The organism is Flavobacterium fragile, assembly GCF_023634865.1.
Lineage (GTDB): Bacteria > Bacteroidota > Bacteroidia > Flavobacteriales > Flavobacteriaceae > Flavobacterium > Flavobacterium fragile.
In genome coordinates this window covers 346,029-450,770 of record NZ_JAMLJN010000002.1, presented here as the reverse complement: position 1 = coordinate 450,770, position 104,742 = coordinate 346,029, and the positions used below count along the sequence as shown (strand labels likewise).

96 protein-coding genes and 3 tRNA genes (1 of these 99 cut by a window edge) are annotated in these 104,742 nt (G+C 33.1%); 53 read left to right on the top strand and 46 right to left on the bottom strand.

Features of this window, described 5'->3' with window-relative positions; genetic code table 11:
- Positions 1-135 precede the first annotated feature (135 nt).
- Positions 136-2,970, bottom strand: coding sequence for a leucine--tRNA ligase (gene leuS, locus NAT47_RS04585; protein WP_250580725.1), 2,835 nt, complete (start codon positions 2,968-2,970; stop codon positions 136-138).
- A gap of 193 nt (positions 2,971-3,163) precedes the next feature.
- Between leuS and NAT47_RS04580 the strand changes: the two genes are divergently transcribed.
- The 7 genes from NAT47_RS04580 to NAT47_RS04550 all read left to right on the top strand — a co-directional run bounded on the left by NAT47_RS04580 (position 3,164) and on the right by NAT47_RS04550 (position 7,002).
- Entirely contained in the window at positions 3,164-4,039 is an 876-nt protein-coding gene (locus NAT47_RS04580) for a cell division protein FtsX (RefSeq protein WP_250580723.1), read from the top strand.
- A gap of 31 nt (positions 4,040-4,070) precedes the next feature.
- Positions 4,071-4,313, top strand: coding sequence for a DUF3098 domain-containing protein (locus tag NAT47_RS04575; RefSeq protein ID WP_250580721.1), 243 nt, complete (start codon positions 4,071-4,073; stop codon positions 4,311-4,313).
- A 6-nt stretch (positions 4,314-4,319) separates the two neighbouring features.
- Positions 4,320-5,129 (top strand): undecaprenyl-diphosphate phosphatase, encoded by an 810-nt coding sequence (locus NAT47_RS04570; RefSeq protein WP_250580719.1) that lies wholly within the window; start codon positions 4,320-4,322, stop codon positions 5,127-5,129.
- Complete coding sequence (gene truB / locus NAT47_RS04565; RefSeq protein WP_250580718.1) at positions 5,129-5,818, top strand: tRNA pseudouridine(55) synthase TruB; 690 nt, start codon at positions 5,129-5,131, stop codon at positions 5,816-5,818. The genes NAT47_RS04570 and truB overlap by 1 nt, the downstream gene beginning before the upstream one ends.
- A 68-nt stretch (positions 5,819-5,886) precedes the next feature.
- Positions 5,887-6,051, top strand: coding sequence for a hypothetical protein (locus NAT47_RS04560; RefSeq protein WP_250580717.1), 165 nt, complete (start codon positions 5,887-5,889; stop codon positions 6,049-6,051).
- A complete protein-coding gene (locus NAT47_RS04555; protein WP_250580714.1) occupies positions 6,027-6,362 on the top strand; it encodes a type II toxin-antitoxin system RelE/ParE family toxin in 336 nt (111 codons plus the stop codon). Before NAT47_RS04560 ends, NAT47_RS04555 begins: the two co-directional genes overlap by 25 nt.
- A gap of 4 nt (positions 6,363-6,366) precedes the next feature.
- The gene (locus NAT47_RS04550; protein ID WP_250580712.1) at positions 6,367-7,002 is read left to right on the top strand and encodes a YiiX/YebB-like N1pC/P60 family cysteine hydrolase; all 636 of its coding nucleotides are present in this window, start codon (positions 6,367-6,369) and stop codon (positions 7,000-7,002) included.
- On the opposite strand, the gene NAT47_RS04545 is transcribed toward NAT47_RS04550, so the two are convergent.
- The gene (locus tag NAT47_RS04545; RefSeq protein WP_250580710.1) at positions 6,994-7,599 is read right to left on the bottom strand and encodes a thioredoxin family protein; all 606 of its coding nucleotides are present in this window, start codon (positions 7,597-7,599) and stop codon (positions 6,994-6,996) included. The genes NAT47_RS04550 and NAT47_RS04545 overlap by 9 nt on opposite strands.
- A gap of 64 nt (positions 7,600-7,663) precedes the next feature.
- On the opposite strand from NAT47_RS04545, the gene NAT47_RS04540 reads away from it, so the two are divergent.
- The 8 genes from NAT47_RS04540 to NAT47_RS04505 all read left to right on the top strand — a co-directional run bounded on the left by NAT47_RS04540 (position 7,664) and on the right by NAT47_RS04505 (position 18,580).
- Entirely contained in the window at positions 7,664-8,443 is a 780-nt protein-coding gene (locus NAT47_RS04540) for a patatin-like phospholipase family protein (RefSeq protein WP_250580708.1), read from the top strand.
- Positions 8,444-8,556: 113 nt separating this feature from the next.
- Entirely contained in the window at positions 8,557-9,264 is a 708-nt protein-coding gene (gene pyrH / locus NAT47_RS04535; RefSeq protein ID WP_250580705.1) for a UMP kinase, read from the top strand.
- A 43-nt stretch (positions 9,265-9,307) separates the two neighbouring features.
- Entirely contained in the window at positions 9,308-9,871 is a 564-nt protein-coding gene (frr, locus tag NAT47_RS04530) for a ribosome recycling factor (RefSeq protein WP_250580698.1), read from the top strand.
- 67 nt (positions 9,872-9,938) lie between these two features.
- Positions 9,939-12,425, top strand: a complete 2,487-nt coding sequence (locus NAT47_RS04525; RefSeq protein WP_250580695.1) for a DUF5686 family protein — start codon at positions 9,939-9,941, stop codon at positions 12,423-12,425.
- Positions 12,426-12,500: 75 nt separating this feature from the next.
- Positions 12,501-14,921 carry an efflux RND transporter permease subunit gene (locus NAT47_RS04520; RefSeq protein WP_250580693.1) on the top strand — a complete coding sequence of 807 codons (2,421 nt, stop codon included), beginning with the start codon at positions 12,501-12,503 and terminating at the stop codon, positions 14,919-14,921.
- A gap of 49 nt (positions 14,922-14,970) precedes the next feature.
- Entirely contained in the window at positions 14,971-16,419 is a 1,449-nt protein-coding gene (gene asnS, locus NAT47_RS04515; RefSeq protein WP_250580691.1) for an asparagine--tRNA ligase, read from the top strand.
- Positions 16,420-16,500: 81 nt separating this feature from the next.
- A complete protein-coding gene (rpoN, locus tag NAT47_RS04510; protein ID WP_250580689.1) occupies positions 16,501-17,964 on the top strand; it encodes an RNA polymerase factor sigma-54 in 1,464 nt (487 codons plus the stop codon).
- A gap of 4 nt (positions 17,965-17,968) precedes the next feature.
- On the top strand, positions 17,969-18,580 hold the full coding sequence (locus tag NAT47_RS04505; protein ID WP_250580687.1) for a hypothetical protein: 612 nt from the start codon (positions 17,969-17,971) through the stop codon (positions 18,578-18,580).
- Here NAT47_RS04505 and NAT47_RS04500 read toward each other — a convergent pair.
- From NAT47_RS04500 to NAT47_RS04480, 5 genes are all read right to left on the bottom strand, one after another.
- Positions 18,575-19,231: a porin family protein gene (locus NAT47_RS04500; protein WP_250580679.1), complete on the bottom strand. Its 657-nt coding sequence runs from the start codon at positions 19,229-19,231 to the stop codon at positions 18,575-18,577. The genes NAT47_RS04505 and NAT47_RS04500 overlap by 6 nt on opposite strands.
- 71 nt (positions 19,232-19,302) lie before the next feature.
- A tRNA-Ser gene (locus NAT47_RS04495) sits at positions 19,303-19,390 on the bottom strand.
- Between the two features lie 68 nt (positions 19,391-19,458).
- Positions 19,459-20,490 (bottom strand): asparaginase, encoded by a 1,032-nt coding sequence (locus tag NAT47_RS04490; RefSeq protein WP_250580677.1) that lies wholly within the window; start codon positions 20,488-20,490, stop codon positions 19,459-19,461.
- Positions 20,477-21,616 carry a 1-acyl-sn-glycerol-3-phosphate acyltransferase gene (locus NAT47_RS04485; protein WP_250580675.1) on the bottom strand — a complete coding sequence of 380 codons (1,140 nt, stop codon included), beginning with the start codon at positions 21,614-21,616 and terminating at the stop codon, positions 20,477-20,479. The genes NAT47_RS04490 and NAT47_RS04485 overlap by 14 nt, the downstream gene beginning before the upstream one ends.
- Before the next feature lie 63 nt (positions 21,617-21,679).
- A complete protein-coding gene (locus tag NAT47_RS04480; protein WP_250580673.1) occupies positions 21,680-22,447 on the bottom strand; it encodes a TatD family hydrolase in 768 nt (255 codons plus the stop codon).
- A gap of 68 nt (positions 22,448-22,515) precedes the next feature.
- Between NAT47_RS04480 and NAT47_RS04475 the strand changes: the two genes are divergently transcribed.
- A complete protein-coding gene (locus tag NAT47_RS04475) occupies positions 22,516-22,953 on the top strand; it encodes a retropepsin-like aspartic protease (RefSeq protein WP_250580671.1) in 438 nt (145 codons plus the stop codon).
- Here the strand turns inward: NAT47_RS04475 and NAT47_RS04470 are convergent, their stop codons facing one another.
- From NAT47_RS04470 to NAT47_RS04460, 3 genes are all read right to left on the bottom strand, one after another.
- A complete protein-coding gene (locus tag NAT47_RS04470; protein WP_250580669.1) occupies positions 22,954-24,174 on the bottom strand; it encodes a TCR/Tet family MFS transporter in 1,221 nt (406 codons plus the stop codon).
- Between the two features lie 78 nt (positions 24,175-24,252).
- Positions 24,253-25,470, bottom strand: a complete 1,218-nt coding sequence (gene odhB, locus NAT47_RS04465; RefSeq protein ID WP_250580667.1) for a 2-oxoglutarate dehydrogenase complex dihydrolipoyllysine-residue succinyltransferase — start codon at positions 25,468-25,470, stop codon at positions 24,253-24,255.
- Between the two features lie 80 nt (positions 25,471-25,550).
- Positions 25,551-28,322: a 2-oxoglutarate dehydrogenase E1 component gene (locus NAT47_RS04460; protein WP_250580666.1), complete on the bottom strand. Its 2,772-nt coding sequence runs from the start codon at positions 28,320-28,322 to the stop codon at positions 25,551-25,553.
- A gap of 115 nt (positions 28,323-28,437) precedes the next feature.
- On the opposite strand from NAT47_RS04460, the gene NAT47_RS04455 reads away from it, so the two are divergent.
- Both NAT47_RS04455 and NAT47_RS04450 read left to right on the top strand, forming a co-directional pair.
- Positions 28,438-28,983 (top strand): hypothetical protein, encoded by a 546-nt coding sequence (locus tag NAT47_RS04455; protein ID WP_250580665.1) that lies wholly within the window; start codon positions 28,438-28,440, stop codon positions 28,981-28,983.
- A 76-nt stretch (positions 28,984-29,059) separates the two neighbouring features.
- Complete coding sequence (locus tag NAT47_RS04450) at positions 29,060-29,587, top strand: hypothetical protein (RefSeq protein ID WP_250580664.1); 528 nt, start codon at positions 29,060-29,062, stop codon at positions 29,585-29,587.
- A gap of 31 nt (positions 29,588-29,618) precedes the next feature.
- Here NAT47_RS04450 and NAT47_RS04445 read toward each other — a convergent pair whose 3' ends face one another.
- On the bottom strand, positions 29,619-29,969 hold the full coding sequence (locus tag NAT47_RS04445) for a hypothetical protein (RefSeq protein WP_250580663.1): 351 nt from the start codon (positions 29,967-29,969) through the stop codon (positions 29,619-29,621).
- Positions 29,962-30,936: a polyprenyl synthetase family protein gene (locus NAT47_RS04440; RefSeq protein WP_250580662.1), complete on the bottom strand. Its 975-nt coding sequence runs from the start codon at positions 30,934-30,936 to the stop codon at positions 29,962-29,964. The genes NAT47_RS04445 and NAT47_RS04440 overlap by 8 nt, the downstream gene beginning before the upstream one ends.
- A gap of 138 nt (positions 30,937-31,074) precedes the next feature.
- On the opposite strand from NAT47_RS04440, the gene NAT47_RS04435 reads away from it, so the two are divergent.
- From NAT47_RS04435 to NAT47_RS04420, 4 genes are read left to right on the top strand one after another with little or no spacing between them, the layout of a single operon-like run.
- Positions 31,075-31,671: a TetR/AcrR family transcriptional regulator gene (locus NAT47_RS04435; RefSeq protein ID WP_250580660.1), complete on the top strand. Its 597-nt coding sequence runs from the start codon at positions 31,075-31,077 to the stop codon at positions 31,669-31,671.
- A 2-nt stretch (positions 31,672-31,673) separates the two neighbouring features.
- On the top strand, positions 31,674-33,020 hold the full coding sequence (locus NAT47_RS04430; protein ID WP_250580658.1) for a TolC family protein: 1,347 nt from the start codon (positions 31,674-31,676) through the stop codon (positions 33,018-33,020).
- 7 nt (positions 33,021-33,027) lie between these two features.
- Positions 33,028-34,095 (top strand): efflux RND transporter periplasmic adaptor subunit, encoded by a 1,068-nt coding sequence (locus tag NAT47_RS04425; RefSeq protein ID WP_250580656.1) that lies wholly within the window; start codon positions 33,028-33,030, stop codon positions 34,093-34,095.
- A 28-nt stretch (positions 34,096-34,123) separates the two neighbouring features.
- Positions 34,124-37,297, top strand: coding sequence for an efflux RND transporter permease subunit (locus NAT47_RS04420; RefSeq protein ID WP_250580655.1), 3,174 nt, complete (start codon positions 34,124-34,126; stop codon positions 37,295-37,297).
- Positions 37,298-37,357: 60 nt separating this feature from the next.
- Here NAT47_RS04420 and NAT47_RS04415 read toward each other — a convergent pair whose 3' ends face one another.
- Both NAT47_RS04415 and NAT47_RS04410 read right to left on the bottom strand, forming a co-directional pair.
- Positions 37,358-37,702: a toxin-antitoxin system YwqK family antitoxin gene (locus NAT47_RS04415; RefSeq protein WP_250580650.1), complete on the bottom strand. Its 345-nt coding sequence runs from the start codon at positions 37,700-37,702 to the stop codon at positions 37,358-37,360.
- 163 nt (positions 37,703-37,865) lie between these two features.
- A complete protein-coding gene (locus NAT47_RS04410) occupies positions 37,866-38,873 on the bottom strand; it encodes a TlpA family protein disulfide reductase (protein ID WP_250580648.1) in 1,008 nt (335 codons plus the stop codon).
- A 91-nt stretch (positions 38,874-38,964) separates the two neighbouring features.
- Here NAT47_RS04410 and aspS point away from each other — a divergent pair, with 91 nt between their 5' ends.
- Positions 38,965-40,710 carry an aspartate--tRNA ligase gene (gene aspS, locus NAT47_RS04405; protein ID WP_250580647.1) on the top strand — a complete coding sequence of 582 codons (1,746 nt, stop codon included), beginning with the start codon at positions 38,965-38,967 and terminating at the stop codon, positions 40,708-40,710.
- A gap of 210 nt (positions 40,711-40,920) precedes the next feature.
- Complete coding sequence (locus tag NAT47_RS04400) at positions 40,921-41,118, top strand: cold-shock protein (protein WP_250580646.1); 198 nt, start codon at positions 40,921-40,923, stop codon at positions 41,116-41,118.
- A gap of 75 nt (positions 41,119-41,193) precedes the next feature.
- Here NAT47_RS04400 and NAT47_RS04395 read toward each other — a convergent pair whose 3' ends face one another.
- Positions 41,194-42,996: a TonB-dependent receptor plug domain-containing protein gene (locus NAT47_RS04395; protein ID WP_250580645.1), complete on the bottom strand. Its 1,803-nt coding sequence runs from the start codon at positions 42,994-42,996 to the stop codon at positions 41,194-41,196.
- Between the two features lie 73 nt (positions 42,997-43,069).
- Here NAT47_RS04395 and NAT47_RS04390 point away from each other — a divergent pair, with 73 nt between their 5' ends.
- Complete coding sequence (locus NAT47_RS04390; RefSeq protein WP_250580644.1) at positions 43,070-44,563, top strand: aminotransferase-like domain-containing protein; 1,494 nt, start codon at positions 43,070-43,072, stop codon at positions 44,561-44,563.
- A 48-nt stretch (positions 44,564-44,611) separates the two neighbouring features.
- Here NAT47_RS04390 and NAT47_RS04385 read toward each other — a convergent pair whose 3' ends face one another.
- From NAT47_RS04385 to NAT47_RS04365, 5 genes are all read right to left on the bottom strand, one after another.
- Positions 44,612-44,893, bottom strand: coding sequence for a F0F1 ATP synthase subunit epsilon (locus tag NAT47_RS04385; RefSeq protein ID WP_250580641.1), 282 nt, complete (start codon positions 44,891-44,893; stop codon positions 44,612-44,614).
- Positions 44,894-44,965: 72 nt separating this feature from the next.
- Positions 44,966-46,477, bottom strand: coding sequence for a F0F1 ATP synthase subunit beta (gene atpD / locus NAT47_RS04380; protein ID WP_250580640.1), 1,512 nt, complete (start codon positions 46,475-46,477; stop codon positions 44,966-44,968).
- 151 nt (positions 46,478-46,628) lie between these two features.
- Positions 46,629-48,476 (bottom strand): glutamine--fructose-6-phosphate transaminase (isomerizing), encoded by a 1,848-nt coding sequence (gene glmS, locus NAT47_RS04375; RefSeq protein WP_250580639.1) that lies wholly within the window; start codon positions 48,474-48,476, stop codon positions 46,629-46,631.
- A 4-nt stretch (positions 48,477-48,480) separates the two neighbouring features.
- A complete protein-coding gene (locus NAT47_RS04370) occupies positions 48,481-50,181 on the bottom strand; it encodes a DUF4270 domain-containing protein (RefSeq protein ID WP_250580638.1) in 1,701 nt (566 codons plus the stop codon).
- 16 nt (positions 50,182-50,197) lie between these two features.
- On the bottom strand, positions 50,198-51,004 hold the full coding sequence (locus tag NAT47_RS04365; RefSeq protein WP_250580637.1) for a glycogen/starch synthase: 807 nt from the start codon (positions 51,002-51,004) through the stop codon (positions 50,198-50,200).
- A 107-nt stretch (positions 51,005-51,111) separates the two neighbouring features.
- Here NAT47_RS04365 and panC point away from each other — a divergent pair, with 107 nt between their 5' ends.
- The 5 genes from panC to radA are packed head-to-tail and all read left to right on the top strand — an operon-like array spanning position 51,112 to position 55,885.
- Complete coding sequence (gene panC / locus NAT47_RS04360) at positions 51,112-51,960, top strand: pantoate--beta-alanine ligase (protein ID WP_250580636.1); 849 nt, start codon at positions 51,112-51,114, stop codon at positions 51,958-51,960.
- Positions 51,961-51,973: 13 nt separating this feature from the next.
- A complete protein-coding gene (gene panD, locus NAT47_RS04355) occupies positions 51,974-52,324 on the top strand; it encodes an aspartate 1-decarboxylase (RefSeq protein WP_026725939.1) in 351 nt (116 codons plus the stop codon).
- A gap of 1 nt (position 52,325) precedes the next feature.
- Positions 52,326-53,288, top strand: coding sequence for a lysylphosphatidylglycerol synthase transmembrane domain-containing protein (locus NAT47_RS04350; RefSeq protein ID WP_250580634.1), 963 nt, complete (start codon positions 52,326-52,328; stop codon positions 53,286-53,288).
- Positions 53,289-53,326: 38 nt separating this feature from the next.
- A complete protein-coding gene (locus NAT47_RS04345; protein ID WP_250580632.1) occupies positions 53,327-54,517 on the top strand; it encodes an alpha/beta hydrolase in 1,191 nt (396 codons plus the stop codon).
- Positions 54,518-54,523: 6 nt separating this feature from the next.
- Positions 54,524-55,885 (top strand): DNA repair protein RadA, encoded by a 1,362-nt coding sequence (gene radA / locus NAT47_RS04340; RefSeq protein ID WP_250580630.1) that lies wholly within the window; start codon positions 54,524-54,526, stop codon positions 55,883-55,885.
- 2 nt (positions 55,886-55,887) lie between these two features.
- Here the strand turns inward: radA and NAT47_RS04335 are convergent, their stop codons facing one another.
- From NAT47_RS04335 to NAT47_RS04320, 4 genes are all read right to left on the bottom strand, one after another.
- Positions 55,888-56,094: a helix-turn-helix domain-containing protein gene (locus tag NAT47_RS04335; RefSeq protein WP_250580626.1), complete on the bottom strand. Its 207-nt coding sequence runs from the start codon at positions 56,092-56,094 to the stop codon at positions 55,888-55,890.
- A 2-nt stretch (positions 56,095-56,096) separates the two neighbouring features.
- Positions 56,097-56,600, bottom strand: coding sequence for a DUF2975 domain-containing protein (locus NAT47_RS04330; protein WP_250580625.1), 504 nt, complete (start codon positions 56,598-56,600; stop codon positions 56,097-56,099).
- Between the two features lie 82 nt (positions 56,601-56,682).
- Positions 56,683-59,946: a transcription-repair coupling factor gene (mfd, locus tag NAT47_RS04325; protein ID WP_408610588.1), complete on the bottom strand. Its 3,264-nt coding sequence runs from the start codon at positions 59,944-59,946 to the stop codon at positions 56,683-56,685.
- A gap of 98 nt (positions 59,947-60,044) precedes the next feature.
- A complete protein-coding gene (locus tag NAT47_RS04320) occupies positions 60,045-60,647 on the bottom strand; it encodes a hypothetical protein (protein ID WP_250580623.1) in 603 nt (200 codons plus the stop codon).
- Positions 60,648-60,868: 221 nt separating this feature from the next.
- Here NAT47_RS04320 and NAT47_RS04315 point away from each other — a divergent pair, with 221 nt between their 5' ends.
- Positions 60,869-61,825: an NAD-dependent epimerase/dehydratase family protein gene (locus tag NAT47_RS04315; RefSeq protein ID WP_250580622.1), complete on the top strand. Its 957-nt coding sequence runs from the start codon at positions 60,869-60,871 to the stop codon at positions 61,823-61,825.
- A gap of 51 nt (positions 61,826-61,876) precedes the next feature.
- Here NAT47_RS04315 and NAT47_RS04310 read toward each other — a convergent pair whose 3' ends face one another.
- The 5 genes from NAT47_RS04310 to NAT47_RS04290 form a co-directional block, all read right to left on the bottom strand.
- Complete coding sequence (locus NAT47_RS04310; protein ID WP_250580621.1) at positions 61,877-62,452, bottom strand: globin family protein; 576 nt, start codon at positions 62,450-62,452, stop codon at positions 61,877-61,879.
- Between the two features lie 18 nt (positions 62,453-62,470).
- Positions 62,471-62,908 (bottom strand): hypothetical protein, encoded by a 438-nt coding sequence (locus tag NAT47_RS04305; RefSeq protein WP_250580620.1) that lies wholly within the window; start codon positions 62,906-62,908, stop codon positions 62,471-62,473.
- Positions 62,909-63,054: 146 nt separating this feature from the next.
- Positions 63,055-63,555: a nuclear transport factor 2 family protein gene (locus tag NAT47_RS04300; protein WP_250580618.1), complete on the bottom strand. Its 501-nt coding sequence runs from the start codon at positions 63,553-63,555 to the stop codon at positions 63,055-63,057.
- Positions 63,556-63,609: 54 nt separating this feature from the next.
- Positions 63,610-64,032 carry an endonuclease domain-containing protein gene (locus NAT47_RS04295; protein ID WP_250580616.1) on the bottom strand — a complete coding sequence of 141 codons (423 nt, stop codon included), beginning with the start codon at positions 64,030-64,032 and terminating at the stop codon, positions 63,610-63,612.
- Between the two features lie 75 nt (positions 64,033-64,107).
- Positions 64,108-65,397, bottom strand: coding sequence for an NAD-dependent succinate-semialdehyde dehydrogenase (locus tag NAT47_RS04290; protein WP_250580615.1), 1,290 nt, complete (start codon positions 65,395-65,397; stop codon positions 64,108-64,110).
- Between the two features lie 203 nt (positions 65,398-65,600).
- Here NAT47_RS04290 and NAT47_RS04285 point away from each other — a divergent pair, with 203 nt between their 5' ends.
- The 15 genes from NAT47_RS04285 (at position 65,601) to NAT47_RS04215 (ending at position 79,172) form a co-directional block, all read left to right on the top strand.
- On the top strand, positions 65,601-66,191 hold the full coding sequence (locus NAT47_RS04285; RefSeq protein WP_250580614.1) for a 2OG-Fe(II) oxygenase: 591 nt from the start codon (positions 65,601-65,603) through the stop codon (positions 66,189-66,191).
- A 139-nt stretch (positions 66,192-66,330) separates the two neighbouring features.
- Positions 66,331-66,696 carry an NADH-quinone oxidoreductase subunit A gene (locus tag NAT47_RS04280; RefSeq protein ID WP_250580613.1) on the top strand — a complete coding sequence of 122 codons (366 nt, stop codon included), beginning with the start codon at positions 66,331-66,333 and terminating at the stop codon, positions 66,694-66,696.
- Between the two features lie 13 nt (positions 66,697-66,709).
- On the top strand, positions 66,710-67,252 hold the full coding sequence (locus NAT47_RS04275; protein ID WP_250580608.1) for an NADH-quinone oxidoreductase subunit B: 543 nt from the start codon (positions 66,710-66,712) through the stop codon (positions 67,250-67,252).
- Between the two features lie 3 nt (positions 67,253-67,255).
- On the top strand, positions 67,256-67,774 hold the full coding sequence (locus NAT47_RS04270; protein ID WP_250580606.1) for an NADH-quinone oxidoreductase subunit C: 519 nt from the start codon (positions 67,256-67,258) through the stop codon (positions 67,772-67,774).
- A gap of 31 nt (positions 67,775-67,805) precedes the next feature.
- Positions 67,806-69,041: an NADH-quinone oxidoreductase subunit D gene (locus NAT47_RS04265; RefSeq protein ID WP_250580605.1), complete on the top strand. Its 1,236-nt coding sequence runs from the start codon at positions 67,806-67,808 to the stop codon at positions 69,039-69,041.
- A 4-nt stretch (positions 69,042-69,045) separates the two neighbouring features.
- Positions 69,046-69,576 carry an NADH-quinone oxidoreductase subunit NuoE family protein gene (locus NAT47_RS04260; protein ID WP_250580604.1) on the top strand — a complete coding sequence of 177 codons (531 nt, stop codon included), beginning with the start codon at positions 69,046-69,048 and terminating at the stop codon, positions 69,574-69,576.
- Between the two features lie 4 nt (positions 69,577-69,580).
- The gene (gene nuoF / locus NAT47_RS04255; RefSeq protein WP_250580603.1) at positions 69,581-70,939 is read left to right on the top strand and encodes an NADH-quinone oxidoreductase subunit NuoF; all 1,359 of its coding nucleotides are present in this window, start codon (positions 69,581-69,583) and stop codon (positions 70,937-70,939) included.
- Between the two features lie 51 nt (positions 70,940-70,990).
- Positions 70,991-72,040: a 2Fe-2S iron-sulfur cluster-binding protein gene (locus NAT47_RS04250; RefSeq protein WP_250580602.1), complete on the top strand. Its 1,050-nt coding sequence runs from the start codon at positions 70,991-70,993 to the stop codon at positions 72,038-72,040.
- On the top strand, positions 72,033-73,064 hold the full coding sequence (gene nuoH, locus NAT47_RS04245) for an NADH-quinone oxidoreductase subunit NuoH (RefSeq protein WP_250580740.1): 1,032 nt from the start codon (positions 72,033-72,035) through the stop codon (positions 73,062-73,064). Before NAT47_RS04250 ends, nuoH begins: the two co-directional genes overlap by 8 nt.
- Positions 73,065-73,072: 8 nt before the next feature.
- Positions 73,073-73,624, top strand: a complete 552-nt coding sequence (locus NAT47_RS04240) for a NuoI/complex I 23 kDa subunit family protein (protein WP_250580601.1) — start codon at positions 73,073-73,075, stop codon at positions 73,622-73,624.
- Positions 73,625-74,137, top strand: a complete 513-nt coding sequence (locus NAT47_RS04235) for an NADH-quinone oxidoreductase subunit J family protein (protein WP_250580599.1) — start codon at positions 73,625-73,627, stop codon at positions 74,135-74,137.
- Complete coding sequence (nuoK, locus tag NAT47_RS04230) at positions 74,130-74,450, top strand: NADH-quinone oxidoreductase subunit NuoK (protein ID WP_250580597.1); 321 nt, start codon at positions 74,130-74,132, stop codon at positions 74,448-74,450. Before NAT47_RS04235 ends, nuoK begins: the two co-directional genes overlap by 8 nt.
- A gap of 8 nt (positions 74,451-74,458) precedes the next feature.
- Entirely contained in the window at positions 74,459-76,336 is a 1,878-nt protein-coding gene (gene nuoL, locus NAT47_RS04225; protein WP_250580595.1) for an NADH-quinone oxidoreductase subunit L, read from the top strand.
- 10 nt (positions 76,337-76,346) lie between these two features.
- Entirely contained in the window at positions 76,347-77,789 is a 1,443-nt protein-coding gene (locus tag NAT47_RS04220) for a complex I subunit 4 family protein (RefSeq protein WP_250580594.1), read from the top strand.
- Between the two features lie 9 nt (positions 77,790-77,798).
- On the top strand, positions 77,799-79,172 hold the full coding sequence (locus NAT47_RS04215) for an NADH-quinone oxidoreductase subunit N (RefSeq protein WP_250580592.1): 1,374 nt from the start codon (positions 77,799-77,801) through the stop codon (positions 79,170-79,172).
- A 219-nt stretch (positions 79,173-79,391) separates the two neighbouring features.
- Here the strand turns inward: NAT47_RS04215 and NAT47_RS04210 are convergent.
- From NAT47_RS04210 to NAT47_RS04195, 4 genes are all read right to left on the bottom strand, one after another.
- A tRNA-Asn gene (locus NAT47_RS04210) sits at positions 79,392-79,465 on the bottom strand.
- Between the two features lie 35 nt (positions 79,466-79,500).
- Positions 79,501-79,574 (bottom strand) — tRNA-Asn (locus tag NAT47_RS04205).
- 72 nt (positions 79,575-79,646) lie between these two features.
- A complete protein-coding gene (gene rseP / locus NAT47_RS04200) occupies positions 79,647-80,972 on the bottom strand; it encodes an RIP metalloprotease RseP (protein WP_250580590.1) in 1,326 nt (441 codons plus the stop codon).
- A gap of 70 nt (positions 80,973-81,042) precedes the next feature.
- The gene (locus NAT47_RS04195; protein ID WP_250580587.1) at positions 81,043-82,974 is read right to left on the bottom strand and encodes a M1 family aminopeptidase; all 1,932 of its coding nucleotides are present in this window, start codon (positions 82,972-82,974) and stop codon (positions 81,043-81,045) included.
- Positions 82,975-83,203: 229 nt separating this feature from the next.
- Between NAT47_RS04195 and serS the strand changes: the two genes are divergently transcribed.
- From serS to mgtE, 5 genes are all read left to right on the top strand, one after another.
- A complete protein-coding gene (gene serS, locus NAT47_RS04190) occupies positions 83,204-84,475 on the top strand; it encodes a serine--tRNA ligase (protein WP_250580585.1) in 1,272 nt (423 codons plus the stop codon).
- Positions 84,476-84,549: 74 nt separating this feature from the next.
- Complete coding sequence (locus NAT47_RS04185; protein WP_250580582.1) at positions 84,550-86,331, top strand: tetratricopeptide repeat protein; 1,782 nt, start codon at positions 84,550-84,552, stop codon at positions 86,329-86,331.
- A gap of 126 nt (positions 86,332-86,457) precedes the next feature.
- On the top strand, positions 86,458-86,784 hold the full coding sequence (locus NAT47_RS04180; RefSeq protein WP_250580580.1) for a DUF4286 family protein: 327 nt from the start codon (positions 86,458-86,460) through the stop codon (positions 86,782-86,784).
- A gap of 1 nt (position 86,785) precedes the next feature.
- Complete coding sequence (gene rsmA, locus NAT47_RS04175) at positions 86,786-87,565, top strand: 16S rRNA (adenine(1518)-N(6)/adenine(1519)-N(6))-dimethyltransferase RsmA (RefSeq protein WP_250580578.1); 780 nt, start codon at positions 86,786-86,788, stop codon at positions 87,563-87,565.
- Entirely contained in the window at positions 87,555-88,907 is a 1,353-nt protein-coding gene (gene mgtE / locus NAT47_RS04170; RefSeq protein ID WP_250580576.1) for a magnesium transporter, read from the top strand. Before rsmA ends, mgtE begins: the two co-directional genes overlap by 11 nt.
- Here the strand turns inward: mgtE and NAT47_RS04165 are convergent.
- Complete coding sequence (locus NAT47_RS04165) at positions 88,885-89,577, bottom strand: hypothetical protein (protein ID WP_250580572.1); 693 nt, start codon at positions 89,575-89,577, stop codon at positions 88,885-88,887. The genes mgtE and NAT47_RS04165 overlap by 23 nt on opposite strands.
- A 98-nt stretch (positions 89,578-89,675) precedes the next feature.
- Between NAT47_RS04165 and NAT47_RS04160 the strand changes: the two genes are divergently transcribed.
- On the top strand, positions 89,676-91,280 hold the full coding sequence (locus NAT47_RS04160; protein ID WP_250580570.1) for a DUF4139 domain-containing protein: 1,605 nt from the start codon (positions 89,676-89,678) through the stop codon (positions 91,278-91,280).
- 68 nt (positions 91,281-91,348) lie between these two features.
- On the opposite strand, the gene NAT47_RS04155 is transcribed toward NAT47_RS04160, so the two are convergent.
- From NAT47_RS04155 to NAT47_RS04145, 3 genes are all read right to left on the bottom strand, one after another.
- Entirely contained in the window at positions 91,349-92,389 is a 1,041-nt protein-coding gene (locus NAT47_RS04155) for an aldo/keto reductase (RefSeq protein ID WP_250580569.1), read from the bottom strand.
- A 101-nt stretch (positions 92,390-92,490) separates the two neighbouring features.
- Positions 92,491-93,456 (bottom strand): OmpA/MotB family protein, encoded by a 966-nt coding sequence (locus NAT47_RS04150; RefSeq protein ID WP_250580568.1) that lies wholly within the window; start codon positions 93,454-93,456, stop codon positions 92,491-92,493.
- Between the two features lie 28 nt (positions 93,457-93,484).
- Entirely contained in the window at positions 93,485-94,246 is a 762-nt protein-coding gene (locus NAT47_RS04145) for an exodeoxyribonuclease III (RefSeq protein WP_250580567.1), read from the bottom strand.
- Between the two features lie 195 nt (positions 94,247-94,441).
- On the opposite strand from NAT47_RS04145, the gene NAT47_RS04140 reads away from it, so the two are divergent.
- On the top strand, positions 94,442-96,232 hold the full coding sequence (locus NAT47_RS04140; RefSeq protein WP_250580561.1) for a GNAT family N-acyltransferase: 1,791 nt from the start codon (positions 94,442-94,444) through the stop codon (positions 96,230-96,232).
- Positions 96,233-96,240: 8 nt separating this feature from the next.
- Here the strand turns inward: NAT47_RS04140 and NAT47_RS04135 are convergent, their stop codons facing one another.
- The 9 genes from NAT47_RS04135 to NAT47_RS04095 form a co-directional block, all read right to left on the bottom strand.
- Complete coding sequence (locus NAT47_RS04135; protein WP_250580559.1) at positions 96,241-97,203, bottom strand: 2-hydroxyacid dehydrogenase; 963 nt, start codon at positions 97,201-97,203, stop codon at positions 96,241-96,243.
- Positions 97,204-97,254: 51 nt separating this feature from the next.
- The gene (locus NAT47_RS04130; RefSeq protein WP_250580557.1) at positions 97,255-98,487 is read right to left on the bottom strand and encodes a murein hydrolase activator EnvC family protein; all 1,233 of its coding nucleotides are present in this window, start codon (positions 98,485-98,487) and stop codon (positions 97,255-97,257) included.
- Positions 98,488-98,532: 45 nt separating this feature from the next.
- The gene (locus NAT47_RS04125; protein ID WP_250580555.1) at positions 98,533-99,297 is read right to left on the bottom strand and encodes a DUF4292 domain-containing protein; all 765 of its coding nucleotides are present in this window, start codon (positions 99,295-99,297) and stop codon (positions 98,533-98,535) included.
- Positions 99,298-100,638 carry a tetratricopeptide repeat protein gene (locus NAT47_RS04120; protein WP_250580553.1) on the bottom strand — a complete coding sequence of 447 codons (1,341 nt, stop codon included), beginning with the start codon at positions 100,636-100,638 and terminating at the stop codon, positions 99,298-99,300.
- Between the two features lie 49 nt (positions 100,639-100,687).
- A complete protein-coding gene (locus tag NAT47_RS04115) occupies positions 100,688-101,341 on the bottom strand; it encodes a hypothetical protein (RefSeq protein WP_250580551.1) in 654 nt (217 codons plus the stop codon).
- A gap of 45 nt (positions 101,342-101,386) precedes the next feature.
- A complete protein-coding gene (locus NAT47_RS04110; protein ID WP_250580548.1) occupies positions 101,387-102,397 on the bottom strand; it encodes a sugar phosphate nucleotidyltransferase in 1,011 nt (336 codons plus the stop codon).
- Between the two features lie 130 nt (positions 102,398-102,527).
- Positions 102,528-102,962, bottom strand: a complete 435-nt coding sequence (gene dut, locus NAT47_RS04105; protein WP_250580547.1) for a dUTP diphosphatase — start codon at positions 102,960-102,962, stop codon at positions 102,528-102,530.
- Between the two features lie 74 nt (positions 102,963-103,036).
- Positions 103,037-104,494, bottom strand: coding sequence for a lipopolysaccharide biosynthesis protein (locus NAT47_RS04100; RefSeq protein ID WP_250580545.1), 1,458 nt, complete (start codon positions 104,492-104,494; stop codon positions 103,037-103,039).
- Positions 104,495-104,567: 73 nt separating this feature from the next.
- Positions 104,568-104,742, bottom strand: the end of a protein-coding gene (locus NAT47_RS04095) for a GNAT family N-acetyltransferase (RefSeq protein WP_250580543.1). The gene runs 251 nt beyond the window's last position; 175 of the gene's 426 nt are visible here — the last part of the coding sequence; its start codon lies beyond the right edge, outside the window; the stop codon is at positions 104,568-104,570.

The following is a 104,742-nucleotide window of genomic DNA, read 5'->3' as shown; positions in this document are numbered from 1 at the left end:
GGAACTAGCATTCCGAACAGTCTTAATTGACCAATGACAAGATTTAGCTTTTATCTTTCTCTTTCTTCTGTTGAAATAAATTTATAAAATTTTCAAAGAACTTCCTTTTGCAAACATAGGATGACAAAAAGGATTTTATCCCACCAAATTAATAATCTTACCTGGAACGATAATCACTTTGTTTGGTGTTCTTCCTTGCAATTGATTTTGCGTTCTTTCATCTGCCATTACGATTTCTTCAATTTGAGCTGCCGTTAAATCTAAAGGCAATTTAATCGTGAAACGCATTTTCCCGTTAAACGAAACTGGGTATTCTTTCTCCGATTCTACTAAATATTTTTCTTCAAATTTTGGAAAAGCAACTGTTGCTACAGAACCATCGTGACCTAAAGCACTCCATAATTCCTCAGCGATATGTGGCGCATAAGGCGAAACTAAAACGGCTAATGGTTCTAAAATCGCATGGTGATGGCATTTTTGTTGGGCCAACTCATTCACGCAAATCATAAACTGTGAAACCGATGTATTAAAAGAAAAATTCTCGATGTCTTCTGTAACTTTTTTGATGGTTTTGTGAAGCGTTTTATACATATCGGCAGTTGGTTCGTCATTGGTGATGTTTAAACCATTATCATCAAAATACAAACGCCATAATTTTTTCAAGAAACCATAAACTCCAGTAATTCCTGCCGTGTTCCATGGTTTTGCTTGCTCTAATGGTCCCAAGAACATTTCATACAAACGCAACGTATCCGCCCCATATTCATTACAAATATCATCTGGATTAACTACGTTGTATTTCGATTTTGACATTTTTTCTACTTCGCGACCCACTATGTATTTTCCATCTTCCAAAATGAATTCCGCATCTTTATAATCCGAATATAATGGATGTGCTTTGAATTTTTCAATATCTAATTCGTTAGTGATATCATTGATACATGATAAATCTACGTGAATAGGTTGAACATTTTTATCTTTAATCAATCCTTTTGAAAATAGCGTTTTAGAATCTTCACTTCTATACACAAAAGCACTCATTCCCAAAATCATTCCTTGATTGATTAATTTTTTGAATGGTTCTTCTGTTGGAGCGAAACCTCTATCTTTTAAGAATTTGTTCCAAAAACGCGAGTATAATAAATGTCCGGTTGCATGCTCGCTTCCTCCAATGTATAAATCTACGTTTTCCCAATATTTTAATGCCTCTTCGTTAGCAAAATCGTTTTCATTTTTCGCATCCATGTAACGCATCCAATACCAAGACGAACCTGCCCAACCTGGCATCGTATTTAATTCTAAGGGGAAAACTTTTACGTTATCTATTAACTGATTACTAACCACTGAACACTGAACACTATCCCAAGCCCAAACCGTTGCGTTACCTAATGGTGGCTGACCGTCTTCGGTTGGTAAATACTTTTCAACTTCTGGTAAAACGATTGGCAAGTGTTTTTTATCAATCATTTGTGGTAAACCGTTCACATAATATACTGGAAATGGTTCGCCCCAATAACGCTGACGAGAGAAAACCGCATCACGTAAACGGTAATTTACTTTTGCTTTTCCGGCTCCAATTTTTTCTAATTCTTCAATTACTTTTTTAGTTCCCGATTTATAATCTAATCCATTTAAGAAATCGGAATCTACTAACTCAAAACCACCTTTTTCACCGTAAGCAGCTTCTGAAATATCTTGGTTGAAAATATTTTTAATTTCAGGCATTCCTTGTGTGCCTTTGAAAAAATTCGCGAAAGCATAATCACGCTCATCGCCACATGGAACCGCCATAACCGCACCCGTTCCGTAACCAGCTAATACATAATCGCCAATCCAAACTGGAATAGGTGCTTTTGTGAAAGGATGTTCCGCATAAGCACCCGTGAAAACTCCTGAAATAGTCTTAACATCAGCCATTCTTTCTCTTTCTGAACGTTTTGCTGTTGCTTCTACATACGCTTCAACTGCTGTTTTTTGTTCTGGAGTAGTGATTTTTGAAACCAATTCGTGTTCTGGTGCTAATGTCATAAACGTAACTCCAAAAATAGTATCAGGACGCGTTGTAAATACTTCTATAGCCTCATTATGATTTTTCACATTGAAAGTCACAGAAGCCCCTACCGATTTTCCAATCCAGTTTCTTTGTGATTCTTTAATAGATTCACTCCAATCGATAGTTTCTAAACCTTGTAACAAACGCTCCGCATAAGCAGAAATTCGCATTGACCATTGCGTCATTTTTTTACGAATTACTGGATGTCCGCCACGTTCTGAAACACCATTTACGATTTCGTCATTCGCTAAAACGGTTCCTAGAGCTGGACACCAGTTCACTTCCGTTTCGGCTAAGTAGGTTAATCTATATTGTAGTAAGATTTTTTGTTGTTCTTCTGATGAAAACGATTTCCAATCTTCAGCTGAAAACAGTGCGATATTATCATCACAAACGGCATTAACATTTGTATTTCCGTTTTTCTCGAATTCTTGAATTAAGGTGCAAATGCTTTCTGCTTTATCAGTAGTTTTATTGTACCAAGATTCGAATAATTGAATGAAAATCCATTGTGTATGTTTGTAATAATCAGGATTTGAAGTACGCACTTCTCTACTCCAATCAAACGAAAAACCGATTTTATCCAATTGTTCACGGTAACGTGCAATGTTCTCACGAGTTGTTTTTTCAGGATGTTGACCTGTTTGAATCGCATATTGTTCGGCTGGTAAACCAAACGAATCGTATCCTTGTGGATGCAAAACATTAAAACCTTGATGTCTTTTATAACGCGCCACAATATCAGAAGCAATGTAACCCAGCGGATGCCCAACGTGTAAGCCCGCTCCAGAAGGATAAGGAAACATGTCTAAAACATAATATTTTGGTTTGTCTGAATTATTTGATGCAGCAAAAGTTTGATTCTCTGCCCAATATTGTTGCCATTTGGCTTCGATTTCGTTATGGAAGTACTTCATTATTTTAGTTTTCAGTCTCAGTTTTCAGTCTCAGTTTTTAGCCTCAATTTGAACAACTGATGACTGCGACTGCGACTGAAAACTATTTTTTTCGGTGCAAAAATACATTTTATAATACTAAAGTTAAAACTTTGTTGTTATATTCTATGTAAACAAAATTTCTTTACTATTTTTACGGCTTAAATAGAATTATATGGCATCATCTTTTGAAAATTACAACAAACGACGTTTGATTTCATCCTACTTTTCGGTAGTATTGAGTATCTTTTTAGTATTGTTCCTTTTAGGAGCTTTAGGACTTTTTGTAATTAATTCGAAAAAGATAACCAACGATTTTAAAGAAAACATCCCAATGACCGTTTTCTTTGATAACGATGCAAATGATTCTATCATCAGTGCTTTTGATACTGAAATGAAAAATGCAAAATTCATCAAAGAATATGCGTTTGTTCACAAGGATAGCGCGGCTAAAAATAATGTAGATATCGTAGGAAAAGATTTTATGGAGTTTTTAGGCTTCAATCCACTTCAAAATTCATTTGATATTCACTTAAAAGGAGATTACGTTAACGCCGATAGTATCAAGAAAATTGAGCGTAACATTCGAAAAAACGAAATGGTTTCGGAAATTATCTACGATAAAGAATTGGTAGATATGGTAAACGAAAACGTAACAAAAATCACGTTTTGGATTTTAATCATCAGCGGAATTTTAACAGTTGTAGCGATGTTGTTAATCAATAGCTCTATGCGATTATCGATTTATTCTCATCGTTTTACTATTAAAACTATGCAGATGGTGGGAGCGACAAAATCGTTCATTAGAAAACCATTTATTTGGAGAAGTATTAAATTAGGATTAATTGGTTCTGGATTAGCAATTATCGGAATTATTGCTTTGGCTATTTATATAGATGGATTATTCCCAAGTTTAGGCATTGCTAAAGATTACGTTTCACTTGGAATAGTAATTACAGGTGTTTTAGGAATTGGAATTCTAATCACTTGGATTAGTACGTTTTTTGCAACGCAACGATTCTTGAATTTAAAAACAGATGATCTTTATTAATGTAAAGATTTTTGAATTAAATAAAAAAAATATGAATAACGAAAATAACAAACCTGAATTTCTTTTCGATAAGGTAAACTATAAAATTCTTTTAATTGGATTAGCAGTAATTGCGCTAGGATTTATTTTAATGAGCGGTGGAGGAAGCGATGATCCAAATGTTTTTAAAGCAGATGAATTATTCAGTTTTAGAAGAATTCGATTAGCTCCAACGGTAGTTTTAATTGGATTTGGAATTACAATTTATTCGATTTTAAAAAATCCAAAGAAGTAACACTTTATGGATATTTTTCAAGCTATTATCATTGCCATTATTGAAGGTCTAACGGAATATTTACCCGTTTCTTCAACGGGACACATGATTTTTACGAGTTCTTATTTTGGAATTGAAAAAGAGGAATTCACCAAACTGTTTCAAGTTTCTATTCAATTTGGAGCTATTTTAGCAGTTGTAGTTTTGTATTGGAAGAAGTTTTTCGATTTCTCTAAATTTCAATTCTTTATTAAACTAGCCTTTGCTGTTATCCCAGCCTTAATCTTAGGAAAATTATTTGATGATAAAATTGAAGCGGTTTTAGAACATCCAACACCAATTGCTGTTGTACTTATCATTGGTGGAATCATTTTGTTATTTGTTGATAGATTTTTTAAGAACCCTACTATCTTTAAAGAAGAAGATATTACCATAAAAAAGGCGGTAACTATTGGTTTTTGGCAATGTTTAGCTATGATGCCAGGTACCAGCCGAAGTGCTGCAAGTATCATTGGCGGTATGCAACAAGGCTTAAACCGACAAGCAGCAGCCGAATTTTCGTTCTTTTTAGCAGTACCAACCATGTTAGCGGTTACCTGTTATTCTATCTTTTTAAAATCATATGAAGCGAGTGGCTTAAAAGGATACGAATTGATTTTAAAAACACCCGAAAACACAAAAATGTTCATCATAGGAAATGTTGTGGCTTTTATTGTAGCGGTTTTAGCAATCAAGTTTTTTATCGAAATTATAAAAAAATACGGTTTCAAACCTTGGGGATGGTATCGTATTGTAGCTGGAATTCTTTTATTAGCGTACTTTAATTTATATAAATAATGAGTGCCGAAGAATTTTTAGCAGGAAAAGTACTTTTAATCGACAAACCCTTGACTTGGTCCTCTTTTCAAGCGGTTAATAAATTGAAATACATTTTAAAGCGCAAATACGATTTACCGAAAAAATTCAAAATCGGTCACGCTGGCACTTTAGATCCATTAGCTTCAGGATTATTGATTATATGCACTGGGAAATTCACAAAAAGCATTAACGAAATTCAAGCACAAGCCAAAGAATATACAGGAACGATTATGATTGGAGCCACTACTCCATCTTACGATTTAGAAACAGAAATTGACGCTACTTTCCCAACAGCACATATTACCGAAGAACTAATTTTGGAAACTACAAAACAGTTTTTAGGTGAAATCGACCAAAAACCTCCTGTTTTTTCTGCTATTAAAAAAGATGGAAAACGTTTGTACGAACACGCGCGCGCTGGTGAAGAAGTCGAAATTCAATCAAGAAAAACTACGATTTACGAATTTGAAATCACTCGAATTCAGCTACCTGAAATCGATTTTAGAGTTAAGTGTAGTAAAGGAACTTACATTCGTTCGTTAGCTTATGATTTTAGTTTAGCCTTACAATCAGGCGGACATTTAATCGTGCTTCGAAGAACAAAAATTGGTGATTATGATGTTAAAAATGCTATTTCACCTGAAGATTTTGAACAATCTTTAGGGTAAATTATTCTAAATCTGAAGTTTAGAACCAAATTATTTCTTATTTTTACGTGGCATAAATTTCTTTTCTAATGAAAACTGCAGATAAAAAAAATAAAAACTTAGCCATTCCGGGCAAACCGATGTCTCAAAAAGCATTCGCTGAGTTAATTAAAGAAGCGGAAAATGGTCCGTTTTTAACTGTTGAAGAATCTAAAGAGAAATTTGAAAAATGGAAATCAGAAAGAAAGAAGTAGTTACTTCCTATCCGTTTGATAATTTTGATTTGATTGATATTTATGAATATGGTTTAGCTGAATTTGGTGAAAGGTTAGCTTCTGAATTCATTTCTGAAATATATAAATACATCGAAAGACTCGAAACTGAATACCTACTTCATCCCGAATGTCGCCATTTGCTAACCAAAACTAAAATCTATCGTAACATTATTTTAGGCTCTTACTTAATTATTTACAGAATTCGCACCAATAGAATAGAAGTTTTAAGAGCTTTTCACGGAAGTCATTCGCCAAAAATTTTAAAAACTGTCAAAAAAATAAAAATTTAATCTTTTGAAAACTTTTTTACCAAAATTTTACTTTGCAAGCTTACTTCTTGTTCTATTCCAATTTAGTTTCTCCCAAAACGTAAAACTAAAAACAGGCGATTTATTATTTCAATCGATGAATTGCGGTCCACTTTGCGAAGCTATTAACGAAGTAACCGAAGGTTATCAAGGGAAAGATTTCAGTCATTTAGGAATGGTGTACATTAAGAACGATTCGATTTTCGTAATTGAAGCCGCTGGAAAAGCAGTAAAAATAACTCCTTACGAAACCTTCAAAACCTACACAAAAGAAGAAATGTTCGTTGGAAGATTAAAAAGAAAATACCGTAAATACATTCCAGAAGCCATTTCGTTTTCATTACAACAAGTTGGAGTTCCTTATGATGACGAATATTTATACGATAATGGAAAATATTATTGTTCGGAAATAATTTATGATGCGTTTTTGCATTCGTACAAAAAACCATTGTTTGATTTAGTTCCGATGACATTCAAATCACCAAAATCAAATGAATATTTTGAAGTTTGGACAGACTATTATGAAAAACTAAAAATGGAAATCCCAGAAGGTCAACTAGGTTGCAACCCTGGCGGAATTTCCACTTCTGATAAATTAAGAATTATTGGAACTTTACGCTAAGATATTTTCATGTAGTTCCACGATTTCATTCTGAATCGAAATGCCTTTATCGTGTAAATACCATTTTTGCAATTCAATTTTAGCGGTTTCATCAACAATTCCGTGAGCCGCTTTGTAATCTAAAATCAATTGTTTTGCTCCTGCTGGTCTTGGTCCCCAATCCGCTAAAACCTCCAAAGTTTCGGCATCTAAAAGGATTAATTTTGGAATTGCTTTTCCTCCATTGGTTAAAAAATATTGCATTAAAGCATCGTTATCATCACGTAAAGCAATTTTTAATTCTACTTTATCTGTTACTTCCGCCATTTTGTGAATTACAGGGACAATTTGGGCGGCATCGCCACACCAACCTTCACTTAAAACTAACCAAATGTACTTTTTGTCTAGGTTTTGTAATTTATTTTTCATTTCATCGATAACCTCGATAGTTTTATCCAAACGATGCATTCGGGTTTCGTTTAATTCCGAATAATGAAGTAAATCGGCTGATTGTTCATGGCCTGTAGATTTTCCCTCTGCTATTAAATTTGCTACTTTTTTTCGGTAATCAGCATAAGAAAAACTGTTTTCTAATACTTGTTTTATAGTATTTATCATCATATTAACTTTATTTGACAAATTTAGTTCTATTTTTGATATTAATATGTAAGAAATGTTACAGATGGAAAAGGCATCAAAATCAATCGGAGTTGTACTATCTGGTGGCGGATCTAAAGGAATTGCTCATGCAGGAGCTTTGCAATTTTTAACTGAAAAAGGGATGCAACCTTCTTGTATTGCAGGAACAAGTGCGGGTGCCATCGTTGGTGGATTATTTGCATTTGGAAAAACACCCGAAGAAATTCTGGAATTTTTCAAGTCAATTTATTTTTTTCATTGGAAGCATTTTACTTTCAAAAAAGCAGGTTTGATTGATTCGGAATCATTTAAAAGTTATTTTGTAGAAGTTTTAGGTGATATAAAATTGGGCGAATTAACAATTCCAGCTTACATCACAGCGACCGATTTAGTTACTGGAAAACTGAAAATCTTTAATTCCGAGACAAAACTTACCGATGCTATATTAGCTTCTTCATCATTTCCAGGAATGTTATCACCTTATGAAATCAATAAAAATTTATACAGCGATGGCGGAATTTTGAATCACTTTCCTGCTGATATTTTACAAGGACGATGCGATTATTTGATTGGAGTTTATGTGAGTCCAATTCAAAATATAGAATCCAAAGATTTAAAATCCATAAAATCCGTTACTAGTAGAGCCTTTGATTTGTTGTATGCGAATTATAATTATCAGAAATTCAATTTGTGTGATTGGGTTATCGAACCCAAAGAATTGGCAAATTATAGTACATTTGAAACCAGTAAAACTAAGATGGATACCATTTTTGAAATTGGATATAACGAAGCAAAAAAATCATTTGAAGAATTAAATTTATAATTGTTCCAACATTTTTTTTAGAAAAAACCGATTTAACTATATTTGCACCAAAATAATACAACACAATGACTTGAGCTTGCGAAAGCATGACTCCTTTAAAAACAAAAATAAGAATGAAGTATAAAAGAATTCTTCTGAAATTAAGTGGTGAAGCTTTAATGGGCGACAGACAATACGGAATTGATCCAAAACGCCTTGCTGAATATGCGCAAGAAATCAAACAAATTCACGATAAAGGAGTTGAAATTGCTATTGTAATTGGTGGTGGAAACATTTTTAGAGGAGTTGCAGGTGCCAGCAACGGTATGGACAGAGTGCAAGGAGATTACATGGGAATGCTAGCAACAGTTATTAACGGCATGGCGTTACAAGGTGCTTTAGAAGAAGCTGGAATGCAAACTCGCTTACAAACCGCTTTAAAAATTGAAGCTATCGCTGAGCCTTATATTAAAAGGAGAGCAACTCGCCATTTAGAAAAAGGAAGAATTGTAATTTTTGGTGCTGGAACAGGAAATCCATATTTTACAACGGATACAGCTGCTGTTTTAAGAGGAATTGAGGTAGGTGCTGATGTAATTTTAAAAGGAACCCGTGTAGATGGTGTTTATAATGCCGACCCTGAGAAAAATCCTGAGGCTGTAAAATTTGATTACATATCATTTGAAGAGGTATTAGCAAAAGGATTAAATGTAATGGACACAACAGCTTTCACGCTAAGTCAAGAAAATAAACTACCTATTATCGTATTTGATATGAACAAAGATGGTAATTTATTAAAAGTTTGTGAAGGTGAAACAATTGGAACAACAGTAACAATATAGTATAAAGTACAAAATTAGAAGTACGAAGTAAAAATTTAGAGATATGACAGAAGAGATTAACTTTATTTTAGACAGTGCAAAAGAAGCTATGAATGGTTCGATTGCTCATTTAGAAAAAGAATTCTTAAATATTAGAGCTGGAAAAGCTTCTCCTCAAATGCTAGGTGGAGTTTTTGTGGATTATTATGGTTCGCAAACACCAATTTCACAAGTAGCAAATATTAATGCTCCAGATGCAAGAACGTTAACAGTAACTCCTTGGGAAAAAAACATGTTAGGTCCAATTGAAAAAGCAATTATGATTGCTAATTTAGGATTAAACCCAATGAACAATGGTGAAAATATCATCATAAACATCCCGGCTTTAACAGAAGAAAGAAGACGCGACTTAGTTAAACAAGCGAAACACGAGGCAGAAGAAGCAAAAATTGGTATCCGAAATCACAGAAAAGATGCTAATACCGATATCAAAAAAGAAGAAAAAAACGGTACTGCTGAAGATATTTGCAAGAAAGCAGAGGAAGATGTTCAAAAATTAACAGATGCGTTCATCAAGAAAATTGAAGAACTTTTAGCCGTTAAAGAAGCTGAAATCATGAAAGTATAAATTTTAAATCCCGATTCATAGTCGGGATTTTTTATTTTGAATATATTTGTAAGAAATAAAACCCTTCATGAAATACTTTTGGCTTTTTTTGTGCTTTTTCATCACTACTAGTTCTATAGCACAAACCAAAATTAAAGGACAAGTTATCGACTTTGATTCAAAAGTACCTATTGCTTTTGCTTCCGTTTCTTATGATAATAAAAAATTCAATGCCGATTGGGAAGGGAAATTTACAATTGATGTAAAAGACATCAAAATTCCAGTAAGAGTAAACTTTAAAGGTTATTATGAAAAAACCGTTTATCCTGAAAATGGAATTAAAAACATAACAATCAAACTTGTTACGGATTTAAACGAAAAAAAAGCAGAAATTCATACTGATACTGAAGTAAACAACATCATCAAAAAAGTAATCGAGAACCGAAAATTAAACGATCCTGAAAAACGTTTGGAAAGTTTTCAGTATAAAAATTATGAATACGCGCAAGTTACGGCTAATCCAGATAGCATTTCTTCAAAAATTGACACCATTTACAAAAAAAGTTTCTTTGGAAAACCAACTATGAAATTGGATTCTACGAATTACAAATTCAAGAAATTTTCTGAAAAACAACATTTGTATCAAACAGAGAAAGTAAATTTAATCCAACACCATCAAAAAAAAAGTAAAGAAACCATTTTAGCTACAAGAATGGCAGGTTTTGAACAACCTATTTATGAATATTTAGGATTAAAACTTATTTCCTACTCCGCTTATGAGAATCCGTTTGAGATTTTAGAAATTCCAGTTCAAAATCCGATTTCAAATTTTGGTCGAAGACTTTACAACTACAAGTTAGTGGATACCGTAAAAATTGATGGCAGAAGTGCCTATCGAATATATTTCGAGCCAAAAAAACTAAACACAAACAGACTAAGAGGGCTACTTTACATTGACACTCAAAATTATGCTATATCACAAGCTTATTTTAGAATTTATGGTGTTGTAAATATCAATGCAACGTATACTTTTGATTATAAAAAAGAACATGCTATTTGGTTTCCAAAAAACAGAAAATTTAAAGTTTCTAAAGGCAACAATCATGAAGACATTAAAATATTAGGAGGAACCATAAAATTTAGTTCAAGTTTAGAAGAAATAAAAAGCAACAATGCTACTGATCATGCTTTTGTTGTTATTGAATCAACTCCTTTTGATATTGAAATTAATAAAAAAGTGGACATTTCAAAACCTAGAGTAAAAATTGACATTCCAGAAAGTAGCCTAAAAAGAGATAATGAATATTGGAACGCTTTTAAAAAAGACACCTTAGACAAAAGAAAACTTCGCACTTACACTTCAATTGACAGCTTGTCGCTTTCAGAAAAAATTGAGCATAAAGTTTTTTTGGGTAGAAAAATAATTAACGGTTATTTCCCTATTTCTATCTTTGATATTGATTTAAGGAGTATTGTAAAATACAACAATTTTGAAGGATTCCGTCTGGGATTAGGGGCTATTACTAATTCTAAATTATCTGAAAAATACAAAGTAGCTTTTTATGGCGCTTTTGGTTTAAAAGATGAAGAGTTCAAATTTGGGATTACCCCTTCCTATTTAGCAGATAAAAAAACCGAAACTTGGGTAAGTGCTTCCTATTCTGACGATATTAGCGAAATTGCCCAAACTAATTTCGTTACAGATTCTAGGAGATTTAAAATATATGATCCTCGACCAATTAACATTTCAACTTTTTACAACAACAAGTTAAGTTCTATATTTGTTGAAAGTAAAATACTACCTAAAACTTCGAGCTATTTTGGAATTTCAAATAATCAAATTCAGCCTTTATTTGATTATACCTTCGTTAATGACAATAAAATTTATACAGAATACAGTATAACCGCTGCTCAATTAGCTTTTCAGTGGAATCCATTTAGCAATTATATGCAAACTCCAATGGGTAAAATTGAATATGAAAAACGCCATCCAAAATTTTCATTACAACTGACCCAAACATTACCCAATATCTTAGATAACGATTTTACCTTTACTAAAATTGATTTTAAAACCTATTACGAATTACCTTATCTATCGGGTCAAAAAAGTTCTATTTTATTGCAAACTGGAATTGCTTTTGGAGATGTTCCAATTACGCATTTATACAGTATTGTTCCCAATAATTTGAATAGAGATGCAATTCTACAACGAATCACTTTTGCTGGAAAAAACAGTTTTGAAACGATGTACTTTAACGAATTTTTTTCTAATCGATATGCTTCATTACAATTAAAACACACCTTTAACAAAGTACGCTTAGGATACAAAATTAATCCTGAATTTACAGTGGTTACCAGAATGGCTGTTGGCTCAAACAACGAAAGCAACCAGCAACATCTAGGCATCAATTACAAAACACTTGAAGATGGATTTTTTGAAAGTGGTGTGGAGTGTAACAAAATTTTCAAAGGTTTTGGTTTGGTTGCTTTTTACAGATATGGACCAAATCAATTACCTAATTTTGACGACAACATTGCCATTAAAGTTTCTTATTATTTAGATTTAGGATTCTAAATTTAACTTAAAAATTACGCTCAACACCAATATTTTAAGCAATAATCGTTACCTTTGCACCCTAATTTTTGAGAGATGTTAAAGAGATTAAACCCTAGTTTTTGGGGTTATATTGCCAGTAAAATATTAAGAAACAGAATTGGATTATTAGTCTTTATTGCGATTTTTACCGTTTTTATGGCTTCGCAATGGAAGTACATAAAATTCACAAATACCGAAGCTAACTTATTACCCGCTAACGAGAAAGCCAACATAGAATACAATGCTTTCTTAGACAAATTTGGAGAAGAAGGAAACCTTATTGTAATTGGTATTCAAGATAGTCTTATTTTTTCTCCAAAAATTTATGCTTCTTGGGAAAAATTAATGACCCAATTGAAACAAAACAAAGAGGTTGATTTAGTAATTTCTTTGGATAACTTAAAGAAATTACAAAAGAATGATAGTTTATCTACTTTTGAACTTACTTCTTTGATTAATCCTGCAAAAGTTTCTGATGCCAATTATCTTAAAGAAAAAAAGGAAGAATTAATCCATCAAATGCCTTTTTATGAAGGGTTACTTTACAACAAATCAGGTATAATTCGTTCTGCAATTTATTTAGATAAGAAAATTGTAAATACTCCCGAACGTAAAAATCTGGTTCTTAAGAAAATTATTCCTGCTATTGAATCTTTTGAAAAAGAAACAAAAGTTGACCTTCACGTATCGGGGATGCCTTACATTAGATCGTTAAATTCGGAATACATTATTAGCGAAATTAGCCTTTTCATTGGGGCGGCATTAGGAATAACTTCACTAATTTTCTTTTTCTTCTTTCGATCGTTCAGAACTACATTAATATCGATTTGTATTGTTATTGTTGGAGTAATGTGGTCCTTTGGATTTTTGGGTCTATTGCGTTATGAAATTACGGTTTTAACAGCCTTAGTACCCACTTTAATGATTGTAATTGGAATTCCAAACTGTATTTTCCTTACGAATAAATACCATCAAGAATGTAGAATTCATGGAAATCAGGCTAAAGCTTTGGTTCGAGTAATTACTAAAGTGGGCACCCCTACTTTAATCACCAATCTTACCACTTCATTTGGTTTTGCTACTTTTATAGTAACAAATAATGTACTACTAGAAGAATTTGGAATAGTAACCTCTATAAACATTATTGCACTTTTCCTACTGTGTCTTTTTGTAATTCCAGTAGCTTACAGTTATATGTCGATTCCTAAAGAACGTCATTTAGATCACTTGGAAAAAAGTTATTCGGTAAGTTTCTTAAATTGGATTCAAAAAACCATCAAAAACAAACGAACTATTGTTTATACAGTAGCATTTTCTTTGCTTGCATTAGGTTTTTATGGTACTTTTAAAATGAGAGTTTCAGGAAGTTTGATTGAAGACATGCCTAAAAAAGCAGCATTTTTCGATGATATCGTATTCTTTGAAAAAGAATTTGATGGCGTAATGCCAATCGAAATTATGATTGACACCAAACGTAAAAAAGGTGTTATGAAGTTAACTACCTTGAAACGAATGGACGAACTTCAGGAGACTATTGATTCTATTCCAGAATTATCACAACCTATTTCTATTGTGAATTTAGTGAAGTATTCGAAGCAGGCATACTACAACAACAATCCGGAATACTATAGTTTGCCAACAACTCAGGAGCAAGCTTTCATTTTATCGTATGCTAAAAATTCGGTAAAAGACAGCAAAGAAAATGTAATGAAAAGCTACGTAGATTCAACCGGTCAATATGCCCGAATTACTACTTTCATTAAAGATGAAGGAATTAATAATATCGATGCTATTCAAAGCAAATTACAACAAAAAATCAACGAAGTTTTCCCTAAAGAAAAATACGAAGTATCCATCACTGGGAAAGCATTGGTCTTCCAAAAAGGAACCAAATATCTATTAGACAATTTAGTAGAATCGTTAATCTTATCGATTTTCATTACAGCACTTTTAATTGCCTTTATGTTTAGATCGATTAAGATGATAGTCGTGGCTTTAATTCCGAATTTACTTCCTTTACTAATGACTGCGGGCATTATGGGATATTTTGACATCCCTTTAAAACCGTCCACTATTTTAGTATTCGGAATCGCCTTTGGACTTTCAGTTGATGACACCATTCGATTCTTAGCAGAATACCGACAAGAATTGGGTAGAACCAATTGGAAAATCAAGAAATCGGTTTTTGCAACCTTACAAGAATCAGGATTAAGTATGTTCTATACATCGGTAGTATTATTCTCTGGATTTTCTGTGTTCATGCTTTCTAGTTTTGGAGGTACAATTGCTCTTGGAGGTTTAGTTTCTATAACATTACTTTTCGGGATGTTATCTAATTTAGTTTTACTCCCTTCATTGGTACTAACATTGAACAAAAAACTAGCCAATCAGCAAGAGTTTTTAGAACCTACCTTCAATATTTTAAGCGATGAAAAAATAGGGAATGAAGAAAATTTGAACGATAAAGAAGAATAAAAAACACAATCAAATAATAGCTATATTTGCATTATAAATAATATTGAAAATGAAACACTCAAAAGTAATAGACCTTTTAAACAGCACGAAAACATTACATGAAGTAACAGCAAAAGGTTGGGTTAGAACATTTAGAAACAATCAATTTATTGCGTTGAACGATGGTTCAACTATTCATAATATTCAGTGTGTTGTTGATTTTGAAAATACACCTGATGAAACCTTAAAAAGAATTACCACTGGAGCTGCTATTTGCGTAACCGGAACCTTGGCAGAAAGCCGTGGTGCGGGACAAAAAGTAGAAATTCAAGTAACGAAGTTAGAAATTTTAGGCGATAGTGATGCGGAGAAATTCCCTATGCAACCTAAAAAACACTCGTTAGAATTTTTACGCGAAAATGCTCATTTACGTGTAAGAACGAATGCTTTTGGAGCTATTATGCGTGTGCGTTCAACGTTAGCTTTTGCAGTACACCAATATTTTCAAGAAAAGGGATTTTTCTATGTAAATACACCAATCATTACAGGTTCTGATGCTGAAGGTGCTGGTGAGATGTTCCAAGTAACTTCTTTACCTCTTGATGGTTCTGCTCCAAGAAACGAAGACGGAAGTATCAACTACAAAGAAGATTTCTTCGGAAAACAAACCAATTTAACCGTTTCTGGGCAGTTAGAAGGCGAGACTTTTGCTATGGCTTTAGGTCAAATTTATACATTCGGACCAACATTCCGTGCGGAGAATTCAAACACTTCTCGTCACTTGGCTGAGTTTTGGATGATTGAGCCAGAAGTTGCTTTTAATGATTTGGCTGACAACATGGATTTGGCAGAAGATTTCATCAAATACGTTATCAAATACACCGTTGATAAATGTGGCGATGATTTAAAATTCTTAGAAAACAGATTGTTAGAAGAAGAAAAATCAAAACCTCAAGCTGAGAGAAGCGAAATGACGTTATTAGAAAAATTAAGTTTCGTACTTGATAATAACTTCAAACGTGTTTCTTACACAGAAGCTATAGAAATTTTAAGAGATTCAACTCCAAATAAAAAGAAAAAATTCCGATACATCATTAACGAATGGGGTGCTGATTTACAAAGTGAGCACGAACGTTTCTTAGTAGAAAAACACTTTAAATGTCCAGTAATTTTATTTGATTATCCAGCAAAAATTAAAGCGTTTTACATGCGTTTGAACGACAACACAGAACCAGGAAAAGAAACCGTTAGAGCAATGGATATTTTATTCCCAGGAATTGGAGAAATCGTTGGTGGTTCTCAAAGAGAAGAGCGTTACGATGTATTAGTTGAAAAAATGAAAGCCTTAGGAATTGACGAAGAAGAACTTTGGTGGTATTTAGACACGAGAAGATTCGGTTCAGCTGTACACTCAGGTTTCGGATTAGGATTTGAAAGATTAGTGCTTTTTGTAACGGGTATGACTAACATTAGAGACGTAATTCCATTCCCAAGAACACCGCAAAACGCAGAATTCTAAAAATAGTTGTTTCTAGTTTCAGGTTTCAGGTTGTTTTTATTAAGCAACTTGAAACTTGAAACCTTAAACTTTAAACAAAAAATGCTTAAACACAGTTTACAATTCAAATTATCTCAAAAATTATCGCCTCAACAAATTCAGTTGATGAAGTTAATTCAATTGCCTACGCAAGCTTTTGAGCAACGTCTTCAAGAAGAATTAGTAGAGAATCCTGCTTTGGAAGAAAGTAGCAAGGAAGATAATTACGATTTAGATGATTATGGAAGTGATACTGATGATTACGACGATTACGATAACGAGCACATCGATACAGGCGACATCAATATTGACGAATATTTAAGCAATGATGAAACGCCAGATTACAAATATCAAACTAACAATTACAGCGATGACGATGAAGACAAAACGATGCCTTTTGCGGCTCCTGTGAGTTTTCATCAAGATTTAATCAATCAGTTAAATACTTTTATTTTAACCGATGAGGAACGTGACATTGCTGAATTTTTAGTGGGAAGTATTGATGACATGGGTTACATCAGAAGGAGCATTCAAGATATTGTGGATGATTTAGCTTTTACTCAAGGTATTTATACGGATGAACCTACGGTAGAACGAATTTTACATTTAGTTCAAGATTTAGAGCCAGCTGGTGTTGGAGCACGCGATTTACAAGAATGTTTATTGTTACAATTAAAACATAAAACACCTTCAGATTCAATTAGTTTAGCTATTAATGTGATTGAACAACAATTTGATGTTTTTACCAAAAAACACTACGATAAATTGTTGCAAAAATTTGATGTTTCTCAACAACAATTAAGAAAAGCAATTGATGAAATTGAAAAACTAAATCCAAAACCAGGAGGAAGTTTCGATGGCAATCAAAAAGCAGTAGAACATATTGTTCCTGATTTTACCATTCGAATTATCGATGGCGAATTAGAACTTTCGTTAAACGGAAGAAACGCTCCAGAATTGCACGTTTCTAAAGATTATCAGGAGATGTTACAGAGTTATAAAGATACTTCTGAAAAATCGAGTTCACAAAAAGATGCGGTGCAATTTATCAAACAAAAATTAGATTCAGCAAAATGGTTTATAGACGCAATTAAACAGCGTCAGGAAACCTTATATGTGACGATGAATGCCATTATGCATTATCAAAAAGAATACTTTTTAGAAGGAGAAGAAACCAAACTTCGCCCAATGATTCTAAAAGATATTGCAGAAATGGTAGGACTAGATATTTCAACAGTTTCTCGTGTAGCCAATAGCAAATATGTTGATACACCTTATGGAACAAAATTAATCAAAGAATTCTTCAGCGAAGCCATGACAAACGATCAAGGGGAAGAAGTTTCTACTATCGAAATTAAGAATATTTTACAGCAAGTAATTTCTGAAGAAGATAAGAGAAAACCGTTGCCAGATGATCAATTAGCGGAAATTTTAAAAGAAAAAGGGTACCCAATCGCTAGAAGAACCATAGCAAAATACCGTGAACAATTAGACATTCCAGTTGCGCGATTAAGAAAGAAAATCTAAGAAGATGGATTTAAAAAAAATATTACCTGTTTTCTCCTATATTTTTCATCCCATATTTGTGTCTTTATATGGGACTTTGTTTTTCTTTTTAATTACCAATTCTTTCTTTTATAACTCGCAAATCATCGTAACGTTAATTCAAGTGACGATTTTGACTTTATTGTTACCTTTATCGATGTACTTTTTATTTCGATCTTTTGGTGTTGTTACTTCGTTTACAGAAGCTAGCATTAGTGAAAGAAAAATGCCAATAGTAGTTCAAGCGATTTTATTATTTGTATTGATAAAATTCAGTGTTTCTAGAGATACAGTTGCTGAGTTATATTTCTTTTTTCTTGGTGGCTTTTTTAGCAGTGTAATTGTTTTAGCAAGTGTAATTCTAAAATTCAAAGCTAGTTTACACATGATTGGAATTAGTGCCTTAACGTGCTTTATTTTTGGTTTGAGCATGTATTACCAACTGCCTTTCGTAAATCTTGTAGCCTTCTCTATTGTTTGTGTTGGACTAGTAGCTTCTTCTCGTTTATACATGAAAGCACATACTTATCCGGAACTAATCGCAGGAATGATTATTGGTGCTGGACCTCAATTATTTTTATATCAGTATTGGTTATAAAATATAAAACATTAAACCAATTTTCAATGTAGTTACATTGTTTTCCGTGGCTGTTTTGTTTTTATCAAAAAAAGGATTTAAACCGTAATGAATATAAGCATTCCAAGTATTAAATCCAAAAGTTAGATACGATGCATATTGAAATTTATTCAACAAATTATTGATATTTTCACTACCAGAACTTATTCCACCCGTATATTCAAATTTTCCATCAATCAAGTAACTGGCCACAAAACCTGCGTGAACTCTCCAAAATTTATGGCTTTCGGGTGTAGCATTACGCCATCTAAATTCTAACGGCACATCTAAATAATGCAAAAACATTCTACTTTTCACTAACTGAAAGTTCGGATCTTCAGATATTGAAGATAAATCAATATTTTGTTTTAGGTCATTGAACGAATATCCAATACCAGGAGCAATAGTCCATTGTCTATTTTTAGATATTGGAAAATCTCTCAAAAAACCAGCAGATAATCCTGTAGAAAAAGAGTATTGACTAAAATTGGGAGGTGTTTTTTGTAATACATTATAAGAAATGGAAATATAAAATTGATCTTCCCTAAACAAAGAATCTACAATAGCTTTGTTTTCTGTTTGTGAAAAACAATAATGAGAAAATAGGAAAGAAAAAACAACTAGAAATCGCATCATCGTATTTTTTTATAAAAGTAATAAAAAAAGGTACGCAAATGTGTACCTTTTTTGTAATTACATTTCAGCAGAGAGGAAGGGATTCGAACCCTCGATACCCTTTTGGAGTATACACACTTTCCAGGCGTGCGCCTTCGACCACTCGGCCACCTCTCTATTATAAAATTTGTCAAAAATATTTGAAGATCACAAAAGTAGTATTTGTAATGGTTTTCTCCAATTTTTTAAGACATTTCCCCTCTAATTTCTGTTTCAAAAATTGTCTTAAAAACTTTAGGTGACACCTTTTCTCCTAAAAGATACATTAACTTGGTAATTGCAGTCTCCGTGGTAATATCTTTTCCAGAGATAACGCCAATGTTTTTTAATTGAGTACTTGTTTCATAACTTCCCATCGACACACTTCCACCACTGCATTGTGTTACATTAACCACATGAATATTATTTTTAATTGCGGTTTCAATACACTTAACAAACCATTCTTCTGTGGGTGCATTGCCTGAACCATAGGTTTCTAAAACAATCCCTTTAAGATTTGGAATAGAAAAAAAGGAATTTAAAACATTTTCATTTATACCCGGAAAAAGCTTTAAAATTGCCACGTTATCATCAAAATCAGTATGAACTTTTAGCTTTTTAGTTACTTTTTGCTTCAGAATAACATCATAATTTACTTTTAAATGAACACCCGATTCAGCCAATTCTGGAAAATTAGGCGAAGTAAAAGCATTAAAATGTTCGGCACTGATTTTTGTAGTGCGATTTCCTCTGTATAATTTGTACTCGAAATACAAACATACTTCTTGAATCACCGGTTTTTTATTTTCTTGAAGCGAAGCTACTTGAATTGCTGTAATCAAATTCTCTTTGGCATCGGTTCTTAAATCGCCAATTGGTAATTGTGAACCCGTAAAAATTACAGGTTTTGCTAGGTCTTCCAACATAAAACTTAAAGCAGAAGCGCTATAGGACATCGTATCCGAACCGTGTAAAACTACAAATCCATCAAATTTCGAATAATTTTCCTCTATAATTTTGGCCATTTTTTGCCAGTTGGAAATATTCATATTAGATGAATCAATAGGAACTTCAAAGGATATCGTCTCAATCTCACAATCTAGTAAATGCAATTCAGGGATGCGGCTTAACAACTCCTTAAAATCAAAAGCGATCAAAGCTCCCGTTTTAAAATCTTTTACCATTCCGATGGTTCCACCGGTATATATTAAAAGTATTTTTGGTTTATGAGATGTCATCAGTGTATTTCAATTTGTTTACAACTGGATTGGCGTACATGGCCAAAAAACCTTCTCTCATGGTTTCATTATCTGCATCTATTCGTATTTCTAAACGTCTTTCAAACAATTGACGTTCTTTTTCGTTGTACAAATGCTCAAATCGAGTTGTTTTGTATAAAATATCGTAAGCAATAAAGTTCGTTGGCCATAATTTATACGATTGCAAAATAGAATCGTCAATTACTTGTGCCAAAGCTTGAATTTGCTTATTGTTGTTATCGTTTTCGGCAATAATTTTTTCGTATTCATTTTCTAAAACATCACCTACATGAATATGAATGCGCTTTTTTTGCCCGATAATTCCACTTAATAAAGTAATGAAGTCTTCATTTTTCTCTTTAATGTACACTTCATCTTTAGAAAGAGCCAATAATTGCGGCATTTTTAAAGCATCTGTTGGATCATACTCATAAGAAATTGAAACCGGTACGATTCTTAATTTCTTGAAAAAATCCATATTATTTGCTTCGTCTGAAGCCATTGCTATCATTTTCAAAACGCCTTGATGGGTAGCATCATTTCCATCTTTAGTTCTTCCCTCTCTTTGAGCAATCCAAACAGAACGATTTTCTTTCGACAATAAATGATACATATATTCTGACATCAGTTTAGAACTTTGCAATAATTCACGTGGTGATAATCCGCGTTGTACTAAGAAATTTCGATTTAATTTCGAAAGCTTTAATAAAAAATCTTTCTTAACTAAATTATCACCAATTGCTGAAGCTGTCATCACCAAACCATGATCAAATAAAGATACATTTAACAAAGATGTGTCTAAAATAATATCGCGGTGGTTGGAAATAAATAAATACGAAGTATTAGGTTCTAATTTCTCAAATCCCGAGGTAGTTAATCCTTCCGAACTTCTTTCTAAAACTCTTTGAATCGATTGATAAACAAAATTAACTTGGAAATCGCGTATAGAATGAGTACTACTCAATTGTTCTTTCCAAACTTCATCTTCTACTTCTGGAAATGTAAAATCCATCATAGCCTTCATCATAGGATGATGCAACAAAGACTTCAAAGCTTCGTTTACTTCTGAATCATAATAAGGGCGAATAGAATCGAATTTTGTCATAATTATTTTCAAAACTAAACACAAATGAACGAAAATTTTATCAATTTTGACTTTAAATTTTGATTAAATTCCGAAAATTTGTTTTGAATTTTCCGTAGTAATTCTTGCAATTTCTTCTACTGATAATTGGTAAATTTCGGCTAACTTTTGAGCTACTAATACAGTATAACTGCTTTCGTTTCGTTTTCCTCGTTGTGGAACAGGTGCCAAATAAGGCGAATCCGTTTCTAAAACAATATGTTTTAAATCGATTTCATTTAAAAATTGATCAATTTTTCCGTTTTTAAAAGTAGCTACTCCTCCTATTCCAAGTTTCATTCCTAACGAAATCGCTCTTTGGGCTTGACCCAAATCACCCGTAAAACAATGAAAAATTCCGAATAAATCAGTTGCTTTTTCACTTTCTAACACTTCGAAAACCTCATCAAAAGCATCACGACAATGAATATTGATTCCTAATTTATACTTTTTTGCCAATTGAATTTGGTGCTTAAACGCATATTGCTGTTCTTTCAAAAAGGTTTTATCCCAAAACAAATCAATGCCGATTTCACCAACGGCATAAAATTTTCTAGAAGCCAATTCTTTTTCTACATGCGCCAATTCTTCTAAGTAATTTTCCTTTACATACGTTGGATGTAATCCCATCATTAGAAACACATTTTCAGGAAATTGTTTTTCTAATTCGTACATTTTAGATGTGTAATTAGAATCTATTGAAGGCACGAAAAAACGAGAAACGCCTGCATTGATAGCTCTTTGCATCATTTCGTTGCGGTCTAAATCGAATTCTTCAGAATATAAATGAGTGTGGGTATCGGTAAGTATCATTTGTGTTTTTGATTACAAAGCGTCAAAGTTACAAAGTTTGATTCAGAAATTTGATTTACTTTTGAACTATGGAAGATTTACAGGACTTTTTAAAAGGAAAAAACTACAAAAAAATAAAGTTCACGGTGCTAAAAACCCAACATTTATTAATCAAAGGAAAAATAAATGGAGTTAAAGGCAACTTTATTTTAGACACGGGAGCAAGCAACAGTTGCGTAGGATTTGAAAGTATTGAACATTTTAAATTAAACGCCCAATTTTCAGAAACCAAAGCGGCAGGTGCAGGTGCTACCGGAATTGAAACTCAATTGGCAAAAAATAATGAAATTCAATTAGGCAGATGGAAAAATAAAAAATTTCATCTAATAATTTTTGACATGAGTCACGTTAATGATGCGCTTCGTCATTACAAAACCAAACCTGTTGATGGCATAATAGGTGCCGATATTTTACTAAAAGGAAAAGCAATTATTGATTATAGTAATCATTGCTTGTATTTGAAATAACTATTTAGTGTGATTTTTCTTCAGTGTTCGGTAAGCTAAAATTGTACTGATCAACATTAAAATTCCGCCTAAAACAAAGGGTGCTCCTGGAAATAAAAAAGGGGCTTCATCATGAGTAAAATAATAAAAAACCGACGCCATCATAGGTGGACCTACAATTGAAGAAGCACTCATTAAACTCGTTAAGGTTCCTTGAATTTCTCCTTGTTCAGATGGAGGTACTTGTTCAGAAACTACGGCTTGTAAAGCTGGCCCTGCGATTCCTCCTAAACAATAAGGAATTAAGAAAACAAACATCATCCAGCTTTCAGTGGCAAAAGCGAATAAGAACATTCCGATAGTATATAACGCTAATCCGAAATAAATACTTTTTACATTTCCGATTTTTGGATTGATCCAACGAATTAAACCTCCTTGAACAATTCCAACTAACAATCCGATGACTCCTAGAGAAATACCTACCATTTTTTCTGTCCAATTAAATTGATACATGGTGAAATAATTCCAGTTGCTTTGTACTGCATGTGAACCTACATAGAGAACAAAAATAGCCAATACTAATCCGATTAAATTTGGGTATTTTTTCAAATGTAAAAAAGCTCCGATTGGATTAGCTCTTTTTAATTCGAATGGTCTTCTTTTGTCCTTATCCAAAGATTCTGGCAAAATAAAATAACCATATAAAAAGTTTAGCATACATAAAATAGCTGCTGCAATAAAAGGAATTCTTGTTCCAAATTGCCCTAACAATCCTCCTAAAACTGGACCAATTATAAATCCTAATCCAAAAGCGGCACCCATCAATCCAAAATTCTTAGCTCTGTTTTCATGTGTACTCACATCGGCAATATAAGCAGAAGCTGTTGTAAAACTTGCTCCGGTAATTCCAGATAAAATTCTACCAACAAATAACCATGTAATTGTAGGCGCAAAGGCTAACAATAAAAAATCTAACGAAAAGGCAAACAAAGAAGTTAATAATACGGGGCGTCTTCCATATTTATCACTTAAATTTCCTATGACTGGCGCAAAAATGAATTGGGTTATGGCATAAGCGAAAGTTAACCAACCACCATATTTTGCTGCTTCGCTAATATCGCCATTGATTAATTCTTTAATAAGATTAGGAATTACAGGAATAATAATTCCCCATCCAATAACATCTAATAAAACGGTAATAAAAATAAAACCAACCGCAGCTTGCTTCTTTGATTTTTTCATAGCTAATTTTTTAAATTCGAAGAAAAGAAAATCCCAAACTCTTTTGAATTTGGGATTTTGCATTTGGGATGTATTGTATTATAATTCTAATGCTTTTTTAACATTACCACCCATTAAAATTTCTGCTGGATTTTCTAATGCTTCTTTAACCGCTACTAAGAATCCAACCGACTCACGTCCGTCGATGATTCTGTGGTCGTATGATAATGCCACGTACATTACAGGAGCAATTACGATTTGACCGTTTTTAACGATAGCTCTTTCTACCACATTGTGCATTCCTAAAATACCTGATTGTGGAGGATTGATAATTGGTGTAGATAGCATACTTCCGAAAACACCACCATTTGAAATTGTGAATGTTCCACCAGTCATTTCGTCTACAGTAATTTGTCCATCACGAGCTCTTAAAGCTAATCTCTTGATTTCTGCCTCTACACCTCTAAATGATAAAGTTTCTGCATTTCTCATAACCGGAACCATTAATCCTTTTGGACCTGAAACCGCTACCGAAATATCACAGAAGTCATAAGAAATTTTCTCTTGACCATCAATCATAGAGTTTACATCTGGATATAATTGTAAAGCACGAGTTACTGCTTTAGTAAAGAACGACATAAAACCTAATCCTAAACCGTGTTTCGCTTTGAACTCTTCTTTATATTGATCACGAATAGCATAAATGGCTGACATATCTACTTCGTTGAAAGTAGTCAACATCGCAGTTTCATTTTTAGCAGATACTAAACGCTCCGCTACTTTTCTACGTAACATTGAAAGTTTTGTTCTTTCTGTTCCGCGGTTTCCTCCTGTTGGAGTTCCCATTGATGGTACTGCGTTTACAGCGTCATCTTTAGTAATTCTTCCACCTTTACCTGTTCCTACAATTGTAGAAGGCTCGATGTTTTTTTCTTCTAATATTTTTCTAGCTGCTGGTGATGGCGCTTGAGTTGCGTATGTTTTCTCTGCTACTGGAGCTGCTTTTGGAGCCTCAGCTTTTGGCGCCTCAACTGCTTTTACTTCTTCTTTAGCTGGAGCCGCACCACCTTCTGGTTTTGCTGCACCGGTATCGATTAAACAAACAACAGCACCAACTGCTACTGCATCACCTTCTTCTGCTTTTAATGTAATGATTCCACTTGCTTCAGCAGGTAATTCTAGTGTTGCTTTATCTGAATCAACCTCAGCAATCGCTTGGTCTTTTTCTACATAATCCCCATCTTTTACTAACCATGTAGCAATTTCTACTTCTTTAATTGATTCCCCTGGAGAAGGGACTTTCATTTCTAAAATCATATTTTTTAGTTTAAAAGTTTAAATTTAGTTTAAAAGTTTAAAAGTTGTGTTTTGATTAAACTTAAACTAGTATTGTTTTTTTATTGAAATAAATTTTTGTCGAAAACCATTGCAATCGCATTTGCATGACGTTTTTTAGAACGCTCATAACTTCCTGCTGCCGGAGCACTGTAAGCTTTTGGTGATGCTAATCTTAATTTTACTAAATCAAAATTCATCAACATATAACTATAAGCTCCCATGTTTTTAGGTTCTTCTTGTGCCCAAACGTAATCATCCACATTAGGATAACTATCGATGATTGCTTTGATTTGGTCCACTGCTAATGGGAACAATTGTTCTAAACGAACTACTGCCACATCATTTCTACCTAATTCAGCACGTTTTGCAATGATATCATAATAGAATTTACCAGTACAGAAAACTAACGTTTTAATTGCTTTTTTATCTGTTACATTTGGATCATCTAATACTTCTTGGAATTGTCCGTTTGCTAAATCATCCATTGAAGAAACTACATCTGGATGACGCAATAAACTCTTTGGAGAGAATACTACTAATGGCTTACGGAATTCTGTTTTTAATTGTCTTCTCATTAAGTGGAAGAAGTTGGCTGGCGTAGTTACATCGGCAATATACATGTTGTGTTTTGCACATAATTGTAAGTAACGCTCCATACGTGCTGATGAATGCTCTGCTCCTTGGTTTTCATAACCATGAGGCAACAACATTACCAATCCGTTTTGGTTGTTCCACTTATCTTCACCTGCAGAAATGTATTGGTCAATCATAATTTGGGCTCCGTTAGAAAAATCTCCAAACTGTGCTTCCCAAATTGTTAAGGTTTTTGGTGATGCTAAGGCATATCCGTACTCAAAACCTAAAACACCATATTCTGAAAGATGTGAGTTATAGATATAAAAGTTTCCTTTTTTATCTTTTATTTTGTTTAATAAGATTACTTCTTCTTCTGAATCTTCTACTTTTACTACAGCGTGACGGTGTGAGAATGTCCCACGTTCAACGTCTTGACCTGAAATACGTACATCGAAACCTTCTTTTAGTAAGGAACCATAAGCTAATAATTCGCCCATTGCCCAATCTAATTTATTGGTTTCAACCATGTTTTTTCTGTCCCCAATTAACTTTGTAATCTTGCTGATGAATTTTTTATCAGCAGGAAGTTCAGTTATTGTTTTAGCAATATCTGCTAATTGATTTTTATCAAATTTTGTGTCGAATTTTTGTAACATTACATCATCCGAAACTTGTTTGTAACCTTCCCACTCATTATCCATGAATGGAGTAATTACAGTTAAATCTTTTTTACGAGAAGCTTCTAAATTCTCATCTAATTTTGCTTTGTAAGCTTCTTCCAATTCTTTTACATATCCTGTAGAAATTACATTTTCCTGAATTAATTTTTCAGCATACAAATCTCTTGGATTCTTGTGTCTAGCAATAGCTTTATATAAAATTGGTTGTGTAAAACGTGGCTCATCACCTTCGTTGTGACCGTATTTTCTATATCCCAATAAATCGATGAAAACGTCTCCACCAAATTCCATGCGGTAATCTAAAGCAAACAACATCGCATGAACTACCGCTTCTGCATCATCTGCATTCACGTGTAAAACTGGCGACAAAGTTACTTTCGCGATATCCGTACAATACGTTGAAGAACGTGCATCTAAGTAATTCGTAGTAAATCCAACTTGGTTATTGATTACTAAGTGAATTGTTCCACCTGTTTTATAACCATCTAATTTCGCCATTTGAATGATCTCATACACAATACCTTGTCCTGCTACAGCGGCATCACCGTGAACAGCAATTGGTAATACTTTTGAAAAATCATTTGGATAATTTCTATCTTGTTTTGCTCTTGTGATTCCTTCAATAACGGCACCTACTGTTTCTAAGTGCGAAGGGTTTGGAGCTAAATTTAAGTTGATTTTTTTGCCTGAATTCGTAACTCTATCTGAAGTTAACCCTAAGTGATATTTTACGTCACCATCAAAGTTTGCATCTTCGTCATAATCTTTTCCATCGAATTCAGAGAAGATATTTTGTGTGTTTTTTCCAAAGATGTTAGCCAAGACATTCAAACGGCCTCTGTGCGCCATTCCCATTACGAATTGCTCTACACCTTTATCAGCTGCAGCTTCCACTAAAGCGTCTAAAGCAGGAATTGCCGCCTCACAACCTTCTAAAGAGAAACGTTTTTGACCTACATATTTGGTATGCAAGAAATTTTCGAAAGAAACCGCTTCGTTTAATTTATGTAGAATATGTTTCTTTTGGTCAACCGAAAAATTAGGTTGGTTATCGTTGACGTCTAAACGGTTTTTAATCCATTCTTGTACTTTAGGATCACGAATATACATGAATTCCACTCCGATTGACTGACAATATACATTTTCTAAATGCTTAACAATATCGGCTAAGGTACTTGGTTTCATGTTGACCATTTTGGCCGCATCAAAAACTGTGTTTAAATCGGCTTGAGATAAACCAAAATTTTCAAGTTTTAATGATGGTCCATGAACTCTTCTATCTCTTACAGGATTTGTTTTAGTGAATAAGTGTCCGCGAGTTCTATATCCTTCAATTAATTTCAGAACATTGAACTCTTTTTGCATTTTTTCAGAAATTTCACCAGAATCACCCGAAGCTACGTAAGCAATTTGCTGAGCAACTTCTTCAGAACCATAATTGGCTTGTGCAAAATCAAATCCTTGAAAAAAACTTCTCCAGCTAGGCTCAACGCTATCTGGATTTTGTAAATATTGATCGTATAAATCGGCAAAAAAAGCCGTATGTGCAGCGTTTAAAAAGGAAAACCTATCCATAGTGTGTTGTCTAAAAGACGTTTAAATTAAAAATTTATGCAAAAGTATAACATTTTATGATAATTTCTCAAGGAATTTAATACTTTTATAACATTAATTTTTTTAAAATCGATTTATGAAAAAGAATTTCGTAATAAATTTAACATTTTTGTTAACTATTGTGTTTTTATTTAGTTCTAAACCTGAAATTTTTGCACAAGTTACCCCAGAAAACAAAACAAAAAGCGATTTTTGGGAACATGTTCAATTTGGTGGAGGACTTGGTTTAGGAATAGGAAATGGTTATGCTGATATCATGATTGCGCCAACAGCAATTTACAATTTTAATGAAAGATTAGCTTTAGGTTTAGGAACACAATATAGCTATGTTAAACAACGTGATTTTTATAAAGCTAACATGTATGGTGGAAGTGTAATAGCGCTTTTCAATCCCATTAAAGAAATTCAAATTTCAACTGAAATTGAACAACTTAGAGTAAGTCGAAAATTTGGAAGTTATTATGGTAATGCTACTCAAGATTTTTGGAATACTGCTTTGTTTATTGGTGCAGGATATAGAACTGAAAATGTAACCTTTGGAATTCGCTATAATGTTTTACACCGTGATAGAGATAATATTTATGCCGAAGCTTTTATGCCTTTTGTAAGGGTGTTTTTTTAATTTAATAAGCAAATTCAAATATTGGCTTCTACTATAACTAATTGACAAAATAATTATGTTAAAATATATTGTTTTTTTGACCACACTTTTTTTGCTTAATTCTTGTGGTCTACCTTATGATAGATTAGATGGTGGAAATGGAAATAAAGTTCCAAAGAAAAATTTTAAATTCTCAAATAAGAAAAATATTGACATATATTCTTTTAAAAAGAATATTGAAATTGATTTTTTTTATGAAGTTGACGAGATTTATGAATCTGATAGAAACTTTAATTTTATCGGAAATCATAAAATCAAAGGTAATGGATTAATTCAGTTTTATGAAAATGGATGTGTAAGAACAATGAATAAAAAATTTATGAATCCAGATCCACAGAAAATTGGAGGTAGGGGAATTATTTATTTACAAAATGGTATTTTAAATTGTGATATTTTTTCAGGAGGATATAATAATAAAATGTATGTTGAAACTTATAAAATTAAAATTGAAAACAACAAATATTATTTTTTACAAACACATAATTTATCAGGAAATATGTGCTATGTTTATGTAAAAGGTGAGAAAGTTCCTAAAGAATATAAAAAGTATGAAGCAATTTGGTAAATTATCATTAAAAAATATTAACTTTTTTACATCAATACTTATTCCGAAACCAAACCTTTTGCCATTCTCGTTTTAATACTAAAAAAGTAACTTGTTCCGATAATTCTACCAAATCAGAACCATCCAATTTTTTGATCTGTTCTTCTGGAACATCTATGATGTAGAGTAAATTCAAATATTCAGCAAATTTGTATTGAATGAGTTTGTATATTTTTTCTTGAACCAAATTCTTAAATTCAAACGGGAAAATGCTCGTTGGTACATCTAAAGGTTCGTTCGCTAAAGCAAAATCTTTATTTACTTGCTCGATAAGTTTGAAGTACAAATCTTCTTCTTCGGCTTGCGAAATCAGCGAGTCAATATTTGCTGGTGGGCTATACATTTCTTCCCATTAAATTTTCGCCAAAAGCTTTTAAAACAGCTTTCTTTTCGGTTTCGATATCCATTTTTTCTAAAGTTTCAAATGCTTTAAATGTGAATTCTTGGATGGCTTTTTTGGTGGCTTCACTTGCTCCTGAAGTATTAAAAATTGCTTTTACCGATTCGATTTTATCAATATTATCTGATGGTTGAATGGAAAACAAGTGTAGTAATTGTTGTTTATCATCTTCGGTAGCAAATTCCATCGCTTTGAGATACAAATAAGTTTTTTTATTTTCAATAATATCACCTCCTACTTGTTTTCCAAAGGTTTCTGGATTACCAAAAGCATCTAAATAGTCATCTTGTAATTGGAAAGCAATACCTAAATTCAATCCAAAATCATAAATTAAATTAGCATTTACTTCTGAAGTTTCAGCAACAATAGCCCCCATTTTCATAGCTGCTGCTACTAAGACAGCTGTTTTATATTCAATCATTTTTAAATATTCGGAAATCGTAACATCGTCACGCGTTTCAAAATCTACATCATATTGCTGCCCTTCACAAACTTCTAAAGCGGTTTTACTGAACAATTTGGCTAACTCTTGAAACGTTTTTGGTTCGTAATTTTCAAAATATTGATATGCTAAAATAAGCATCGCGTCACCCGATAAAATTCCAGTATTCAAATCCCATTTTTCATGAACGGTTTGGTTCCCTCTTCGCAAAGGGGCATCATCCATAATATCATCATGAATTAATGAAAAATTATGAAATACTTCAACCGCAGTAGCCGCTGGTATGGCCTTCTCACAATCCACATTAAAAACTTCGGTTGCCATTAAAGTTAAAACTGGGCGCATCCTTTTACCGCCTAGTGATAAAATATATTGTATAGGGTCATAAAGATTTTTTGGTTCTTTATTGGCAACTATTTGAGAAAAATGATTTGCCATTTTCTCTTGGTAGTAGGATATAGAATGCATTTTTTGAATTTTTTGCTAAAATACTTCAATATTCTGAAATGAGGCGAATATATCAAGTGTTAAATTTATGTAAAAACATTGGAAACTATTTTTGTGTTAAAAGTTTCCTGTCTACATTTGCATTCGAATTTAACATAAATGAAAGACAAAATAATCAATAAAGCTAAAGAAATGTTTTTGAAACTCGGTTTCAAGAGCATCACTATGGACGATATTGCTTGTGAAATGTGTATTTCTAAAAAAACGATCTATAAATATTTTAGCAACAAAGACATTCTAATTGAAGAAAGTATTGACTTAGTTCATAAAGAAGTAAAAGAAACAATGGACGCCATAATATCTAAAAATTACAACGCCATTGAAGAAAACTTTGAAATTAAAAGAATGTTTCGAGAAATGTTCAAAAGTGCTGAATCTTCGCCTATTTATCAATTAAAAAAACATTATCCTGATATCTACAATAAGGTATTAAACATTCAGGTAAGCATTTGTGAAGATTGTTTTAGAAAGAATATTTTAAAAGGAATCAAAGAAGGATTATACAGAGAAAATTTGGACGTTGAAAATTATGTGAAATTTTATTACACTTTAATATTTACGATAAACGAAAACACGATGCTAGAAAAAGAATCTCATGAATTAGAATTGAAAGCTTTGGAATATCACATTAGAGCGATGGCTACTTTAGCCGGAATAATCGAATTAGAAAAACATCTACAAAACCCTATATTATAAAAATGAAAAAAAATATATTAACAACATTTCTTCTTGTATCTGTATTAACGGCAAAAGTTAATGCACAAGAAATTAAAGAACTAAGTCTTAAAGATGCTATTTCTTTTGCTCTTGAAAACAAGGCAGAAGCGAAAAAATCAAGATTAGAAGTAGAAAATAGCGAATACAAAATCCAAGAAGTTCGCTCGAGAGCGTTGCCACAAATATCAGCAAATGGAAGTTTAAATTACAATCCTATTCTTCAATTGAACGCTTTACCCGGTGATTTTTTTGGGGCTCCTGGAACTACAATTTTAGCTCCGTTGGGTCAAAAATGGAATTCTATTGCTGGAGTTTCTGTTAGTCAAGCCTTGTTTGATCAATCAGTTTTTACAGGATTAAAAGCAGCAAAAACCACACGTGAATTCTATCAAATCAATGCTGACTTAACTGAAGAACAAGTTATTGAACGCGTAGCGAATGCATATTACCAAGTATACGTGCAACAACAAAAATTAGAAGTTGTTGAAAACAATTTGAAAAATGCCAACAAGGCAAAAGATATCATCAAAGGTCAGTTTGACAACGGTTTAGCAAGAAAAATTGATTTGGATCGAATTAGCGTTCGTGTTAACAACATTAATTCAATAAAACAGCAACTTATAAACGCTATTAGTTTACAAGAAAATGCCTTGAAGTTTTACATGGGAATGCCAGTTGAAAATAAAGTAGTAATTCCAAAGACCGCCTTTGAAGTTACACCTCAAGACTTATCTAAAACAGCTGATGTAACCAATAGAACAGAATATTTGTTAATGAAAAAACAAGAGCAACTTTTAATGTATCAAAAGAAAGCGTTTCAAGCTAGCTACTATCCAACTTTATCATTAAGCGGTGGTTACAACTATATCGGTCAAGGTCCTGAAATGCCACTTTTTGCAAAACCAGCAGATGGTGTTTATTGGTCTGACTTTGCTAATATTGGTTTAAGTTTAAGAGTTCCCATTTTTACTGGATTTGGAACTAAAGCTCGTGTTAAACAAGCTTCTACCGCTATCAAAAGTTTACAGGTTGATTTAGAAAACACAAAATTAGCTTTAGACATGGCTTTTGAAAACTCAAAAAAACAAATTGAAAATAGCTTAATCACAATAGCGAATCAAAAAGAGAATGTAAAATTAGCACAAGAGGTTTTTGCTAATACAAATAATAATTACACACAAGGTTTAGCATCATTAACCGATTTATTAGATGCAGAAAATGCTCTAGTTGAAGCACAAAACAATTACACAACTGCTATTTTAGAATACAAACTAGCGGAAATTCAATTCATAAAATCTAAAGGAGAACTAAAAAACTTATTAAACTAATAAACAAATGAAAAAAATAATTTATATCGTTTTAGGTGTAGGATTAGTAGGAGCTACTGTTGTAACTCTTATGAACAACAAAAAACAAAATGAAGCAGATACTGCTATTGTTGCTCAAGAAAATAGTAGCGTTGCTGTACGTGTAGCTACAGTAGGAACAAATCCTGTTGAAGATAACTTTGTTGCTAATGGAAACTTTTCACCTGACCAAGAATTGGAAATGGCTGCAGAACGTTCTGGAAAAGTAATTTCGATTTTAGTTAAAGAAGGAGACAGAGTAGCAAAAGGCCAAACTATCGCTATTATTAGAGGTGATGTTGTAAATGTAGAAGCAGAAACAGCTAATGCTAATTATCAAAATGCTCTTAACGATTATAACCGATTCGAAAGTGCTTACAAAACTGGAGGTGTTACAAAACAACAATTAGACCAAGCTAGAATCAACATGATTAACGCTAAATCTAGATTAACTCAAGCCAACATTAATGTAGGTGATACAAGAGTTAAAGCGCCTTTCGGTGGAATTATCAATAAAAAATTCATTGAAGTTGGAACTATTTTAAGCGCAATGCCTCCAACAAAAATGTTCGAAATTGTGAATACAAACTCGTTAAAACTGAAAGTAAATGTAAGTGAGCGTCAAGTAGCACAATTAAAAATTGGTTCAGTTGTAAAAGTAAAAGCAAGTGTTTTTCCTGATAAAGAATACACTGGAAAAGTAACTTTTATTGCTCCAAAAGCTGACACATCTTTAAACTTCCCTATTGAAGTGGCTATAACAAACAATCCTAATAATGAAATCAAAGCAGGAATGTATGGTTCTGTAGTTTTTGGTGCGCCAGAAGGAAAACAGCCTGAATTAATGACAATTCCAAGAAGTGCTTTTGTAGGAAGTGTAAGTAGCAACCAAGTGTATGTGGTGGAAAAAGACATCGCAGTAATGAAAAAAGTTGTGGCAGGAAGAGTGTTTGGCGACAAAGTTGAAATTCTGAGTGGCTTAAACAATGGAGACGTAGTAGTAACTAGCGGTCAAATTAACTTAAGTGATAGCACTAAAGTTTCTATTGTAAAATAATTAAAGACGCTTACTTAAAACCGATTATATGAAAATTGTAGATATATCAATTAAAAGACCTTCTATGGTTATCGTACTTTTTACGATACTATTATTAGGTGGACTATATAGTTATAAACAGTTGAGTTATGAGTTAATTCCAAAATTTGAGATTAACGTAGTTACCGTTTCAACTGTTTATCCTGGAGCTTCTCCAAGTGAAGTAGAAAATACCGTTACCAAGAAAATTGAGGATGCGGTTTCTACTATGGAAAACATCAAAAAATTAGAATCAAAGTCTTATGAAAGTTTATCAGTAGTAATGATTACATTAACTGCTGATGCTGATGCTGATTATTCTTTGAACGATGCCCAACGCAAAATCAATGCGGTATTAAAAGACTTACCAGATGATGTTGACCCACCATCATTAAGCAAATTCTCGTTGAGTGATTTACCTATTATGACCATCGGTGCAACTGCTAGTATGGATGAAGTTGCTTTCTACGACTTATTAGACAAGAAAATCCAACCGATTGTTTCTCGTGTTCCCGGTGTGGCGCAAGTTAACTTAGTAGGTGGTGAAGAAAGAGAAATTAAAGTAAGCTTAGATGCTACTAAATTACAAGGTTTTGGATTATCTGTTCCTCAAGTACAACAAGCGGTTTTATCTTCTAATTTAGATTTCCCAACGGGTAATATCAAGACTAGAGAAAATAGTACAACCATTCGTTTATCTGGAAAATATAAATCTGTTGAAGAGTTACGTAATTTAGTTGTTGCTTCAAACAATGGTGTTCAAGTGCGTTTAGGTGATGTGGCTGATGTACAAGATGCGCAAAAAGATGTGACCAAAATTTCAAGAATTAATGAAAAAGGTTCCATCATTTTACAAGTTATCAAACAATCTGATGCTAACGCGGTAGAAGTAAGTAAAAAAGTAAAAGAAGCGGTTGTTAAAATTGAACAAGATTACGCAAAATCGAATTTGAAATTAAAAATCGCAAACGATAGTAGTGAATTTACTTTAACTGCTGCCGATAACGTAATGCACGATTTATTTCTAGCCGTGTTTTTAGTGGCCTTCGTAATGTTATTCTTCTTACACAGTTTACGAAATGCGGCTATCGTAATGGTATCGATTCCTGCTTCGTTGATTGCTACTTTTATAGGAATTTCATTAATGGGATACACATTAAACTTGATGAGTTTACTTGGACTTTCATTAGTAGTAGGAATCTTAGTGGATGACGCGATTGTAGTATTAGAAAACATTCACCGTCACATGGAAATGGGGAAAAACAAAGTTCGTGCGGCTTATGATGGTGCAGCTGAAATTGGATTTACCGTTACTGCGATTACATTGGTTATCGTGGTAGTATTTTTACCAATCGCGATGAGTACTGGATTAGTTTCCAACATCATTACACAATTCTGTGTTACGGTAATTATCGCTACAATGTTGTCATTACTAGCTTCATTTACAATTGTACCTTGGTTATTCTCACGTTACGGAAAATTAGAGCATTTAAATAAAGAATCATTTTTTGGAAAAATTATTTTAGGTTTTGAAAACTACCTAGATAAATTCACTCACAAAGTAACAGACATTTTAACTTGGTCTTTAAATTACAAAAAAACAACGTTAGCAATCGTTACTGTTATTTTCTTTGGTTCAATTTTCGGACTATTAGGAGGTGGATTTATTGGTGGAGAGTTCTTCTCTAAAACCGATAAAGGCGAATTCTTAGTTCAAATTGAAATGCCAAAAGACGTTTCAATTGAGCAAACGAATTTTATGACTCAAAAAGCGGAAGCTTATCTAAAAAAAGATAAAAATATCGTAGATATGATTACCACAGTAGGTCAAACTAGTGATGGTATGGGAGCTACACAATCCACTGCTTACAAAGCTGAAATTTTGATTTCTTTAGTTGAAAAATCAAAACGTGATGACAACTCATTTATATATGCAGCTAAAATTAAACGTCAATTAGAAAAAGAATTGGTGGGAGCTAAAGTAAAAACCGTTCCTATGGGATTATTAGGTGCCGATAAAGCTCCAATTGCTTTAACTGTTACAGGTCCAAATTTCGACGATGTAATGTTATTTGCTCAAAAAGCAGCTGCTGAATTGAAAAAAGTGCCAGGAGCATCAGAAGTAAAACTAACTTCAGAAGCTGGTAATCCTGAAATTAAAGTTCAGGTGGATCGTGATAAAATGGCAGCGTTAGGATTAAACCTTCAAACAGTTGGTTTAACAATGCAAACCGCTTTCAACGGAAATACTGATGGAAAATTTAGAGCAGGAGAATATGAATATGATATTAACATCAGATTCAATGAATATGATCGTTCTAACATTAATGATGTAAACAATCTGATTTTCGTAAACAACATGGGACAACAAATCAAATTATCTCAATTTGCAGAGGTAATTGAAAGTTCAGGTCCAAGCATGTTAGAAAGAAGAGACAAAAGTACCTCTGTTACGATTGAAGCACAATCTGTAGGTAAACCATCTGGTACTATTGCAACCGAATGGGAAACAGTATTCTCAAAAATGGAACGTCCAACAGGAGTTAACTATGTTTGGGGTGGAGATATGGAAAACCAAACTGAAGGCTTTGGTACTTTAGGAATTGCGTTACTTGCTGCTATTATTTTAGTTTACTTGGTAATGGTCGCTTTATATGATGACTTTGTAACGCCTTTTGTAGTATTGTTCTCAATTCCGTTATCGTTTATTGGAGCGTTATTTGCTTTGGCATTAACAAACAATTCACTTAATATTTTCACCATTTTGGGTATCATTATGTTGATTGGATTGGTAACGAAAAATGCAATTTTATTGGTTGACTTTGCTAACCACAGAAAAGAAGCTGGAGAAACAACTTTCAAAGCTTTAGTTCAAGCAAACCACGCGCGTTTACGTCCAATCTTAATGACAACTATTGCCATGGTAATTGGGATGGTGCCTATTGCGCTTGCTAAAGGAGCTGCTGCCGAAATGAATAATGGTTTAGCGTGGGTAATTATTGGTGGTTTGATTTCCTCTTTATTCTTAACATTAATTGTTGTTCCTGTAGTTTACGCTATTGTTGACAGCATTAGAGTTAAACTTGGAAGAGATGTTAAAGTAGATTATGACTCATTAATGAAAGCTGATTATGTTCACAAAGAATTAAGTGAGGATGGTTTTACCCCGAAACACGAAATTTAAAATAAAGCATATAACTAAAAAGTCCCGATTAATCGGGACTTTTTTATACTTAAAATTGAATTAGTTTTTAACTAATACGTCTTTTGACCACTTTTTTACTTCTGCAATTCTGCTGTCTGAAAAATCAACTTCGCTTAAAGAATCTTCACTCCAAAAAAACCATTTTCCAGATTTAGCTCCTTTGTTATATTCCCCGATAGATTGTTTTGTACCATCTTCATTAAATGCAACCCATTTTCCATGTAATTTTCCGTCTAAGTAATATCCTTCTTGTTTTACTTGTCCGTTATCATAATAATATGTTGCTTTTACCATTTGGTCAACCACTTCAAATTTTGGTTTTACTTCTTGTGCAAATGACAAACTCGAAACCAATAAAACTACCGCAATTACTACTTTTTTCATACTCTTTTCTTTTTTAGGTTAACATTACAGTAACAAATATAAAATATATTTTACAATAAAAAAACTTTTACTTAACAATTTGGTAACATTAGGTAAAAACTTAACATTAAAAAAGCCAATACGTAATGTATTGGCTTTAAATAGTATAACTACTTAGATAAAATTATTTCACTAAACTATCCAATAATTCCGTTAAAGATGCTGATGAAGGACGCGCTGCATCTGCTTTGATTACTTTTCCATCAGGTCCAATTAAAATGAATCTTGGTATTGCATTAATTCCATATGCTTTTATAAAATCTGAAGTCCAGTTTTTGTCTGCAAATAATTGGATTCCACCTAATTCTTTAGCAACTACCATTTTTTTCCATTTCTCATAATCTTTTTCGGTATCAACAGAAATACTAACAAACTCGATGTTTTTTCCGTGATATTTTTCTTCTACTTTCTTTAAATGAGGAATTTCAGCAATACATGGTCCACACCAAGTTGCCCAAACATCGATATACACATATTTTCCTCTTAAATCTTCCAATTTAGTTTTTCCACCTTTGTGGTTTTCATAATCAAATGATGGAGAGGCAATTCCTTCCATTTTCTTAGCAGCAACTTTTTGGTTGTAATAATCCAATAAGAATTTTTCTTCTTGATCAAAAGAAGGGCGTAACATTTTTACTAAAGTCTCATCAAAACCTTTACCATCAATCATACTAATATCATTCGCTTTCTTTTTTGCTAATGCTTCTTTAAAAGTAGCTTCGTCAGCATCAAACAATGCTTCTAAATCCATTTCAAACTTCTCATCAGATAATGCTTTTTTAGCTAAATAATTGTTTTCATTAGCACCTTTTCCTTTGTAAACAATAGTTTCATCAAAGTCTTTAGTATCTAGAGTTAAGGTTAAATCATAACCGTTTTTAAGAAACATTGTTGTTCCTTCGTTTCCATCATTCAATCGATATAATCCACCATCTTTTGAAGCTTCGAAAGTAGTTTGAAATTCTCCTTTCTTATTAATTCCAACTTTTTGCTTGAAAGTTCTACCTGAAGAAATCGTAATCGTATCCGAAAATCTATTGGCGATTTTAACGTTTAAAGAAACGGTATTGGTTGTATTTTGAGCAAATCCAGAAAAAATTGCTACAAAAAACAAAAAGAATGCTTTTTTCATGTTTTAAAAGTGTTATTTATTGACTCAAATCTATTAAAATTAAACGAATAAAATTAATATTTGTTACTACATTTGCAAAAAATTTCAAGAAATGTACAGAAGTCATAACTGTGGTGAATTAAATGCTTCACACATCAATACAGAAGTTACCCTTGCAGGTTGGGTTCAAAAATCGAGAGATAAAGGATTTATGATTTGGGTTGATTTACGTGACCGTTATGGTATCACGCAATTAATCTTTGACGAACAAAGAACCGACAAAGCTGTGATTGAAAAAGCAAAATCTTTAGGAAGAGAATTTGTGATTCAAATCAAAGGAACTGTTATTGAGCGTGTTTCAAAAAACCCAAATATGGCAACGGGTGACATTGAAATTTTAGTTGCTGAATTAACGATTTTAAACGAAGCACAATTGCCTCCATTTACTATCGAAGACGAAACCGATGGTGGTGAAGACATTCGTATGAAATACCGTTATTTAGATATTCGTAGAAATCCGGTTAAAAACAACTTACTGTTCCGTCATAAAGTATCGATGGAAGTTAGAAAATATCTTTCTGACCAAGGTTTTTGTGATGTGGAAACGCCTTATTTGATTAAATCTACTCCTGAAGGTGCACGTGATTTCGTAGTACCAAGTAGAATGAATGAAGGTCAGTTTTACGCACTTCCTCAATCACCACAAACGTTCAAACAGTTATTGATGGTTGGTGGTATGGACAAATATTTCCAAATTGTGAAATGTTTCCGTGATGAAGATTTACGCGCTGACCGTCAACCAGAATTTACACAAATAGACTGTGAAATGGCATTCGTGGAACAAGAAGACATTTTAAATATGTTTGAGGGTTTAACACGTCATTTACTTAAAGAAATCAAAGGAATTGAAGTAGATAAATTCCCAAGAATTACTTACGATTATGCGATGAAAACTTACGGTAATGACAAACCAGATATTCGTTTTGAAATGAAATTTGGTGAATTAAATGCTGTTGCCCAACATAAAGATTTCCCAGTATTCAATTCAGCTGAATTAGTAGTCGGAATCGCTGCACCAGGTTGTGCAAATTATACAAGAAAAGAAATCGATGCTTTAATTGATTGGGTAAAACGCCCACAAATTGGAGCTTCGGGAATGGTATATGTAAAATGTGAAGAAGATGGAACTTTCAAATCATCAGTAGATAAATTCTACGATCAAGAAGATTTGAAAAAATGGGCCGAAATTACCAATGCAAAACCAGGTGATTTAATTTTAATCTTATCGGGTAATGCAAACAAAGTAAGAACACAATTGTCAGCATTAAGAATGGAAGTTGCTACTCGTTTAGGTTTGAGAAAACCAGACGAATTTGCTCCATTATGGGTGGTTGATTTCCCATTATTAGAATGGGATGAAGAAAGCGGAAGATATCATGCAATGCACCATCCATTTACATCGCCAAAACCAGAAGACATGGCATTAATTGAAACCGAACCAGGAAAAGTTCGCGCTAATGCTTATGATATGGTATTAAACGGAAACGAAATTGGCGGAGGTTCTATTCGTATTCACGACAGAGAATTACAATCAAGAATGTTTGATTTATTAGGATTTAGTAAAGAAGAAGCGCAAGCACAATTTGGATTCTTAATGAGTGCTTTTGAATTTGGAGCGCCACCACATGGAGGTTTAGCTTTCGGATTGGATAGATTAGTTTCTATTTTAGGTGGACAAGAAACGATTCGTGATTTTATTGCTTTCCCTAAAAACAACTCGGGAAGAGATGTTATGATCGACGCTCCTTCAACTATAGATGAAACACAATTACAAGAATTACATATCAAACTAAGATAAGAAGCTACATTTTAATCGATAATTTTGTTTTAACATCTTTGATGATTCATTTTAGATTTTAGTAATAAAAACATAAAAAAGAATTTTAAGTTTCTATTTAAACAAAAAGAAAGTACTGATAATCAATAATTTTGAAAAAAAATTAACTTTTTCTTGTTTGTGTAATAAATAAGTATACCTTTGATAATTATTAATTTTTTACAATACAAAATGAGAACAGGTAAAGTTAAGTTCTTCAATGAATCAAAAGGTTACGGTTTTATTACTGATGATGAAACTGGAAAAGACATTTTCGTACACGCAACTGGAATGAAAGTTGAAACTCTAAATGAAGGAGAAAGCGTAAGTTACGAAGAAGAAGAAGGAAGAAAAGGTAAAGTAGCTGCTCAGGTAGTAGTTATCGAATAATATATAGTATTTTTTGATTACCTAGAAAGAGTAAAAGTCCCGAATTACTTCGGGACTTTTTTTATGTTATCTATCTTAAATAAACAAATACTTCATACCAAATAACACATTCCCCTTTGGCATTGGAACAAATGTGTTTTCAAAATACTCTGTATTGAAAAGATTCTGAATTAACATAGTTAACTGAATATTTTTAGTTGCAAATGTTGTATTCAGATCGAAAACACTGTAAGAAACTCTTGATGCTCGCTCTACATAACGGTACGAAATATTCTGACTAAATTTCTTAAACAATTGAATATCGTAATTAATAACTACTTGATGTTTCATAGAATTAATTCCGTTTTTGGACGTTAAATCCGTATCGATATTATCATCAATATAAGTGTAACCTAAATTTAGTTGATTTTTAGTTGTGCCCAACTTATAATTATACCTTAATGAAGATTCAAAACCTTTTGTTTGAACATTAATATTTTCGGGTTTCCAAAAATCAGTAGGAGTAGCTCTGCGATAATCGATGAAATTTTCTGTGTTTCTATTAAAAAGAGCTAAATTAAAACTAGTCGAATTTGCTTGATATTTGAATCCTAATTCTTGAGCAAAAGCTCGTTCTGCTTGTAAGTAAGGATTTCCTATGGTTGATGGATCCGAATAATTCAAATCGGTATAAGTTGGTACACGGTAAGTATATCCTACATTACTATAAAGACGAATTTTATCAGATAATTTTACACCTAAATCAATACCTGGGAAAGCTTTGTTATCGAAGTCTGAGAAATACGAAACTGCAACACCTGGAGTAATATCTAGAACTTTATTTAACAATTCAAAGCGATGTTCTAAGAACAAAGTAGCAATTTCTCGTTCAGCATCACCTAAGTTATTACTTTGAATCAAATATTTAGAAAATTCAAGACCAAAACCAGTGATACCTAACTTCGATTCGTAAGAACCATTAAATTCTCCAGCAATTTTATTTGTAATGTGTAGATTTCTGTATAAAGATGGATTTGTTCTAATAAAAACGTATTCATCTTGATTTCTTCTCCAATACAATCTTGATTTAAAAGTAAAACTTCCTTTTTTAAATTCGGTAGATATTCCTATTAAACTCGCTTGCGTAACTTCAAATGGTAAAGCAGTCGTACTTGTAACTCCATAAAAATTTTGTGCTCCAAACTTTCTTTCAGAAAAAGCAGCTATTAAATTAACGGGTAATTTCAAATTATTGAATTTACTTCTCAGCACATAATTGGTATTATCCAAATCTGTATTTTTTCTATAACCTTCTGAAAATTGCTTTGAAAAATGAACCACATGATTACTATCTTCTAGGTTAACTGCAGCTGTAACTTCTGCTATTAATTGCCCAAATGAACCCCCTTGAATCTTAGCCACAATAGAATTCTCTATATTATCATTTGTTACAATATTTATAGCTCCCGTAAAAGCATTTTGCCCAAAAACTCGAGCAGTTGGGCCTTTAATGACTTCAATTCTCTTAATAACTTCAATTGGTAATGCTAAGTTCATGGTATGGTGACCTGTTTGTGGATCATCAACTTTAATTCCATCAATTAAAAGTAATGTTTGATCAAAACTACCTCCTCTAATGTATAAATCGGCTTGCATCCCATTTATTCCTTGTCTTCTTACATCTACGCCCGCTAATTGTTGTAATGCATCAGCTATATTAGTAATACCTAGTTTCATAATGTCTTCAGAAGTTATTATCTGAATACTTCTTGAATTTTCTTTGAAAGGTAAATCTATGCGAGAAGAGCTAATTACAACATCTTGAAGTGTATCTTTTTTTTGAGCAAATGTGGATAATGAGCTGACTAAAATTAACACTAATAAAAACAATTTTTTCATATAAAAATATTTTATGTTTGAAACATTGCAAAATTCGTAACTTTCCGGACCATATAAATAGTCCGCTTTTAAAATGAAAGATAGTCCGGTTAATTCCTTGTTAAAAGAACTTATTTACTTTGATAAAAAAAGTACTACTTCTGTGTATATTCAAATTTCGCAACAAATTATAAATGCTATTCAACGAAGGTATCTAAAAGAAGGAACTGCTTTGCCTGGAACACGAATTTTGAGCCAATTACTCAATATTCACAGAAATACAGCCGCTGCAGTTTACGATGAATTAGCAGCACAAGGTTGGGTTGAGGTCATTCCTAATAAAGGCACTTTTATCTTGTTTCCTAAATCAAAAACGGCTAAAATAAAAGCCTTATCAAATCAAATCAAAGATGCTTATAGTTACCCAAAAGCTACAGGATTCCCTTTTAACAATTCATTTCATCTCTCTCCTACAGAAGAAACTTCAAAAGCTAAATATATTTTAAACGATGGTCATCCCGATTTAAGATTACATAACGTTCACGAGTTTTCAAAATGGTATAGTGCTTCAATGAAAAGAAAATCGCTAATTTCGAAATGGAAGTCTAATACAAAAAAGGAATTTTCTAATTTCGAAAAACAATTGTGTAATTTTCTTAATTCCACTAGAGGGTTTCATATCAAACCAAATAACCTGTTAAGTACTCGAAGTACTGAAATGAGTTTGTATGTGATTTCCCGTCTGTTAATTAAAAGAAAAGATGTGGTTTTGGTTGGAAATCTTAGTAATTACAATGCTAATATGATTTTTCAGGAAGTCGGTGCCGATATCAAAACGATTCCCTTTGATGAGAATGGTTTAGATATCAATTACATTGAAAAACATTTTACAAAAGGCAAAATTCGATGTGTTTATGTTTGTTCTAATCGAGATTATCCTACAACAAATACTTTGTCTGCCGAACGAAGATTACACCTTTTACAGCTTGCCAAGAAATACCAATTTGCCATAATTGAAGACGATTTTGATTATGATTTTCAACTCGACGGTTCCGCTATGTTGCCCATGGCAAGTTCAGATGGAAATGGAATGGTGATCTATCTTGGAAAGCTTGGACAATCCTTATTTCCGAGTTTTCAAACTGGATTTGTTGTGGCTCCTGAAAATGTGATTTCGGAAGCTAAAAACTATCTCCAAATTCTAGACAAGCAAGGTGATTTAATTCAAGAACAATTGCTTTCGGAATTAATTTATGAAGGCGAAATTTATCGTTTACTCAAAAAGAATATAGTTATTTACAAAAGAAGACGTGATTACACTTTTGATTGTTTCAAACGTTACTTTAATGAAAGTATTCAAATCAAAAAGCCCTCTGGAGGATTAGCCATTTGGATTGAATTTCAACCTTCCATATCATTGGTTCAACTTGCCGAACATGTATCGATGTTAGATGTTTTTCTACCTAAAACCTTACTTTATCAAGATAAAAACACGTGTGCCATTCGTTTTGGATTTGGACATTTAAATGAAGAAGAAATTGAAATTATAGTTAGCAGATTAAAGCAGGCTTATAATACTATAAAATAAAAAAGTCCTACAAATTGTAGGACTTTTTTTACTATACATTTTATTGTGTTAGTCAGCTAAAACAATAATTTTGTTTTCATTCATTTCGATGGTACCTGAATTAATAGGCAACCAATACGTTTGCTCATTAACTTTATTGAATTTAGAAACAAATTCTTTTTCAATTTTTATATTTTGAGCGTTGATTTTCACATTTCCTTTTGCTAACAAAGAAACAATTGGAGCGTGATTATTTAGCATTTGAAACTCACCGTTAACTCCGGGAACTGAAACCGAAGTAACTTCTCCTTTGAACAATGTAGCTTCTGGTGATACTATTTCTAAAATCATTTTTTTAAGTTTTCAGTCTCAGTTTTCAGTCTCAGTTACTGTTAACTGCTACTCATAACTGACTACTTGTTATTATGCTTCTGCTAACATTTTCTCTCCAGCTTCAATAGCTTCTTCGATAGTACCTTTTAGGTTAAATGCTGCCTCAGGTAAGTGATCTAACTCACCATCGATAATCATATTAAAACCTTTGATAGTATCTTTGATATCTACTAAAACTCCAGGAATTCCAGTAAATTGCTCTGCTACGTGGAATGGCTGAGATAAGAAACGTTGTACACGACGCGCTCTAGCTACTGCTAGTTTGTCTTCCTCAGATAATTCTTCCATACCTAAGATAGCGATAATATCTTGTAATTGTTTGTACTTTTGAAGAATCTCTTTTACTCTTTGAGCACACTCGTAATGTTCTTTACCTAAGATTTCTGGTGTTAAAATACGAGAAGTAGAATCTAATGGGTCTACAGCTGGATAAATACCTAACTCAGCAATTTTACGAGATAATACGGTTGTAGCATCTAAATGAGCAAACGTAGTTGCAGGAGCCGGATCTGTTAAGTCATCCGCAGGTACATAAACCGCTTGTACAGATGTAATAGATCCTTTTTTGGTTGAAGTAATACGCTCTTGCATTGCACCCATCTCAGTTGCTAATGTAGGTTGGTACCCCACCGCAGATGGCATACGACCTAAAAGTGCAGAAACCTCAGAACCTGCTTGTGTAAAACGGAAAATATTATCAACGAAGAAAAGTACGTCTTTTCCTTGTCCATCTCCTGCTCCATCACGGAAATATTCTGCAATGGTTAAACCTGATAATGCAACACGAGCACGTGCTCCTGGCGGCTCGTTCATCTGACCGAATACAAAAGTAGCTTTAGAATCTTTCATTAATTCTTTATCTACTTTAGCTAAATCCCATCCTCCATTTTCCATAGAGTGCATGAATTCATCACCATATTTAATAATACCTGACTCTAACATCTCTCTTAAAAGGTCATTTCCTTCACGAGTTCTTTCACCTACACCAGCGAATACTGACAAACCTCCGTGACCTTTAGCGATATTATTAATTAATTCTTGAATCAATACTGTTTTACCTACTCCAGCACCACCAAACAATCCAATTTTACCTCCTTTTGCATAAGGCTCAATCAAGTCGATTACTTTGATACCTGTAAATAAAACTTCAGTAGAAGTTGATAAATCCTCAAATTTTGGAGCTGGTCTGTGAATTGGCAAACCACTTTCACCTGCTTTTGGTAAATCTCCTAAACCATCGATTGCATCACCGATTACATTAAACAAACGACCGAATACTTCTCCTCCGACTGGCATTTGAATTGGAGCTCCAGTAGCAACTACTTCAGCACCTCTAGACAAACCATCTGTAGAATCCATAGAAATGGTACGTACAGTGTTTTCACCAATGTGAGATTGAACTTCTAATACTAATAAAGTACCGTCTTTTTTAGTGATTTCTAATGAATCGTAAATTTTTGGCAACTCAGCATTTGCATCATTAAACACGACGTCAACAACTGGTCCGATAATTTGTGCAACTTTTCCTGTGATTCTAGACATTGCTTATGTATTTATTTAATAGCTAATTAATGTTGAAAAAAAGATATATTTTTCCGAGTGCAAAGATAGTTTTTTCTAAAACAATTTTGCAATTAATTTTTTGAATTTTTATAATAAAAAAGCGAAATCTTTCGATTTCGCTTTTAAAAATTTATTCTACTGTAACCGATTTTGCTAAATTCCTTGGCTGATCAACATTGCAACCTCTTAGAACTGCAATATGATACGATAATAATTGCAATGGAATTGTTGTTAACAAAGGTGTAAACGGCTCGTTAGTTTCAGGGATTTCAATTACGTGGTCAGCCAAAGCTTTCACTTGAGTATCGCCTTTAGTTACTACTGCTATAATTTTTCCGCTTCTCGATTTTATTTCTTGAATATTACTTACTACTTTATCGTAATGTCCTTTGTTAGGAGCAATTACAATAACTGGCATTTGCTCATCAATTAAAGCAATAGGGCCGTGTTTCATCTCTGCCGCAGGATATCCTTCAGCATGAATATACGATATTTCCTTTAATTTTAAAGCTCCCTCTAAAGCCACAGGAAAATTATATCCTCTACCCAAGTACAAACAGTTAGTAGCATCTTTATAGATTTCAGCTATTTGTTTAGCAACATCGTTTGAAGCCAAAGCCTCTTTCACTTTTTCAGGAATCAATTCCAATTCTAATAAATAGCGTTGATAATCAGAATTATTCATAGTTCCTTTTGCTTTTGCTAAACGAAGAGCAATTAAAGTAAGAATTGTAATTTGCGTTGTAAATGCTTTTGTTGAAGCCACACCAATTTCAGGCCCAGCATGTGTGTAAGCTCCTGCGTGTGTTTCACGAGAAATTGAAGAACCTACTACATTACAAACTCCAAATACAAAAGCGCCGTTTTCTTTAGCTAATTTAATAGCTGCTAATGTATCAGCTGTTTCTCCTGATTGGGAAATAGCAATAACAACATCATCTTTATTAATAATTGGGTTTCTATAGCGGAATTCTGAAGCATATTCTACCTCAACAGGAATTCTAGAAAACTCTTCAATAATATATTCTGCAACTAATCCAGCATGCCATGACGTTCCACAAGCAACAATTAAAATTCTTTTAGCATTTAAGAATTTTTCCAAATTATCTTCAACACCTGACATTTGTATAATTCCTTTGTTAGCTAAAAGTCTTCCTCTGTAAGTATCTTTAATTACACTTGGTTGCTCATAGATTTCTTTCATCATAAAATGATCATATCCTCCTTTTTCAATCTGCTCCAAGTTTAACTGAAGCTCTTGAATGTAAGGGTCAACCAAAGAGTCATCTTTGATTTTTCTAACTTTTAAAGGCTTATGTAATCGTACAATCGCCATTTCTTCATCTTCTAAATAAATAGCATTTGAAGTATACTCAATAAAAGGGGTGGCATCGGAAGCTATAAAAAACTCATCATCACCAATACCTATAGCCAACGGACTACCCAAACGTGCAGCAATAATTTCATCTGGTTTTTCTAAATCAATTACCGCAATAGCATAAGCTCCTACTACTTGATTTAAAGCCACCTGAACAGCTTTTCCTAATTTGCAGTTTTCTTTTTTCTTAACTTCTTCAATAAGATTTACCAACACCTCAGTGTCGGTATCTGACTGAAAAGTATAACCCCTTTTAATTAGTTCTTTTTTTAATGGCTCATAATTTTCGATGATACCATTGTGAACGATAACTAATTTTCCTGAATTTGAAAAATGAGGATGTGAATTAACATCATTAGGAACTCCATGAGTTGCCCAACGAGTATGACCCATTCCTACTTTTCCAACTGTATTTTTATCATGTTCAGCTTTATTTTCTAAATCAGATACTTTTCCTTTTGTTTTAGATAGCTTTAAACCATTACCATCATACAAAACAACACCAGCACTATCATAACCTCTATACTCTAAACGATGTAAACCTTTAATAATTACTGGATAGGCATCTCTATGACCTATATAACCTACAATTCCACACATAAACTTAATTTGGCTTAGTATAATAAATTTTTAATTTCAATTTTTTATCATTTGGGACATTAGGATGATTGCTATATAAAATTGTTCCCAATGGATTTATAACTGAAGCCAGAGGCAACTGACCTTGTTGATTCGTTAGTCTATTTATATAAGTAGTACTTGACGAAATGTTGATAAATTCTGTTATAGAAATTCCTAATCTTACGTTATCAGCATAATTACCATCGCTATCAACTTTAAGAATTCTTTTAATATGTTCAGTTAATCTAACAGTATACTTTATCCCTTTTTTATCACCAGTGGTTTCGGTTTCCAAAATCCCTCCAAAAACAAGCTTATTGTTCTTAATTTTTGTTGCAGTTGAAGCATCAAAAGTATAATCTAATAAAACTATATTATTAGTTGCATCATAAATGTAAATTCTTTTCGGCTCAATTGCAGCAGGAACATTTGACATCCCATTAGGATCTGATTGATCAACATAAAAAGATAACTTTGCATCATTAATTAACCAATTTTGAGTAGCCACTTCATTTCGTAATGTTTCTAATTCTCCATTACCAAATAAATCGATATATGCTACAGAGCCATTACTTCCTCCTTTAATAAAAAGTCTTTCAGTTCCTGCTGCATCAATTCCTGCTTGATAAGCTGGGGAAATAGTATGCTCTAATAAGTTAATTGTATTATTTCTAAGCGAAGTTGAGGCGCTATATCCTAATTTTAAACTAAATTCTTTTCTAGATCTTGCTGGATTTGGATTCTCTGTAGTAGGTTCTGCAGATGATTTATATAAAATTTTAAGTTCAGCCTTAGAAAAATCCAACATAGCTAAGGCTCCTTGATTTGGAGCGATCTCTTCAACCTCAAACAAAAGGCCTCTAAAGTAATTTTTGAAAATATTATTATTAAATAAATTCCCTGAAGCTGTTGCATTTAAAATTTTTTGTTGAAAAAAACTTTCTTTTAAATCTAACCAAATTCCAGGGGCTTTTCTCTCTTTGATTACGCGCAATGCAATATCATTTTGATCTGCTAAAACCTGTCCATCTGCACCTACATACTGACCCGAACCATTTGTTTTGTAGATGTACAACTCTTTTTTATTGAAGAAAAACTGATTGTTTTGAGCTGGATTGTCACTATCATTTAACAACTCTGACCCTTTAAAAGGATCTATTAACGTACTTTTTTCATCGCTGTAATATTTTTGAGCGGTTTGCAGATTATCAGTAGGATCAAAATCCCTGATATAATATCCATTTTCTACAACTTTCAATCTAAATTTTCCTGTTTCTGGATCCCCATAAATAGAATCAAGCGAATAAATTCGTTCCCCATTTGTTTCAGTAGTAAATCTTGAATCAACAAAATATGGAACATACAAATAAACAGAATCAATTACTGGATTGTATCCAAATGAAGGATTCTCATTCCCTAACTCTACCTGAGATACAAAATGTGCTTTTGTAAGACCAAACTTTGGATTATGATAAATTCCTAAAGCATTAATTGGCAAATTATTAGACTGAACTGCCTCTGTTTTTTGAGTGAAAGCAACAAGATTTTGAACTTCTCTTACACTTAAATCTATATTATCATCTCCAATCACATCAGAATCAATAGAATTAAAATCTTTATCACAAGAAATTAATAAAACAAAAAGAAATGCTAATGAAGCTATTTTTAAAAAACTTTTTTTCATAATGGTAAAACCCTTTTTAAAGTAAGTGATTCTTAATAAAAGAAGTATAAGCCTCTTTAATAGTATCTTTAGGAGCGAAAGGTAAAAAAGGTTTGTTTGAACTTTCTATAAATTTTGTTAAAGTTGGTGATAACACCTCTGAACCCACTACCACTGCGTCAGAATGAGCTATAGAAACCTTCATTAAATTTTCATAAGTTGGAGATTCTAAGTCTGAAACAGCTTCTTTACTAATATTATCAAACATTACTTTATTGATGAATTCTTTATCCAACTCTCCTTCAAAACCTTGTTCATAAACCGAAGAAACTATTTTTGTTTCAGCAAAGATACCCTCATCTTTGTAGTAATGCTTTAAGTAAATAGGAAGCATTGCTGCCATCCAACCATGAACATGAATTACATCTGGAACCCAATTTAATTTTTTTACTGTTTCTACAACACCCTTTGCAAAGAAAATAGCACGTTCATCATTATCAGGATACATAACTCCATCTTCATCGGTAAACGTAGCTTTTCTCTTAAAATATTCATCGTTGTCAATAAAATAAACTTGGATTCTTTCTTTAGGAATAGAAGCAACTTTAATTATTAGAGGCATGTCCATGTCATTTACCACTAAATTCATTCCTGATAAACGAATAACTTCATGCAATTGGTGTCTCCTTTCGTTAATATTACCATACCTAGGCATGAATATTCGTATTTGACCTCCTAATTCATTAATCATTTTCGGCATTTCATACGACTGTAACGACACTTCGTTTTCAGCTAAATAAGGCACCACTTCAGATGATACATATAATATCCTCTTGTCTTCCATAATGTATTCAAGTTAATTATTGGTTTAAAAAACCATGCAAAATTACAAAATTTTATGGATTTATCTACTAAAATAGTAAGTTTGCACCTGATTTAATCAAGATATAAATGCTCGTTTTTAACAAAAAGTCTGATTTAAGCGCTTTTTTAAGCCCTTTAATCCACCAAAATAAATCTATTGGGTTTGTTCCTACAATGGGAGCTTTACACAATGGACACCTTTCGTTACTAAAAAAATCGCTTTCTGAAAACGATGTAACCGTAATGAGTATTTTTGTAAATCCTACCCAATTTAACAATGCGGAAGACCTCGACAAATATCCTCGAACACTAGAACGTGATGTTCAAATTATGCAAGAACTTAATGACAACATCATTGTTTACGCACCTGAAGTAGCCGATATTTACGAAGGAAATACCGTTTCGGAAAACTTTAATTATGACGGTCTAGAAAATCAAATGGAAGGCAAACACCGTCCAGGGCATTTTGATGGTGTAGGAACTATTGTAAAAAGATTGTTTGAAATCATAAAACCCAATAAAGCTTATTTTGGAGAAAAAGACTTCCAACAATTACAAATTGTTAAGAAATTAGTAAATAAGTACAACATCCCTGTAGAAGTAATTGGTTGCCCTATTCATCGCGAAACTAATGGTTTAGCTATGAGCTCAAGAAACGAAAGATTGTCTGTTACAGCTAAAGAAAAAGCAGCGCTTATTTTTCAAATCTTAAATACCGCTAAAGCGTTTTTTCAAAATAATTCAGTCGAAAACACCATACAATTTGTAGAAAACGAATTCAAAAAACATCCTGAATTTGAATTGGAATATTTTGAAATTGCAGATGAAATAACACTTTTGCCTATTTCTGAAAAAGAAGCCAACAAAAAATACCGAGGTTTTATAGCAATTTTTATAGAGAATATTCGATTAATTGATAATATTTCACTAAATTAATTACCTTTGCAACATGCAAATTCAAGTAGTAAAATCAAAAATTCATAGAGTTACCGTAACAGGTGCCGATTTGAATTACATTGGAAGTATCACTATCGATGAAGCTCTTATGGAGGCTTCTAACATTATTGAGGGTGAAAAAGTTCAAATCGTTAACATCAACAATGGTGAACGATTAGAAACTTATGCTATCAAAGGACCAAGAAATACAGGCGAAATAACCCTTAACGGACCAGCAGCAAGAAAGGTGCATCGCGGCGATATCATTATCATCATTTCGTACGGAATTATGGACTTTGAAGAAGCAAAAAAATTCAAACCAACTTTAGTGTTTCCAAACGAAAAAGACAACTCTTTAACGTAATTTGAAAACCCGTATCAAAAAATTTTTAAGCCTAACTATCCCTTTGTTAATTGGGTTAGGTATTATCTATTATCAATACACAACACTTTCATCTGACGAATTAGAAAAAATCAAAATCAGTTTTGTAAAAGCTGATTATTTCTATATTTATTTATCTCTTTTTATTGCACTTTTCGGATTTTGGTCGCGTGCTTACCGCTGGAAATTTGCTTTACAACATCTTGGTTACAATACTAAATTTCACAACGACCTACTGACCGTTTGTGTTTCTTATTTAATCAACTTAACTATTCCTCGCTCTGGCGAAATTTCAAGAGCTGCTTTATTAAAAAAATACGAAGGAGTACCTTTTGACAAAGCGTTTGGAACCATCGTTGCCGAACGAATTGTGGATATGTTGATCTTTTTACTTTTTGTAGCCATTGGTTTTTTATTGCAATTCGATACTATTTATCAATATCTACTTAAAAATGGCGTTCAATTTGAAACATTAATCGGACTTCTAGTTGCAGGTTTTATACTCTTTATTCTTTTTATTCTCATTTGGATTTATGCCGAATGGAGTATCATTTTAAAACTTAAACAAAAACTTTCGGGATTGATAGAAGGCATGGAAAGTATCCTGAAAATGAAAGACAAATGGAAATATATTTTTCACTCCTTTTTTATTTGGTTTTCTTATTTGGCGATGTTTTACATCACTATTTTTGCACTGCCCGAAACAGCTGAAATTAGTTTTGATATTGTAGTAATGGGATTCATTTTTGGAACTATAGCGATAGGGTTTACTAATGGCGGCTTAGGTGCATATCCTCTTGCCGTGGCCTCAATATTAAGTTTATACGGTATATCAGAAGGTGTTGGAACCGCCTTTGGATATCTGATTTGGGTTTCTCAAACCCTGCTTACCATTTTCTTAGGCTTATTATCTTATTTACTTTTACCACTTTTAAATAAAAAATAAATTAGTAAATTGCTAATCTATTTGAAACCATCACAAAAATGAAATTAAGATTTTTAATTATCAGCCTTTTCGCTTTGTCCATAACATTTGCGCAACGCATTCCAGAATCTATTGAATCTAAAAAAATTGGCACGAGAACATTCACCGTTATAACTCCCCCATCTTACGAATCTAATCCAGGAAAAAGATACCCAACACTAGTAGTTTTAGATGGCGAATATCTATTAGATCCTTTTGATGGTATTTTAAAATATGGAAGTTATTGGGATGATTTACCCGAAATGATTCTCATTGGAATTAACCAAAACTACAGTGAAACGCGATTTGCTGACAGCGAATTTGACGAAGCGGGGTTTCCAGCAGGTTCAGGAGCAGATTTTTTCGAATTCATTGGCCAAGAATTATATCCTTACATCGATAAAAAATACCGAACGCTTCCTTTCCGAATGATTGCGGGACATGATACTACAGCAGGTTTCTTAAACTTTTATTTGTACAAAGACAATCCAATTTTTAATGCCTACATTTCATTAGCACCAGAAATGGCACCAGAAATGGAAAAACGTATAGCAGAACGTCTAACAAAAATAACAAAACCTTTATTTTATTATCAAGCAACAGGTGAAGGTGATTTAAAGGAAATCAATGAAAAAGCTGCGGAATTAGATGCCAATATCAAAGCCATTCCAAATGCTACTTTCAAATATCAAAACGACACTTTCAAAGGCGCTTCACATTACACTTTAGTAGCAAAAGCAGTTCCTAATGCTATTTACTTTATTTTCGATGGTTATCAACCCATATCAATGGTAGAATTTGAAGATAAAATTCTAAAATTAGATGCAGGATATACCGACTATTTGATTGCGAAATACGACGAATTAGAAAAACGTTTTGGTTTTAAAATGAAACCGAGATTATCAGATTTTAAAGCTATTGAAGCAGCTATTCTTAAAAATAAAGCCTATAATGAATTGATGCCTTTGAGCGATTATGCCAACAAACATTATCCAAAAACAACTTTAGGTACCTATCATGAAGCTTTGTACTACGAAAAAACAGGAAACTATAAAAAAGCCATCAAAAGCTATCAAAAAGCATTCACACAAGAATCTATTCGTGAGATCACTAAAGACTTCATGATGAATCGCGCAGAAGCCTTAAAAGGAAAACCAGACGAACCAACAGAAGACTTACCTGTAGAAACACCAACAGAAAAACAAGAATAATACCCAATGAGTAAAGTAAAAACCGCTTTCTTTTGCCAAAATTGTGGCACCCAATATTCAAAATGGCAAGGACAATGTAACGCCTGCAAAGAATGGAATACCATTGTAGAAGAATTGGTTCAAAAAAAAGAAAAAGTAGCATGGAAAACCACAACGACTACTTCTAAAGCAGTTACAAAACCTTTACTAGTAAAAGAAATAGACACCGCACAAGAAATCCGATTGAACACGACTGATAACGAGTTGAATCGGGTTTTGGGTGGCGGATTGGTTCCAGGTTCACTAACATTGTTAGGTGGCGAACCAGGAATTGGAAAAAGTACATTGCTCTTGCAAATTGCTTTAAAATTACCTTATAAAACCCTTTATGTTTCTGGAGAAGAAAGCCAAAAACAGATTAAAATGCGTGCCGAACGTATTACTTCTAATGGCGATAATTGCTACATTTTAACCGAAACCAAAACCCAAAATATCTTCCGACAAATATTAGAAATTGAACCCGATATTGTCATTATCGATTCGATTCAAACCTTGCATACCGATTATATCGAATCGTCTGCAGGAAGTATTTCTCAAATTAGAGAATGTACAGCTGAACTGATTAAATATGCCAAAGAATCTAATGTTCCAGTTCTATTAATTGGGCACATTACAAAAGACGGAACCATTGCCGGACCAAAAATTTTAGAACACATGGTAGATACCGTTTTACAATTTGAAGGCGATAGAAATCACGTTTATAGAATTTTACGTTCGTTGAAAAACCGTTTTGGTTCAACTGCTGAGTTAGGTATTTACGAAATGCAAGGTTCAGGTTTACGCGAAGTGGATAATCCATCTGAGATTTTGATTTCCCATAAAGACGAGCAACTTTCAGGAACTGCAATTGCCACAACTTTAGAAGGTATGCGTCCGTTGATGTTGGAAATTCAAGCTTTAGTTAGTACAGCAGTTTATGGAACGCCACAACGAAGCACCACGGGTTACAACGCCAAACGATTAAACATGATTTTAGCGGTTTTAGAAAAACGCGCTGGTTTTAGATTAGGCACCAAAGACGTGTTCTTAAACGTAACAGGAGGAATTTCAGTAGAAGACACCGCCATTGACTTAGCCGTTGTTGCCGCTATTTTATCTTCCAACGAAGACATCGCTATTGCAGAAGGTTTTTGTTTTGCAGGAGAAGTAGGTCTTTCAGGCGAAATTAGACCCGTTAATCGCATTGAACAACGCATTCAAGAAGCCGAAAAATTAGGATTTACCACCATTTTTGTTTCCAAACACAACAAAATTTCCTTGAAAAATACTGGAATCAAAATTGTTTTAGTCGCGAAAATTGAAGATGTGGTGAGTGAGTTGTTTGGGTAAAATCACTTTTTTACGTACTCCAAGATATCCGCAGGTTGACAATCTAAGATTTCACAAATTGCTTCGAGAGTCGTCAATCGAATTGCCTTTGCTTTCCCTGTTTTTATAATGGATAGATTGGCTGTTGTAATGCCAAGTTTTTCTGCCAATTCTGCCGAACGCATTTTTCTTTTGGCTAACATGACATCTAAATTAATGATGATTGGCATGATTAAAAAGTTAAATCGTTTTCTTCTTTTAAGTGTTTTGCGATGACAAACACTTCACTCAAAACTAAGAAAAACAAACCTAATGAAAATAACAGTACAAAAGGATTTAATCCTAAACTCAATGAAATTCTATTTTTCATTAACTCCGAAATAAAATTAGGAATTCCTCCTAACAAAGCAGATGAAGTGATAACAAATCCTAATCTTTTTAAAAGTGTAACAATCTCTTCATCGAAAATAATTCGCAATTGAAACAAACGCAATAATTTTCTAAAAAGAAACAAGCCATAAATAATTAGTGAAGCCGAAATAATCAGGAACACAAAAATCAACTTTGATTTAAAATCGACTACTTCTAAAGTTGTACCGTTAATTTCTATTGGAATATCAAGAGGTTCATTACTAAAAAGTACCATTCCAACAAAAAACAATAAAAATGGAATCGTAATCAACATTGTAATCCAAACAAAATCAACAATTCCTTTTAAAAAATTTAATTTTTTCATCTCTTTACTTTTTAAAGTTCGAGACAAATATATGAAAATTATTGTTTTAAAATAATAAAATATTAAATTTTGATAATTTTTTTTAAATCCCCTCCAACAACTCCAGCGCCTTATTCACACTTTTCACATTATCAAATGTCAATAATAAACGTAAGCCGTTTTTGGTTTCTTTTTCTTTTATTTTACACATGTTTCCGTTGCGTTGGGCAAATTGTAGCACTTTCATAAAACGGTTACTTTGGTAAAAATCGCTTTGTTGGTCGCCAATGAAATAACCAATCATTTTGCCTTGTTTCATCATCAAACGTTCAATTCCCATTGCGGTGGCTTTCCATTTGATACGTACGCTATTTAGTAAGGCAATGGCTGGTTTTGGTAACGCACCAAAGCGGTCAATTAGTTTTTGTTCAAATTGTTGCAACGTGGCTTCGTCTTTAATTTGGCTTAATTCGTTGTATAAATTCAAACGTTCGGTAATGTTGTTGATGTATTCATCTGGGAATAACAACTCGAAATCGGTATCAATTTGAATGTCTTTGACAAATTCTTTGGTTTCGATGTCATTCTCTTCTTGGTACAAGTCTTTAAATTCGTTTTCTTTCAACTCGTCAATGGCTTCGTTCATGATTTTTTGGTACGTATCAAAGCCAATTTCGTTGATAAAACCACTTTGTTCACCTCCTAATAAATCACCCGCACCACGAATTTCCAAATCTTTCATCGCAATATTAAAACCGCTTCCTAATTCGCTAAATTGCTCCAAAGCCGTAATACGTTTTTGCGCTTCACCCGTCATCATCGAATACGGTGGCGTAATGAAATAACAAAACGCTTTTTTATTACTTCTTCCCACACGACCACGCATTTGGTGTAAGTCTGACAATCCAAAATTATTGGCATTATTGATAAAAATCGTGTTGGCATTTGGTACATCTAAACCACTTTCGATAATGGTGGTTGCGACCAAAACATCGAATTCTCCTTCCATGAAAGCCAACATCAATTCTTCTAATTTTTTTCCATCCATTTGACCGTGACCGATGCCAACTTTTGCTTCTGGCACCAAGCGTTGAATCATTCCGGCAACTTCTTTGATGTTTTCAATTCGGTTATTGATGAAATAGACTTGTCCGCCACGCTGAATTTCGTACGAAACCGCATCGCGAATGACTTCTTCATTAAAACGAATGACTTGCGTTTCAATCGGATAACGATTTGGTGGAGGCGTTGTAATCACCGATAAATCACGAGCCGCCATCAACGAAAACTGCAACGTTCTCGGAATCGGAGTTGCGGTTAGCGTCAAAGTATCGACATTCGTAGCAATCGTTTTCAATTTGTCTTTTACGTTGACACCGAACTTTTGTTCTTCGTCGATAATCAACAAACCTAAATCTTTAAACACGACATTTTTATTCACCAATTGATGTGTTCCAATCAAAATATCGACTTTTCCTTCCGCTAATTTTTGAAGTGTATCAGCTTTTTGTTTCGCCGTTCTAAATCGGTTCAAATAACTTACAGTAACCGGCATATCTTTCAAACGTTCCGAAAATGTTCGGTAATGTTGATAGGCTAAAATGGTTGTTGGAACCAAAACCGCAACTTGTTTTCCATTGTCCACTGCTTTAAAAGCTGCACGAATGGCAACTTCTGTCTTTCCAAAACCAACGTCACCACAAACCAATCGGTCCATTGGACGTTCGCTTTCCATGTCGGCTTTTACATCGGCTGTTGCGGTAACTTGGTCAGGCGTGTCTTCGTAAATGAAGGAACTTTCTAATTCTTTTTGCAAATAACTATCAGGTGCAAACTGAAAACCTTTGTCTAATCTTCGCTTCGCATACAACTGAATAAGGTTGAACGCAATATGTTTAACCCGTGCTTTTGTTTTTTGTTTTAAGGCTTTCCAAGCGTTGCTTCCTAATTTGTAAATCTTTGGAGGCGCACCATCTTTCCCGTTATATTTTGAGATTTTATGTAGTGAATGAATGCTCACATACACAATATCGTTATCGGCATAGACCAATTTTATGGCTTCTTGCGTTTTGCCTTCGACTTGAATTTTCTGCAAGCCACCAAATTTTCCAATTCCGTGATCGATGTGCGTTACATAATCGCCAACCGATAACGAAGTCAGTTCTTTTAAAGTAATGGTTTGCTTTTTCGAATAGCCATTTTTGATGGAAAACTTATGGTAACGCTCAAAAATTTGATGGTCAGTATAACACGCAATTTGATTTTCATCATCGATAAAACCTTCAAACAAAGGCAAGACCATCGTTTTGTATTGCTTGCGAATGCTTTCGTGATTAGCTTCATCAATGTCTTCAAAAATATCATGAAAACGACTTGCTTGATTTTCATTGGAACAACACAAATAATTCTTGTAACCGTTGAAATGATTTTCGCTCAAATTGTTCAATAACAAATCGAATTGTTTGTTGAACGAAGGTTGCGGTTGTATATGAAATTCAACTTTTTTATCAATTTTAAAAACCGCTTTATTGTGTAATTCAATCACCGAAAAATCAAGAGCGCGCTTTAAAAACTGCTTTTGATTTAAGAATAATTCTTCGGGTTTTGCGTGTTGGATATCTTTGGATAATTTCTCAAAAGCTTCATTGGCTTTGTCGAATAATTTATCCAATTGTTGCCCTAATAATTCGGTATTTTGAATTACTAAAACCGTTTTTTCGTTGATATAATCTAAGAAACTTTCACGATTTTCTTGCAGTAATTTATTTTCTACATTTGGAATGATGGAAATCTTTTTCAGCTTTTCAACTGACAATTGGGTTTCCACATCAAAACTTCGGATGCTATCAACTTCGTTGCCGAAAAATTCAATTCGGTACGGATTATCATTGGAAAACGAAAACACGTCTATAATTCCACCACGAACGGAAAATTCGCCCGGTTCCGTAACAAAATCAACACGTTTGAAGTTGTATTCGAATAAGGTTTCGTTGATAAAATCAATAGATAAATTATCGCCAACCGACAATTTCAAGGTGTTTTTCTCTAATTCTTTTCGGGTAACGACTTTCTCGAAAATGGCTTCGGCATACGAAACAATAATCGCAGGTTTTTTGCGCGAATTGATTCGGTTTAGAACTTCTGCTCGAAGTAACACATTAGCGTTATCCGTTTCTTCAATTTGGTAAGGTCTTCGGTACGAACTTGGGTAAAAAAGTACGTCTTCGGTATTGATTAATTGTTCTAAATCGTTCAAATAATACGCCGCTTCTTCTTTATTGCTGAATAAAATCAAAAATGGAAGCTCGGATTTTTTAAACAACGAATTTGCCACAAAAGACAACGACGAGCCCACCAAACCCGTCATTTGAGACTTTTGGCGCGCTGCGAATGTACTTTCTAAAACGGCAATCTTTGGTGACTTATCGTAAATGGATATAATGTCGGACTTGCTCAAAACTTTCTTTATTTTTTATCTGAAATTTCCATCTTCTTTCGCATTTCATCTGGATTTGCGTTTCTTGCAGTATCCAAAGCTCTCAACATTAATTCTTCTCCGATTTCCTTTGGAATTGCTTTTTTGATAATGATTTCATCCCATTGTTTGTATAAACCTTTGATTTCTTCGTTAATTTCTGGAATTAACTTAGCAATTCGTTGTTCTGGAATTACTTGTAAATTCATGAAAGTTTCGAGTGATTTTAACTTAGTATTTAAAGTCGTAATTCTACTTAAAATCTGAGGTTTATCATATTCGAAAGGAATTGTAATGGCTAAAGTATCTGCTTTTGAAGACAAATTTTTAGTTTTCATTTGAAAAGCTGATAATGTAGATTGTGGTTTTTGAAGCATTTCAATTTCAAATTGACGCCACTCGTTCCATCTGCCTAAAGTAGCTGCTACTTCAGGTCTAGGCGTTGGAAAATTAAATTGCCACATTTTCGAAATGTTCTTAAAAACAGCTTCGTTTTTTTGAGCTACTTTTTGGGCTTCTAATTGTTGATTTTCACTTTCACAGGAAACCAAGGTCAAAACTAAAAGCGATAAACTATATAAGAAAACTTTCATTCGGATAAATTAAAAAGCAAAGGTACAAATGTTTGCTGAATGCTGTATTTTTTATAATACTATCTTAACACCAAATTTGTTAATCAATTAATAAAACCCAATTACAAGATGTTAATTTATTAAATATTTAAATTTAGGTCGTAATTTGTAAAAATATCACAAAAATCCATCGGCAAAATAAAGGCAAAATAGTATATTTGTTACCTCATTTACACAACCAAATGGATACGAAAATTTTAATTATTGGTGCTTGTGGACAAATAGGCACTGAACTTACAGCAAAATTAAGAGCAACTTATGGAGTTAACAACGTTATTGCATCAGACATCAGAAAATTAGAAAATGATGTAGTTAACAACGGAATTTTCGAAGTAGTAAATGCCCTTGATTACAACCAAATTGAACACTTACTTGAAAAATATCAAATTACTGATGTATATTTAATGGCGGCTTTACTTTCGGCTACAGCTGAGAAAAATCCGGCTTTTGCATGGGATTTGAATATGAATTCGTTGTTTCATGTTTTAAATTTAGCCAAAGCAGGAAAAATTAAAAAGATATTTTGGCCTTCAAGTATTGCCGTTTTTGGACCTACAACTCCAAGACATAACACGCCTCAATATACCGTGATGGAGCCTTCAACGGTTTATGGTATTTCGAAACAAACAGGAGAAAGATGGTGTGAATATTATCACAAACAATATGGAGTGGATGTTAGAAGTATTCGTTATCCTGGTCTAATTAGTTGGAGCACCGAAGCTGGTGGAGGAACTACTGATTACGCAGTAGATATTTATCACAAAGCAATTACCGATGGTAAATTTACGAGTTTCTTATCTGAGAATTCAGAATTACCGATGATGTATATGGACGATGCAATTAAAGCAACAATAGGAATTATGCAAGCTCCAGCGGAACAAGTAAAAATTCGATCTGCTTATAATTTGGCAGCGATGAGTTTTACTCCGAAGCAAATTGGAGAAGAAATTAAAAAACACTATCCAAATTTCGAATTAAGCTACGAACCTGATTTCCGCCAGAAAATTGCAGATAGTTGGCCTGCGAGTATTGATGATACTTCGGCAAGAGAAGATTGGGGTTGGAAAAACGATTTCGATTTAGAAAACATGACCGTAGATATGTTCAAAAATTTGAAAGAACATATTTATAATAAATAAAAAAAACGTCCCGAAATATCGGGACGTTTTCCATTAAAACAAAAAACAAACTTACTCCTGAACGATTGGAGCTCTCAATGATTCTAACACTGCCACAACTTCATTGATGATAGCTTGGTCTGTCACGCCATTTAAACCAGCAGCAGCCCCAACATATCCAATAAATTTATCATATTCAGCATTATTTGCTTTTTTACCCATACGTGGATTTCGAGCTGGGTCATGCGCTGCAACCATATTTAAACCATCGTAGGTATTGGTAGCGCCTCCACCTGTATTTGCTGAAAAGAAATCGGTTAAGTTATCACTCAAAATGGCTACGTTAGTAGTATTTCCACTTAAAGCTTCAGAAATTACAGGTGCAAAATGTTGTCCTAAGTTTCCTTCTGCTCCCACTACAATGTCAGAAACGATTAATGTAATCGTTGAATCCACCACAGAACGATAACTTAAACGCCCTTGTTCAATCATTTGTCCTGGGTTGTTTGGATCGGCAACCATTCTAGTGCCTCCTAATTTTTCATACAGCGATTGTGGTGCCGCTGTGTCATCATCACTGCATGATGTGAAAAAGCTACCCGAAGCAATAAATAAAGCCATGAAGGCTAATTTTGAAACATTTTTCATAGTAATAGTATTTGGAAATTAATTAAAAATTCGTTGAATTCCTCTTGAAAATTTATAACTGAAACTGTCTTCAGACATCACCGGACAAGCAGTTTTATTTTCAAATTCTTTTGGTAAAACAAAACGTTCTGCTTTATAATTACCCATAGCCATAAGCTTATTGTAAATAGTTTTTGAATCTGCAACCTTGATGTCGTGAAAGAATACCAAAACACCTGTTTCTTCATTCAATCTATCCGTTTTAACTCCTGGAATGGATTTTAAGTTTCGATGAATTTCCTTTGCTTTAAGCGAATCTATTGGCTCTTTGAAGTCAATTCGGCTAATTTGTAAAGTAGCGTTATCTACAACTAAAGGTTTTGCAGTTGCAATGTGAACTACTAAAACCACAAAAAAAATCAGGAATATTCCGAAGATGCTTCCTAAAGCAATTTTAATTTTTCTATTAATTTTCATGACGTTTGAGATTTTTGTTTAGTTGCATTTACGAGAACTAAATCACCTTGGTTTTCTCAAACTGAAAAAAAATGAATTTTTAACATTTGTGCATAAAAAATCCCAAGACAAATTATCTTGGGATTAACTATTATTTCTGTTGATTTTTATTTCATTTCGGAAAGAATTTTATCTTCTATTCCCGATTTTATTTTTACAACTTCATCTACGTTGTCATTTGGAACCGTCATCGAAAGTACGTAATGTTTTATTTTCCATTGTTCGTTTTCTTGAACCAAAACACCTGAACCACGACAAATTTTCATTTGCGTACTTAACAATTCGTCAAACCAAACCATTTTTCCGTTTTCGCTAAAATAGATATTGCGTTCGATTGCTTTAAAGTTCCATGCTTTTCCTTTATCAAAGTGAGGTTTTGCATAAACTTGAAATTGTTGTTTGTTCCAATTTTCAGTGGCATCTGTACCAATGAAAATGGATTCCTCTGACATCGCTCCGAAATAAGTCTCATAGTCTGCTACCGCTGCTGCTTTGTGCCAATTATCTAAAATAACGGTAATATTTTGTTTTTCGGATTGAAGCTTTTCCTCGCAGGGTTTGCAAGAGAAAACTAGAATTGCTAGGAGTAGGATGGTTATTTTTTTCATGGTTTCTTCTTATTTCCCCTCCTCTGGAGGGGTGCCTGAAAGGCGGGGTGGTTATTAATTATCTTTATATTCTGTAATAATAAATTGTTCTAATTCTTTCATAACATTTTCAGTATCAAATAGCATTTTTGTTGTTGAAATTCTGAAAACCTTTAAACCTAATTCTTTAAGATACATTTCTCTTTTTTCATCATATTCTTCTTGAAAATTATGAATCTCTCCATCAATTTCAACTACTAAACCGAGTGCTTTAACATAAAAATCTACAATGTAATTTCCAATGATTCTCTGTCTGTCAAAATCGATATTCCAAAAGGATTTATTTCTTACTTCTTTCCAGAACACAACTTCGGAAAAATTTCCTGATTTTCTGAGTGCTTTTGCTCTACTTTTTAAAGAAGCATTATAAGGTAAATTTAAAATAAAATTTCTCTTTATTGGAATATTATGAATTGATGTTAAGATTTCTTCTTGCATTTATTCCGTTTTAATTCAACATAAAAACCACCCCGCCTTTCAGGCACCCCTCCAAAGGAGGGGAAAAAACCTAAATTATAAAATATTAATTACAACTGTCTTCACATTCACAAATTCTTTAATGCCATCTTCGGCTAATTCTCTTCCGTAACCTGATTTTTTGATTCCTCCGAAAGGTAATCTTGGATCGGATTTAACCATTTCGTTGATGAAAACGGCACCTTCGTTAAAAGCTGAAATCTTGGTTTTGATGAAATCAATGTTTTGAGTAAAAATAGAAACGCCTAGACCAAATTCTGATTGATTGCTTAATTCAATGGCTTCTTCAATAGTTTTAAAAGTGAAGATTGCAGCAACTGGTCCGAATGTTTCTTCATTGAAAACAGGCATTTCTGTGGTTACATTGGTCAAAATTGTAGGTTCATAAAAAGCTTCCTTTCTATTTCCGCCAACAATTAGCTTAGCTCCCATTTCAATAGATTGTTGAACCTGAACTTCTAATTCTTCAGCTAAATCAACTCGTGCTAACGACCCAATTTGTGTTTCTTTTTCTAACGGATTTCCGGTTTTTAAATTTTGAATAGCAACTTTGAATTTACCGACAAACGCATCTGCAATATTTTCGTGAACTAAAAATCGTTTCGCTGCAATACAACTTTGACCTGCATTTTGCATTCGGGCATTCACGGCTGTTGCAACTGCTTTTTCAAGGTTTGCGTCTTCTAAAATGATGAAAGCATTACTTCCACCTAATTCTAAAACGCACTTTTTTAAATGTTTTCCGGCTTCTGTAGCGACTGCAATTCCGGCTTGTCCGCTTCCTGTTAAAGAAACGGCTTTAATGATTGGATTTGCAATGATATTTGCTACTTCGCTACTTGGAATAGGTAAATCTTGATAACACCCTTTTGGAAAACCAGCTTGTTCGAATATTTCTTGAATTAATTTGGCTGATTTTGGAACATTACTTGCATGTTTAACCACAACGGTATTTCCTGCAATAATTGTTGGAACCACAAATCGGAATACTTGCCAAAAAGGGAAATTCCATGGCATTACGCCTAAAATGACTCCTAAAGGTTCGTAGGTAACAAAACTTTCAGAAGCTTCGGTTTTTATGTTTTTTTTGGCTAAAAAGGTCTCGGCATTTTCATAATAGTAATTACACAAAAGCGCACATTTTTCAACCTCAGCAATGGCTTGTGAAATGGGTTTGTGCATTTCTGTGGTGATGCAAATTGCATATTTTTCTTTGTTTTCTAAAAGTAGTTTAGCTAATTGAGGCAAAAAAGAAATTCTATTTTGAATACTCAAATTGCGCCAAGAAAGCTGTGTATTTTCTGAGACTTTTAAAAGATGTTGCATGCTAAAAGGTTTTTGTAAAAATACTAATTTTAATTGAAAACGAGGTTCGCGTTAGGGATGGAAGAGGAAATCCTTTATTTTGTTGCCTTCGAGAACCTCAGGCAACAAAATAAAGATTGTAACGTACAGCCCGACCCTTGTGGTAACGCCCAAATTAAAAAAGGAAATGATATCTTTGTACGATATTTTACAACGTAAATAAAATGGAAGATTGTTTTGAAACCTTAATTTCGAGTTATTTGGATTCTAAAGTAGGCATTGTAGAACATTTTGTTTCGGAAGAATTGGCGCAACACTTGGTAAAGAGATTGTTTGAATTGAAAGAACAAAACTTATTAAAAGCCGCTGGAATAGGAAATGCTGCAAAATTGACTCAAAATTCGGCAATACGAAGCGATGCGATTTATTGGTTAGACCGAGCAAATAATAACGAACATGAAAATGCTTTCTTGGATCAGGTGGATGCTTTTGTGTCTTATTTGAATCACAGTTGTTACACGGGAATTACGGGTTATGAATTTCATTTTGCGTTGTTTGATAAAGGAAGTTTTTACAGAAAGCATTTAGATCAATTTCAAGATAATTCGAGCCGACAGTTTTCTATGATTACGTATTTGAATGAAAATTGGCAACCTGAAGATGGTGGCGAATTGTGCATTTATGATGGCGATGTAGCTCAGAAAATAGCGCCAACCAACAGAAAAACGGTTTTCTTTAAAAGTAATGAATTGGTTCATGAAGTTTTGGAAAGCCACAAACCTCGATTGAGTGTTACGGGTTGGCTGAAACGATAAAAAATAGATATTATTTAGAATAGTTTTAAAATAAGGTGTTTTAGCAAATAAATAACAAACGTTTCTCTTTTGATTTTTGAGAATTGAATAATGCAATGTATATTTGTGGCTATTTATTTTAAACTTAAATTTATAACATATGCAATCCACTCAATTTGATTATTTTCCAATTCTAATGCAACTCGGATTAGCAGTTGGATTTGTTGTTGGTACCATAATAATATCAAACTTTTTAGGTCCAAAAAGAAGTTCTGCAAGTAAAGATAAAAACTTTGAGTGTGGAATTGAATCAATTGGAAATGCTCGTATTCCTTTTTCTGTAAAGTATTTCTTGGTAGCCATTTTGTTTGTATTATTTGATATAGAGGTTATCTTTTTATATCCTTGGGCTATTAATTTTAAAGAATTAGGGATAGACGGAATGATTAAAATGGTTGTTTTCATGCTATTACTTTTGGTAGGGTTTTTCTACATTATCAAAAAGAAAGCATTAGAATGGGAATAAATAAAAAATCGCTATGAGTACAAAAACTAATATGGTTGCTCCACCAGAAGGAGTTGTGGGAGAAGGATTTTTTGCCACGAAACTTAATGATGTTGTTGGATTAGCAAGAGCAAATTCATTATGGCCTCTGCCATTTGCAACCTCTTGTTGTGGAATTGAATTTATGGCAACTATGGCTTCACATTATGATTTAGCGCGTTTTGGTTCAGAACGTGTGAGTTTCTCTCCAAGACAAGCTGATATGTTGATGGTTATGGGAACTATTTCGAAAAAAATGGCTCCTATTCTGCGTCAAGTTTACGAACAAATGTCGGAACCAAGATGGGTTATAGCCGTAGGGGCTTGCGCATCTTCAGGAGGAATATTTGATACTTATTCTGTTTTGCAAGGAATTGACAAGGTAATCCCAGTAGATGTTTATGTTCCAGGTTGTCCTCCAAGACCTGAACAAATTGTTGATGGTGTTATGCAACTACAGGAGTTAGTTAAAAACGAATCTGTCAGACGAAGAAATTCTCCAGAATACAAAGAATTATTAGCTTCTTACAATCTTTAAAAAATGGCAATAGAAACTGCTTACATACAAGAAAAAATGCAACAAAAATTTGCTGACAAGGTTTCAAACTTTGAAATGCAAAACGATATTTTTTCTTTTGAAGTTACTTCAGATTCAGTTCGAGAAGTAATTCTTTTTCTAAAAGAAGAAGAAGATACGAATTTTCACTTTTTAACGGATTTATGCGGTGTTCATTATCCAGACAATGAAGAATCAAGACAGTTTTGTGTTGTATATCACTTACATAACTGGGTAGAGAATACTAGAATACGAGTAAAAACATATTTAAACGGAACACAGCCAGAAGTAGCTACTATTTCTGATGTCTTTTTATCATCAAATTGGATGGAGCGTGAGACTTATGATTTTTATGGAATAAAATTCATTGGTCACCCGCAATTAAAAAGAATTTTAAATATGGATGAGATGGTTTCTTTTCCATTGCGTAAAGAATTCCCAATGGAAGATAACGGAAGAACCGATAAAGATGATCGTTTCTTTGGAAGAACAGCAAATTGCTAAATAACTATTTATAATTTTTCACATTTATAAAATGTCAGAACTATTATTACCACCAGAACATCGTTATGCAAAAATAATCGATGAAAAAAGAAACGAAGACGGTAGCGAGTACTCTATATTAAACCTAGGGCCAACGCACCCTGCAACACACGGTATTTTTCAAAATATCCTATTAATGGATGGGGAACGCATTATTGAGGCTGAACCAACTATTGGATACATTCATCGTGCGTTTGAAAAAATTGCAGAAAACCGCCCTTTCTACCAAATTACGCCACTTACAGATAGAATGAATTATTGTTCATCTCCTATTAATAATATGGCTTGGTGGATGACCGTAGAAAAACTTCTAAACATTGAAGTTCCTAAAAGAGCTCAATATTTAAGAGTAATTGTCATGGAACTTGCCAGAATTGCAGACCACATTATTTGTAATTCCATTTTAGGTGTTGATACAGGAGCTTATACAGGATTCTTATACGTATTTCAATTTAGAGAAAAAATATATGAAATATACGAAGAAATTTGTGGTGCTCGTTTAACTACTAACATGGGAAGAATAGGTGGATTTGAAAGAGAATGGTCTGATGAAGCATTTAGAAAATTAAATGTCTTTTTAGAAGAATTCCCAGTAGCATGGAAAGAATTTGAAAATCTTTTCGAAAGAAACCGAATTTTTATCGATAGAACCGTTAATGTAGGAGCGATTTCACCTGAAAAAGCCATGGCTTATGGATTCACGGGTCCAAATCTTAGAGCTACAGGAGTTGATTACGATGTTAGGATAGCTAAACCATATTCTTCATACGAAGACTTTGATTTTAAAGTACCTGTAGGAAAATCAGGAGATACATATGATCGTTTTTGTGTACGAAATGCTGAAGTTTGGGAAAGTCTTAGTATCATTCGCCAGGCATTAGCAAAACTCCCAGAAGGTCCATATCATGCTGATGTTCCAGAATATTATCTACCTCCAAAAGAGGATGTATATACTACAATGGAAAGCTTAATTTATCACTTTAAAATTGTAATGGGTGAAGTGCCGGTTCCTGTTGCCGAAATATATCATCCGGTTGAGGGTGGGAATGGAGAATTAGGTTTTTATCTTATAACAGATGGAAGTAGAACACCTTATCGTTTACATTTTAGAAGACCTTGTTTTATTTATTACCAAGCTTATCCAGAAATGATTAAGGGATCCTTACTTTCTGATGCTATCATAATATTATCAAGTTTAAATGTAATTGCAGGAGAATTAGACGCATAAAATCATGGAAAGAACGCAATACAAACAAGAAATAAACATGACTGAAGAATTGATGGCTCGCATCAATGAATTAATAAGTCATTATCCAGAAGATAAAAGAAAATCGGCTTTACTTCCGGTATTACATGAAGTACAGGACGCACATGACAATTGGTTGAGTTTTGAACTACAAGACAAAGTAGCCGAAATCTTAAACATAAAACCTGTAGAAGTATATGAAGTAGTTTCATTTTATACAATGTTTAATCAAAAACCAGTTGCCAAATATATGTTCGAATTTTGTAGAACGTCATGTTGTGCAACTAGAGGTGTAGAAGATTTAATGGAGTATGCTTGCGAAAAAATAGGTGCAGAATTAGGGGAAATTTCTTCGGATGGCCTTTTTCAAGTAGTCGGGGTTGAATGTTTAGGCGCATGTGGTTATGCTCCAATGCTTCAATTAGGAGATTTTTATCATGAAAAGTTAACTAAAGAATCATTTGACCAATTAATAGAAGATTGTAAAGCAGGAAAAATAACATTACACGATAAATAGTGCCATGGGAAGAAAAATATTATTAGAAAAAATAAATATTCCAGGTATCAAAACCTATGAAGTATATCGCCAAAATGGAGGGTATGCTTCAGTGGAAAAAGCATTAAAAACAATGACTCCAGATGAAGTTACTGAAGAAGTAAAAACAGCTGGAATTCGTGGTCGTGGAGGTGCTGGATTCCCAGTAGGGATGAAATGGAGTTTTATTGATAAAAAATCAGGAAAACCGCGTCATTTAGTTTGCAATGCAGACGAATCGGAACCTGGTACTTTCAAAGATCGTTTTTTAATGGAACACATCCCTCACTTATTAATTGAGGGTATGATTACTTCAAGTTTTGCATTAGGCGCAAATTTATCTTACATCTATATTCGTGGAGAATATATGTGGATATTTAAAATATTAGAAAGAGCTATAAACGAAGCAAGAGCTGCTGGATGGTTAGGAAAAAACATTATGGGTTCAGGTTATGACCTTGACTTATATGTACATTGTGGCGCAGGCGCTTACATCTGTGGAGAAGAAACTGCTCTCATAGAATCTCTTGAAGGAAAAAGAGGAAATCCTCGAATAAAACCACCTTTCCCTGCTATCAGTGGATTATGGCAAAACCCAACCGTTGTTAATAACGTAGAATCTATTTCAGCAGTGCCTTGGATTGTAATGAATTCTGGTGCAGAGTATGCAAAAATAGGAATTGAACGATCTACTGGAACAAAATTAATTTCGGCATCGGGTCACATTAAAAATCCAGGTGTTTATGAAATTGAGTTGGGTGTCTCTGTTGAAGAATTCATAAATTCAGATGAATTTTGTGGAGGAATGATTGACGACAGACCATTGAAAGCTTTAGTTCCAGGAGGTTCTTCTGTGCCTATATTACCTGCTCATCTAATTTATAAAACCGCTGCTGGAACAGACAGATTGATGACTTACGAATCTTTAGCGGATGGTGGATTTGCGACTGGTTCAGCATTAGGATCAGGTGGATTTATTGTTTATAATGATACTACCTGTATCGTAAGAAATACTTGGAACTTTTCTCGTTTTTATCATCATGAATCATGTGGTCAATGTACACCATGCCGTGAAGGAACTGGATGGTTAGAAAAAGTACTACACCGAATTGAAACAGGGAAAGGTAGAGAAGAAGATATTGAACTACTATGGAGTATTCAATCTAAAATTGAAGGAAATACAATTTGTCCTCTTGGAGATGCTGCATCGTGGCCAGTTGCTGCAGCTATTCGTCATTTTAGAGAAGAATTTGAATATCATATCAGATTCCCTGAGAAAGTAAAAAATAGAGATCATTTTGTTGCTGAACCGTTTGAGAAAGTAAGACATTTAGTAGCAAAATAAACAAATAAAGTCAACAGAAGAAGTATATTTTTCGAATAGAAAGAAAATAAAATGAAAGTAACAATAGACGGTCAAAGTGTAGAAGTAGAACCAGGAACAACCATCCTGCAAGCTGCTCGCATGATTGGAGGCGAAAGCGTTCCTCCAGCCATGTGTTATTATTCAAAACTAAAAGGTAGCGGCGGGAAATGTCGTTGTTGTTTGGTAGAAGTTTCTAAAGGAAGTGATGCAGATCCGAGACCTATGCCTAAACTTGTAGCATCTTGTGTTACAGGTTGTATGGATGGGATGGAAGTGAATAGTAAAAACTCTGAAAGAGTTACAGAAGCTAGAAAATCAGTAACTGAATTTTTATTAATCAATCACCCATTGGATTGCCCTATTTGTGATCAGGCAGGTGAATGTGATTTGCAAAATTTGAGCTTCAAACACGGTAAATCGGAAACGAGATACATTGAAGAAAAAAGAACTTTTGAACCGGAGGACATAGGACCAAACATTCAACTTCACATGAATCGTTGTATTCTATGTCAACGTTGTGTTCAGGTAGCTGATCAATTAACAGACAACCGAGTACATGGTGTTATGGATCGTGGTGACCATGCGAATATCTCAACTTGTATTTCAAAAGCTATCGACAATGAATTTTCAGGAAACATGATTGATGTTTGCCCAGTAGGTGCTTTAACTGATAAAACATTCAGATTTAAATCGAGAGTATGGTTTAACAAACCTTACAATGCGCATAGAGATTGTGATAAATGTTGTGGTAAAGTAACCGTATGGATGTTCGGAAACGAAATTCAAAGAGTTACGGGTCGTAAAGACGAATACCATGAAGTAGAAGAATTTATCTGCAATAGTTGTAGATTTGACCATAAAAAAGTGGAAGATTGGGTTATCGAAGGTCCGAGAAAATTCGAAAAAGATTCTGTTATCAACCAGAACAATTACACTCGCGATATGAAAAAAGTTGTAATTGAGACAGAAGAACAAATTTTATTAGGAAGAGCTCAAGACAGAAAAAAAATTAGTATGTCTGAAATCGATTACAATGAAAAAATTGACGGTAACTTAATTAATGATAAAGATAATGGATAGTGCTTTTATCATAGAAAAAAGCGTAGTAATCGTTGTTGTTTTTGCCATTACGATGATTATGGCAATGTATTCAACCTACGCTGAACGAAAAGTAGCTGCTTTTCTTCAAGATCGTATTGGTCCAAACCGTGCTGGAAAGTTTGGTTTATTACAACCTTTAGCAGATGGTTTAAAATTATTTTCAAAAGAAGAGTTTTTTCCAAACACGCCAAACAGATTCTTATTCATAATAGGTCCGGCTATCGCAATGACAACGGCATTAATGACAAGTGCTGTTATCCCGTGGGGTGATCGACTTCATGTCTTTGGAAGAGATGTTATTTTGCAAGCCACCGATATAGATGTTTCATTACTTTATATTTTTGGAGTAGTATCCGTAGGAGTGTATGGAATTATGATAGGTGGTTGGGCATCAAATAATAAATTCTCATTAATGGGTGCAGTTCGTGCTGCATCACAAATGGTTTCTTATGAAATCGCCATGGGATTATCAATGATAGCATTATTGATGATGACGGGAACTTTGAGCTTAAAAGAAATTTCAATGCAACAAAGCGGATTAAATTGGAATGTTTTCTATCAACCATTATCATTCCTAATTTTCTTAATCTGTGCCTTTGCTGAATTAAATAGAACACCTTTTGATTTAGCTGAGTGTGAAAGTGAACTTATTGGAGGATATCATACAGAATATTCTTCTATGAAAATGGGATTTTATTTGTTTGCTGAGTATGCTAATATGTTTATTTCTGCTGCAATATTATCAGTATTATTTTTTGGTGGATATAATTATCCAGGAATGCAATGGATGATTGATAATGCAGGAGTAAATACAGCAAATGTATTAGGTATCATAGCTTTGTTTATAAAAATATGTGGATTCATCTTTTTCATTATGTGGGTTAGATGGACTATACCACGTTTCAGATACGATCAATTAATGAACTTAGGATGGAGAATTTTAATTCCGCTTTCAATCATTAATATTATCATAACAGGAATTTGCATTTTAGCTTTTAAATAAAAGATAGTATGTCAACAGCAATACAAAGTATATCGCTTTCGGGTAAAAAGAAAGAAGTATCTAAAAAAGAAATGACTTTTTTAGAGCGTCTTTATCTGATCGCAATCATAAAAGGTTTGATTATTACGATTAAACACTTATTCAGAAAAAAAATTACGGTTCAATATCCAGAACAAGTTAGACAATTTAGTCCAGTTTATCGTGGGAGACATATGTTAAAACGCGATGAACAAGGAAGAGAAAATTGTACCGCGTGTGGTTTGTGTGCTTTATCTTGTCCAGCGGAAGCTATCACGATGAAAGCTGCTGAGCGTAAAAAAGGAGAAGAGCATCTATATCGTGAAGAGAAGTACGCAGAAATATATGAAATTAACATGTTGCGTTGTATCTTTTGCGGTTTATGTGAAGAAGCATGTCCTAAAGACGCTATTTATTTGACCATTTCTAAGGAATTGGTTCCAGCAAATTACGATAGAGAAGATTTTATTTTTGGTAAGGATAAATTAGTAATGCCTTTAGAAATGGCAATTAAAAATGCACAACTTAAAAACGCAAACTAAATGTCAACAATTGTAATTATATTTTATTTTTTAGCTGCCTTTACATTGGCAACAGCGTTTTTGACTATCTACAGCAGAAACCCTATTCATAGTGCTATTTACTTAGTGTTATGTTTTTTTTCTATTGCAGGACATTATTTGTTATTCAACGCACAATTCTTAGCCTTAGTGCACATAATCGTATATTCTGGGGCCATAATGGTATTAATGCTGTTTACAATTATGCTAATGAACTTAAACAAAGAAGACGAAGTCCATAAACCAAGAATTACAAGAATTGGTGCTCTTGTAGTATTCTTAATAATGAGCGTAGTTTTCATAACTATTTTCATTAATTCGAAAACAATTACAGGTGGTTACGATACTAGTGGAGAAGACTTTCAATCTATAAAAGTATTAGGTAAGGTTTTATTAAATGAATATTTAGTTCCATTCGAATTTATTTCGATACTACTATTAACAGCAATGATTGGAACAGTATTGTTGTCTAAAAAAGAAAAAAAGAATGAATAATATACTAAATCAAATAGGCATAGAAAATTACATTTTTTTGTCTGTACTGCTTTTTTGCATTGGAGTTTTTGGAGTTTTATATCGTAGAAATGCCATCATCGTTCTAATGTCAATTGAAATTATGCTTAACGCAGTAAACTTATTGTTTGTTGCTTTTTCTACTTATCATCAAGATGCAGAAGGTCAAATCTTTGTGTTTTTCTCGATGGCGGTAGCAGCGGCAGAAGTAGCTGTAGGGCTTGCGATATTAGTTTCTATATTTAGAAATTTAGGATCAATTGATATAGACAATTTAAAAAATTTAAAAGGATAATCTAAAACATGGAAACAAATTTAGCTTTACTATTACTTTTATCTCCATTTGTTGGATTTCTTTTCAATACATTCTTTGGGAAAAAAATTAGCAAAGGAATAGCAGGCGTTATAGGAACACTTACTGTGTTATTTTCATTTCTAATAACGATTTGCTTTTTTACTCAATTGATTCAATCTGGGAAAAATTTTGAAATTTCTCTATTTGATTGGATTTCAGTTGGTAATTTACAAATTGATTTTGGGATTGTGTTAGATCAACTATCATTGCTTTGGTTGCTTTTTGTAACAGGAATTGGTACACTTATTCACGTATATTCTATTAGTTATATGCATGAAGATGAAAATATGGCCAAGTTTTTTGCCTATTTAAATTTATTCATCTTCTTTATGATTACATTAGTCATAGGAAACAATTTGTTAGTAATGTTTATAGGTTGGGAAGGTGTAGGTTTATGTTCTTATCTTTTAATTGGATTTTGGTACAAAAATCAAGCGTATAACGATGCTGCAAAAAAAGCATTTATAATGAATCGAATTGGAGATCTAGGTTTTTTAATTGGAATATTCATTTTAGCGGCTCAATTTTCAACTTTAAATTATAGTGAAATTCAATTAGCAATAGCCTCAGGTAAAGTTAATACAACTGCGTTAGGAATCGCAGCTTTATGTTTGTTCATAGGTGCTACGGGTAAGTCTGCTCAAATGCCACTTTACACATGGCTTCCAGATGCAATGGCAGGACCAACTCCAGTTTCCGCATTAATTCACGCTGCAACGATGGTAACTGCTGGTATTTTTATGATAACTAGATTAAACTTCTTGTTTGATTTAACGCCAGAAATTCAAAACGTAATTGCGATTGTAGGAGTCATTACAGCTGTTCTGGCGGCTTCAATTGGACTTTTACAAAATGATATTAAAAAAGTGTTGGCTTACTCTACTGTATCTCAATTAGGACTTATGTTTTTAGCATTAGGTATGGGAGCTTACACGGTAGCGGTATTTCATGTTATCACTCATGCCTTTTTTAAAGCATGTCTATTCTTAGGTTCTGGATCAGTTATTCATGCACTGCATGGCGAACAAGATATGAGAAATATGGGTGGTTTAAGAAAAGTGATGCCTGTAACTTTTTGGACAATGCTAATTTCTACATTAGCAATAGCTGGAATTTTCCCTTTTGCCGGATTCTGGTCGAAGGATGAAATACTATTAGCTGCTTTTGAACATAACAAAATATTATGGTTTTTAGCTTCAGTAGCCTCAATTATGACTGCTTTTTATATGTTCCGATTAATGTACCTTACATTCTTTAGAGAATTTAGAGGAACAGAAGAACAAAGAAAGCATCTTCACGAAAGTCCAGCTTTAATTACAATGCCACTTGTTGTATTAGCACTATTAGCAACAATCGGAGGAATCATTAATTTGCCTGGAAGTTTCTGGTTAAACCATTATTTAGAACCTGTTTTAGCTACTAAACACCATGCACATTCATTAGGAACTCAAGAATTCATGTTAATGGGTGTTGCTTTAGCAGGAGCTATTATTGGAATTGTTTGGGCATATGCAAAATACTTAAAACAAGGATTTGTACCAAAAGAAGATGACGCTATTTCAGGATTTAATAAAATTATTTACAATAAATACTATATTGATGAAGTGTATACCGCATTAGTCGTAAGTCCTATTAATGCAATTTCTAATTTTAGTAGAGAAACGATCGAACCGCAACTATCTAAATTAATATTTAGTTTAGGAACAGCCGCAAATGCAATTGGATCACAAGGTAGAAAATTACAAAACGGAAACATAGGTTTGTATTTATTTATGTTTGTACTTGGTATTTGTGCCATCATTATTTATTTATTTATCGCTCAATAATTTATACAAAATGGACGTATCTATATTATTACTTTCTCTTTTAATTGGTGCTATAGTTACCTATTTTTCTGGAGATAAATTAGCTTCAAAAGTAGCTCTACTTTTCAGTTTAGTTTCCTTTATGCTTTCATTGAATATCTTATACTCATATTCAAACGGAAATGATGTGAGCTTAGTACGTGAATGGATATCATTACCTAAAATTAGTTTTGCTCTACTTGCAGATGGCTTTTCGTTAGTAATGGTTTTACTTACAACAATCTTAACTCCTTTAATTGTATTTTCTTCTTTTGGAAAATCAGTTGAAAATGCGAAAAAGTTCTATGCATTAGTTCTTTTTATGTCTTTTGCAATGACAGGAACTTTTTTAGCTGCTGATGGGTTATTGTATTATATATTTTGGGAATTAGCATTAATACCCATCTATTTTATAGCATTAGTATGGGGTAATGGTGATATTGAAGAAAGAAAGAAAGATGTATTAAAGTTTTTCATTTACACGTTAGCAGGATCATTGTTCATGCTAGTTGCCTTTGCGTATTTGTATACGAAAGCTGAAAGCTTTTTATTACAAGACCTATACAAATTAAATCTTTCTTTCCAAGAACAAACATGGATTTTCCTTGCTTTCTTTTTAGCTTATGCCATAAAAATTCCTATCATTCCTTTTCATTCTTGGCAGGCTAATGTATATCAAAAAGCACCAACAATTGGCACGATGCTTTTATCAGGTATCATGTTAAAAATGGGATTATACAGCATAATTAGATGGCAATTACCAATTGCACCTCAAGCTGCAAAAGAATACTTACCAATACTTGTTGGTTTAAGTATCGCAGGTGTCATCTATGGTTCAATTTTAGCACTTCGTCAAAAAGATTTGAAAAGATTATTGGCCTATTCATCTTTAGCGCATGTTGGATTAATAGCTGCTGGATGCTATACGTTAACTATAGATGGAATACATGGAGCTGTTCATCAAATGATAGCTCACGGATTTGTAATTGTTGGATTATTCTTTGCTGCTGAGATTATTTACAGAAGATACAACACCTATGCAATAGGCGAATTAGGAGGTATCAGATCACAAGCGCCAAAATTCACATCATTATTTCTTATTGTTGTAGTAGCTTCTGTAGGTTTACCCGGAACTTATAACTTTGTTGGAGAGTTTACAGTTTTATATAGCTTGAGTCAAATTAATATTTGGTTCGTAATACTTGGTGGTTTAACCATAATTCTAGGAGCATATTACATGCTAAAAATGTTCCAAAATGTTATGCTTGGTGAAACTAATTCGAATTCTTTTAGTGAAGTAACAATATATGAAACGATTACACTTGTACTAATTATTTCATTTTTATTATTTTTTGGACTATATCCAAAACCAATCACTGATTTAGTTCATCCGAGTTTAAATGAAATTTTTTCAACTATTAACAGTCTAAAATAAGACCAAAAAATGAATACATTATTAACCATATCAGGTTTAGGTGTTTTTTGCCTTATCGCTGAAATCTTTAACCTAAGAAAACTATTAATTCCAGTAGCAATTATTGGGCTTTTAGCCATATTAGGATTAACTATATCTGAATTTAACATTCCGAGTTCTCACTACAACAATATGATTGTTGTAAACCGTTTTTCAGTGAGTTTTTCAAGTTTATTTATCGTTTTAACAATTTTCTTAATTGCGTTAAGTGGTGATTTTTATAAAGAACACCAATCAAAATTATCAGATTATGTAGCTATCAAAATTTTCCTTCTAGCAGGAGCAGTTGCAATGGTTTCATTCGGCAATCTTGCAATGTTTTTCATTGGAATCGAAGTTCTATCAATTTCATTATATATTCTAGCAGCAAGCAAAAGATTAGAAGTAAACAGTAATGAAGCAGGAATGAAATACTTCCTTTTAGGATCTTTTGCATCAGGAATCATATTGTTTGGAATCTGTTTAATTTATGGTGCTACTGGTTATTTCAATATCGATGAAATATTTCAACTTTCACAAGGAGCAGGTATTCCAGTTTGGTTTCCAATTGGACTTACTTTAATAATCATAGGTATGCTTTTCAAAATTGCGGCAGCTCCATTTCATTTCTGGGCACCAGATGTTTATGAAGGTGCGCCTAGCATAACTACTGCTTTAATGAGTACTTTAGCAAAAGTAGTTGCAATGGCAACCCTATATAAATTAATACAAGGTATGGTTCCTGCAATTCCTACTATATTTGAAAACATTATTGTTGTAATTTCAGTACTTACAATGTCAGTTGGGAATCTAATGGCTTTACGCCAAAACAACGTAAAAAGAATGTTAGCATTCTCTGGTATATCACACGCAGGTTTTATGCTAATGGCTTTATTAAGTCTATCTTCTGCTGCTGGAACATTGTTATATTATACAACAGCTTATGCACTTGCTGGAATCGCAGCTTTTGCAGTAATTATTTTAGTTACCAAAAATAAAGACAACGAAGACATCATAAACTTTAACGGTTTAGGAAAAACTAATCCATTGATGGCAGCGATTTTAACAGCATCATTATTATCAATGGCTGGAATTCCTATTTTTTCAGGTTTCTTTGCTAAATTTAGCTTATTTACTAATACAATCGAATCAGGTTATTTATTTGTTGTAATAGCTGGTGTAATCAATTCAATAGTTAGTATAGGCTATTATTTCAAACTAATAATTGCTATGTATACTAAAGATGCCGCTGAAACACCATCAGCAACACCTTTCGTATACTATTTTACAGCGGTAATAGCAATTATATTAAATATTGCAATAGGAGTGTTCCCAAATACAATATTAAACTTGCTAAGCGCTTAATAACACTTTTATAAAGCATCAAAATAAAGCCTTTACAAATTTGTAAAGGCTTTTCTTATTTTAATTGAATTATATCGAAAGTAAAGGATAGAGACAATCAAATGTAACTATAATAAAAGAAATACGTTAACAACAAACTAATATCAATTTTAAGTTGAAAAGTTTGGTAAAGTAAAAGAAATAAAAAAAAGTCTTTACAATGTGTAAAGACTTTTTTTGCTCCCCCTCTTGGGCTCGAACCAAGGACCCTCTGATTAACAGTCAGATGCTCTAACCAACTGAGCTAAGGAGGAATCACCTCAAAGGTTTGTGTTTTGCTAAAAAGTTGCTCCCCCTCTTGGGCTCGAACCAAGGACCCTCTGATTAACAGTCAGATGCTCTAACCAACTGAGCTAAGGAGGAAGATATTTATCTTTTTAGCGAGTGCAAATATAAACTGATTTTTTATTATCGCAAATTATTTTATTGAAAAAATTACAAAAGTTTATCGACTACTAATTGGTAAATGTCTTTTCCAAAAGTTAACGCCATTAAAGTCAACAAGATAATCATTCCAACTGTCTGAACATAACCCGCTACTTTATCTGATAATTTTCTACCTGTAATCATTTCGGCAATTGTAAATAAAGCATGTCCACCATCTAAACCAGGAATTGGCAACAAGTTCATAAAGGCTAATCCAATAGAAAATAGAGCAGTGAAATTCCATATAAATTCCCAATTCCAAGTGTCTGGCAAACGACGTGCAATTCCAATTGGACTCTGTACATGCTTATAAGCTTCCGTTTTTGGTCGTAAAATTAATTTGAATTGTTTTACATTATAAACCAGTAGAGCCCAAGACTCATTAACCGCAGCCGGAATAGCTTGTCCAAAAGATAATTTATTATTTACTTCATAATCTAATTTATCTAATGTTTTATTTAGAAAGCCTAATCTTCCTTCTTTATCAACTTTAGCTTTTAATTCAACAGTTTCAGTTCCTCTTAAAACAGACAAAGAAATACTATCATTTTTGTGCTTAGAAATTAAATCTTTAAACTCATCATAAAAAGTAAAAGCATTACCATTTAACGCTTTAATCCTATCCCCTTTTTTTAAACCTGCAACGTCCGCTGCTGATTTTGGGATTACAGAATCTACTATGGTATTTGAAAAACGTGGTCCGACAAAATCTTTACCTTCTTTGCTGATGATTTCACCTTTCATTTCGTCGGTTAAAATCACATCTACTTTTTGGCCATTACGCTCCACTTCCACTTTATCACCTAATAGAACATCTAATGTCATTCGGTTGAAACTAGGTTGAAATTGTCCATCAACAGCTAAAATCTTATCTCCATTTCTAAAACCAGCTTTTTGACCAACTTCTCCAAATGCTAAACCATTTTCTTGAATTTTTTCTGTAGCAATAAATTTTTGACCCACAGTGGCATACATGATAGTAAAAATTAACCATGCCAGAATTACATTTACAATAATTCCACCTAACATAATAATCAAACGTTGCCAAGCAGGTTTTGATCGAAATTCCCACGGCTGTGGTTCCTGATTCATCTGCTCAGTATCCATGCTCTCATCAATCATCCCAGAAAGTTTTACATAACCTCCCAATGGCAACCATCCTATTCCCCATTCGGTTTCACCAATTTTCTTTTTAATTAAAGAGAAACCAGCATCCATAAACAAATAGAATTTTTCTACTCGTACTTTGAACATTCTTGCGGTAATGTAATGACCAAATTCGTGAAGGATTACTAAAACAGATAATATGAATAATATTTGTGCTACTTGAATCATTTTTATGCATTTATTTAAACGACAAAAGTAAGGTTTTCACCTTACTTTTCATCATTATTTTATTTTAGAACTATTTTTTTATAAAATTTTTATGAATTGCACCTTCTGAAGTGGTGATTTTCATCACATGCATTCCCGAACTCAAATTATCGATTCTAAAATCTGCCACTTGATGCGTTGCTAACAATTGGCCTAACGTATTATAGATTTCAACTTTTTCCAATTTTGTAATTGTTGGCATAATAATATGTAATTCATCATTGGTAGGATTTGGGTAAATCGAAATCGCTTCTTCTAATTCAAAACTATCATTTGAAAGTGTTGTTGTACTATTTCTTGAAATGATGTGCTTATTCGGGTCGAAAATTACTCCCGTCACTAAAAACGGAACTGAAACTGTAAATTGTTGTCCGTTAAACGTATTATTAACTACTACATCATGAGTTGCTCCTCCAGCCCCTGTTAGCCTAATTTCCAAAGGCATTTCGAAGTAGGAAACACTTGGATGAGATTGAGTTTGATTAATTATAATTCGGGCTTGTCCAGAACCTAATGTTTGTACATTAACAGTATAAATTGGATAGCCTTGCATATATACCCAATCATTAAAAAACTCATCTAAACTACTTCCGTGAACCAATTCTAAATGCCCTTTTAGATCATTTGTTTGTGCATAGGCATAGGCTAAGTTCGTATCATTTAAATAATTTCGTAAAGCTATAAAAAAATTAGCATCTCCCATAACCCAACGCAACATGTGAGTCACCATTGATCCTTTATTGTAAGACAAACGACTGCTAAAAATTCTATTCACATCTAATGCCTCAGAATCTGTTAAATACAATGCACCTCCTGTTTGAGAAGTTATGTTTGTAATCTTGTTATTTTTCCAAATTATGAAATCATTTTGTCCATCTAATTCTTCCACTACAATTCCTGCAGCATACTCTGTTAACCCTTCGTTTAACCAAATATCTTTCCAAGAACCACAAGTTACTTTATTTCCAAACCATTGATGACCTAATTCATGAGCGATTAAACTTCTACTCCAACTATTCATTGAAGAGATAGTTGCATGCTCCATTCCGCCTGGCCAACCAAATTGAACATGACCATATTGTTCATTTCGATAAGGATAAGATCCGAATTTCTGCTCAAATACATTCATAATCGGCACCGTTACATCAATAGCGCTTCGAGTGGCAGTTGTATTACTTTCCGGATACAAGTAATTATTTACTGGAAAAAAAGGACTTGCAACCGTTCCTAAACCCGCTTGAATGTTATACGTAACATAATTTGTAACATTTAGCGAAATTAAATAGGCTGGAATCGGATAATTGTGTCGATAATGACGGGTTGTGTTTCCTCCAGAAGTAACAGAACTTTGTAATAATCCGTTGGAAACGCCAATGTAAGCATCAGGACAAGTGATGTAAATATCAAAACTATTGATTTTGTCATTCAAATCTTGTTTGCAAGGCCACCAATCTCGAGCGCCAAAAGGTTCGGATAGCGTATAAATAATTGGAGTTCCGTTATGTGTACTTCTTGTAAAAGCGCCTTCTGCTTGAGGGGGAGAACCTGCGTAAATAATTTCAATAGTAGCGCTATTTCCGCTTGTTAAAGTCGATGGTAAATTAATATTTAATTCATAATTACTTTGATTAAAAGTAAGATTAGTGCTATTCATTGTTACCGAACTCACCACTAAAGCAGTTGCCATATCAAAAGTCACAACATTTAGATTTGCCAAAGCGGTAAAGGTAGTTTTTACATTGCCAATTATGTATGGCACTGTGTTGTTAGGATCTACTGTAAAACGTAATTCATGATAAGTAATATCATAATTTGCCGTATTGGGATTAACTCTAAAATTTTGTATGGAAGAAGCTGATTTCATTTCGGCTTCCACCATGTTTTCAAAATCAGCAATGTTATTTTGAGCAACACCTTCACAGACAAATGCTAATAATTGAAATAGTAAAATAATTTTCTTCATAAATGCTTTTCCCTTAAACAAAAAACTTCTTGATTTCCTCCCAAAAGTATTAAAAAAATAACTGAATATGACATCTGATTAAAATTGAGAAATGGAATGGTAAAATTTTCATTATCAAATCAGTTACACAAGAATTTACTTAATTCTTAAAAAAGCCTGCACGATTATATTTTTTTAACATTATCTAAATTCAATTCCTTAAATTTGCAACTTTAAAATCCTATATATTATGTTACAGATAGCGTACATTAGAGAAAACAAAGACGAAGTAGTAAAACGATTAGCTAAGAAAAACTTAGATGCTAAAAGTGCCATTGAAGAAGTAATTGCATTGGACGAGAAAAGAAGAGCAACTCAAGTAGAATTAGACACCATCAAAGCTGAGTCGAATAAGCTATCCAAAGACATTGGGGATTTAATGAAAAGTGGCGAAAAAGCAAAAGCCGAAATCCTAAAAGAAAAATCGGTTCAACTTCGTGAAAAAGACAAAGAATTGACCGAAGTTTTAAACACATATGCCGCTAAATTACAAGAAGAATTATACAAATTACCTAATTTACCAGCAGATATCGTTCCAGAAGGGAAAACGCCTGAAGAAAACTTAAACGTGTTTCAAGAAGGCGATATTCCTAAATTACACGAAGGCGCTTTACCTCACTGGGAATTAGCAAAAAAATACGATTTAATTGATTTCGAACTAGGCGTTAAAATCACAGGAGCAGGTTTCCCAGTTTACAAAGGAAAAGGTGCCAAACTACAACGTGCTTTAATCACCTATTTCTTAGATAAAAATACGGATGCTGGTTATCAAGAATACCAAGTGCCACATTTAGTTAACGAAGCTTCAGGTTTTGGAACAGGACAATTACCGGATAAAGAAGGACAAATGTACCATGTAGGTGTTGATGATTTATATTTAATTCCAACAGCTGAAGTTCCAGTAACCAATATCTTTAGAGATGTATTATTAAATGAAAATGATTTACCAATTCTTTGCACCGGTTACACGCCTTGTTTCCGTCGTGAAGCAGGTTCGTATGGTGCTCATGTTCGTGGATTAAATCGTTTACATCAATTTGACAAAGTAGAAATCGTTCGTATTGAACATCCAGACAAATCGTATGAAGCATTAGATGGAATGGTAGAACACGTAAAAGGAATTTTACAAGAATTAAAATTACCATACAGAATTCTAAGATTATGTGGTGGCGACATGAGTTTTGCTTCTGCTTTAACCTATGATTTTGAAGTATATTCAACAGCACAAGAGCGTTGGTTAGAAATTAGTTCGGTTTCTAATTTTGAAACCTTCCAAGCAAATCGTTTAAAATTACGTTTCAAAGACAAAGAAGGTAAAAACCAATTGGCACACACGTTAAACGGAAGTTCATTAGCGTTACCAAGGGTATTAGCAGGAATTTTAGAGAACTATCAAACACCTGAAGGCATAGTAGTTCCTGAAGTTTTAAGAAAATATACAGGATTTGACATTATCAACTAAACGTTAATCTTTATAAAATAATGTACTAATTTGACGCTAAAAAGTGTTACTTTAGTACATTATTTGTTTTATTTATGTTACAAAAATTAGCTTTTTTGATCTTGTTTTTGTCCTCGTTTTGGGTTTCGGCACAGAACGAGCAATTAGCTATGGACTATTTTGAAAAAGGCGAATTTCAAAAAGCACTGACATTATTTGAAGAAATTTCAACCAAGCAACCTTCCAATTATTTCTTCTTTCAAAAAGTTGTGGAGTGTTACCAACAATTACAACAATACGATAAAGCAGAAAACGCGATTACAAAAAGAAAAGACAAATACAACCAACCTCTGTTGTACATTGAATTAGGTTACAATTACCAACTTCAAAAAAATACGGATAAAGCAGAGAAAAATTACGAATTAGCCATCCAAGAAATTGAAAAGGAACCCAATTATGCCTACCAAATTGCTAATTCATTCGAAAAAAAAGTATTGTTACCTTGGGCATTAAAAACCTATGAAACCGCACAAAAGAAAAACCCTAATCTAAATTTCGATTACCAAATCGCGATGATTCAAGGGCAATTGGGTAATTTAGAAGTCATGCTGAATAAACTTTTAGATTATGGTTTCAATACGCCTGATGGAACTCCAATGGTACAAAATCAATTGACCCGCTTTTTAATGGATGATACCGATGGTTCTTTTGCAGCCACTATTCGAAAAAACTTATTGCTTAGAACGCAAAAGTCGCAAGACACATATTGGAACCAATTTTTGAGTTGGTTTTTTGTACAACAAAAAGAATACGGAAAAGCGTTTGTTCAGGAAAAAGCAGTTTTTAAAAGAAATCCCAACAGTTTTTACAACATAGTCACTTTAGGAAGTATGGCAATGGAAGAAAAACAATTTGAAGATGCCAAACTTATTTTAGAATTTGTTTTAGAAAATACGCAAGATTTGGAATTACAAATGAAAGCACATCATTTTCTAATTTCCATGGAAATGGAATCAGCAATTTCAAAAGATTATCCTGCAATTGATTTAAAACTTCAAGAGTTATTGAAAAAATATGGTATTAGTCCGTATTCGATAGACTTACAAATTCTTTCCGCTCATTTTAAAGCTTTTTATCTGAATCAATCGAAATTAGGAATTGAGTTGTTGCAGAACACCTTGAAACTTCCATTAAATGTGAGAGAACAATCAAAAGTGAAGATGGAATTGGCCGACATTATGGTGTATGATGAAAAATTCAATCAAGCCATTTTGTATTATGCACAAGTGGAAGACAATTTGAAAAATGATGTTTTAGCGCACGAAGCTAGTCTAAAATTAGCCAAAGCCAACTTCTACAAAAAAGATTTCGATTGGACCTTGCAACAAGTAAAAGTATTGAAACAATCCCCAAGTTTGTTAATTGCAAATGATGCGATTGAAATGTTTTTGCTTATTCAAGACAATTCGGCCGAAGACAGTTTACGAGTAGCACTTCAAGCCTATTCAACAGCGGATTTAAAATTGTATCAGAATAAAAAAGAAGAAGCGCTGCAACTCTTTCTAACCATTTTACAAAAACATAAAGGCGAAAGCATCGAAGAAGGAACCTTGTTCAAAGTTGGAAAAATTTATGAAGAAAAAGCAGATTACAACAAAGCCTTAACGTATTATCAAAATATTTTAGATAACCATAAGGACGGGATTTATAAGGATGAAGCTTTATTCTTTTCGGCAGAGATTTATAGAAAACATCTTTTAGAAAACGAAAAAGCTAAAGCATTATACGAAAAAGTGGTGTTAGAACATCCCGATAGTTTGTATTATACTGAAAGCAGAAAGCAATACAGAACGTTGCGAGGAGATTCGACGATTTAGGATTTAACTACAAAGACACAAAGAAAGCACAAGGGACACCAAGATTTTTTTAATTATTCCAATTTCTTAAATCCGTGTTCTAAAATTGATTTTTGAAATTGTACTTGAAATTGAAATTTATTAAAAATGATTATATACAACGTAACCATAAACGTAGACGAAAGCATTCATTCCGCTTGGTTAAAGTGGATGCAGCACAAACATATTAACGATGTTTTAGCGACTGGTTTATTTACCAATGCTAAAATGGTTCGAGTTTTAGTAGAAGAAGAAATGGGAGGCACCACTTATGCCGTTCAATATTTTACAGATTCTAGAGCGAAATTAGAAGACTATTACCAAAATCACGCGCCAAGATTACGCCAAGAAGGTTTAGAACTTTTTGCGGATAAAATGTTAGCTTTTAGAACGGAATTAGAGGTGATGGAAGAATTCTACGGAGAAACGAATTAAAATGGAAAAAGTAACCGCAAAAAAACACTTAGGACAACATTTCCTAAAAGATGAAAGCATCGCAAAGGATATTGCAGACACACTTTCGCTAGAAGGCTATTCTAAAATTTTGGAAATTGGTCCAGGAATGGGTGTTTTAACCAAATATTTATTAGACAAGCCAACCGAAACCTATGTAATTGAAATCGATAAAGAATCGGTGGAATATTTGGGCGTTCATTATCCTAAATTAGAAAATCATATCATTTCGAAAGACTTTTTAAAATACAATTTAAACGAAGTTTTCAATGGCGAACCTTTTGCTATAATTGGGAATTTCCCCTACAATATTTCGACTCAAATTGTATTCAAAACCTTAGAAATGCGTGATCAAATTCCAGAATTTGCTGGAATGTTTCAAAAAGAAGTTGCCGAAAGAATTTGCGAGAAAAAGGGAAGCAAAACCTATGGAATTTTATCGGTTTTAGCCCAAGCTTTTTATGAAGCAGAATATTTGTTTACCGTTCCACCAAGTGTTTTTAACCCACCGCCAAAAGTAGATTCTGGTGTATTACGATTGAGAAGAAAAGCAGATTATTCACTACCATGTGATGAAAAATTATTCTTTAATGTGGTAAAAACTGCTTTTAACCAAAGAAGGAAAACACTACGAAATAGCTTAAAATCGTTTAATTTCACTGATAATTTAAAAGAAGATAGTATCTTTGACCTACGTCCGGAGCAACTTTCGGTAGAACAATTTATTGAAATCACCCAAAAAATAGCAGCCGATGGAGTTTAAAATCAGCAGAGAATTTCTATCTGAAATAGAACAACTTATAAGTGAAAACAAATCACAAGAATTACTTTTACTTCTTGAAGATATTCACTTTGCTGATATTGCCGAAATCATGGAAGAACTCGATGATTATGGCGCTGCTTACATTTTTAACACCTTAGATTCTGAAAAAACAGCAGAAATTCTTCTAGAATTAGACGAAGAACTTCGTGAAAAAATCTTACGTAATTTATCTCCAAAAGAAATTGCAGAAGAAATTGACGAATTAAGTACCGATGACGCTGCCGACATTATTGCCGAATTACCGCAATACAAAAAAGAGCAGGTAATCTCAGAATTAGAAGACGTTGAACACGCCAAAGACATTGTCGACTTATTACGCTATGACGAAGATACCGCTGGCGGTTTGATGGGAAAAGAGCTGGTAAAAGTTAACGAAAATTGGAACGTTTTAACTTGTGTTAAAGAAATGCGTTCGCAAGCGGAAAACGTTACTCGAGTACATTCAATTTATGTGGTGGATGATGAAGAGCGATTAAAAGGACGTTTATCTTTAAAAGATTTATTAACTACCTCGACCAAAACCCCTATTAGCGAAGTGTACATCCGAAAGGTAGATTACGTAAAAGTAGATACAAAAGATGTTGAAGTTGCGCGAATTATGCAAAAGTACGACTTGGAAGCCATTCCGGTTGTAGATGAATTAGGCCGACTAGTAGGTAGAATTACTATTGACGACATCGTAGACGTAATCAAGGAAGAAGCCGACAAAGATTACCAGTTAGCAGCCGGTATTTCGCAAGACGTAGAAGCAGACGATAGCATTTTGCAATTAACTAAAGCGCGTTTACCATGGTTGGTTTTAGCCTTACTAGGAGGTTTTATATCGGTACATGTTTTGGGAATATTTGAACCCATAATGGCGGTTCACCCTGAGTTATTTTTCTTCACTCCATTGATTGCGGCAATGGCTGGAAATGTGGGAGTGCAATCTTCTGCGATTATAGTACAAGGTTTGGCAAATAATACGATTATCGGACCAATAATTGAACGATTATTAAAAGAATTATCCTTAAGTTTATTAAACGGATTAATTTTGGCTGCCATACTTCTTTTAGGAAGTTGCTTTTTACTAGGTTATGAAATTCATGTGGGCTATACCGTTGCTATTGCACTACTTTCTGTAATTATTATGGCTTCGTTAATTGGTACTTTTATTCCAATTATTTTAAATAAATATGGCATTGACCCAGCATTAGCAACAGGTCCTTTCATCACGACTAGTAACGACATCTTAGGAATTTTGACCTATTTTACGATAGCTAAGATTGTTTTGGGGATTTAGTATAATCACATTCTTCTGGAATCGTAAAAACTTTATTTATCTGAACTACTTTTACTAAAGTTTGTTTGAAAGTTATAGTACCTACGGTATCAACATAATATTTCATCTTTAGTAAACCATTAGGTAATTTAGAAGTTTCAACCCACTTATTATACTCGGTAGCGCGATACAAAAAAGGTTTAAAATTTTCGCTATTTCTATCGATAATATAGTGTATGGTTTTAATCTGCTTTCTTTTTTGATATTCTAAACTTTTATTACTTTTAATGGAATAATGAAAATACGTTGTATCATTAATTGTCGTATCTTGATGTTTAATAATATCATACTCTTTAGTCTTGTACTTAAACTTGTTTGAAAATCTATATACCGAATTACATTCATTTGAAAAAATCTCTGCTTTGTAAAACCTTTCTTTACTAACATTTGAGTTGATAATCAAGCCTTCGAAATCAATTAATTTCAATGAAGCATTTATCGAATCTTTATCAAAAGAAACAAAGGTGTGATAACTATTATCTTTTGAATTTGTTAAAACTACATTCGATTTAGTTTCTTTATCAGCAGAAATAGGATTGTCAAAAATTAATGCACAATCAAAGTGATATTTTTTTTGTGAAAAACCTAAACTTCCAACAAAACAAAATAACAATAGAAAAAAGTATCTCATAATCCTATATTTTCTTACAATTCTACAATTTTTTTTATTACTTCCCAACCTTTTTACTTATATTTAACTCTCCATTATAAACATTAAAGTTTACAGAAATGAAAAAAACATTAGCATTCGCTTTATTATGTTTTTCAGCAATCGTATTTGCTCAAAAACCTATTTTTACCTCCGCTAAAATTAAAAGCGCAACAGTTTACAGCAATTCGGCTGAATTATTACAATCGGCTTCTGTTACACTTCCTATGGGAACTAGCGAAATTGTTATTAAAAACGTTGCTGATTATATCAACGAAAATACAGTTCAAATTGGAGCACCTGCTAATGTTACCATATTATCAGTTCAATTTACTCGGAATTTTATTTCAGAATATGAAATTGACGAAAGCAATCCGATGATTAAAAAAGTGCGAGATAGCATTGTACTTATCGAAAAAGAAATGGGAAAAATTGCGAATGAAAAAGTGTCGTACTCCAAAACCATGGAACTATTAGATAAAAATCAAAATGTGGCGGGAGAAAATTCAGGTTTAAATGTCGCCGAATTAATCAAACTAGTAGATTATTACCGAGCAAAAAGAAATGAATTAAGCAATTCGGTTGATGTGCTAATCGAAAAGGAAAAAAAATTAAAAGACATACTTTCAAAACTGAATTCAAAACTAGAATTGAATACTCAAAAACAAGAGAAAACCTCACAAGGAAAATTAGTTTTACAAGTAATGACTGATGTTGCAAGTTCTGTAAATTTAGACATCAATTACCTAACAAACAACGCTTCTTGGTCACCCTTTTATGATTTGCGTGCCGATAACATTAATTCGCCAATCAATCTAATATACAAAGCCAAAGTAGTGCAAAATACCGGAATTGATTGGAAAAAAGTAAAATTAACACTTTCAAGCGGTAATCCAAATCAAAACAATACAGCGCCAATTTTACAGGCTTGGTTTCTACGATTTGGTTATCCAAGAACTTACGGATTTGATGATGGTGAAGTGCAATTAAATGAAGTTGTAGTTACTGGTTATAAAGCAAGTAAAAAAAATAAAGCAGAAACATCTATTTCAAATTACACAACCATAAATGAAAATCAATTAAACGTTTCTTTCGATATCGACATCCCATATGACATTTTATCGAATGGGAAAGCACATAGTGTAGCGCTGAAAGATTTGAAACTACCTGCCACATATAAATATTACGCCGTTCCAAAAGTAGAAAAAGAAGCCTTTTTATTAGCTGAAATTAATGATTATTCTAAATTCAACCTATTGCCTGGTGAAGCGAATATTATTTTTGAAGGTATGTACGTAGGCAAAACCATGATTAACCCAAATCAAACTTCGGATACTTTGAATTTGAGTATGGGAAGAGACAAAAAAATTGCCATCAAACGTGAAAAAATAGCAGATAAATCGGGAACTAAATTCTTATCAAGTTATAAAGAACAAACGTTTACATACGATATTACGGTGAAAAACAACAAAAAAGAAGCAATTGAAATGGTATTGAAAGATCAATATCCAATCAGCACTGATAAAGAAATCAGCATCGAATTATTAGATAACGGAAAAGCCAAAGTAAACACAGAAACTGGAATTTTAACTTGGGATGTAAAACTTGGTACTGGAGAAACCAAAAAATTCAGAATAAGTTATAAAATCAAATATCCGAAAGATAAAATCATAGATAACCTGTAAAATAGTCTCAGTTGACAGTCTCAGTTTTCAGTAATATACTGCTAACTGAGACCGAAAACTGTATACTATTAAGGTGCTGGATTTGGAATTAATTCCTGAATTTTCTCTATTTCAGCTACAATTTCATTTGATAAAATTGTATCAAAAGCAGCAATATTTTCCTGTAATTGTTCCATTGTAGTTGCACCAATAATTGTTGAAGTCACAAATTTTTGACGATGTACAAAAGCAATTGCCATTTGGGTTAATGTTAATCCGTTCGCTTCCGCTAATTCTTTGTATAATTTGGTAGCTCTGAAACAATTTTCATTGGTATAGCGAACGAAATTTGGAAACAATTTCATACGCGAATTCTCTGGATAGCCATTCAAATATTTTCCAGACAAAAATCCGAAACCTAATGGCGAATAGGCTAATAATCCAACATTTTCACGCATTCCAATTTCTGACAAACCTACTTCATACAAACGATTTAACAACGAAAACGGATTTTGTATTGTGGTAATTCTTGGTAAACCATGCTTTTCACTTTCCATTAGAAAACGCATCACACCCCACGGATTTTCATTAGAAACACCAATATGTTTGATTTTCCCTTCTTTGATTAATCCTTCGTAAACCGTTAAAACATCAAAAATATTGTCTTGCCATTTGGGATCAAGTTCCTGAACACCGCGTTTTTGAAACATGTTCATCACACGCTCTGGCCAATGCATTTGATATAAATCGATGTAATCGGTTTGAAGGTTTTTTAAACTCAATTCTACCGCTTCGTGGATACTTTTCTTAGAAAAATCCAAGGGTTGACGAATGTATTCCATGCCGCGATTAGGTCCAGCAATTTTAGTTGCTAAAACTAATTTCTCACGTTCCGATGGGCCAATTTTTTTAATCCAAGTTCCGATATAACGCTCTGTACTTCCAAAGATTTGAGCATTGCCACCGATGGGATACATTTCAGCCGTATCAATAAAATTAATTCCTTTTTCAAGAGCGTAATCCAATTGCGAATGCGATTCACTTTCGGTATTTTGATTCCCAAAAGTCATGGTTCCTAAACAGATTTTACTGACTTTTAGTTCGGTATTAGGTAGTGTTGTATAGTTCATTTCGGAAAATAAATATTTAAAGTTCAAAGTTACAAAGTTTACACCAAAGAAAAAGGCTTGAGTTTAAATCTCAAGCCTTTTTATCAATCTTTTATGAAATGTTATAGTTCATTTAACATTTTAGAAATCTCATCTAACTTAGGTGTTAAGATGATTTCGATTCTTCTGTTTTTTGCTTTACCTTCTGCCGTTTCATTACTCATTAATGGTGCATATTCACCACGACCTGCAGCTGTTAAGTTTTCTTTTTTTACTTTAGCATTGGCTGATAAAATATTTACGATAGCTGTAGCTCGTTTTGTAGATAAATCCCAGTTGTTCTCTACACCGCCGCCGATTGTTCCCGTAATTTTATCGTTATCGGTATGACCTTCAATTAAAACTGAAATCTCAGGATTGTCACCTAAAACTTTACCCACTAAATCCACCGCTTTTTTACCTTCTGCACCAACAGTCCAACTTCCCGATTCGAAAAGTAATTTGTTTTCCATAGAAACATATACTTTTCCGTCTCTTTCCGTTACAGTCAAACCTTTACCTTCAAATGCTTTTAACGATTTAGATAACGTTTCTTTTAATTTTTTCATCGCAGCATCTTTATCAGCCATCATTTTTTCTAACTCAGCTAATCGGGCAGAAGACGCTTCTAAATCTTTTTTCAGTTTATTTAAGCGCTCTTGTTCAGCAGATAATGCTTTTTGTTTAGCTTCTAACTCCGCTAACAATTGTCTGTTTTTATTAATGTTCGCTTCTAAAGCATCGTTACTATCTTTTTCAAGTGCTGCATAAGACGCTTTTAAATTGTCCAAATTCTTTTTGGTAGCAGCATATTCAGAAGCTAATTTATCGCGTTCTGCTTTTACTTTGTCTAATTCTGTTTGCAATCTATTTTTATCTGCTTCTAACTGATTTTTATCGGTTTTTAAAGCAGTATTTTCATCCGATAGGGTGTTGTGTTCCTTTTTTAAATCAGCATATTTGTTTTCTAAATCTTGGTAGATTTTTTTAGAAACGCACGATGTAGTTAAACTTAAAACTACACAAGCAAGGGCAATTTTTCTAATCATTATTTTTCTATTTTTGATTAATTGATTCTTATTTAATTTCAACTAAAACTGGGCAATGGTCAGAGTGCTTGACTTCTGGCAAAATTAAGGCTCTTTGAATTTTATCTTTCAAAGGTTCTGCCGCCAAACAATAATCGATTCTCCAACCTTTGTTATTATTTCGAGCATTTGCTCTGTAACTCCACCAACTGTAATTGTGTGGTTCTTTGTTTAAATGGCGAAAGGTATCGATAAAACCACTTTTCATAAACCCATCTAACCAAGCACGTTCTTCGGGTAAAAAACCAGAAATTTTTGCGTTTCGGATAGGATCATGAATATCAATGGCTTCATGACAAATATTATAATCGCCGCAAATTACCAAGTTGGGAACTTCTTTTTTCAACTCGTTTACATAGTTTTGAAAATCGTCCATATATTGGAATTTATGGTCTAATCTATCAATATTTGTGCCAGATGGAAGATACAAACTCATTACCGACAAGTCATCGAAATCCAATCGCAAATTTCTTCCTTCAGCATCCATGTAACCAATTCCTGTTCCATAAACGACATTCTTAGGTTCGATTTTGGATAAAACGGCTACACCACTATAGCCCTTTTTTTCTGCTGGAAAATAATATTGGTAGGGATAACCTGCAGCTTCAATTTCAAATTTTGGGATTTGATCTTCTGTAGCTTTAATTTCTTGAAGACAAATAACATCGGGATCTGCTTGTTGCAACCATTCTAAGAAACCTTTTGTAATGGCAGCTCGAATTCCGTTAACATTGTAAGATATAATTTTCATTTATTCTCGTAGCTTTTGACCAAATGTACTAAAAAGGTTTTTAATAATAAAGTCAAGGATTCACAGAATCCGTAACTCATTAAATATCAGACATAAAAAAATATATAACTTTAGCTTTTTATATTAAGCATCGAAACGATTATTAATTAAACATAATTATTATCTTTGTTTCTTGCTCAATAAACAAAATAATTGATGGGGTTAGTTACTGCTAAAGAAGTTGCAAAAGCAATAAATGCTGATAAATATGGGGTTTTCGGTACTTTTTCGGGCTGGTTGCTTATGAAAGTGCTCAAGATTTCTACATTAAATAAAATTTATGATAGAAATAAACATTTGAGCGATTTGGAATTTTTAAATGCCATTTTAGACGAATTCCAAATCAAATTTGAAATCCCTGAAGAAGATTTAAAACGTCTACCCAAAGAAGGACCTTACATTACCATTTCCAATCATCCACTTGGTGGTATTGATGGTATTTTATTATTGAAATTAATGTTAGAAAGAGAACCTAATTTCAAAATTATCGCCAATTTTTTACTGCACCGAATCGAACCGATGAAGCCGTACATCATGCCGGTTAATCCGTTTGAAAATCATAAAGATGCCAAATCAAGCGTAGTTGGAATCAAAGAAACATTACGCCATTTAAGCGATGGAAAGCCTTTAGGAATGTTTCCTGCAGGAGAAGTTTCAACTTATAAAGATGGTAAATTAGTAGTCGATAAACCTTGGGAAGAAGGCGCTATCAAAGTGATTAGAAAAGCACAAGTTCCTGTGGTTCCGATTTATTTTCATGCTAAGAACAGTAAATTATTTTACTTCTTATCTAAAATTGATGACACACTAAGAACCGCTAAATTACCAAGCGAATTACTTACTCAAAAAGATAGAATAATTAAAGTTCGCATTGGAAAACCTATTTCGGTAAACGAACAAAATGAATACCAAGATATTGAAAGTTATGGCGATTTTTTACGCAAGAAAACCTACATGCTTTCAAACGCTTTTGAAGATGAAAGCAAAATTAATTTACCAAAATTAAGTATTCCAAAACCTCCTAAACAAATTGCAAAGCCAGCAAATCATGACCAAATTTTGGAGGAAATGGCTTGTTTAAAAAAAGGAGATTATCGCCTATTACAAAGTAAAAATTATGAAGTTTATTTTGTAACGGCTGATAAAATTCCAAATATCTTACACGAAATTGGACGTTTGCGAGAAATTACATTTAGAGAAGTTGGTGAAGGGACGAACGAATCGTTAGATCTTGACAATTACGATAAATATTATCACCATATGTTTTTATGGGATGATGAGGCACAATGTATTGCTGGTGCATATCGAATGGGATTAGGTTCTCGCATTTATTCACAATACGGAATTGACGGATTTTATTTGCATGAATTGTTCCGTTTTGAACCAGAATTATACGATATGATGAGTAAATCTATCGAAATGGGTAGAGCATTCATCATTAAAGAATACCAACAAAAACCAATGCCTTTGTTCCTATTATGGAAGGGAATTGTACACACAACTTTACACTATCCAGAACATAAATATTTAATTGGTGGCGTAAGTATTAGTAATCAATTCTCGGATTTTTCAAAATCGTTGATGATTGAATTTATGAAGTCGCATTATTACGACCCGTACATTGCGCAATATGTTCACCCGAAAAAAGAATACAAAGTAAAACTGAAAGACGCCGACAAAGATTTCGTTTTCAACGAAACCGAAGCCGATTTGAATAAGTTTGACAAAATAATTGATGAAGTAGAACCAGGAAATTTACGTTTGCCAGTTTTAATTAAAAAATACATCAAACAAAACGCAAGAGTAGTGGCTTTTAATGTGGACCCATTATTCAACAATTCAGTTGATGGCTTAATGTACATTAAAATTGCAGATTTACCCGAAAGTACCGTGAAACCCGTTATGGAAGAATTTCAAGCGGAATTGGAAAGAAAAGAGAAAGGCTAATCAATTGATTAGCCTTTTGTTTTTATATAAATCTTACAAATCTTTTCCACAATAGTCTGAGCTAATTTCTGATGACTTTCAAAAGTCCAACCTGCTATATGTGGTGTTAATAATACGTTTTCTGCTTCTAAAAGATATTCGAAAGCGGCTGGTTTTTCACCTTCAAACAACGTTTCAAAAGATAGTTTTTCGTATTCCAAAACATCTAAACCTGCACCTAAAATTTTACCTGATTTCAAGGCTTCCACCAAATCAGCCGTTACAACCGAATTTCCTCTTGCGGTATTAATCAACCAAAATGGTTTTTTAAATTGATTAATAAAATCAGCCTTTATCATCTTATCAGTTTCAGGCGTCCAAGGTGTGTGTAAACTTAAAACATCAGCTCTTTCTTGAAGTTCAGATAATGAAACTTGAGTGGCATTAGCATCTCCCATGTTAGGTAAAATATCATGGCACAAAACGGTTACATCAAATCCGCGTAATTTTTTTGCGAATGATTTTCCCATGTTACCATAACCGATAATTCCGATGATTTTGCCTTCTAATTCGTGACCGCGATTGGCTTCACGTTTCCATTGACCTGATTTTACTTCGTTATTGGCTTTGTTCAAGTTATTAAAAAGTGACAACAACATTCCGATAGCGTGTTCGCCAACGGCATTTGCATTTCCCTCTGGAGCAGCGATTAAATGAATTCCTTTCGCTGTAGCGTAATCACAATCGATACTTTCTAAACCTGCGCCAACACGAGCGATGAATTGCAAATTAGTGGCTTTATCTAAAAAGGTTTTATCAATTTTAAAACGACTACGAATGACAATACCATGATAGTTTTCAATTTTAGCTTCTACTTCTTGTTTGGAGGAAGTAAAATCAGCTTCATTTTGAAAACCAGCTTGTTGTAATTGTTCCCAAAGTAAGGGATGATTGCTATCGATGTGAAGTATTTTGATGTTGTTTACATTCATATTTGTTACAAATATCTAAAAAAAATGAGGTCAACAAGACCCCATACTTTTTTAATTTAACCAAGATTCTGGATTTAATGTTGTAGTATTTTGTAATACTAAAAACTTAATCACGGCATTTCCTGAAGAATCGGTGTGAATTTTACCAATATTTTGCTTGATGCTAACTTTTTGTCCTTTTGAAACACTAACGGATGATAAATTCAAATATACCGTAATAAAATCCCCGTGCTGAATATATACTGCTTTATTGTTTGCCGAAATCACTTGAACTTGTAAAACATCTCCACCAAAAACAGCTCTTGCAGAAGCGCCTGGTTTGGTTGTAATTTCAACCCCACTGTTGTGTATAACCAAATTTTTATGAACAGGGTGTGGTTGATCTCCGTATTTTAATGAAATATACCCATCTGCAACTGGCCAAGGCAATTTACCTCGGTTAGCTTTAAAATTATCTGAAACCACTTTCCCTTCCGTTGTTAAAACAAATTTTGAAGCGGCTGTTGTTCCAGCTTTTGGCGCAGTTTTTCCAGTTTTTTCTGCGTTTCGTTTGTTTGCGGCTGCGATTTCTGCTGCAATTAATTTTTTAATTTTTGCATCGATAGCCTTAGCTTCTTTTTGTTTTTTATTTATTTCAGCAGTTAATTTCTTTTTATCTTTCTGAATTAAGGAGACTAAACGCTCTTGTTCCTTTTTCTCTTTTTCTAATTCTTGCTTTTCTTTTTCGGTTTGTTGCAGAACCACTTCTTTTTCTTTCTTACTTTCAGATAATCTTTTCTCGGATTCTGCTAATTTTTGCTGCTTTTCTTTAATTTCCTCTCCTTGCATTTTTCTGAAGTCAGCATATTGCTTCATGTACTGAATTCTTTTGTACGCTTGCAAAAAATTTTCTGAAGAAAGTATGAACATAATTCTACTTTGCTCATTTCTACTTTTGTATGATTTTACAATCATCTTTTCGTAATCTTCTTTTAGGACTTTCAATTCTCTATTTAACTTATTCATTTCTAATTGAGTTAAATAGATTTCATCCGTTAAAATGCGTGTTTGTTTTGCTGTTGTATTCAGTAACTTTTCACGCAATTGAATCAATTTTTTTTGTTGATTAATTTGTCCTAAAACTGATTTTTCTTTCTTTTTCTCAGCTTCCAAACGCAATCTGTTTTCGGAAATTTCTTTTAGAATTTGGGCTTTGCGTTCCTCTAGTTTTTGCTGTTCTGAAGGTTGAGCAAAACATAAGGTTGTGATAAAAAAGAAAAATAGAATTTTAAAGAATTGATTCATGCATCCAAGATTTTTACAAAGGTAGTTTTTTTAGTTTAAAAAAAATTAATCGATTTCAACTTTAGAATAACCATTAGGTATTGAATAAGGATAACTCAAATTTTCATCAAATGTTGTGTGTTTGAATACAATATCAATAGAAACTTGATCTTTTTGTTCGGCTTTAATGTTGATTTCATTTGGTAAAAACATCCCCTTATCTTCCTTAAAGGATGGGTAATGAATTTCTAAATTTCGATTTTTACTTGCTTGAACTATTGTTTCTTTTTTCAATAAATAATTGGCTCCTTCAAAATAAAATTCTTTTGTAATATCAGCATTATTAGGAAGCGATAATTTAAACATATTCTCCACTACTTCAGAAACCCAACGTTCTTTAGTTAAGTCATCTATAGCTTTTCCTAAAAACAAATTTTGTACTTTATTAAAATCTAAATCGGTTCCTAACCAACTGCTCAATACGCTAAAATCACCTTCAAAATAGGAATTATTTATCTTTTCATAATAACTTACTTTTGTAGGAGTTATCATCGCTTTTGCCATAGGAATTCCTAAGAACTTAATGTTTATCCAAATAATTTCATCTTTCTTGATGCGAATATCCGCATTCATAGAATGTGATTGTTTGGCATCCTCATATTTGGCATTAGCTCTTATGCTTAAAGTTTTAAAATCTTGTTGGTTGTTGTAATGACCTTTAATTACTTTAAAAACTTCAGTATTTTCACTTGCAGCAGCAGTAGCTACGGCTTGTTTAGATTTACATCCTATTAAAAAAAAGACTAAAAAGGCTGATAATATCGACTTCATTTATTTTTGTAATTGCTTTAACTTGTTGGTATACACTTGCTTTTTAGCATTATCATTTAAATTTTCGCAACTGATAATTAACTGTTTGTAAAAATTAGCTTCTAATGATGGATTTTCCACTACAAAATCTAAGCCGTTTTCAAGATTGTTTTTAGCTTTTTTATATTCTTTTAGTTGGTTATATCCTAAACCCGCATAAAAATAAAATCCTGATTGCGTGGGAAAAGACTCTAAATATTCTTCTGATTTTTTTGTTACCAACAGAAAATCTTGCTTCTGAATTAACACTTCTAAATACAATTCCATTGCATCTATATCATCCGAATTTTTTTTAAGCGCTTTTTCAAAATAGTAAGCTGTTTTTTCTAAATCGTTCTTTTTCCAGAAAAATTTAGCTACTTCTTTGGCTACATTGATTTCTTTGTCGTTATCAAAATACGGAATTGCTTTATCGATTTCTTTTAAATAGGTTGAATTTTTAACTGCAAAAATTAAAAACTCATTAAAAACACGATGTTTGATTTTTAAATCCATTCGATCGTTTTCCAAAACTTTGAACATGGATTTTGAAGCGTTTTCTCCGTCGTTATTATTCAAATGAAATTTCACCAAACTCACATGAGCCCAATCAGAACTTGGGATTTCTCTTTCCAATTGTTTCGCTACCTCAAATGCTTTTTCTTCTTGATTTAAATTCGTGTAAAAAACAATCAGATCGATATAATTTTGTTCCACTTTAGGATTTTTTTTAATCGCATCTTCCAATTGTTCTTTTTGTGGCTTAGCAAGTTTATTTGTTTCCTGTAATCTTAGCTTATAGAATTCCATTGTACGTGTCAATTTTGAAGATGACTCCATATTATTCAATAACTCTAAGGCTTTCGCGTGCTGATTAGTATTCATGTAAAGCGAAACCAAATCTTCTTTCATGTTGGCATCAAACTCAATTAATTTCTCTACAATCGGAATCGATTTTTGAAAATCTTTCGTTTGATAATACACATCATACAAACCATTCCAATACCAACGTTGCTTGTTGTCTAACTCGACTGCTTTTTTAAAGGCACTTTCAGCATCAACATAGTTTTTTAGGCTCAAATAATTTTTACCTAACTCATATTGAAAAGCGGCGTTAGTAGGTTCTTTTTCAATACATTTTTGAATGGCTACTATAGCTTTATCGTAATTTTCGATGCCACGTTGCTTCATGGCTTCGTAAAAATTATTTTCCAGTTGGTCGTCCACCAAAGCAATTGCATCGGGATTGTCTTGTGCAAACAAGTGATTCCCAAAACTAAAAAGCAGGAACGCCAAAAAAGCTATGTGTGTTTTCTTTATCATCTATTCTAAAACCGAATAATCTCCAATACTAATACTTGTAAAATTGCCATCAAAAGATTCTTATTGCTTTAATTTTTGAATAAGGTTTAAAATCCTTTAATTCTAATTCAACCATATCACCTGTCATTAAATCTTTTTTACCAATATAATCTTTTTCATTAAGCAAAAATTGAATCTCTAAATCTTTAGATTGTATTACATAATTATTACTAATATATGTGTACCAAATAAAATAGTTTGGATATTCTTTAATAAAATCTTCAATAGTAGATGATGCACCGATGTTTTCTTTAGTTTTAAACTTTTTACTTTTTATTAAAATTTCAGAAATTCTATCATTAAAATTTTGATTTTCTAAATCATAAACAAAACTCACCTCAAATAACGTATCTTTATTATGCAATATTTTAACTATTGGTTCTACATTTCCTTCTTCAACTAATTTATGAGATTTAAAATACTCATATTTGTTTATTTTATCGGGTAAATTCTCGCCAATTTTTATACCTGAAACGCCCTTTTTATAAATTAAAAAATCATTGTTGGTTGATATGGTTTTTTGTTTGTAGTTATTTTCAATTTTTAAAGTTGTTTTTTTATTGTCTTTATTACAACTAATTAAAGCCATTAGTAAACTCAATGATGAAAAAATCATCACCAATTTTAAGTGCTTTTTATTTACACTACAAATTCCTAAACTCATTTTTTTAATGCTCAATTAAACATTGTAATACAAAACTTCAAAACATTATTCTAAAACCGAATAATCACCAATACTTATACTTGTAAAATTGCCATCAAAATTCACATGATTTCCTATCATTGCATTATCTAGATTGGCATTTTTGATATGTGCGTGAGTTTGAATCAAACTATTTTTTATTGTTGAATCAATAACATGACATCCTTTTCCTAATGAAACATTTGGACCTACGGTTGCATTAATCAAAACTACATCTTCCCCTATATAACATGGTGGAATAATAGTTGAATTCTCTAATTTCACATCAGCCGAAACTAAATTTTCTCCATCGTTATATAAAAAACCTAACATTCTAGTATTGGTTTCTACTGTAACATCTTTATTTCCACAATCCATCCACTCGTCTACCTGTCCTGGTACAAATTTCATGCCTTTTGCCATCATTTGTTTAATACCATCATTAATTTGGTATTCGCCACCGTGAATGATGTTGTTGTCTAATACCGATTGTAATTCGTTTTTCAAAACCGCAATATCTTTAAAATAGTAAATTCCGATTACGGCTAAATCGGATACAAATTCTTTAGGTTTCTCTACCAATTCGATAATTTCACCTTTTTCATTTAAGTTTACCACACCAAAAGCTTCAGGTTGGTCGACTTGTTTTACCCAAATTACGCTATCGGCAGTTGTGTCTAAATCAAAATCCGCACGAATTAACGTATCCGCATAAGCGATAACCGCTGGACCTTCCAATGAATCTTTCGCACACATAATCGCGTGACCCGTTCCTAGTGCTTCGTTTTGATAGTAAATGGTTCCTCTTGCTCCTAATTTTTGGGCAATAGCAATTAAATCTGCTTCTACTTGTTTACCAAAACTCTCATGAATAATAAACGCCACTTCGTCTATTTTCTGATTTAAAACGCCAGCAATATCCTCTACTAATCGGTGAACGATAGGTTTTCCTGCTACTGGAATTAATGGTTTTGGAACGGTTAAGGTATGTGGACGAAGGCGTGAACCACGACCTGCCATAGGTACAATTATTTTCATGATATATTTTTATTTTAAATGCAAAGTTCGCTAAGATTCTATTTTGATATTTTTTCTGAACACTTTATACTTGAGACTTCGACTCCGCTCAGTCAGACAAACTGCTAACTGGGGCTGAACACTGAACACTTTACTTCACTCCCGTACTACCAAAACCGCCTTCTCCTCTAGAAGTTTCTGACAATTCGGTTACTTCAATCCATTCTGCTCTTTCGTGTTTGGCGATAATTAATTGGGCGATTCTTTCTCCGTTTTCGATGACAAAATCTTCATTGGATAAATTTACTAAAATCACACCAATTTCTCCTCGGTAATCCGCATCAATTGTTCCGGGTGAATTTAACACTGTGATTCCTTTCTTAGCTGCCAAACCGCTTCTTGGACGTACTTGTGCTTCGTAACCTATTGGCAATTCAATGAAAAGTCCGGTTTTTACGATGGTTCTTTCTAGTGATTTTAAAGTGATGGGTTCTGAAATATTCGCACGTAAATCCATTCCTGCTGAAGCGATAGTTTCGTAGTTAGGTAACTCGTGATTGGATTTATTGATAATTTTGATTTGCATTTTTAATTCTTTTTTTTTGGAACACAGATTTTAGAAATTGGAGAAATTCTTACCAAATCTATAATTCAAAGTTATTATTTTCTTCTGATAATCGTTAAAATGGTTTCTTTTTCGTTTCGGTACACAAAGTAAGCAAAAAACAAGATAGCTGCAATTCCAAAGACATAAGTTTCGCGTAAAATGGGCACATAAAATGAAATTCCAGAAAGTACTATCGCTAATCCTAAATAAGTAAAAATGGATTTCTTATCGTATGGAATTGGATATTTTTTTTGTCCCATGTAATACGAAATAAACATCATGGTTCCGTAAGCCAAAATGGTAGCAATTGCAGAACCCACATAACTGATGAATGGAATTAAAATCAAGTTTAAAACTAAAGTTACTATAGCTCCAACAATTGAAATATAAGCTCCCACTCTAGTTTTATCGATTAATTTGTACCAAATGGATAAATTGGTGTAAATACCTAAAAAGAAATTAGCCAACACAATTAATGGAACCACATCCATCGCATCCCAATATGTTTCTTTCGGCACCAAAATCAATTTCAAAATATCGGCAAAAACAATAACGCCTAAGCAAATAAACGAACCAAAAATGACAAAATACTTGGTAATCGTAGCGTAGGTTTGAGGTGCATTTTCATTCTTAGCATGACTAAAGAAAAACGGTTCAATTCCTAAAGAATAAGCGGTTCGGAACAACACCATAAACATCCCTATTTTATAACAAGCGGAATAGGCTCCAATATCAGCCATATCGACTTGCATCCAATCCAATAAGATTTTATCGAAATGTTCGTTGATTGCGAATGCAATTCCGGCTACTAAAATGGGTAAACCGTATTTCATCATTTTCTTCCACAAGTCAGCATCAAATTGCCATTTGATTTTGAAATAATCGGGTAAAACGAATAATAATGTTACTAAACTTGCGATTAAACTTGAAACGAAAATATAACCAATTTGAAAATTCTCAAAATAGATAGATTGTACTATTATACTATCTGTATTTTCAGCCCATTTTGGTAAAAAAGCTAAGAAGAAAACATTTAAAGATAAATTGATTACAACATTAAATATTTTAATAAAAGCGTATTTCACAGGACGGCTTTCGGCTCTAATTTTAGAAAATGGAATAATCGCTAGTGCATCTAAAGCTAAAATCCAAATCGTGAAAACGATGTATTCTACCTTAATTTCTGACCAAAGCGCTAAGTTATTTCGGAACAAGAGAAACAAGGCTAAGAATCCAATTGTTGACCATAAGATAGAAATTGAAGAGGTTGAAATTACTTTTCCTTTGTTCTCTTCCGAATTATAAAATCGAAAAAAAGCCGTTTCCATTCCATAAGATAAAACTACATTGAAAAAAACTAAATATGAAAAAATTACAGAAACTTCGCCATATTCTTTGTTTGGCAAATAATCTGTATATAATCGTACCAGCAGAAAACTAAGCATTCTTGGCAAAACTGTTGCCAATCCATAGATTAAGGTTTGTTTAAAAAGGCTTTTTCCTGAACTCAAATTACTTAATTTTTATTTAACAAATGTAGTTAAAACTTAGGTTTTAGCGAAGCATATCCAAGATTAGATTCGGTTACTTCAAGTATTTCACAAAATGAAACCCTTTGGGAACAAATCCGTGATTCATGTAGAATTTTTGGGCTCCAAAATTGGTCGTGTAAGCATCTAAAGCTATCATGTTACAATCTTCATCAATGGCTTTTTGATTGAGATAATTCGTCATAATACTTCCTATTCCTTTAGAACGA

Coding starts and splice junctions, on each gene's coding strand:
- leuS (WP_250580725.1), bottom strand. CDS start 2,970: ATGAAGTACTTCCATAACGAAATCGAAGCCAAATGGCAACAATATTGG.
- NAT47_RS04580 (WP_250580723.1), top strand. CDS start 3,164: ATGGCATCATCTTTTGAAAATTACAACAAACGACGTTTGATTTCATCC.
- NAT47_RS04575 (WP_250580721.1), top strand. CDS start 4,071: ATGAATAACGAAAATAACAAACCTGAATTTCTTTTCGATAAGGTAAAC.
- NAT47_RS04570 (WP_250580719.1), top strand. CDS start 4,320: ATGGATATTTTTCAAGCTATTATCATTGCCATTATTGAAGGTCTAACG.
- truB (WP_250580718.1), top strand. CDS start 5,129: ATGAGTGCCGAAGAATTTTTAGCAGGAAAAGTACTTTTAATCGACAAA.
- NAT47_RS04560 (WP_250580717.1), top strand. CDS start 5,887: ATGAAAACTGCAGATAAAAAAAATAAAAACTTAGCCATTCCGGGCAAA.
- NAT47_RS04555 (WP_250580714.1), top strand. CDS start 6,027: ATGGAAATCAGAAAGAAAGAAGTAGTTACTTCCTATCCGTTTGATAAT.
- NAT47_RS04545 (WP_250580710.1), bottom strand. CDS start 7,599: ATGATAAATACTATAAAACAAGTATTAGAAAACAGTTTTTCTTATGCT.
- NAT47_RS04540 (WP_250580708.1), top strand. CDS start 7,664: ATGGAAAAGGCATCAAAATCAATCGGAGTTGTACTATCTGGTGGCGGA.
- pyrH (WP_250580705.1), top strand. CDS start 8,557: ATGAAGTATAAAAGAATTCTTCTGAAATTAAGTGGTGAAGCTTTAATG.
- frr (WP_250580698.1), top strand. CDS start 9,308: ATGACAGAAGAGATTAACTTTATTTTAGACAGTGCAAAAGAAGCTATG.
- NAT47_RS04525 (WP_250580695.1), top strand. CDS start 9,939: ATGAAATACTTTTGGCTTTTTTTGTGCTTTTTCATCACTACTAGTTCT.
- NAT47_RS04520 (WP_250580693.1), top strand. CDS start 12,501: ATGTTAAAGAGATTAAACCCTAGTTTTTGGGGTTATATTGCCAGTAAA.
- asnS (WP_250580691.1), top strand. CDS start 14,971: ATGAAACACTCAAAAGTAATAGACCTTTTAAACAGCACGAAAACATTA.
- rpoN (WP_250580689.1), top strand. CDS start 16,501: ATGCTTAAACACAGTTTACAATTCAAATTATCTCAAAAATTATCGCCT.
- NAT47_RS04505 (WP_250580687.1), top strand. CDS start 17,969: ATGGATTTAAAAAAAATATTACCTGTTTTCTCCTATATTTTTCATCCC.
- NAT47_RS04500 (WP_250580679.1), bottom strand. CDS start 19,231: ATGCGATTTCTAGTTGTTTTTTCTTTCCTATTTTCTCATTATTGTTTT.
- NAT47_RS04490 (WP_250580677.1), bottom strand. CDS start 20,490: ATGACATCTCATAAACCAAAAATACTTTTAATATATACCGGTGGAACC.
- NAT47_RS04485 (WP_250580675.1), bottom strand. CDS start 21,616: ATGACAAAATTCGATTCTATTCGCCCTTATTATGATTCAGAAGTAAAC.
- NAT47_RS04480 (WP_250580673.1), bottom strand. CDS start 22,447: ATGATACTTACCGATACCCACACTCATTTATATTCTGAAGAATTCGAT.
- NAT47_RS04475 (WP_250580671.1), top strand. CDS start 22,516: ATGGAAGATTTACAGGACTTTTTAAAAGGAAAAAACTACAAAAAAATA.
- NAT47_RS04470 (WP_250580669.1), bottom strand. CDS start 24,174: ATGAAAAAATCAAAGAAGCAAGCTGCGGTTGGTTTTATTTTTATTACC.
- odhB (WP_250580667.1), bottom strand. CDS start 25,470: ATGATTTTAGAAATGAAAGTCCCTTCTCCAGGGGAATCAATTAAAGAA.
- NAT47_RS04460 (WP_250580666.1), bottom strand. CDS start 28,322: ATGGATAGGTTTTCCTTTTTAAACGCTGCACATACGGCTTTTTTTGCC.
- NAT47_RS04455 (WP_250580665.1), top strand. CDS start 28,438: ATGAAAAAGAATTTCGTAATAAATTTAACATTTTTGTTAACTATTGTG.
- NAT47_RS04445 (WP_250580663.1), bottom strand. CDS start 29,969: ATGTATAGCCCACCAGCAAATATTGACTCGCTGATTTCGCAAGCCGAA.
- NAT47_RS04440 (WP_250580662.1), bottom strand. CDS start 30,936: ATGCATTCTATATCCTACTACCAAGAGAAAATGGCAAATCATTTTTCT.
- NAT47_RS04435 (WP_250580660.1), top strand. CDS start 31,075: ATGAAAGACAAAATAATCAATAAAGCTAAAGAAATGTTTTTGAAACTC.
- NAT47_RS04430 (WP_250580658.1), top strand. CDS start 31,674: ATGAAAAAAAATATATTAACAACATTTCTTCTTGTATCTGTATTAACG.
- NAT47_RS04425 (WP_250580656.1), top strand. CDS start 33,028: ATGAAAAAAATAATTTATATCGTTTTAGGTGTAGGATTAGTAGGAGCT.
- NAT47_RS04420 (WP_250580655.1), top strand. CDS start 34,124: ATGAAAATTGTAGATATATCAATTAAAAGACCTTCTATGGTTATCGTA.
- NAT47_RS04415 (WP_250580650.1), bottom strand. CDS start 37,702: ATGAAAAAAGTAGTAATTGCGGTAGTTTTATTGGTTTCGAGTTTGTCA.
- NAT47_RS04410 (WP_250580648.1), bottom strand. CDS start 38,873: ATGAAAAAAGCATTCTTTTTGTTTTTTGTAGCAATTTTTTCTGGATTT.
- aspS (WP_250580647.1), top strand. CDS start 38,965: ATGTACAGAAGTCATAACTGTGGTGAATTAAATGCTTCACACATCAAT.
- NAT47_RS04400 (WP_250580646.1), top strand. CDS start 40,921: ATGAGAACAGGTAAAGTTAAGTTCTTCAATGAATCAAAAGGTTACGGT.
- NAT47_RS04395 (WP_250580645.1), bottom strand. CDS start 42,996: ATGAAAAAATTGTTTTTATTAGTGTTAATTTTAGTCAGCTCATTATCC.
- NAT47_RS04390 (WP_250580644.1), top strand. CDS start 43,070: ATGAAAGATAGTCCGGTTAATTCCTTGTTAAAAGAACTTATTTACTTT.
- NAT47_RS04385 (WP_250580641.1), bottom strand. CDS start 44,893: ATGATTTTAGAAATAGTATCACCAGAAGCTACATTGTTCAAAGGAGAA.
- atpD (WP_250580640.1), bottom strand. CDS start 46,477: ATGTCTAGAATCACAGGAAAAGTTGCACAAATTATCGGACCAGTTGTT.
- glmS (WP_250580639.1), bottom strand. CDS start 48,476: ATGTGTGGAATTGTAGGTTATATAGGTCATAGAGATGCCTATCCAGTA.
- NAT47_RS04370 (WP_250580638.1), bottom strand. CDS start 50,181: ATGAAAAAAAGTTTTTTAAAAATAGCTTCATTAGCATTTCTTTTTGTT.
- NAT47_RS04365 (WP_250580637.1), bottom strand. CDS start 51,004: ATGGAAGACAAGAGGATATTATATGTATCATCTGAAGTGGTGCCTTAT.
- panC (WP_250580636.1), top strand. CDS start 51,112: ATGCTCGTTTTTAACAAAAAGTCTGATTTAAGCGCTTTTTTAAGCCCT.
- panD (WP_026725939.1), top strand. CDS start 51,974: ATGCAAATTCAAGTAGTAAAATCAAAAATTCATAGAGTTACCGTAACA.
- NAT47_RS04345 (WP_250580632.1), top strand. CDS start 53,327: ATGAAATTAAGATTTTTAATTATCAGCCTTTTCGCTTTGTCCATAACA.
- radA (WP_250580630.1), top strand. CDS start 54,524: ATGAGTAAAGTAAAAACCGCTTTCTTTTGCCAAAATTGTGGCACCCAA.
- NAT47_RS04335 (WP_250580626.1), bottom strand. CDS start 56,094: ATGCCAATCATCATTAATTTAGATGTCATGTTAGCCAAAAGAAAAATG.
- NAT47_RS04330 (WP_250580625.1), bottom strand. CDS start 56,600: ATGAAAAAATTAAATTTTTTAAAAGGAATTGTTGATTTTGTTTGGATT.
- mfd (WP_408610588.1), bottom strand. CDS start 59,946: ATGACGGGTTTGGTGGGCTCGTCGTTGTCTTTTGTGGCAAATTCGTTG.
- NAT47_RS04320 (WP_250580623.1), bottom strand. CDS start 60,647: ATGAAAGTTTTCTTATATAGTTTATCGCTTTTAGTTTTGACCTTGGTT.
- NAT47_RS04315 (WP_250580622.1), top strand. CDS start 60,869: ATGGATACGAAAATTTTAATTATTGGTGCTTGTGGACAAATAGGCACT.
- NAT47_RS04310 (WP_250580621.1), bottom strand. CDS start 62,452: ATGAAAAATGTTTCAAAATTAGCCTTCATGGCTTTATTTATTGCTTCG.
- NAT47_RS04305 (WP_250580620.1), bottom strand. CDS start 62,908: ATGAAAATTAATAGAAAAATTAAAATTGCTTTAGGAAGCATCTTCGGA.
- NAT47_RS04300 (WP_250580618.1), bottom strand. CDS start 63,555: ATGAAAAAAATAACCATCCTACTCCTAGCAATTCTAGTTTTCTCTTGC.
- NAT47_RS04295 (WP_250580616.1), bottom strand. CDS start 64,032: ATGCAAGAAGAAATCTTAACATCAATTCATAATATTCCAATAAAGAGA.
- NAT47_RS04290 (WP_250580615.1), bottom strand. CDS start 65,397: ATGCAACATCTTTTAAAAGTCTCAGAAAATACACAGCTTTCTTGGCGC.
- NAT47_RS04285 (WP_250580614.1), top strand. CDS start 65,601: ATGGAAGATTGTTTTGAAACCTTAATTTCGAGTTATTTGGATTCTAAA.
- NAT47_RS04280 (WP_250580613.1), top strand. CDS start 66,331: ATGCAATCCACTCAATTTGATTATTTTCCAATTCTAATGCAACTCGGA.
- NAT47_RS04275 (WP_250580608.1), top strand. CDS start 66,710: ATGAGTACAAAAACTAATATGGTTGCTCCACCAGAAGGAGTTGTGGGA.
- NAT47_RS04270 (WP_250580606.1), top strand. CDS start 67,256: ATGGCAATAGAAACTGCTTACATACAAGAAAAAATGCAACAAAAATTT.
- NAT47_RS04265 (WP_250580605.1), top strand. CDS start 67,806: ATGTCAGAACTATTATTACCACCAGAACATCGTTATGCAAAAATAATC.
- NAT47_RS04260 (WP_250580604.1), top strand. CDS start 69,046: ATGGAAAGAACGCAATACAAACAAGAAATAAACATGACTGAAGAATTG.
- nuoF (WP_250580603.1), top strand. CDS start 69,581: ATGGGAAGAAAAATATTATTAGAAAAAATAAATATTCCAGGTATCAAA.
- NAT47_RS04250 (WP_250580602.1), top strand. CDS start 70,991: ATGAAAGTAACAATAGACGGTCAAAGTGTAGAAGTAGAACCAGGAACA.
- nuoH (WP_250580740.1), top strand. CDS start 72,033: ATGGATAGTGCTTTTATCATAGAAAAAAGCGTAGTAATCGTTGTTGTT.
- NAT47_RS04240 (WP_250580601.1), top strand. CDS start 73,073: ATGTCAACAGCAATACAAAGTATATCGCTTTCGGGTAAAAAGAAAGAA.
- NAT47_RS04235 (WP_250580599.1), top strand. CDS start 73,625: ATGTCAACAATTGTAATTATATTTTATTTTTTAGCTGCCTTTACATTG.
- nuoK (WP_250580597.1), top strand. CDS start 74,130: ATGAATAATATACTAAATCAAATAGGCATAGAAAATTACATTTTTTTG.
- nuoL (WP_250580595.1), top strand. CDS start 74,459: ATGGAAACAAATTTAGCTTTACTATTACTTTTATCTCCATTTGTTGGA.
- NAT47_RS04220 (WP_250580594.1), top strand. CDS start 76,347: ATGGACGTATCTATATTATTACTTTCTCTTTTAATTGGTGCTATAGTT.
- NAT47_RS04215 (WP_250580592.1), top strand. CDS start 77,799: ATGAATACATTATTAACCATATCAGGTTTAGGTGTTTTTTGCCTTATC.
- rseP (WP_250580590.1), bottom strand. CDS start 80,972: ATGATTCAAGTAGCACAAATATTATTCATATTATCTGTTTTAGTAATC.
- NAT47_RS04195 (WP_250580587.1), bottom strand. CDS start 82,974: ATGAAGAAAATTATTTTACTATTTCAATTATTAGCATTTGTCTGTGAA.
- serS (WP_250580585.1), top strand. CDS start 83,204: ATGTTACAGATAGCGTACATTAGAGAAAACAAAGACGAAGTAGTAAAA.
- NAT47_RS04185 (WP_250580582.1), top strand. CDS start 84,550: ATGTTACAAAAATTAGCTTTTTTGATCTTGTTTTTGTCCTCGTTTTGG.
- NAT47_RS04180 (WP_250580580.1), top strand. CDS start 86,458: ATGATTATATACAACGTAACCATAAACGTAGACGAAAGCATTCATTCC.
- rsmA (WP_250580578.1), top strand. CDS start 86,786: ATGGAAAAAGTAACCGCAAAAAAACACTTAGGACAACATTTCCTAAAA.
- mgtE (WP_250580576.1), top strand. CDS start 87,555: ATGGAGTTTAAAATCAGCAGAGAATTTCTATCTGAAATAGAACAACTT.
- NAT47_RS04165 (WP_250580572.1), bottom strand. CDS start 89,577: ATGAGATACTTTTTTCTATTGTTATTTTGTTTTGTTGGAAGTTTAGGT.
- NAT47_RS04160 (WP_250580570.1), top strand. CDS start 89,676: ATGAAAAAAACATTAGCATTCGCTTTATTATGTTTTTCAGCAATCGTA.
- NAT47_RS04155 (WP_250580569.1), bottom strand. CDS start 92,389: ATGAACTATACAACACTACCTAATACCGAACTAAAAGTCAGTAAAATC.
- NAT47_RS04150 (WP_250580568.1), bottom strand. CDS start 93,456: ATGATTAGAAAAATTGCCCTTGCTTGTGTAGTTTTAAGTTTAACTACA.
- NAT47_RS04145 (WP_250580567.1), bottom strand. CDS start 94,246: ATGAAAATTATATCTTACAATGTTAACGGAATTCGAGCTGCCATTACA.
- NAT47_RS04140 (WP_250580561.1), top strand. CDS start 94,442: ATGGGGTTAGTTACTGCTAAAGAAGTTGCAAAAGCAATAAATGCTGAT.
- NAT47_RS04135 (WP_250580559.1), bottom strand. CDS start 97,203: ATGAATGTAAACAACATCAAAATACTTCACATCGATAGCAATCATCCC.
- NAT47_RS04130 (WP_250580557.1), bottom strand. CDS start 98,487: ATGAATCAATTCTTTAAAATTCTATTTTTCTTTTTTATCACAACCTTA.
- NAT47_RS04125 (WP_250580555.1), bottom strand. CDS start 99,297: ATGAAGTCGATATTATCAGCCTTTTTAGTCTTTTTTTTAATAGGATGT.
- NAT47_RS04120 (WP_250580553.1), bottom strand. CDS start 100,638: ATGATAAAGAAAACACACATAGCTTTTTTGGCGTTCCTGCTTTTTAGT.
- NAT47_RS04115 (WP_250580551.1), bottom strand. CDS start 101,341: ATGAGTTTAGGAATTTGTAGTGTAAATAAAAAGCACTTAAAATTGGTG.
- NAT47_RS04110 (WP_250580548.1), bottom strand. CDS start 102,397: ATGAAAATAATTGTACCTATGGCAGGTCGTGGTTCACGCCTTCGTCCA.
- dut (WP_250580547.1), bottom strand. CDS start 102,962: ATGCAAATCAAAATTATCAATAAATCCAATCACGAGTTACCTAACTAC.